Source organism: Bradyrhizobium sp. AUGA SZCCT0169, assembly GCF_018130085.1.
Lineage (GTDB): Bacteria > Pseudomonadota > Alphaproteobacteria > Rhizobiales > Xanthobacteraceae > Bradyrhizobium.
In genome coordinates, this window is record NZ_JAFCMC010000024.1 from 1 (window position 1) to 96,967 (window position 96,967).

87 protein-coding genes and 6 pseudogenes are annotated in these 96,967 nt (G+C 60.9%); 48 read left to right on the forward strand and 45 right to left on the reverse strand.

The window, feature by feature from the left end:
* Nucleotides 1-139 precede the first annotated feature (139 nt).
* From JQ609_RS23650 to JQ609_RS23660, 3 genes are read left to right on the forward strand one after another with little or no spacing between them, the layout of a single operon-like run.
* Complete coding sequence (locus JQ609_RS23650) at nucleotides 140-898, forward strand: SDR family oxidoreductase (RefSeq protein ID WP_212275138.1); 759 nt, start codon at nucleotides 140-142, stop codon at nucleotides 896-898.
* A 1-nt stretch (nucleotide 899) separates the two neighbouring features.
* The gene (locus JQ609_RS23655; protein ID WP_212275139.1) at nucleotides 900-1,838 is read left to right on the forward strand and encodes an alpha/beta hydrolase; all 939 of its coding nucleotides are present in this window, start codon (nucleotides 900-902) and stop codon (nucleotides 1,836-1,838) included.
* Nucleotides 1,835-3,028, forward strand: a complete 1,194-nt coding sequence (locus tag JQ609_RS23660; RefSeq protein WP_212275140.1) for an acyl-CoA dehydrogenase family protein — start codon at nucleotides 1,835-1,837, stop codon at nucleotides 3,026-3,028. The genes JQ609_RS23655 and JQ609_RS23660 overlap by 4 nt, the downstream gene beginning before the upstream one ends.
* Nucleotides 3,029-3,223: 195 nt before the next feature.
* On the opposite strand, the gene JQ609_RS23665 is transcribed toward JQ609_RS23660, so the two are convergent.
* The 7 genes from JQ609_RS23665 to JQ609_RS23695 are packed head-to-tail and all read right to left on the reverse strand — an operon-like array spanning nucleotide 3,224 to nucleotide 11,236.
* Nucleotides 3,224-4,384, reverse strand: coding sequence for an ABC transporter substrate-binding protein (locus JQ609_RS23665; RefSeq protein WP_212208337.1), 1,161 nt, complete (start codon nucleotides 4,382-4,384; stop codon nucleotides 3,224-3,226).
* 33 nt (nucleotides 4,385-4,417) lie between these two features.
* A complete protein-coding gene (locus JQ609_RS23670) occupies nucleotides 4,418-5,464 on the reverse strand; it encodes a branched-chain amino acid ABC transporter permease (protein WP_212208338.1) in 1,047 nt (348 codons plus the stop codon).
* 1 nt (nucleotide 5,465) lies between these two features.
* Entirely contained in the window at nucleotides 5,466-6,338 is an 873-nt protein-coding gene (locus JQ609_RS23675) for a branched-chain amino acid ABC transporter permease (RefSeq protein ID WP_212275141.1), read from the reverse strand.
* Entirely contained in the window at nucleotides 6,338-8,272 is a 1,935-nt protein-coding gene (locus JQ609_RS23680; protein ID WP_212275142.1) for a long-chain fatty acid--CoA ligase, read from the reverse strand. Before JQ609_RS23680 ends, JQ609_RS23675 begins: the two co-directional genes overlap by 1 nt.
* Nucleotides 8,272-9,066: an ABC transporter ATP-binding protein gene (locus JQ609_RS23685; RefSeq protein WP_212208341.1), complete on the reverse strand. Its 795-nt coding sequence runs from the start codon at nucleotides 9,064-9,066 to the stop codon at nucleotides 8,272-8,274. The genes JQ609_RS23680 and JQ609_RS23685 overlap by 1 nt, the downstream gene beginning before the upstream one ends.
* Nucleotides 9,063-9,917 carry an ABC transporter ATP-binding protein gene (locus JQ609_RS23690; protein ID WP_212275143.1) on the reverse strand — a complete coding sequence of 285 codons (855 nt, stop codon included), beginning with the start codon at nucleotides 9,915-9,917 and terminating at the stop codon, nucleotides 9,063-9,065. Before JQ609_RS23690 ends, JQ609_RS23685 begins: the two co-directional genes overlap by 4 nt.
* Before the next feature lie 5 nt (nucleotides 9,918-9,922).
* Nucleotides 9,923-11,236, reverse strand: coding sequence for an NAD(P)/FAD-dependent oxidoreductase (locus JQ609_RS23695; protein ID WP_212275144.1), 1,314 nt, complete (start codon nucleotides 11,234-11,236; stop codon nucleotides 9,923-9,925).
* A gap of 234 nt (nucleotides 11,237-11,470) precedes the next feature.
* Here JQ609_RS23695 and JQ609_RS23700 point away from each other — a divergent pair, with 234 nt between their 5' ends.
* A complete protein-coding gene (locus tag JQ609_RS23700; RefSeq protein ID WP_212275145.1) occupies nucleotides 11,471-12,106 on the forward strand; it encodes a TetR/AcrR family transcriptional regulator in 636 nt (211 codons plus the stop codon).
* Nucleotides 12,107-12,376: 270 nt separating this feature from the next.
* On the opposite strand, the pseudogene JQ609_RS23705 reads toward JQ609_RS23700, so the two are convergent.
* Nucleotides 12,377-12,580, reverse strand: a pseudogene (locus JQ609_RS23705) (YciI family protein); the annotation flags it as partial.
* Here JQ609_RS23705 and JQ609_RS23710 point away from each other — a divergent pair.
* Both JQ609_RS23710 and JQ609_RS23715 read left to right on the forward strand, forming a co-directional pair.
* Nucleotides 12,578-13,327: pseudogene (locus tag JQ609_RS23710) on the forward strand (FGGY-family carbohydrate kinase); the annotation flags it as partial. The pseudogenes JQ609_RS23705 and JQ609_RS23710 overlap by 3 nt on opposite strands.
* Nucleotides 13,328-13,330: 3 nt before the next feature.
* Nucleotides 13,331-13,675: pseudogene (locus tag JQ609_RS23715) on the forward strand (PfkB family carbohydrate kinase); the annotation flags it as partial.
* A gap of 3 nt (nucleotides 13,676-13,678) precedes the next feature.
* On the opposite strand, the gene JQ609_RS23720 reads toward JQ609_RS23715, so the two are convergent.
* On the reverse strand, nucleotides 13,679-14,608 hold the full coding sequence (locus JQ609_RS23720) for a response regulator transcription factor (protein WP_212275149.1): 930 nt from the start codon (nucleotides 14,606-14,608) through the stop codon (nucleotides 13,679-13,681).
* Nucleotides 14,598-17,969 (reverse strand): ATP-binding protein, encoded by a 3,372-nt coding sequence (locus JQ609_RS23725; RefSeq protein ID WP_212208348.1) that lies wholly within the window; start codon nucleotides 17,967-17,969, stop codon nucleotides 14,598-14,600. The genes JQ609_RS23720 and JQ609_RS23725 overlap by 11 nt, the downstream gene beginning before the upstream one ends.
* Nucleotides 17,970-18,167: 198 nt before the next feature.
* Between JQ609_RS23725 and urtA the strand changes: the two genes are divergently transcribed.
* The 8 genes from urtA to JQ609_RS23765 all read left to right on the forward strand — a co-directional run bounded on the left by urtA (nucleotide 18,168) and on the right by JQ609_RS23765 (nucleotide 26,081).
* A complete protein-coding gene (urtA, locus tag JQ609_RS23730) occupies nucleotides 18,168-19,427 on the forward strand; it encodes an urea ABC transporter substrate-binding protein (protein WP_212275150.1) in 1,260 nt (419 codons plus the stop codon).
* A 137-nt stretch (nucleotides 19,428-19,564) separates the two neighbouring features.
* Nucleotides 19,565-20,491, forward strand: coding sequence for an urea ABC transporter permease subunit UrtB (gene urtB, locus JQ609_RS23735; protein WP_212275151.1), 927 nt, complete (start codon nucleotides 19,565-19,567; stop codon nucleotides 20,489-20,491).
* Between the two features lie 18 nt (nucleotides 20,492-20,509).
* Nucleotides 20,510-21,658 (forward strand): urea ABC transporter permease subunit UrtC, encoded by a 1,149-nt coding sequence (urtC, locus tag JQ609_RS23740; RefSeq protein WP_212208351.1) that lies wholly within the window; start codon nucleotides 20,510-20,512, stop codon nucleotides 21,656-21,658.
* A gap of 124 nt (nucleotides 21,659-21,782) precedes the next feature.
* Nucleotides 21,783-22,538 (forward strand): urea ABC transporter ATP-binding protein UrtD, encoded by a 756-nt coding sequence (urtD, locus tag JQ609_RS23745; protein ID WP_212208352.1) that lies wholly within the window; start codon nucleotides 21,783-21,785, stop codon nucleotides 22,536-22,538.
* A 70-nt stretch (nucleotides 22,539-22,608) separates the two neighbouring features.
* Nucleotides 22,609-23,298: an urea ABC transporter ATP-binding subunit UrtE gene (gene urtE, locus JQ609_RS23750; RefSeq protein WP_212275152.1), complete on the forward strand. Its 690-nt coding sequence runs from the start codon at nucleotides 22,609-22,611 to the stop codon at nucleotides 23,296-23,298.
* A gap of 37 nt (nucleotides 23,299-23,335) precedes the next feature.
* A complete protein-coding gene (gene fmdA / locus JQ609_RS23755) occupies nucleotides 23,336-24,565 on the forward strand; it encodes a formamidase (protein ID WP_212275153.1) in 1,230 nt (409 codons plus the stop codon).
* Nucleotides 24,566-24,655: 90 nt separating this feature from the next.
* The gene (locus JQ609_RS23760) at nucleotides 24,656-24,997 is read left to right on the forward strand and encodes a zinc ribbon domain-containing protein (RefSeq protein WP_212275154.1); all 342 of its coding nucleotides are present in this window, start codon (nucleotides 24,656-24,658) and stop codon (nucleotides 24,995-24,997) included.
* A gap of 43 nt (nucleotides 24,998-25,040) precedes the next feature.
* Nucleotides 25,041-26,081, forward strand: coding sequence for an aliphatic amidase (locus tag JQ609_RS23765; RefSeq protein ID WP_212275155.1), 1,041 nt, complete (start codon nucleotides 25,041-25,043; stop codon nucleotides 26,079-26,081).
* A 286-nt stretch (nucleotides 26,082-26,367) separates the two neighbouring features.
* Here the strand turns inward: JQ609_RS23765 and JQ609_RS23770 are convergent, their stop codons facing one another.
* Entirely contained in the window at nucleotides 26,368-26,592 is a 225-nt protein-coding gene (locus tag JQ609_RS23770) for a hypothetical protein (RefSeq protein ID WP_212208357.1), read from the reverse strand.
* A 151-nt stretch (nucleotides 26,593-26,743) separates the two neighbouring features.
* Between JQ609_RS23770 and JQ609_RS23775 the strand changes: the two genes are divergently transcribed.
* The 3 genes from JQ609_RS23775 (at nucleotide 26,744) to JQ609_RS23785 (ending at nucleotide 29,906) form a co-directional block, all read left to right on the forward strand.
* On the forward strand, nucleotides 26,744-26,911 hold the full coding sequence (locus JQ609_RS23775; protein WP_212208358.1) for a hypothetical protein: 168 nt from the start codon (nucleotides 26,744-26,746) through the stop codon (nucleotides 26,909-26,911).
* 25 nt (nucleotides 26,912-26,936) lie between these two features.
* A complete protein-coding gene (locus tag JQ609_RS23780) occupies nucleotides 26,937-28,733 on the forward strand; it encodes a cytochrome P450 (RefSeq protein WP_212275156.1) in 1,797 nt (598 codons plus the stop codon).
* Between the two features lie 273 nt (nucleotides 28,734-29,006).
* On the forward strand, nucleotides 29,007-29,906 hold the full coding sequence (locus JQ609_RS23785) for a nucleoside hydrolase (protein WP_212275157.1): 900 nt from the start codon (nucleotides 29,007-29,009) through the stop codon (nucleotides 29,904-29,906).
* Between the two features lie 2 nt (nucleotides 29,907-29,908).
* Here the strand turns inward: JQ609_RS23785 and JQ609_RS23790 are convergent, their stop codons facing one another.
* Nucleotides 29,909-33,910 (reverse strand): BTAD domain-containing putative transcriptional regulator, encoded by a 4,002-nt coding sequence (locus tag JQ609_RS23790; protein ID WP_212275158.1) that lies wholly within the window; start codon nucleotides 33,908-33,910, stop codon nucleotides 29,909-29,911.
* 541 nt (nucleotides 33,911-34,451) lie between these two features.
* Here JQ609_RS23790 and JQ609_RS23795 point away from each other — a divergent pair.
* Nucleotides 34,452-34,658, forward strand: coding sequence for a hypothetical protein (locus JQ609_RS23795; protein ID WP_212208362.1), 207 nt, complete (start codon nucleotides 34,452-34,454; stop codon nucleotides 34,656-34,658).
* 353 nt (nucleotides 34,659-35,011) lie between these two features.
* Nucleotides 35,012-35,431, forward strand: coding sequence for a DUF6647 family protein (locus JQ609_RS23800; RefSeq protein ID WP_212208363.1), 420 nt, complete (start codon nucleotides 35,012-35,014; stop codon nucleotides 35,429-35,431).
* 48 nt (nucleotides 35,432-35,479) lie between these two features.
* On the opposite strand, the gene JQ609_RS23805 is transcribed toward JQ609_RS23800, so the two are convergent.
* A complete protein-coding gene (locus JQ609_RS23805) occupies nucleotides 35,480-36,193 on the reverse strand; it encodes an MOSC domain-containing protein (RefSeq protein ID WP_212208364.1) in 714 nt (237 codons plus the stop codon).
* A 54-nt stretch (nucleotides 36,194-36,247) separates the two neighbouring features.
* Nucleotides 36,248-37,126 (reverse strand): GNAT family N-acetyltransferase, encoded by an 879-nt coding sequence (locus tag JQ609_RS23810; protein WP_212275159.1) that lies wholly within the window; start codon nucleotides 37,124-37,126, stop codon nucleotides 36,248-36,250.
* 239 nt (nucleotides 37,127-37,365) lie between these two features.
* Between JQ609_RS23810 and JQ609_RS23815 the strand changes: the two genes are divergently transcribed.
* The 4 genes from JQ609_RS23815 (at nucleotide 37,366) to JQ609_RS23830 (ending at nucleotide 40,617) form a co-directional block, all read left to right on the forward strand.
* Nucleotides 37,366-37,545: a hypothetical protein gene (locus JQ609_RS23815; RefSeq protein WP_409363391.1), complete on the forward strand. Its 180-nt coding sequence runs from the start codon at nucleotides 37,366-37,368 to the stop codon at nucleotides 37,543-37,545.
* 48 nt (nucleotides 37,546-37,593) lie between these two features.
* Nucleotides 37,594-38,514, forward strand: coding sequence for a glyoxylate/hydroxypyruvate reductase A (locus JQ609_RS23820; RefSeq protein WP_212208366.1), 921 nt, complete (start codon nucleotides 37,594-37,596; stop codon nucleotides 38,512-38,514).
* Nucleotides 38,515-38,529: 15 nt separating this feature from the next.
* A complete protein-coding gene (locus JQ609_RS23825; protein WP_211996564.1) occupies nucleotides 38,530-38,886 on the forward strand; it encodes a cupin domain-containing protein in 357 nt (118 codons plus the stop codon).
* A 273-nt stretch (nucleotides 38,887-39,159) separates the two neighbouring features.
* Entirely contained in the window at nucleotides 39,160-40,617 is a 1,458-nt protein-coding gene (locus tag JQ609_RS23830; protein WP_212208367.1) for an NAD-dependent succinate-semialdehyde dehydrogenase, read from the forward strand.
* A gap of 240 nt (nucleotides 40,618-40,857) precedes the next feature.
* Here JQ609_RS23830 and JQ609_RS23835 read toward each other — a convergent pair whose 3' ends face one another.
* Complete coding sequence (locus JQ609_RS23835; RefSeq protein ID WP_212208368.1) at nucleotides 40,858-41,547, reverse strand: haloacid dehalogenase type II; 690 nt, start codon at nucleotides 41,545-41,547, stop codon at nucleotides 40,858-40,860.
* 313 nt (nucleotides 41,548-41,860) lie between these two features.
* On the opposite strand from JQ609_RS23835, the gene JQ609_RS23840 reads away from it, so the two are divergent.
* A complete protein-coding gene (locus tag JQ609_RS23840) occupies nucleotides 41,861-43,237 on the forward strand; it encodes an aspartate aminotransferase family protein (protein WP_212208369.1) in 1,377 nt (458 codons plus the stop codon).
* Between the two features lie 191 nt (nucleotides 43,238-43,428).
* Here the strand turns inward: JQ609_RS23840 and JQ609_RS23845 are convergent, their stop codons facing one another.
* Both JQ609_RS23845 and JQ609_RS23850 read right to left on the reverse strand, forming a co-directional pair.
* Nucleotides 43,429-43,905: an Lrp/AsnC family transcriptional regulator gene (locus JQ609_RS23845; RefSeq protein ID WP_212208370.1), complete on the reverse strand. Its 477-nt coding sequence runs from the start codon at nucleotides 43,903-43,905 to the stop codon at nucleotides 43,429-43,431.
* Between the two features lie 302 nt (nucleotides 43,906-44,207).
* Nucleotides 44,208-45,533, reverse strand: coding sequence for an FAD-binding oxidoreductase (locus JQ609_RS23850; protein ID WP_212275160.1), 1,326 nt, complete (start codon nucleotides 45,531-45,533; stop codon nucleotides 44,208-44,210).
* A 516-nt stretch (nucleotides 45,534-46,049) separates the two neighbouring features.
* On the opposite strand from JQ609_RS23850, the gene JQ609_RS23855 reads away from it, so the two are divergent.
* The 11 genes from JQ609_RS23855 (at nucleotide 46,050) to ald (ending at nucleotide 59,613) form a co-directional block, all read left to right on the forward strand.
* The gene (locus JQ609_RS23855) at nucleotides 46,050-46,247 is read left to right on the forward strand and encodes a hypothetical protein (protein ID WP_212208372.1); all 198 of its coding nucleotides are present in this window, start codon (nucleotides 46,050-46,052) and stop codon (nucleotides 46,245-46,247) included.
* Between the two features lie 211 nt (nucleotides 46,248-46,458).
* A complete protein-coding gene (locus JQ609_RS23860; RefSeq protein WP_212275178.1) occupies nucleotides 46,459-48,123 on the forward strand; it encodes an ABC transporter ATP-binding protein in 1,665 nt (554 codons plus the stop codon).
* 34 nt (nucleotides 48,124-48,157) lie between these two features.
* A complete protein-coding gene (locus JQ609_RS23865) occupies nucleotides 48,158-49,828 on the forward strand; it encodes a peptide ABC transporter substrate-binding protein (protein WP_212275161.1) in 1,671 nt (556 codons plus the stop codon).
* An 86-nt stretch (nucleotides 49,829-49,914) separates the two neighbouring features.
* Nucleotides 49,915-50,865 carry an ABC transporter permease gene (locus JQ609_RS23870; protein ID WP_212208374.1) on the forward strand — a complete coding sequence of 317 codons (951 nt, stop codon included), beginning with the start codon at nucleotides 49,915-49,917 and terminating at the stop codon, nucleotides 50,863-50,865.
* Nucleotides 50,866-50,885: 20 nt separating this feature from the next.
* Entirely contained in the window at nucleotides 50,886-51,764 is an 879-nt protein-coding gene (locus JQ609_RS23875) for an ABC transporter permease (protein ID WP_212208375.1), read from the forward strand.
* A 43-nt stretch (nucleotides 51,765-51,807) separates the two neighbouring features.
* Nucleotides 51,808-53,118, forward strand: a complete 1,311-nt coding sequence (locus tag JQ609_RS23880) for an FAD-binding oxidoreductase (RefSeq protein ID WP_212208376.1) — start codon at nucleotides 51,808-51,810, stop codon at nucleotides 53,116-53,118.
* Nucleotides 53,119-53,302: 184 nt separating this feature from the next.
* Nucleotides 53,303-54,175 (forward strand): GNAT family N-acetyltransferase, encoded by an 873-nt coding sequence (locus JQ609_RS23885; RefSeq protein ID WP_212208377.1) that lies wholly within the window; start codon nucleotides 53,303-53,305, stop codon nucleotides 54,173-54,175.
* Between the two features lie 11 nt (nucleotides 54,176-54,186).
* Complete coding sequence (locus JQ609_RS23890) at nucleotides 54,187-55,371, forward strand: alanine racemase (protein WP_249128339.1); 1,185 nt, start codon at nucleotides 54,187-54,189, stop codon at nucleotides 55,369-55,371.
* Between the two features lie 72 nt (nucleotides 55,372-55,443).
* The gene (locus tag JQ609_RS23895) at nucleotides 55,444-56,721 is read left to right on the forward strand and encodes an FAD-binding oxidoreductase (protein ID WP_212208378.1); all 1,278 of its coding nucleotides are present in this window, start codon (nucleotides 55,444-55,446) and stop codon (nucleotides 56,719-56,721) included.
* A complete protein-coding gene (locus tag JQ609_RS23900; RefSeq protein ID WP_212275162.1) occupies nucleotides 56,718-58,175 on the forward strand; it encodes an aldehyde dehydrogenase family protein in 1,458 nt (485 codons plus the stop codon). The genes JQ609_RS23895 and JQ609_RS23900 overlap by 4 nt, the downstream gene beginning before the upstream one ends.
* Before the next feature lie 325 nt (nucleotides 58,176-58,500).
* Entirely contained in the window at nucleotides 58,501-59,613 is a 1,113-nt protein-coding gene (gene ald, locus JQ609_RS23905; RefSeq protein ID WP_212208379.1) for an alanine dehydrogenase, read from the forward strand.
* 103 nt (nucleotides 59,614-59,716) lie between these two features.
* On the opposite strand, the gene JQ609_RS35210 is transcribed toward ald, so the two are convergent.
* The 16 genes and pseudogenes from JQ609_RS35210 to rpoH all read right to left on the reverse strand — a co-directional run bounded on the left by JQ609_RS35210 (nucleotide 59,717) and on the right by rpoH (nucleotide 73,201).
* The gene (locus tag JQ609_RS35210) at nucleotides 59,717-59,986 is read right to left on the reverse strand and encodes an FAD-binding oxidoreductase (RefSeq protein ID WP_409411195.1); all 270 of its coding nucleotides are present in this window, start codon (nucleotides 59,984-59,986) and stop codon (nucleotides 59,717-59,719) included.
* Nucleotides 59,987-60,044: 58 nt separating this feature from the next.
* Nucleotides 60,045-60,938: an FAD-binding oxidoreductase gene (locus JQ609_RS23910; RefSeq protein ID WP_312014887.1), complete on the reverse strand. Its 894-nt coding sequence runs from the start codon at nucleotides 60,936-60,938 to the stop codon at nucleotides 60,045-60,047.
* 1,276 nt (nucleotides 60,939-62,214) lie between these two features.
* Nucleotides 62,215-62,715 carry a ferritin-like domain-containing protein gene (locus tag JQ609_RS23915; protein WP_212208380.1) on the reverse strand — a complete coding sequence of 167 codons (501 nt, stop codon included), beginning with the start codon at nucleotides 62,713-62,715 and terminating at the stop codon, nucleotides 62,215-62,217.
* A 182-nt stretch (nucleotides 62,716-62,897) separates the two neighbouring features.
* Complete coding sequence (locus JQ609_RS23920; protein WP_212208381.1) at nucleotides 62,898-63,056, reverse strand: hypothetical protein; 159 nt, start codon at nucleotides 63,054-63,056, stop codon at nucleotides 62,898-62,900.
* Nucleotides 63,057-63,124: 68 nt separating this feature from the next.
* Nucleotides 63,125-64,035 (reverse strand): annotated as a pseudogene (ligD, locus tag JQ609_RS23925) (non-homologous end-joining DNA ligase).
* Nucleotides 64,036-64,813: 778 nt separating this feature from the next.
* Nucleotides 64,814-64,963, reverse strand: a complete 150-nt coding sequence (locus tag JQ609_RS23935) for a hypothetical protein (RefSeq protein ID WP_212275163.1) — start codon at nucleotides 64,961-64,963, stop codon at nucleotides 64,814-64,816.
* A 748-nt stretch (nucleotides 64,964-65,711) separates the two neighbouring features.
* Entirely contained in the window at nucleotides 65,712-66,407 is a 696-nt protein-coding gene (locus JQ609_RS23940; protein WP_212275164.1) for a Crp/Fnr family transcriptional regulator, read from the reverse strand.
* 224 nt (nucleotides 66,408-66,631) lie between these two features.
* On the reverse strand, nucleotides 66,632-66,799 hold the full coding sequence (locus JQ609_RS23945) for a hypothetical protein (RefSeq protein ID WP_212275165.1): 168 nt from the start codon (nucleotides 66,797-66,799) through the stop codon (nucleotides 66,632-66,634).
* 714 nt (nucleotides 66,800-67,513) lie between these two features.
* Nucleotides 67,514-67,741 (reverse strand): DUF6894 family protein, encoded by a 228-nt coding sequence (locus JQ609_RS23950; protein ID WP_212275166.1) that lies wholly within the window; start codon nucleotides 67,739-67,741, stop codon nucleotides 67,514-67,516.
* A gap of 714 nt (nucleotides 67,742-68,455) precedes the next feature.
* Nucleotides 68,456-68,746, reverse strand: a complete 291-nt coding sequence (locus JQ609_RS23955) for a hypothetical protein (RefSeq protein WP_212275167.1) — start codon at nucleotides 68,744-68,746, stop codon at nucleotides 68,456-68,458.
* A gap of 271 nt (nucleotides 68,747-69,017) precedes the next feature.
* A complete protein-coding gene (locus JQ609_RS23960) occupies nucleotides 69,018-69,188 on the reverse strand; it encodes a hypothetical protein (protein ID WP_212208386.1) in 171 nt (56 codons plus the stop codon).
* A 25-nt stretch (nucleotides 69,189-69,213) separates the two neighbouring features.
* Entirely contained in the window at nucleotides 69,214-69,411 is a 198-nt protein-coding gene (locus tag JQ609_RS23965) for a hypothetical protein (RefSeq protein WP_212208387.1), read from the reverse strand.
* A gap of 726 nt (nucleotides 69,412-70,137) precedes the next feature.
* Nucleotides 70,138-70,380, reverse strand: coding sequence for a hypothetical protein (locus JQ609_RS23970; RefSeq protein ID WP_212275168.1), 243 nt, complete (start codon nucleotides 70,378-70,380; stop codon nucleotides 70,138-70,140).
* 139 nt (nucleotides 70,381-70,519) lie between these two features.
* Nucleotides 70,520-70,984 carry a hypothetical protein gene (locus JQ609_RS23975; protein ID WP_212208389.1) on the reverse strand — a complete coding sequence of 155 codons (465 nt, stop codon included), beginning with the start codon at nucleotides 70,982-70,984 and terminating at the stop codon, nucleotides 70,520-70,522.
* A gap of 168 nt (nucleotides 70,985-71,152) precedes the next feature.
* The gene (locus JQ609_RS23980; protein WP_212275169.1) at nucleotides 71,153-72,283 is read right to left on the reverse strand and encodes a glycosyltransferase family 4 protein; all 1,131 of its coding nucleotides are present in this window, start codon (nucleotides 72,281-72,283) and stop codon (nucleotides 71,153-71,155) included.
* A 12-nt stretch (nucleotides 72,284-72,295) separates the two neighbouring features.
* Nucleotides 72,296-73,201 carry an RNA polymerase sigma factor RpoH gene (rpoH, locus tag JQ609_RS23985; protein ID WP_212275170.1) on the reverse strand — a complete coding sequence of 302 codons (906 nt, stop codon included), beginning with the start codon at nucleotides 73,199-73,201 and terminating at the stop codon, nucleotides 72,296-72,298.
* Between the two features lie 650 nt (nucleotides 73,202-73,851).
* On the opposite strand from rpoH, the gene JQ609_RS23990 reads away from it, so the two are divergent.
* From JQ609_RS23990 to JQ609_RS24000, 3 genes are all read left to right on the forward strand, one after another.
* Entirely contained in the window at nucleotides 73,852-74,337 is a 486-nt protein-coding gene (locus tag JQ609_RS23990; protein ID WP_212208392.1) for an Hsp20/alpha crystallin family protein, read from the forward strand.
* A gap of 131 nt (nucleotides 74,338-74,468) precedes the next feature.
* The gene (locus JQ609_RS23995) at nucleotides 74,469-74,831 is read left to right on the forward strand and encodes an SPW repeat protein (protein ID WP_212208393.1); all 363 of its coding nucleotides are present in this window, start codon (nucleotides 74,469-74,471) and stop codon (nucleotides 74,829-74,831) included.
* 95 nt (nucleotides 74,832-74,926) lie between these two features.
* Nucleotides 74,927-75,556 carry a MarC family protein gene (locus JQ609_RS24000; RefSeq protein ID WP_212208394.1) on the forward strand — a complete coding sequence of 210 codons (630 nt, stop codon included), beginning with the start codon at nucleotides 74,927-74,929 and terminating at the stop codon, nucleotides 75,554-75,556.
* 191 nt (nucleotides 75,557-75,747) lie between these two features.
* On the opposite strand, the gene JQ609_RS24005 is transcribed toward JQ609_RS24000, so the two are convergent.
* Entirely contained in the window at nucleotides 75,748-76,842 is a 1,095-nt protein-coding gene (locus JQ609_RS24005; protein ID WP_212208395.1) for a sensor histidine kinase, read from the reverse strand.
* 538 nt (nucleotides 76,843-77,380) lie between these two features.
* Between JQ609_RS24005 and JQ609_RS24010 the strand changes: the two genes are divergently transcribed.
* On the forward strand, nucleotides 77,381-78,562 hold the full coding sequence (locus JQ609_RS24010; protein ID WP_212275171.1) for an MFS transporter: 1,182 nt from the start codon (nucleotides 77,381-77,383) through the stop codon (nucleotides 78,560-78,562).
* A 117-nt stretch (nucleotides 78,563-78,679) separates the two neighbouring features.
* Here JQ609_RS24010 and JQ609_RS24015 read toward each other — a convergent pair whose 3' ends face one another.
* The 3 genes from JQ609_RS24015 to JQ609_RS24025 form a co-directional block, all read right to left on the reverse strand.
* Entirely contained in the window at nucleotides 78,680-79,030 is a 351-nt protein-coding gene (locus JQ609_RS24015; RefSeq protein WP_212208397.1) for a hypothetical protein, read from the reverse strand.
* Between the two features lie 233 nt (nucleotides 79,031-79,263).
* Nucleotides 79,264-81,105, reverse strand: a complete 1,842-nt coding sequence (gene ftsH / locus JQ609_RS24020; RefSeq protein ID WP_212275172.1) for an ATP-dependent zinc metalloprotease FtsH — start codon at nucleotides 81,103-81,105, stop codon at nucleotides 79,264-79,266.
* Between the two features lie 339 nt (nucleotides 81,106-81,444).
* Nucleotides 81,445-81,756, reverse strand: coding sequence for a hypothetical protein (locus JQ609_RS24025; RefSeq protein ID WP_212275173.1), 312 nt, complete (start codon nucleotides 81,754-81,756; stop codon nucleotides 81,445-81,447).
* A gap of 535 nt (nucleotides 81,757-82,291) precedes the next feature.
* Between JQ609_RS24025 and JQ609_RS24030 the strand changes: the two genes are divergently transcribed.
* From JQ609_RS24030 to JQ609_RS24040, 3 genes are read left to right on the forward strand one after another with little or no spacing between them, the layout of a single operon-like run.
* Nucleotides 82,292-83,473, forward strand: a complete 1,182-nt coding sequence (locus tag JQ609_RS24030) for an NEW3 domain-containing protein (RefSeq protein ID WP_212275174.1) — start codon at nucleotides 82,292-82,294, stop codon at nucleotides 83,471-83,473.
* Nucleotides 83,470-84,402: an ABC transporter ATP-binding protein gene (locus tag JQ609_RS24035; protein ID WP_212208401.1), complete on the forward strand. Its 933-nt coding sequence runs from the start codon at nucleotides 83,470-83,472 to the stop codon at nucleotides 84,400-84,402. Before JQ609_RS24030 ends, JQ609_RS24035 begins: the two co-directional genes overlap by 4 nt.
* Entirely contained in the window at nucleotides 84,399-85,355 is a 957-nt protein-coding gene (locus JQ609_RS24040; protein ID WP_212208402.1) for an ABC transporter permease, read from the forward strand. The genes JQ609_RS24035 and JQ609_RS24040 overlap by 4 nt, the downstream gene beginning before the upstream one ends.
* A 143-nt stretch (nucleotides 85,356-85,498) precedes the next feature.
* On the opposite strand, the gene JQ609_RS24045 is transcribed toward JQ609_RS24040, so the two are convergent.
* Entirely contained in the window at nucleotides 85,499-86,908 is a 1,410-nt protein-coding gene (locus JQ609_RS24045) for a Do family serine endopeptidase (RefSeq protein WP_212208403.1), read from the reverse strand.
* Nucleotides 86,909-87,497: 589 nt separating this feature from the next.
* Between JQ609_RS24045 and greA the strand changes: the two genes are divergently transcribed.
* Entirely contained in the window at nucleotides 87,498-87,971 is a 474-nt protein-coding gene (gene greA, locus JQ609_RS24050) for a transcription elongation factor GreA (protein ID WP_212208404.1), read from the forward strand.
* A gap of 223 nt (nucleotides 87,972-88,194) precedes the next feature.
* Here the strand turns inward: greA and JQ609_RS24055 are convergent, their stop codons facing one another.
* From JQ609_RS24055 to JQ609_RS24085, 7 genes and pseudogenes are all read right to left on the reverse strand, one after another.
* The gene (locus JQ609_RS24055) at nucleotides 88,195-88,515 is read right to left on the reverse strand and encodes a hypothetical protein (RefSeq protein ID WP_212208405.1); all 321 of its coding nucleotides are present in this window, start codon (nucleotides 88,513-88,515) and stop codon (nucleotides 88,195-88,197) included.
* Between the two features lie 205 nt (nucleotides 88,516-88,720).
* A pseudogene (gene groEL, locus JQ609_RS24060) lies at nucleotides 88,721-89,994 on the reverse strand (chaperonin GroEL).
* Between the two features lie 18 nt (nucleotides 89,995-90,012).
* Nucleotides 90,013-90,340: pseudogene (groES, locus tag JQ609_RS24065) on the reverse strand (co-chaperone GroES).
* Nucleotides 90,341-90,530: 190 nt separating this feature from the next.
* Complete coding sequence (locus tag JQ609_RS24070; RefSeq protein WP_212275175.1) at nucleotides 90,531-90,701, reverse strand: hypothetical protein; 171 nt, start codon at nucleotides 90,699-90,701, stop codon at nucleotides 90,531-90,533.
* A gap of 118 nt (nucleotides 90,702-90,819) precedes the next feature.
* Complete coding sequence (locus tag JQ609_RS24075) at nucleotides 90,820-91,323, reverse strand: NADH dehydrogenase ubiquinone Fe-S protein 4 (protein WP_249128343.1); 504 nt, start codon at nucleotides 91,321-91,323, stop codon at nucleotides 90,820-90,822.
* Between the two features lie 261 nt (nucleotides 91,324-91,584).
* Entirely contained in the window at nucleotides 91,585-92,082 is a 498-nt protein-coding gene (locus JQ609_RS24080; protein ID WP_212208407.1) for an Hsp20/alpha crystallin family protein, read from the reverse strand.
* A gap of 85 nt (nucleotides 92,083-92,167) precedes the next feature.
* The gene (locus JQ609_RS24085) at nucleotides 92,168-92,620 is read right to left on the reverse strand and encodes an Hsp20 family protein (RefSeq protein ID WP_212208408.1); all 453 of its coding nucleotides are present in this window, start codon (nucleotides 92,618-92,620) and stop codon (nucleotides 92,168-92,170) included.
* 520 nt (nucleotides 92,621-93,140) lie between these two features.
* Here JQ609_RS24085 and JQ609_RS24090 point away from each other — a divergent pair.
* The 5 genes from JQ609_RS24090 to JQ609_RS24110 all read left to right on the forward strand — a co-directional run.
* On the forward strand, nucleotides 93,141-93,431 hold the full coding sequence (locus JQ609_RS24090) for a hypothetical protein (protein ID WP_212208409.1): 291 nt from the start codon (nucleotides 93,141-93,143) through the stop codon (nucleotides 93,429-93,431).
* Between the two features lie 1,040 nt (nucleotides 93,432-94,471).
* Nucleotides 94,472-94,729, forward strand: coding sequence for a hypothetical protein (locus JQ609_RS24095; protein WP_212208410.1), 258 nt, complete (start codon nucleotides 94,472-94,474; stop codon nucleotides 94,727-94,729).
* A gap of 242 nt (nucleotides 94,730-94,971) precedes the next feature.
* Nucleotides 94,972-95,427, forward strand: coding sequence for a small heat shock protein HspD (gene hspD / locus JQ609_RS24100; RefSeq protein WP_212208411.1), 456 nt, complete (start codon nucleotides 94,972-94,974; stop codon nucleotides 95,425-95,427).
* Between the two features lie 72 nt (nucleotides 95,428-95,499).
* Nucleotides 95,500-95,820 carry a hypothetical protein gene (locus JQ609_RS24105; RefSeq protein ID WP_212275176.1) on the forward strand — a complete coding sequence of 107 codons (321 nt, stop codon included), beginning with the start codon at nucleotides 95,500-95,502 and terminating at the stop codon, nucleotides 95,818-95,820.
* Between the two features lie 947 nt (nucleotides 95,821-96,767).
* On the forward strand, nucleotides 96,768-96,967 hold a 200-nt coding region (locus JQ609_RS24110), incomplete at its 3' end, for a hypothetical protein (RefSeq protein ID WP_212208413.1).

The following is a 96,967-nucleotide window of genomic DNA, read 5'->3' on the forward strand; positions in this document are numbered from 1 at the left end:
GTCCGCAAAGCTGCCGCGCGAACTGTCGACGCGGTCTGCGCCGCAATCGGCTGCGCACTCGATGCCTTCACCTCAGAAGAATGTGCCAACTACCTCAAAAACTCAGGCTATCGAACCTAATGCCATCACGCTTTAGTCAGTGCCTGCCTCTGGCACGCGCGCATTCGGGCGGCTCGACGGCCGTCGCGCTTTCGTCTCGGGCGGTGCGCAGGGCATTGGTGCTGCGATCGTGCGAAGTTTTGCCGGTGCCGGCGCGAACGTCGTGATCGCTGATCTCGATATCGCCAAGGCATCGGACCTCGCCGGGCAGCTCGGCGCGACCGCGGCCCGCCTCGATGTCGGTGATACCACTATGGTGCAGGCGATCATGGCGCAGCACGGGCCGTTCGATATCGTGGTCAACAATGCCGGCGTCGACCAGCACGCCTTCTTCACCGACACGACGCCGGAAGATTGGACAAGGCTGCTCGCGGTCAATCTGGTCTCGGCCTTTGCATGCACGCACGCCGCGCTCCCGGCGATGCAGGCGGCCGGTTTCGGGCGTGTCATCAACATCACCTCGGAAGCGGCGCGGCTTGGCTCGAAGGGCGGCGCAGTCTATTCCGCCGCCAAGGGCGGCGTCATTGCCTTCACCAAGAGCATTGCGCGTGAAAACGCCCGCTTCGGAATTACCGCCAACACCATCGCGCCGGGGCCGATCCGCACGCCGATGCTGGAGGCGGCCGTCGCCAAGGGCGGCGACAAGATCTTGCGCGCCATGACCGATGCCACCCTGTTGCGGCGCTTGGGCGAGCCCGAAGAGATCGCCGCCGCGGTATTGTTTCTGGCATCCGATCAGGCGGGCTATATCACCGGTGAAACCATCGGCGTCTCCGGCGGCATGGGAATGGGCGGCTGAGATGGCGCGCGCAGGCGAAGATATCACAACGGCGCCGATCGATCTTGCGATCGCGCGCATTCGCGCAGTTTACCGTGGCTGGAACCGCGACACGTCAGTGACCCAAATGCGCGAGGATTGGGATGCGGCCTTCGGAGGCAGCGCCGCACGCGTGAACTGCGAACGTATCTTTGCCGGTGGCGTCGAGGGCGAATGGATATCGCCCGCTGATGCGCCCGTGGATCGGGCCATTCTCTATTTCCATGGCGGCGGCTTCCGCATCGGCTCGGTAGCCTCGCACCGCGACCTGATTGCGCAGATCGCACTTGCCAGCGGCTGCCGGGTGCTCGCCATCAATTACCGACTTGCGCCGGAGCATCGTTTCCCGGCTGCGCTGGACGATGCGCTCGCGGCCTATGGCTGGATGCTTGATGAGGGGCTAAAGCCCGCCAGTATCGCCTTTGCCGGAGACTCCGCCGGCGGCAATCTCGTGCTCGCCGCGATGCTGACCTTGCGCGAACGCGGGCTTCCGCTGCCGGTATCGGCAGTGCTGATGTCGCCATGGACCGATCTGGCAGCGACCGGCGCGAGTTACGTCAGCCGTGCCGAAGCGGACCCCATCCATCAGCGTCCGATGATCCTGGCGCTGGCCAAGAATTATCTGGGCGGGCAGGGTGATCCCCGCGATCCCCTGGTATCGCCGCTGTATGCTGACCTTGCCGGTTTGCCGCCGCTATTGATCCAGGTCGGCGACCGCGAAACCGTGCTCGATGATTCCGTCATGCTCGCCGACAAGGCGTGCGCCGCCGGTGTCGATGTCAATCTGGAAGTCTGGGACGGCATGATCCATGTCTTCCAGATGTTCGGCGCGGAGCTTGTTGAGGCGCATCGGGCCATCGCGTCGATCGCGCAATTTCTCAACCAACACCTTCACATCAGGGCCGAGAGGGCACCATCATGAACGTCAGGCCCGCCGACCCGCGCAGCCACGCCGACAGCGAGTTCCATTTCTCGGAGCAGCCGCATCTGTCCGAGGAGTTGCGGATGCTGCGCGAGCAGGTCCGCCGCTTTGTCGAGAAGGAGGTCGTGCCGTATGGCGAGCAGTGGGAGCGCGACGGCAAGATCCCGCGCGAAATCTATCGCCGCATGGGGGCGCTCGGCTTCCTCGGCATGCGCCACGCTGCCGAATATGGCGGCACCGACATGGGTCCGCTGGCGTCGATGGTGTGGGCGGAGGAGCTCGGGCGCTCGACCTTCGGCGGCTTCACCTCGTCGGTGCTTGTTCATACCGACATGTCGGCCGTCCACATTACCCTGCGCGGCACGCCCGAACAGAAGCAGCAGTATCTGCCCGCGATTATCCGGGGCGAGACGATCTGTTCGATCGCGGTGACCGAGCCCGATGCCGGCTCCGACGTTGCCGGGCTGAAGACGCGGGCCCGCCGCGATGGCGATTGCTGGGTGATCAACGGCTCAAAAATGTTCATCACCAACGCTGTGTATGGTGACATCCTGATTGTCGCCGCGCGCACCGATCCCGCCGCCAAGGGCAGCCGTGGCATTTCGCTTTTCATTGTGGAGCGGACGACGCCGGGCATCTCCGTGACAAAACTCGACAAGCACGGCTGGCTTTGCTCCGACACCGCCGAGATCGCGTTCCAGGATGTCCGTATCCCGGCCGCAAATTTGCTCGGCGAGGAGAACCGCGGCTTCTATGGCATCATGGAAACGTTCGAGAACGAGCGCATCTGCATCGGCGGCATCTGCGCCGGCGAGTCCGCCAAGGCCATCGAACTCACGACCAACTATGTGAAGAGCCGCCAGGCATTCGGCGGCCCCTTGTGGAACCAGCAGGCAGTGCGACTCAAACTCGCCTCGCTCGCGACCAAGGCCGCCGCTGCCCGGGCGCTCGCCTATCACGCGGCGGAGCTTGTCGAAGCCGGCAAGCCCTGTCCGCGCGAAGTGTCGATGGTGAAGGCGTTGTCACCGGAGGTGTTGCACGAGGTCGTGCATGGCTGCCTGCAACTGCATGGCGGCACCGGCTTCATGCGCGGCACGCCGATCGAGCGGATGGTGCGCGATGCCCGCGTGCTGACCATCGGCGGCGGTGCCACCGAGGTCATGCTGGAAGAAGTCGCCAAAAGGATGTAAGGCGGTATCGGAAACGCGGGCTGTGTTCCTCTTCCTTCTCCCCTTGTGGGAGAAGGTGGCGCGCGAAGCGCGTCGGATGAGGGGTCTCTATCCTCAAGCTCGAGTCTTACCGTGAGGAGAGAACCCCTCACCCGTCTTCGCTTCGCGAAGCCACCCGCTCCCACAAGGGGAGAGGGGAAGCACCACTGCCGACTCTCAATTCACCGGCTTGAAACTCAGCGTCGAGAACTCGGACTGCATGATCTGCAGCTTCTGGTTCGAGAAGCGGACGCCGGGGCCGAAGCTGATCGGTGCCATGATGCCGGTCTCGACGTTTTTGGTCTTCTCCAGCTCGGCGATGGTGCAGGCCCAGGTCGGTTGCTTGCCGCATCGATCGATTGCAGAAATCAGCACCTTGGCGGCGGCGTAACCGGTCATGGAATAGCGGTTGATGCCTTTCATCTCGGCTTCCGGAAGCAGACCCTTGGCTTTCTCGAGGAAGGCCTTGCCGGCAGCGCCTGCGAACGGTTCGACATAGTCGACCGCGTAGATGCCGTCGCCGGCCGGTCCCATCAGCTTCAGCACCGGCTCGACCCGTCCGGGCCAGAAGATGCCGACCACAGGCTTGATGTTGAGCTTTTCCAGCTCCTTCATCATCGCGATGTTCTCGCCGATGATGCCGCCGGCGAGAAACACCTCGGCGCCGGAATCCTTCAGCTGCAGCATGTCAGACGAGAAGTCCTGCTGGCCTTTCTTGTAGTTGCCGCTGTAGACCACGTTGAGTTTCCTGGCCTTGACCACGGTGTCGAAGCCGTCGCGCACGGTGATGCCATAGTCATCGTCCTGCGTGATCAGACCCCATTTCTTGCCGGGGTTCTTCTCGGCGAGATAGTTGACGAGATGGATGATGCCTTCCTCATAGGACTGCCCGACCACGAACACGTTCTTGCGCGGGGGCTCCCAGAGGAATTTGACCGGCGCTACATCGATCACGGTGGGGATACCGGACTTCTCCAGCAGCGGCATTACGGCGATGGACTGTCCCGAGCCGGAGATGCCGAGCAGGGCAAAGGCCTTGTCGACGTCGGTCACTTTTTTGACGCCCTGGATGGTGCGGGCGGTGACGTAGCCGTCGTCTTCCAGCACGTATTTGATCTTGCGGCCGTTGATGCCGCCAGCGGCATTGGCTTCCGCGATCGCGATCTTGTGGCCGATCGATGCGGCGACGCCGAGCAGCGCCGGCGGGCCGGTCAGGGGTTCGACGTCGCCGATCACGATTTCGGTGTCGGTGATACCGGGGTCGGCGGCCAGCGCCGCGCCGATCGAGAGAGACACACCCGCGAGCAACAGCGATGCGGTCGCCAGATATTTGATCATTGTTTCCTCCTCCTGTTCGATTGCTTTTTCCGGTTAGTAACGCAGCGGCCAGTTCACCCACATCCGCCTGATGTCGTGCCAGGCGCCGACCAGGCCGCGCGGCTGGAAGCGCAGGAACAGGATGATGACGAGGCCGTAGAGCATGCTCTTGAGCTCCTGCGCGCCGGTCGTGAACATCGCGTCCATCTGGGCGCTGAACAGGCTGAACGCGAACCGCGTCGCTTCCGGCAACAGCACAATCAGGATGGTGCCGAGTACGGCGCCGAGCGCCGAGCCGAGTCCGCCGACGATCAGGATCGCCAGCGCCTCGATCGAGAGCAGGAACGGAAAGCCTTCGACGCTGACGAACGACAAATAGATGCCGTACAGCGCGCCCGAGAGGCCGGTGATGAAGGCCGAGGTGACGAAGGCGAACAGCTTGTAGGCGTGCAGATTGATGCCCATGACGCGAGCGGCGGTGTCGTTATCGCGGATCGCGACAAAGGCGCGGCCGACGCGGCTGCGGCGGATGTTGAGCGTGGCGAACAGTGTGAGAATTGCAAAGCCAAGGCAGAGATAGGTGAACGCGGCGTCGCTGTCGAAGCTGAGGCCAAAGATCTCCGGCCGCTGCACCGAAATGCCGCGGGCGCCGTTGGTCAGCCACCGCGCTTCCAGGATCACGGTGTTGATGATGAAGGAGAAGGCGAGGGTGGTGATCGCGAGATAGAGCCCCTTCAGCCGCAGCGACGGCGCGCCGACGATGAGGCTGGCGAGCGCCGGCACCACGCCGGCGCCGAGGAAACCGAGCAGTGGATGCATGTGATATTTGGAAACCAGGATTGCGTAAGCATAGGCGCCGGTGACGAGGAAACCGACATGGCCGAGCGAGATCAGGCCGGTATACCCGGTCAGGATGTTCAGCCCCAATGCGCCGACCACCGTGATCAGGATGATCATCAGGAACGACAGCGCATAGGAGTTCAGCACAAAGGGGGTGACGACCAGGCCTGCAACCAGTAGCGCCGACCACAGCCACACCGGCGGGGAGTCGACGAGGGTAACGAGTTCGTCGTAGGTCTGTTTGAAATCGCCGGTCCGCATCTCAAACCCTCTCGATGTCGCGTTCGCCGAAGATGCCGAACGGGCGGATCATCAGCACCACGATGATCATCGCAAAGCCGGCGACTTCCTTCATGCCGGAGCCGAGATAGCCGCCGGCGAGATTCTCGGTGATGCCGATCAGGAGGCCGCCGAGACCGGATCCAAGCACGGCGTCGAGACCGCCGAGGATAGTGGCCGGAAACGCCTTCAGCCCGAGTTGGAACATCGCCGGCGACAGGTCATAGGACAGCGCAAAGAACACGCCGCCGATTCCGGCGATGACGGACGAGGCGGCCCAGGCCAGCGCATGGACCCGGGTCGCGCTGATACCCATCAGGAGCGCGGTGCGGTCATCTGCGGCGACGGCGCGCATCGCGACGCCGATCTTGCTGTAGCGGAAGAACGCCCAGATTGCGGCGAGCAGCAGGAGGAGCGTGGCGATGACGGCAATCTGCCCGGTCCGCACGCCGATCGAGCCGATCCGCACGATGGTGCGTCCGAAACCGACATCCAGGCCATGCGGATAGGCGTCCCAGATGAAGTTGATCGACGAGCGAAGGATCACGGCCAGGCCGATGGTCACCATGACGGTGGCAAAGACCGGTTCGCCCAGCATCGGCCGCATCACCACGCGCTCGATGACGAGGCCGAGCACGACGGCGGCAACGATCGCGCCGAGCGCCACGACAAACACATTGCCGCTGACCGTGGTCGAGATGGTCCAGGCGATATAGGCCGTGATCATGGTCATTTCGCCCTGCGCGAAATTGACCAGGCCGGTTGACTTGTAGATCACTGCAAAGCCCATCGCGATCAGGCCATAGATGGCGCCGATCGCCAGGCCGGATATCAGGAGCTGCATGAAGTACTGCATCAGACCTCCGCCTGGTAGATGATGGCGAGTTCGCGCGCGAACTTTTTCTCGATCATGGCGCGGCGCACCTTCTGCGTGGCGGTGAGTTCGCCGTCGTCATGATCGAGTTCTTTCTCCAGGATGGCGAAGCGGCGAATATTCTCGACGCGTGCGAAGCGCTTGTTGGTCTCGTTGACGATACGCTCGACCAGGTCATGCACCTCTGTCAGATGCGACAGCGATTTGTAGTTGGTGTAGGCCAACGCCTTGTCGCGGGCCCAGCGGCCGACATTGTCGAAATCGACCTGGATGATGGCGCCGAGATATTTTTTGGCCTCGCCGACCACGATCGCTTCCTTGATGAACTCGCTGTCCTTCAGCGCGTTCTCGATCTCTGAAGGTGCGATGTTCTTGCCGCCGGCGGTGATGATGATCGCCTTCTTGCGGTCGACCACGGTAATCTCGCCATTGTCCATGACCTCGACGATGTCGCCGGTGCGCAGCCAACCGGCGGAATCGAGCGTCGCGGTAGAGGCCTTCTCGTCGAGGAAATAGCCTTTGAAGACGCCGGGATTGCGCAGCAAGATCTCGCCGTCGCTGTCGAGTTTCCATTCGGTGTGGAGCAGGGGCAGGCCGCAGCCGCCGAGCCGGTGATGGCTCCCGGTCTGGATGAAAGCGACGCCGCCGCTTTCGGTCAGTCCATAGCCCTGCGACACCGGGCGGCCGACGATGTCGAAGAAGCGTAGCGTCTCCGGCGAGATCGACGCGCCGGCGCACAGACGATGGCGGCTGCGGGCAAAGCCGAGATGGCGCTGGATGTTGCGGAACAGCAGGACGTAAAGCAGCGCATAGCTGAGGCGATCGAGCCATGTAGTGGTCCCGGCCTGCCGGCGGTCCGACAGTTTGCGACCCCAGGCCATGCAGGCTTTGACAAAGCGCTGGCGCAGCCGGCCGCTCTCGCCGAGCCGGAACAGAAAGCCCTGCTGCAGCTTTTCGTAAATGCGGGGAACGCTCACAAAGAACGTCGGCGCGATCTCGCGGATATTGAGTGCGACGGTGTCGATCGATTCCGCAAAGCTGACGGCGCCGCCAAGCACCAGATGTGTCACCTCGCCATAGCAACGCTCGGCCACATGGCACAGCGGCAGGTAGCTCACCGCCTCGAACGGCTTGTCTGATATCCCGACGGCTTCGGCGTAGATGTAGGCGGCATAGACCAGATTGCGGTGCGTCAGCATCGCGCCCTTGGGCGGGCCTGTCGTGCCCGACGTATAGACGAGGATGGAGACGTCGTCGGGCGAGGCCTGCGAAATCAGGCGATCGAGCACCGCATTGGCGTCGGGGTTTCCCAGCGCATAAGCCCGGCCGCGCTGGCACAGGGCTTCGAACGACATCAGCTGCGATTGCCGGTATTGCCGGAGGCCCTTCATGTCAACGCAAACCACGGCTTCGAGCGCCGGCAGGCCGTCATTGTTGGCCAGCGCGTCCAGTACCTTGTCGGTCTGCTCCTGGTCGCCTGAGATGACCACCCGCGCGCCGGAGTGGCGGACGATGTATTGCAGTTCGACCCAGGGATTGGTCGGATAGATGCCGACCGCGACCGCGCCGATCATCTGGACGCCGAGATCGGCGTAAAACCATTCCGGCGTGTTCTCGCCGGCGATCGCGACGCGGTCGCCCGGCTTGATCCCGAGCGCGAGCAGCCCGAGGGCCACCGAACGCGCGGTCTCGTAATAATGGTTCCAGGAATAGGGATTCCAGATGCCGTATTCCTTTTCGCGCAGCGCGAGCTGGGCGCCATGCATCGCGGCGCGCTGGCGCAGCAATTGCGGAATGGTGATCGAGGCGGACTTCAGCGCAGTCCGCAACGAGCCGGCGTCGTGCGCGGACGACGTTCGCGCTGCATCTGATGGCGTCGCGGAGTGCTCGGTTCGCAGGGTTTTGATCACAGACATCACGCGCCCGCCTGTGCTGCGGCTTCCGCGCGATGCCCGCCGAGATAGGCCTCGGTCACCGCCGGATCGCGCCGTACTTCGGCGGGCGTACCTTCGGCGATCTTGCGTCCGAAATTCAGCACATGCACGCGGTCGGAAATATCCATCACGATCCGCATCTCGTGCTCGATCATCAACACGGTGATGCCGAGATCGTCGCGGATATCGAGCACAAAGCGCGCGATGTCCTCGGTCTCCTCCTGGTTCATGCCCGAGACCATTTCGTCGAGCAGCAGCAGTTTCGGCTCGCAGGCCAGCGCCCGCGCCAGTTCGACACGTTTCTGCTGGCCGTAGGACAGCGTGCCGACAATGGCGTCGCGGATGTGCTCGATTTCGAGGAATTCAACGATGTGCTCGACCCGCTGCCGGGCTTCGATCTCCTCGCGCCGTGTACGGCCGAGGAAGAATACGGCATCGAGCACGTTGGAGCGCAGATGGGTGTGACGGCCGGTCAGGATGTTCTCGACCACGGTGCCGTGCTTGAACAGCGCAAGGTTCTGAAAGGTGCGGCCGATCCCGATCGCGGCGAAGCGCGACGGCGAGACGGTCGCAAGATCGACGCCGTCGAACAGGATGTGGCCGCCGCTCGGCCGCAGCACGCCGGAGATCATGTTGAACAGCGTGGTCTTGCCGGCACCGTTCGGGCCTATCACGCTGCAGATTTCGCCTGATGTCACGTCGAGACTGACATCGGCAACCGCTTGCAGGCCGCCAAAACGCTTGCTGAGGTTTTTGACACTGAGCAGGGAGGTCACGACAGCCACCGTTTGCGCCGCTTGTAATGCTTGACGTCGCGGAGGCTCTTGCGCCCCGAATTGGAGACGCCGAGATAGAACTCCTGCACGTCCTCGTTCGACGCCAGCTTCTGCGCCGTGCCGTCGAGCACGACGCGGCCAGTCTCCAGGATATAGGCGTAGTCGGCGATATCGAGCGCGCGCTGCGCGTTCTGCTCGACCAGTAGCACTGTCATCTTCATCTCGTCGCGCAGTTTGGCGATCACCTCATAGATGCGGTCGATGATCAGCGGCGCCAGCCCAAGCGAGGGCTCATCGAGCGCGAGCAGCACGGGATCGGTCATCAAGGCGCGGCCGATCGCCAGCATCTGCTGCTCGCCGCCGGACATGTAGCCCGCGATCTGGTCGCGCCGTTCGTACAGGCGCGGGAACAGCGCGAACACTTTCTCGCGCCGCTCGCGTGCTTCGGCTGTCGTCCTGGTGTAGCCGCCCATCTGCAGGTTTTCGTCGATGGTCAACGCCGGAAACACCCGGCGACCCTCCGGTACCTGAACGATGCCGCGCCGGACAAGTTCATCGGGCGGTAGACGATGCACTTCCTCGCTACGGAATCGGATGGCGCCGTTCTCGATGACGCCTTCCTCGGTGTAGAGGATCCCCGACATCGCCTTCAGCAAGGTCGACTTGCCGGCGCCATTGGAGCCGAGCAGGGCGACGATGCCGCCTTCGGGAACGGCAATGCTGACGTCGCGGATCGCCTCGATGGCGTTGTCGTAGACGATGCGGACGTTGCGGAATTCGAGCAGACATGATGGATCGGGTGCTGCGTGAACGCCCCCAAGATCGACTTTTGCCGGAATCGTCGTTGGCATCGTGCTCACACCCGACTCGATTGTGGCAGGCGCGGCCGTTGCGCCAGGATCGCATCGGTGACGATTTTTGCGGTCTCGGCGCAGGCTTGCGTGCCGCCATTGCCATATTGCTTGACGGCGTCGCCGACGCACCACAGGCCGTCAATGCCGGTCTCGCGCGGCAGATCGTATCCGGCGCAGCTGCGCTGGGCCGGCCAATCGTCGCGCATGACGCGGATCGAAAGGATTTTGGCCTGCGCAAAATTCGGGAATTGCTCGCGCAAATCCATCAGCGCCAGCTCGACTTCGGCCTCGGAATCGAAATCACCGAGCGCCGGAATTGGCACGGCGTAGGCGACGTAGAGATGCCAGCCGGAAGGCGCGAGTTCGGGGCAGGTCGCGGTGAGATTGGCCATGTTGCAGAGACGACGGGTCTTGCCGAAGGTCACGATACCGGGATGGGAGATCAGCGGCTCCTGGCTTGCGATATTGATGACGATATTGGCGGCGGGCCTTAAGCCGCTGCGCACCTGCTGGACATAGGCGGGCGGGAAGGCGGCCTCGCCGCCAAGCGCGAGCGTGGCCTTCGGACCTGCATTGCTGATGACGAGATCGGTCTCGATCCGCACCCTTTGACCGCCGCGAACAACCGTGACGCCTTCAACGCGGCCGTCGGCCGTATGGATCTGCACCGCCGGGGTCGACAGCCAGATATCGCCATTGCGCTTGATCGCGGTTCCGAGTGCGTTCCAGACGCCGATCGTGCCCTGCGGGCAGAAGCCAAAGCGCTTGAAAGCGCCCTTGCTGGTGAAATAGGTCAGGAAGGCGCGCGCCGGCAGTTCGGCCGCATTGCAGGCGAAGATCGCCGCGCAAAGATTGCGAAAAATCGCGTGCACCGAGGCGTTGCTGGTGTAGGTCTTGAGCCAGTCCTCGGTCGATTGGCGCCCGTCCGGAAGGTTGCCGGAGCGGGCGTCGGCGAATTTCTCCAGAATGCGCGATGCCTGTTTTGTCAGTTGCCCCAGCAGCAGCGACCAGCCGCCGCGTCCGACATCGATCAGCTTGCCGTCGATGAAGAAGGAACTGGCGGGCTCGGGGGTGCGGATATCGAGTGGCGCACCGACGGTATTAAAGGTCTCCTCGAATACCCCGCCGAGTTCGATGGCGATAGCGCCAATATTGACGGTGAAGCCGTCGATCTGTTCGGTCGAAGCCCGCCCGCCGATCCGATCCTTGTCGTCGACGACGATTGTATGAAGCCCGGCATGGGAAAGGCGAGCCGCGGCGCAAAGCCCGCCGGCACCAGCCCCGATCACGACAGCATTCGCCCGAACGACGGTCATTCCACCTCCCAAAACCACTGCACGGTTTGATCCGGGCTGTCCTTGATTTGGATCATTCTATTATAATCCGACTGGCCGTTCAAATAATTTTTTGCGATAAGGGGGATGTGGTCGATCGGCCGCAGGCCCTTGCAGGCCCGGCCGATGCATCGAGATGTGAAAAAGGGCTGCTGAATCAGCTAAGCATGTCCTTGGGAATACGAGCTAAAGCTGAATGGAAGCGGACAATATCCGATGGCGCGAACACGCTCTGAGAACTACGACGGCATCCATCTCGGCATTTTGACCAATGCCGCCCGGCTGTTTTCGGCGCAGGGCTATATGCGCGCCTCGATCGCCGACCTTGCCGATGCCTGCAAGCTGTCGCGCGGCGCGCTCTATCATTATTTCGACTCCAAGGAAGCGATCCTGTTCGCGATCCTGGACGCGCATATCCGGGAAATGATCCAGCATGTCGAAACCGCCGTTGCCGCCGGCGGTCCGACGCTGACGCAGTTTCAAAACGTCATTCGCGCCATCGTCGAGGTCAACGCCAAATCGCCGCATGAGCAGCGCGTACTGATTCACGATCTCTCGTTCCTGAACGAGGACGAACAGCAGGCCATCAAGGATCTCGAGCGGCAGCTGGTCGATATCGTCACCGATCTGCTGGTCAGGCTCGACGCCGAGGGGAGGATCGTCAGGCGCACCAAGAAGATCTACACGATGATCCTGTTCGGCATCATCAACTACACCTACACCTGGTACGACCCCAAGGGTGGGATCGGTCCGCAGGAGTTCGCTGATATGGCGGTCGAATTGTTCCTGCATGGGTTCGTGCCGGGAGGGGCTGGGAAGGCCGTCACGACGAACCGGCGAGAGAAAGCGTAGCTTTGGGCGCGGTAGCCGGTGGGTTGTATACACGACGGATGAACGACTATTCCTGGTTCGAAGCGACCGTTGATTGGTATGCGATGCGTTCGACAACTCGCCGCAGGACGGCAAAAACGGCGTAGCCAAAGTCCGTCTTGCGTTTCGCTGTGAAGGCGCCCTCAAATTCGGGTAAACGGTCGGGCCAAGGTCGTGCAGGTGGACAAAGGAGGATTGCCGGCACTTTCCCAGCCAACACCAGCTGCATCGTCCAGTTCGATCCGCTCTCGCTCAACCCTGGCGACGACTGAATCCGGTGATCGACACCTTCTCCCAGATGCTCGCCGCGGCAAAGGGATCGGCGCGGTTGAAGGCTTCCACCTCGGCGCGGCTCGGCGCCTCGATCAGGAACAGGCTCCCGATCATGGTCTGACCGTCGTCGGAAACGAGCGGGCCCGACATCACGATCTTGACGCCGAAGCGGGAGGTGTCCCCTATTATTCGGGGATGGTGCCGGACTTCTGGCTCAACGAGGGCGGACAGTCCGCTGCAGGAGCGGCGATCGATCAGCTCGTCAAGTCGCATCCTGCCCATGGTGAGGCCATCGCGGCAGCGCATACGGCCGGCATGGAGATTCCGGAATTTCTCGAACGGCGCGTCGTCGCGCGCGTGGCGAACTTGGGCGAGGCGGCAATGCTTGCCCGTGATATCCACGTTCTGCCCGAATTTCTCGGCAACCGCTCACCCTTCGCAGATCCCTATTCCCGCGCGGTCGTTGCCGGGATGGATCTCGACGCCGATATCGGTTCGATGGAACGGCTGTTCGTGGCCGGACTCTGCGGCCTTGCCTATGGCCTGGCAGATGTGGTCGATGCTTTTCGGGCGCACGGCGTCGACAGCGACATGATGGTGATCAGCGGCGGCGCGGGACGAAGCCCGCTGGTCCGCCAGATCATGGCGGATACGACGGGCCTGGCCGTTGCCGTGCCGGAAACACCGGAGCCCGTCCTGCTGGGTGCGGCCATGCTGGGCGCGGTGGCGGCCAAATCCCGCGGATCGATCGGCGAGGCCATGGCCGCGATGTCGGCGATCGGCCGGCTGAGCGAGCCGATCGCGTCCGCAATGGCGGACTCCCATCGCAGCAAGCGAAAGGTTCATGGACTAATGCGTACCTTCGATCGGGAGAGCCGCGCGAGCATGCAGGGGACGTCATCGATCGCCGGGTTTGAAACGAAAAGCTGAGCCATGCTGCTGACTTGCGGAGATGCGCTGGTTGATTTCCTTCCCGTCACATCCACTGACGGACGCGATGCGAGCGTTCCGGTTGCCGGTGGCTCCTGTCTCAACATCGCCGTCGGCATGGCTCGCCTCGGCGCGCCGGCGGGGTTCGTGGGCGGCATTTCGACCGATCTTTTCGGACGCATCATTGCCGACCACGCGCTTGGTTCCAGGGTTGACCTTCGCTATGCGTCGCGCAGCGAGAATCAGACGACGCTTGCGTTCGTCCGTCACGTGGGGGGCGAGCCGCAATATGCGTTCTATGACGAGGCGACGGCGTCCCGACACTGGACCTATCGGCAGGGCTCCATCCTCTCACCGCTTCAGATTTCCGGTCCTAACCGCGATCGCCGCGGCAGCAGTGCGGTTCTCGACGCCGAGCTTCGAATAAATCTGCTCGAGATGCTTGTCGACGGTGCGGGGTGAGAGGCCCAGGATCTGCGCGATGTCGCGATTGGTCTTGCCCTTGGAGAGCCATGACAGCACCTCGCCTTCGCGCGTGGTGAGGCCCAGCTCTCGGGAAAATTCCGCCGGCGTGTCGGCCCCGGTATCCTTGGCGAGCCGCAGCAGGAATTCGTTCGGGCCGAGGTTGCCCATATATTGCAGCTTGAGCAGTTCGTTGCCGGGAAACGCCGGCATCACCGACGCCTTCGACCCGGCTTTGCCGCTCTGCGCCTGTTCCAGCCATTGCGGCACCGGATCCGGCAACACGAAATCGTCGTCGGTGTCGGCGCGAAGCGTATCGGACAATAGCTTCTGCGCCTGCGGCGTCGCCCACATGATCTTGCCGGTGCTGTTCACCGCGAGCAGATAGCGGCCGGACACATCGAGCGCCGCCCGGGCGCTCTGGGTCATCCGCGCGTTGGCCAGGTGAACGCGAATTCGCGCCAGCATCTCCTCGATGGCGATCGGCTTTGTCACGTAGTCCACGCCGCCGGCCTCCAGGCCGCGGACGATGTGCTCGGTTTCAGCCAGGCCCGTCATGAAGATGATGGGAACGTTGACGAGGCCCGCATCGCGCTTCAGCCGTCTGCAGGTCTCAAAGCCGTCCATGCCCGGCATGACCGCGTCGAGCAGCACGATGTCAGGCGTGATCTGATCGACGATCCGCATCGCCGAGGCGCCGTCGAGCGCGACCATGACCGTCATGCCCGCGCCGTCGAGCGCGTCGGTGAGCAGCCGCAGGGTTTCCGGGGAATCGTCGACGACGAGGGCGACGTCGCGCTTTTTTTGCTCAATGATCATAGCTGTGCAGCGTCTTCAGGGTCGCCATATATTGATCGAGATCGAAGCGGTCGATCAGTGAACGCATTTGCGCGACGAAATCGGCATGTTCCGGATGATCGTTGCCGATCTCGTCGAGCTTGACCTGGATGGCGCGGATGTAACCCAATTGCCCGAGTCCAATGAGTTCCTCGACGTGCTTCACCGATGGCCGCGAACCGGTCTCGGGCTTCCAGTTCGGAACGGCGATCTGGTCGACCTCATATTCCCAGTCGAGCTTGAGTAGTTGGCGAATGGTTTCCAGCAGCCGCGGAATATCAATCGGCTTCATCAGATAGCCGTCGTGGAAGGGCTGCGCCAGCGGCGCGCCATGTGCCTCCAGCGCGCTCGCCGACACCATCAGGATGCGCGCTTGATGATGGCCGGTCTTGCGCAGGGTTTCCGCGACGGTCCAGCCGTCCATGCCGGCCATCGAGATGTCGAGCAGAAACAGATCGGGCCGGCAATGCTGCGCTAACTCCAGACAGCCGGGGCCATCGGGCGCGCTGAGCAGGATGAAGCCGAGCGGCGTCAAGACCTCGCGCAGGAGGTCGCGATGGGTTGGATCGTCGTCGGTGATCAGGATCGTTTTGCGCGGGCCGTGATAGCCGAAGATCGGCGCCCCGACCGGCGCAATCCGCGTCGGGTTGGTGACTTCCGAAAGCAGGATCTTCATGCGGAAGTTGCTGCCGGTCCCGACCGTGCTGGTGACCTTGATGTCGCCGCCCATGACGCCGGCAAGCAGCCGGCTGATGGTCAGGCCAAGACCGGTTCCGGTCTGTGGCTGGGAGATGCCGAGCGCGCCGCGTTCGAACGGCGCGAAGATGCGTTCGAGGTCGTCGGCCCGTATGCCCGGGCCGGTGTCGATCACCTCGAACTCCGCCACCGGACTGCGGTAATGCACCACGAACAGCACGCTGCCGGCCTGCGTGAACTTGATGGCGTTCGCCAATAGATTGATCAGGATCTGGCGCAACCGCTTCTCGTCGGCAAAGACCACGACCGGCAGCACCGCCGGCCGCTTGAAAACAAAATCGATACCCTTGGCGGTGGCTTGCAGGCGGAACATCCCGACCAGCTGATCGAGGAAATCGCTCAACCGCACTTCGTCGCGCGACAGGTACAGCCGGCCGGCTTCGATCTTGGAGATGTCCAGAATACCGTCGATCAGCCCCGACAAATGATCGGCGCTGCGGCGGACCACGCGCACCTGATCGCGCGGTTTTGTGTTGAGGCTGGAGTCCTGTTCCAGCAACTGAGCATAGCCGCTGATGGCGTTGAGGGGCGAGCGCAGCTCGTGGCTCAACCCGACCACGTAGCGGCTCTTGGCCAGATTGGCGGATTCGGCGACTTCCTTGGCACGCTGCAACTCGGCATCAGTACGCTTGTGCGCGTCGATTTCCTGAATCAGCAATGTGGTCTGCCGTCGGGTTTCCGCTTCCGCCGCGCGGCGGCTTTGCTGCGCCAGCACGAACAGCCAGGCCACCACGCCGATGATGATCGTGAGCGCGAAGAACACCTTCCAGAGCACATCGGATAGCTGGAGGTCGTCGAGGGGAATCGTGGCAGACGTCTGCAGGTAAATCAGCGCAAGCGTCAACCCGACCAGTCCTGCGGAAACCGCGAACACGCCGAGATAGTGCCCAACCTGGGAGTTGATCCGGGCATAGATCGGCTCGGGCAGCACCTTGCCCAGCGCCTCGGAGACCTGCGCCTGAATCCGCGCATGCGGTTTGCAGAGATCGTGGCAGCGCGCGTCCAGCGAACAGCACAGCGAGCAGATCGGGCCGGCATAGGCCGGGCAGGACGCCATGTCCTCGGGTTCGAACGAATGCTCGCAGATGCAGCACTGGATGGCTTCGAGGTTCTGCCAGCTCCGCTTCGGCTTGCGCGCGATGTAATACTTGCCGTCGGTCGCCCAGGCGATCAGCGGCGCGGTGACAAAGGCGACCGCTAGCGCGACGAAAGGCGACAGCGCCTTCGGCGTCGGCCCGAACAGGCCGTAGAACGTACTGATGGAAACGATGGTCGCGATCGTCATCGCGCCGACGCCGACCGGATTGATGTCGTAGAGATGCGCGCGCTTGAACTCGATGTGCTGCGGACGCAAGCCGAGCGGCTTGTTGACGACGAGATCAGCGACCAGCGCGCCGACCCAGGCGATGGCGACGTTGGAATAAAGCGCCAGCGTCTGCTCCAGCGCCTTGTAGACGCCGATTTCCATCAGCAGCAGCGCGACCAGCACGTTGAAGACGAGCCAGACCACGCGGCCGGGATGGCTGTGGGTCAGCCGCGAGAAGAAATTCGACCAGGCGATCGAGCCGGCATAGGCGTTGGTGACGTTGATCTTGATCTGCGAGAGAATGACGAAGGTGCCGGTCAGCGCGAGCACCAGATCGGGCTGCGACAGCACATAACGGAACCCCTCGAGATACATATGCGCGGGCTCGGCGGCATGCTCGGTGGAAACGCCGTGGCTGAGCGCGAAATAGGCGAGGAACGAACCCAGCAGCAGTTTGAGCGCGCCGAAGATGATCCAGCCGGGGCCGGCGCTGAGCATCGCGATCCACCACGACGTCCGCGAGGTCCGACGGTCGCGCGGCAGAAACCGCAGGAAGTCGACCTGTTCGCCGATCTGCGCCACCAGCGAAAACACCACCGAGGCGGCGGTGCCGAACAACAACAGATCGAGGTTCCCGGCGGCGTCGCCATGCTCGCCGGAGAATTTCCGCCACTCCGTGAACGACTGCGGGTTGGCGTAGGCGATCGCGACAAAGGGGAGGATGTGCAGGATGATCCAGATCGGCTGCGTCCACAGTTGGAAGCGGCTGATCAAAGTGATGCCGTACGTCACCAGGGGAATGATGACGACGGCGCTGATGAGATAGCCGATCGGGCGCGGGATGCCGAAGCACATCTCCAGTGCGCTGGCGAGAATGACCGCCTCGAGCGCGAAAAAGATGAAGGTGAAGGAGGCATAGATCAGCGATGTGATAGTCGATCCGATATAACCGAAACCGGCCCCGCGGGTCAGCAGGTCGATGTCGATGCCGCATTTGGCGGCGTGATAGGCAATCGGCAGTCCGCAAAGGAAGATGACGACGCTGACGACCAGAATGGCGGCGACCGCATTGGTGACGCCGTAGTTCAGCGTAATGGTGCCGCCGATTGCTTCCAGCGCGAGGAAGGAGATGGCGCCGAGTGCCGTGTTGGCGACGCGGGCGGCGGACCATCGCCGCGCGCTCTTGGCGGTGAATCGCAGCGCGTAGTCTTCCAGCGTCTGGTTGGCAACCCACTGATTATATTGGCGTCTGACGCGGTCAATCCGCTGCCGCCCTGCCACTTTGTTGCTCCTGACCGCTGACGACCGAGCCTTCGGGGCTCATCAATCGTCTGCAAATTGCGTACCGCAAACTCCGTACCAAAACCTACGTCGCTATTTTGCGGTGCAGTATACGCAATCTTGCGTATCTGTGCAGTGCACAAAATTGAGCATCCTTGCCTCACCAACAAGTGCGTTCTCGAACAAAATGGGGTGCTGATGTCAGACGAAATCAAACGGGGCCTGCAGTCCCCGCTGCGACGTAAACTGCTGATGGGAGCGGCAGCCTTGCCGGCGATGGCGCTGCTGCCGCGCTTAGCATTCGGCGCCGGGCCGCCGACTGCGGCGGTCAACACCACGGGATTGGCCGTTACCGACACCGAAGTGACGGTCGGCATCCTGCATTCCGCCACCGGCACGATGGCGATCTCCGAAACCGGTTCGATTCAGGCCGAAAAGCTCGCCATCGAGCAGATCAACGCCATGGGCGGTGTGCTTGGCCGCAAGATCAAGATCATCCAGGAAGACGGCGCCAGCGACTGGCCGACTTTTGCGGAGAAGGCCAAGAAGTTGCTGGTCAACGACAAGGTGGCCTCGATCATGGGCTGCTGGACCTCGGCGTCGCGCAAGGCGGTGCTGCCGGTGATGGAGCAGTACAATGGCATGCTCTATTACCCGACCTTCTATGAAGGGCTCGAGCAGTCCAAGAACGTGATCTACACCGGGCAGGAAGCGACCCAGCAAATTCTCGCCGGCATCGACTGGATCACCAAGGAGAAGAATGCCAAATCGTTCTACTTCATCGGCTCCGACTACATCTGGCCGCGAACCTCGAACAAGATCGCGCGCAAGCACATCGAGAACTTCCTGAAGCTGAAGGTCGTCGGAGAGGAATACTTCCCGCTCGGCCACACTCAGTTCAACTCTGTCATCAACAAACTTAAGCTGACCAAGCCCGACGTGATCTTTACCGACGTCGTCGGCGGTTCGAACGTCGCGTTCTACAAGCAACTCAAGGCTGCCGGCATCGACCTGTCGAAGCAGACCCTTCTGACCATCTCGGTGACCGAGGACGAGATCGACGGCATCGGCGGCGAGAACATCGCCGGCGCCTACGCCTGCATGAAGTACTTCCAGTCGCTGAAGAACGAGAACAACGAAAAGTTCGTTGCCGCGTTCAAGAAGATGTGGGGCGACAAGACGGTCATCGGCGACGTGACGCAGGCTGCTTATCTCGGTCCGTGGCTGTGGAAAGCGACGGTCGAGAAGGCCGGTTCCTTCGACGTCGACAAGGTCGCGGCGGCTTCGCCCGGCATCGAGTTCAAGGGTGCGCCGGAAGGCTATGTCCGGATCCACGAAAACCACCATCTGTGGTCGAAGACCCGCGTCGGCAAGGCCAAGCTGGACGGACAGTTCGACATGGTGTTCGAGACCGCTGACCTGATCCAGCCGGATCCGTTCCCCAAGGGCTATCAATAAAGGCTCGCGGACACCTCCCGCGATTCCCCAAGAGTCTCTCTCACGAGTCTCCCTGGCGTGGACCGTCAATCCGCGCCCAACACCCCCGCGTCGCGAACCTGCTCGCGACGCGGGACTTCCCTGACGGAGAAGCATCGATGTTCGGCGACTACTCGATTGGCGATCTGGGCTCCATTTTCGTCATGCAGGGCTTTGCGGGCCTGATCCTGTTTTCCGTCTATGTGCTGATGGCGCTTGGGCTTGCCATCATCTTCGGCCAGATGGGCGTCATCAACATGGCCCATGGCGAGTTCATGATCCTCGGCGCCTACGTTACCTGGCTCACCTCCAGTGCCTTTCAGCACTACCTGCCGGCGCTGTTTCCCGGCTACTTCTTTATCGCCATGGTGCTCGCTTTCATAGCCTCCGGCGCGCTCGGCATGCTGGTCGAATGGGGGCTGATACGCCACCTTTACAAGCGCCCGCTGGATACGCTGCTGGCGACCTGGGGCCTCAGCCTCATCCTGCAGCAGACCTATCGCTCGGTATTCGGCGCGCGCGAAGTCGGCGTCGAGCTGCCGCAGTGGATGCTCGGCTCCAGGCAGATCACCGACACCATCGAAGTCCCGATCAACGGCATCTTCGTCATGTGTCTTACCGTGATGATCACGGTCGCGGTGGCCTGGATCATGTACAAGTCGCGCTGGGGGCGCCAGGTCCGCGCCGTCGTGCAGAACCGCATCATGGCCGGCGCGGTCGGCATCAACACCGAGAAGGTCGACCGCTACACCTTCGGTCTCGGTTGCGGCATCGCCGGCGTCGCCGGCAGCGCCTTTACCATGATCGGCTCGACTGGGCCGACCTCCGGCCAGCTCTACATCGTCGATACCTTCCTCGTGGTCGTGTTCGGCGGCGCCGCCAGCCTGATCGGCACCATCGCATCGGCCTTCTCGATCTCGCAGACGCAGTCGACGCTCGAATTCTTCATGTCGGGGTCGATGGCGAAGGTGCTGACGCTGCTCGCCATTGTCGGAATTCTGATGCTGCGGCCGCAGGGGTTGTTCGCCCTCAAGGTCCGCAAATAACAAAAAGCAGGCACGGTTATGATCATCAACTCACGCTTTTTCAATCGATCCGAGCTCATCGGTTTCGTTGCTCTGGCCGCCCTGCTGTTCGTGATCCTGCCGCTGTCGCTGGATGTGTTTCGCCTCAACCTGGTCGCCAAATACCTGACCTACGCCTTCGTCGGGATCGGGCTGGTGCTCTGCTGGGGCTATGGCGGCATTCTGAGCCTGGGGCAGGGGGTGTTCTTCGGCCTCGGCGGCTACTGCATGGCGATGTTCCTCAAGCTGGAAGCCTCCAGCGTCGAAAACACCAAGATCCAGTCCACCCCCGGCATTCCCGATTTCATGGACTGGAATCAGATCACCTCGCTGCCCCTGTTCTGGCAGCCGTTCCACAGTCTCACCCTTACCATTCTCGCCATCATCCTGGTGCCCGGCCTGTTCGCCCTGATCATCGGCACCGCGATGTTCAAGCGCCGCGTCGGCGGTACCTATTTCGCGATCATCACGCAAGCCGTTGCAGCCATCCTGACCATTCTGATCGTCGGGCAGCAGGGCTATACCGGCGGCATCAACGGCATGACCGATCTGCGTACCCTGAAGGGATGGGACATCCGGCCGGATCATGCCAAGGTCATGCTCTACTTCTTCGAAGTGTTCCTGCTGTTCGGCTGCATCCTGCTCGCGCAGTTCATCCGTCTGACCAAGCTCGGTCGCATCCTGGTAGCGATGCGCGAACAGGAAGACCGCGTCCGCTTCTCCGGCTACAGCGTCGCCAACTTCAAGATCTTTGCCTTCTGCATGGCGGCGATCTTCGCCGCGATCGGCGGCGCCATGTTCGCGCTCAATGTCGGTTTCATGTCGCCGTCCTTTGTCGGCATCGTACCGTCGATCGAGATGGTGATCTACACGGCGGTCGGCGGACGGATGTCGATCTTCGGCGCGGTGTGGGGTTCGCTGCTGGTGAACGTCGCCAAGACCGGCCTTTCGGAATCATTCCCGCAACTCTGGCTGTTCGGCCTCGGCGGACTGTTCATCGCGGTGGTGCTGGCGTTCCCGAACGGCCTGTCCGGGATCTGGGCGGACTACGTTCAGCCTCGCATCGATCGGCTGCTGACGTGGCGCAAGCCAAAACCCGCCAAGGCATGGACCGACGGTTCGGTCGCCGACGGCGCCCCGGCGGAATGAGGAAATCATCATGCTTATCGGTCATCCCGGTTGCCGATGCCGCACTGGCAGAATGAGGAACTAGGTCATGCTCATCGGTCACCCCGGTTGCCGATGCCACATTGGCGGAATGAGGAGATAGATCATGCTCATCGGTCACCAGCCTAAGGAATTCCTGCTCGCGGTCGAGGCGCTGACGGTGTCCTTTGACGGCTTCAAGGCGGTCAACGATCTCTCCTTCTATGTCGAGGAGAACGAGATCCGGGTCATCATCGGCCCCAACGGCGCAGGCAAGACCACGGTGCTCGATCTGATCTGCGGCAAGACCAAGGCGACGTCGGGTTCGATCCAGTTTCGTGGTCAGGAACTGACCCGGATGAAGGAGAACCAGATCGTGCAGACCGGCGTCGGCCGCAAGTTCCAGACGCCGTCGGTATTCGTCGATCTCACGGTGTTCGAGAATCTGGAGATTTCCTACCCGCGCGGCCGCACCGTGTTCGGCTCGCTCGCTTTCCAGCGCGACGCCGCGGTGCGTGACCGCGTCGAGGAAGTTGCCGAGATGATCTTCCTGAAGGATCGCCTCGACACCTATGCCGATGAACTCAGCCACGGCCAGAAACAATGGCTCGAGATCGGCATGCTGCTGATCCAGGACCCGGACCTCTTGATGCTCGACGAGCCGGTAGCCGGCATGAGCGTCAGCGAGCGGGCCAAGACCGCCGAACTACTCAACCGCATCATCAAGGGTCGCTCGGTGCTGGTGATCGAGCACGACATGAAGTTCGTCGAGGATATCGCCCACAAGGTCACGGTGCTGCACCAGGGCCGGATCCTGTCGGAAGGCACCATGGAGCACGTCAAGAATGATCCGAAGGTCATCGAAGTCTATCTGGGCCATTAGCGCATGATCCCGGAAAGTGGCGTCCGGTTTCCGGACTAGATCAAGCGCAAGGAACAAGGAGCTCCTGTCGATGCTGGCAATTTCGGATCTGCATGTCGCCTACGGCCAGAGCGAGGTGCTGCACGGGCTCAACGTGTCGGTCGCTCCCAACGAAATCGTTGCGATCATGGGCCGCAACGGCATGGGCAAGACCACGCTGATGAAATCGCTGATGGGCATCCTGCCGGCCAAGAGCGGTTCGGTGACCATGGAAGGCACCGAGCTCAGCAAGCTGCACAGCTATGAACGCGTCGCCAGGGGTCTGGCTTACGTTCCGCAGGGCCGCATGATCTTCTCCACCATGACGGTAAAGGAGAACATCGAGACCGGTCTGGTCGTGTCCGGCGAGCGGAACGTGCCGGAAGATATCTACGAGCTGTTTCCGGTGCTGCTGGAAATGAAGGACCGCCGTGGCGGCAACCTCTCCGGCGGACAGCAGCAGCAACTCGCGATTGCCCGCGCGCTGGCGACCAAGCCGAAGGTGCTGCTGCTGGACGAGCCGACCGAAGGCATCCAGCCGTCGATCATCAAGGACATGGCGCGCACCTTAAAGCGCATTCGCGATGAGCGCGGCCTGTCGATCGTGGTCTCCGAACAGGTCCTGAGCTTTGCGCTCGACGTCGCCGACCGCGTGCTGGTCATCGAGAACGGCGAGATCGTCCGCGACGATCCGCGCGACGGCGTCGATGCGGCGCAGATCTCGAAATATCTGTCCGTCTGAACCATAGCCTCAAGTCCGTAAAAAAGGGGAGCCTGCAATGCCAGATACACTGATCAAGGTTGATCTCACCAAGTCAGCCTACGAAAACGACAAGATCCACAACCGCTGGCACCCCGAGATCCCGATCGTGGAATGGGTCAGCCCGGGTGACGACTTCATCATCGAAACCGTCGATTGGACCGGAGGCTTCATCAAGAACAATGATTCGGCCGACGACGTGCGCGACATCGATCTGTCGATTGTGCATTTCCTGTCCGGCCCGATCGGCGTCAAGGGCGCCGAGCCCGGCGATTTGCTGGTGGTCGATCTGCTCGACGTCGGCCCGCTGAAGGAGAGCCTGTGGGGTTTCAACGGCTTCTTCTCCAAGAAAAACGGCGGCGGCTTCCTGACCGATCATTTCCCGCTGGCGCAGAAATCGATCTGGGACATCAAGGGGCTCTACACGTCGTCGCGCCACATCCCCGGCGTCAACTTTGCCGGGCTCATTCATCCCGGCCTGATCGGCTGTCTGCCCGATCCGAAAATGCTGGCGACCTGGAACGCGCGTGAAGCCGAGTTGATCGCGACCAATCCGACCCGCGTACCGGGCCTCGCCAACCCGCCCTTCGCGCCGACCACGCATGCCGGTCAGGCCAAGGGCGATACCAAGGCCAAGATTGCCGCCGAGGGCGCCCGCACCGTGCCGCCGCGCGAGCATGGCGGCAATTGCGACATCAAGGATTTGTCGCGCGGCTCGAAGATCTACTTCCCGGTCTATGTGCCGGGCGGCGGTCTCTCGATGGGCGATCTGCATTTCAGCCAGGGCGACGGCGAGATCACCTTCTGCGGCGCCATCGAAATGGCCGGCTGGCTGCACATCAAGGTCGATGTGATCAAGGACGGCGTTGCCAAGTACGGCATCAAGAATCCCGTGTTCAAGCCGTCGCCGATCACGCCGAACTACAAGGACTACCTGATCTTCGAAGGCATCTCGGTCGACGAGCAAGGCAAGCAGCACTATCTCGACGTGCACATCGCCTATCGGCAGGCCTGCCTGAACGCGATCGAGTACCTGAAGAAGTTCGGCTACTCCGGCGCGCAGGCCTATTCGATCCTGGGTACAGCGCCGTGTCAGGGCCACATCTCCGGCGTCGTCGACGTGCCGAACGCCTGCGCCACGCTGTGGCTGCCGACGGAGATTTTCGACTTCGACATCATGCCGTCCTCAGTGGGCCCGATCAAACACATCAAGGGCGACATCCAGATGCCGCTGTCACAGGACAAGTAATCCCTGCGCGAGACGGATACGGGACGGCGGCGTATTCGCCGCCCCGTATCCGCCGTGCACCCTCGACGAGCCAGCGCTAAGGATTGTGCAATGCCGGTCTACGAATATCTTTGCAATGATTGCGGTCCGTTCACCGACATGCGGCCGATGGCCGAATGTGACGCGCCGCAGGACTGCCCGCAATGCGAAACCGAGTCGCCGCGCGTGATCCTCACAGCGCCGGCGTTCTTCTGCATGCCGTCGGACAAGCGCAAGGCCCACGCCACCAACGAACGCAGCGCCAACGCGCCCAAGACGCTCGACCAGTACAAGGCCTCGCACGGCCCCGGCTGCGGCTGCTGTTCGAGCAAGAAACCGGCGCGGCTGATGAAGCAGACCAGAAGCGGCGCCAAGAGTTTCCCGACCGCGCGGCCGTGGATGATCAGTCACTGATGCCTCCACGGCAGAGTTGAACAAGAACAGGAGAGGCGAACCCATGCTTCACGGTGACATTTCCTCGAGCAACGACACAGTCGGCGTAGCCGTCGTCAATTATAAAATGCCGCGCCTGCATACCAAGGCCGAGGTGCTCGACAACGCCCGCAAGATCGCCGACATGGTGGTGGGCATGAAGCTTGGCCTGCCGGGCATGGATCTCGTGATCTTTCCGGAATATTCCACCCACGGCATCATGTACGACTCCAAGGAGATGTACGAGACCGCCTCCGTCGTGCCGGGCGAGGAAACCGCGATCTTCGCCGAAGCCTGCCGCAAGGCGAAAGTGTGGGGCGTGTTCTCGCTGACCGGCGAGCGTCACGAGGAGCATCCGCACAAGGCGCCGTACAACACCCTGATCCTAATGAACGACAAGGGCGAGATCGTCCAGAAGTACCGCAAGATCATGCCCTGGGTGCCGATCGAAGGCTGGTATCCCGGCAATTGCACCTATGTGTCCGACGGTCCGAAAGGGCTGAAAGTCAGCCTGATCATCTGCGACGACGGCAATTTCCCCGAGATCTGGCGCGACTGCGCCATGAAGGGCGCCGAGTTGATCGTGCGCTGCCAGGGCTACATGTATCCGGCCAAGGAGCAGCAGGTGTTGATTTCCAAGGCGATGGCCTGGGCGAACAACGTCTATGTCGCGGTCGCCAATGCCGCCGGATTCGACGGCGTCTATTCCTATTTCGGTCATTCCGCGATCATCGGCTTCGACGGCCGCACGCTGGGTGAGACCGGCGAAGAGGAATACGGCATCCAGTACGCGGCGCTGTCGAAGAACCTGATCCGCGACGCCCGCCGCAACAACCAGTCGCAGAACCACCTCTACAAGCTGGTCCATCGGGGTTACACCGGCATGATCAATTCCGGCGAAAGCGCGAATGGCCTGGCGGCCTGTCCTTACGACTTCTACTCGAAGTGGATCGCCGATCCCGAAGGCACACGAGAAATGGTCGAGGCAATGACGCGCCCGACCGCGGGCACTTCCGAATGTCCGATCGACGGGATTCCGAACGAGAAGACTGCAACGAATTACTAGGCCTTGCGCGTGCTCGGCATGCAAGATCACTAAGTATCAGCAACGATTCTAACGCTCGCGGCAAAGGCTTCCAATTGCTCTGACAGGTCCGAGCGGTGCGCAAAGCGAACGTTGGGTGTAGATGTTAGATCTGAGTAGCTCCCGCTGGCCGGACCTAGCTCAAACTTCCCCATGATGGATTGGAACGAGAGTTTAGCTTTTTCAATTGGTTAGAAGGCCGCGTGTGCACGATGTGTGCACCGGGAGATCAAAGAATATCTAGCAACAACCAGCGCGAGCAGGCCAACTATCGGTGCTTCAGCAATAAAGGTTCCCAGAAAAACCGTGAAGCTTCGGCTTGCGCTTCGTGCAGGCCGATGCCGATATCTCGGAGAAAATCGGGCTTGTCTCTGAGATCCGCGCGCAACTCTGCCCTGAAACAGACTCGCTGCCACCACGTGGCAGGCAGGCTGAAGATCGCACCGGGGCGCAGATGATCGTTGCCTGATTCGAACTGTAGATAGGCGCGCATGGTGGTACTCCGATTTTGCGACCGGGACGTCCCGGCACATCATTGCGTGACACCAATTGAAGCCTGTCGCCGTCGTCGCTGACGTTAGTCGGGTGTTACGGAAGCGTTACTTCTGCCCGAAGCCCCGTGAAAAGGCGGGGTAGGAGGCGCGATGAGCGTATCGATCGCGCCACAATCGATCTGCCGACGGCGCGGCCTTGCGCCGGCGGTGGTGGATCGATTTCTGGCGCCTTCAATCAGAAAGAATGCTCAGAAGGCGGGTTCTGCACTTTTCCCGGTTTTCCGGGCAAAAAGTAACGCCGCTGTCACGCCGGGCTAACGCCGGCAACGACAGGCTTCGAGTGATGTCGCCCGACGATGTGACGGATATCCCGTCTCAAAAATCGGACGACGATCATGCGCCCGCATCACACTGTCGCTGTCGTGACCATTCTTCCGGCCGGAATCGGCTTGAAGCGCTTCTTCGCTGCGGCGACCCGGCAATGAAGAACACGGTAGGCCTTCTGAAGTCATACGAATTCATCTATGGCTTCGCAGTTGCCATCGTGCTCGTTGCCTCCGGTTTAGCCATCGCGGCCGGCTTGTCCTTTCGCCAACCCTGGTTCTTCGCAGCGCTGGCGCCATTTGGGCTGCTGGCTCTTTGTGTGGCTCTCCGGTGGCGCGAGTTTCGGCGATACGCCCACATTCCCGGTCCAAAGCCTTCGTTCTTCCTGGGTAGTCTCAGATCTCTGCTGCTCCACGAACATGGCGCCCGCGATCGGGCGCTGGTGGAGCTGCATCGGTTGTACGGCCCGGTCGTGAGAGTCCACATGGCGTGGGGCAACACGCCGTTCGTTTCGCTTTCCGTGGCGCCGAAGGAACTCGGGCAGAAGGACATGGATTCGAACCGGGTCGCCGACAACACCGTGCTTCCCCGAAGCTTGATGGGACTGAAGCGGGGGGAGAGGCATACGGCGCATCGCCAGCAGATGAACCCGCACTTTACGCCGAAGGCGGTACAGCAGGGCGCTTGCCGTCTGGAGGAGGTTTCGACGCTCTACCTTCGGACCTGGCGATCCGGTAACACGCAGCATGGCAGCCTTAAGGCGGACCTGCATCACTGGAGCGCCAATAGCCTGGGTTCTTTCCTCTGCGGCGAGGAGTGGGAGCAGCGGACCGACCTCTCGGCGTATTTGGCGGCGATCGGAGAGCTCGAGGAAGCGATCAGCTTCCGGGCGTTTCATCCTTTCTTCGTACGAGGGCTCTTCCCGGTCGGGGCAGGCCGGGCGAGAACCGCATATCGCTACCTCTTCGACCATCTTGAGGCTGCGTTGGAGCGGCGGCTGCAACGGCGTTTGAAGCCGGGGCCGCGTGAGGATGCGCTGGGAAGGCTCGTCAACCTGAAGCTCGCTCCGTCAGGCGGCAAGGCCAGCTGGAGCCACGAGGAGTGCGTCGAAGAGTTGATCTCGCTGGTCGCAGGCGGCACCGACGCCATGAGCTATACGATGGCCCAGGCGCTCTATCTGCTTTCCCGCAACCCGGATGTGCAGGACGAGGCCCGAGCCCGGGTGCTTCAGGCAGGAGACGCGGGCAAGCGTGCAGGGGATCCCTTCGTGCTGAACGTCCTCCACGAAACGATGCGCCTCTTTCCGCCTGTTCCGTTCAGTTCGAAGATCTCCGAGACCCGGTCAATGGAGGTGGAGGGCATCAATATCCCGGCCAAGACGAACGTGATGTGGATGAAGACGGCTGTGGGCCTGAACGAGGCATTCTTCGCGGACGCGCGCCTGTTCAACCCGTGCCGTTTCGCCGCGGGACCAGGCGGCGAGCGGCCCGCAGAGTCCATCGCGAGCGCCATGCCGTTTGGCGCGGGAGCACGCCACTGCATCGGGCGCCACCAGGCGGAGTACCTGCTGACATACTTCCTGAGCGCGGTGCTTCGCGAGTTCGAACTGGTCCCGATGTCCGACGTCGCCGTGACCTTTTCGGCCACGGTCTCGGTAACGCCCTCCGCGGTGCCGGTGCGGCTCGTTCCACGGCAGGTCGCGAGCAGGCGCGAAGCAGGTCTCGAGCACAGGATTAGCCAATTCGCTGATGGCGCGTTGAGACTCAATCGCGATCCCGCCATCGGATGCCCGGCACGGCTCAGCGCCGCGCCTTGACTTAATTGCGCTACTGACACCCACGTACGGTGGAAGTTGGTGTCCAGGAGCTGCGCGCGTCGCGGCATATGACGCAGGCATCCGATCCAATCGGCAGGATCACGTCCTGTTCAACTCAGCCTCATGAGAGCACACCGATGGCCAATCCGCTCACGCTCTTGGGTTTGACTTCGCAGTTGACTTGGTTCCAAGTTTCGCTGACTTGGGCGCTACCATGCGCGCACCGCATGTAACCCCTGTTTCAGCCTTGCCTGGATTGCCGCGGAGCCGCTTATGCTTATCAATGAGCCTGAAATCAATCTTTCCGCAGTATTGATCGATTGCGATCCGGGCTGGGACGACGCACTCGCGCTGGTCCTTTTGCTCGCTAAGATCGGCGGTCCCAATGTAATCGGCGTAACCACGGTATACGGCAATGGCACCCTCAGTCAAAGCACAGAGAACGCGAGACGCCTGACCGCATATTGCGGCAAACCTTCGCTCAAGGTCTATTCCGGCTCCGATCAATCGATGTCACCATGGAGTGGAAAACTTCCTTCTCCCGCGCAACCGAGTTCAATCCTGCAGAATTTACCCGACATGGGGCCATTGAGTCCGGACAATGCCGTCGATTTCATCCTGTCAGCCGCGAACCAGTTTGGACCGTCTTTGACGATCCTTGCGACAGGCCCGCTGACGAACATCGCCAAAGCTGTTCAGCGGAGCCCGGACGATATGAGGAAGGTCGGCCATCTCTTAGTCGTTGGTGGAGCATTCAAGACCGGCGAGTTCAATTTTCGCAGCGACCCAAAAGCCGCCGGCTTAACGATCAATTCGTTTTTGAACACAATTCTTATTCCGTTGGAAACATGCGAGCAGGCGAAGAGTCCGCCAGGTTTCCTGGCCGGCCTGAGGGATAAGGGGCCCTTTGCAAGATTTTATTCCGATATAATCGAAGAGCAAGTAACAGCGAAAAATCCAGGCGCGACCGAGGGTCTTTATGATCAGCTTGGCGCACTGTGTGTGCTCGCTCCTCGCATATTCACCACAGAGCGACATCCGATTTGCATCGACCCTTCCAACGGCAGCGTCATCCTATTACCTGAGCACCAGATGGGCCCGACCGCACTCATTGCGGAGTCCATCGACCTCGACATGGCATACCGAGTACTGTCGTGGAGATTGTCCAGTTGAGCCTACGCCAAATCGCCGAGCAGCACTTTGGCCTCTATGAGATCGCGCATATCGAAGCCTTCGGTAAACCAACTATAGACGGGGGCCAGCAGTTCACGCGCTTCGGCGCGGCGGCCTCGCTTATCCCATAGGCGTGCCAAGCTCGTGGCGGCGCGGAGTTCCCACATGCGCGCATGCTGGTTACGCGCGACCACTAACGCCCGCAACAGCGCCGACTCACCGTCTCCCGTCATCCCCAGCTCAAGGAGCACTTCACCGCGCCGGCGATGGAGCTCAGCCTCGAACAGTCGTTCCTGTGTCTTCTCTACCATCATGATTGCCTGGTCGAGCAAGTCGAGCGAGCCATCCAATGCTCCGACGCTTGCGTGAGCGGTAGCCAGATGCCCAAGACGCATCGCCGCGCCCAGCTTGACGTCAAATTCTCTCTCGGCTGTCTTGGCCGCTTGCATGACCTCAATCCCGTCTCGTGGATCGCCTCGGCGAGACATTAGGATGCCAGAATAGAACCGCGCCCAAGGTTCGTACGCCTTGTAGTGCTTGGCGCAGTGAGCGACGGCTTCGTCGACGTGGGCGGCCTCTGAACAGCTCGCCACTGCTGCCTCCAACTGCGCGGCGCTAACCAGGGCGATACTTACGGCCGCCGCATGTCCGCTTTCGCGAGCTATGGAGAGCCCATGGGCCGAGGCCTGGAGAGCCTGCTCCGGGTATCCCAGCGGCCAAAGCGTCAGTCCAAGGATCGACTGTGCGTTACCCGCACCAAACAAGGTAACATTCGTCGTGGGCTCACGACCGACTGCGTATTGATCGATCGCCTGCTCCAGGCAGCGTCGCGCTTCGGCGAACATCCCCATCCAACACAGCGTTACGCCCGTACTTAGATTTGCGCGACCCAGCATCTCGTCGCTTTGACAGTGCACGACCGCCGCAACAGACTGCCGGGCCAACTCGCGTGCGGCAACGTGGCGTCCCCTGTTGGATTCGACGCGCCAAAGGCCTGTCAAAGCGCTCATCCGCTCGTCCAGAGTGGCGCTCTCATCGAGCAGATCACGGGCGCGGGAGAACAGTCGTAACGTTTCCTCACAGGGCCCTTTAACCGAATAAGTGGCCCGCGCGAGCGCCAAGCAAACTCCTAGCTCTTTGCGATCACGCGCGGGACCGGCAGGCAATCTCGGAATCAGGTTCATCCCGTGCGTCAAGTGCTTGACCGCCTCGATCATGGCTGCGCCCCGTAGCGCGCGTTCACCAGCCTTTTGCCAATATCCGATGGCCGGCTCGACGAGGAGCGCTTCCGCGCAATGATGCGCCAGAATTTCCGGTTGCGACACGGCAGTTTCGGGGAGCCGGTCTTCCAGCGCCTTAACAATGCGCGCGTGCAACAACTGCCGCCGGTTCTTGACCAAGGTGGCGTAGGCGGCGTCCTGCACCAGTGCATGTTTGAACGAGTAAGTTGCTATCGGAGGCGAACCGCTGCGAAAGATGAGACCAGATGCCGTCAGCCGCTCGAGCGCAGCGTCGAGATCGATCGGGGCCATGGCCGACACCGCGGCGATCATCTCGTGGGAGAACTCCCTTCCGATTGCAGCGCCGATCTGCGCCACGTCCTTGACCGAGGCGAGGCGATCGAGGCGCGCCACCAGCGATGCCTGCAGCGTCGCTGGAATGGCGAGTTCCGGCAGCGGCCCGTCGAGCGCATAGCCCTCGTCGGTCTCGCGCAGGACGCCGCTCTCGATCAGCGCGCTGGTCAGTTCCTCGATGAACAGCGGCACGCCATCTGCGCGCGCGAGGACCTGATCGACGACCGCGTCGGGCAGCGCCTTGTCCCTGGCGACGCCGGCAATGATGCCGGCGCTGTCGCGACGGCCGAGGCGGTTCAAGGGCAGCATCGACACATGCGGTTCACCGACCCAGTTCGGCCGAAGCTCCGGCCGCCCCGTGACTACCAGCAGTACCGGCAGGCCGGCGGCACGGGCAACCATCCGTTCGAGCAAATCCTGTGATGTCGGATCAATCCAGTGGGCGTCCTCGACGAGGATCAGCACGGCGCCCTGCGCCGCGGCGCCGACGAGTTGATCGAGAATCGCGGTGAGGGTCATCTCGCGCTTCTGCTGCGGGCTGACCTCCAGGGCCGGATAGCGCTCGTCCGCTGGCACCCCCAACAGTTCGGCGATCAGCGCCACGTCGCGGGGCAGGTTTTTCGCCGTCGGCCTGAGCAGGGCCTCCAATTTGTCGAGCTTCGCGCTGGGGTCGCTGCCTGGCTCAAATCCCGCAGCCTGCTCGAGCTGCGTAATCAACGGGTAGAGCGGGCTCTGCGTATGGTGTGGAGAACAGAAATAGCGAAGTCGAGCATGCGGCTCGCCCTCAAGCCTGACCAGCAGGGTTTCAGAAATCCGCGACTTGCCGATGCCGGGCTCTCCGGAGAGCAGCACGACCCGCCCTTCGCCGAGCTTGGCCTGATCCCAGCGGCGCAGCAGCAGCTCGATCTCCTCCTGCCGGCCGACCAGTGCGGACTGCGCACGGGAGCGACGCGCCTCGAAGCGGCTGACGCCGGCGGCTTCGCCGCGCACCTGCCACGCCTCGACCGGCTGCGGCAGGCCCTCCATGTCGATCGCCGCCAAGGCGTGGCAGTCGAACATCCGCCCGACCAGCCGCCACGTGCTGGCCGCAATAACGACCTCGCCCGGCGGTGTCGCGGCCTGCAGCCTCGCCGCCAGGTTCGGCGTCCCGCCGATCGCAACGCGCTTTGCGATATCGCCAGTCCCGAGCTGCTCGCCGACGACGACCAATCCGGTGGCGATGCCGATACGCGCCTGAAGGGGTACGCCGGAACCAGCCTTTAGCGTGCGGACGGTGTCCAGGATCGCAAGGCCGGCGCGCACGGCCTGCTCCGTGTCATGCTCATCGGCCGCAGGGTAGCCGAAATAGACCAGCGCGCCATCACCGAGATACTGGGCGACAAATCCATCGAAGCGCGACACCACATCGTCGATCGCCTCGTGGAAAGCCGTGACCAGTTCCCGCATGTGCTCGGGGTCGAGACGTGCCGAGAGAGCCATCGAATCGACGATGTTGCACGCCATGATCGTGAGCTGTCGTCGCTCGGAACTGCCCGAGCCAAACGCCGCCGCAGCCGATGGCGAATTGCTCAGCGGTATGGCGCTCTCGGCGCCGATCTCCTGCTCGGGGTTGTCCCTCATATCGGCAATAGGCAGCTCCGTCACCGCCGGCAGCGGGGGATTGGCGATCTCCCTGACGGCGGGCGATCCGCTTGCCGATTGCGTGCTGCGTAACCCGGCGACGAGCGACCTGGTCGCCGCATCGGGCTCGGTGTTCAGCTCGCGCCTGAGCAGTGCAACGAGGTCCTGGTAATGCTTGAGCGCCTCGGCCTTGCGTCCCGTGGCGGCCAGCGCCCGAACGATCAGCCGATGGGCGTCTTCGCGCATGTCGTTGAGTACGATGGCGCGCTGGCCGGCCTTCAGAGCCTGTTCGGCGCGGCCGGCGGCCAGCTCCTGTTCGCCAAGCCCCACCATGGCGCCAAGGGCGAGTTCAAGCAATCTCTCACGCTCAGCAGTCAGCCATTCGTTCCAGCGCTCTTCGCCGACGGTAACGTCGTCGATCAACCGGCCCCGGTAGAGATCGGCGGCCGCGCTCAACGCGTCACGGCTGCCGTCACGGACCAAGGCCTCGAACCAGCCGACGTCGCATCGAACGGCCGCCGGATTCAGCGATACGACCTCGCCGTCGCTTTCGAGAGCATCCTCGCCGAGCACCTTGCGCAGCCGGAACAGGGCCTGGCGCAGGTTCTGCTTGGCCTGGGCGTCGAAATGGGAGCCCCACAGCAGCGCCGACAGCTTCTCACGCGACTGCGGACGCGGCGCGTTGCAGGCCAGATAGGCCAACAAGCCGGCAAGCTTCTTGCTCGGCAGATCGACAACGCCCAACGGTCCGGTCAGCTCGAAGCCGCCCAGCAATGAAAGATGAAATATCGGAGACGAAGCGCCGTCCATTGGCGCACGCGAAATTCGCACAGTGATGCCCTTCCAGGGCAGATATTACACGTTTCACGGTCTGCCGAGCAAATTTAACGCCACGGTCACGCCAGGCTAACGCCGATGACGACGGCGGCAGGCTTCAAGTGCTGTCACGCCAGCGGGTGCCGAACATTGCGACCGAAAATCGCCCGTAAGATGCATACGAGTACGACACAACCGTGCAGCACGAAGCCACAATGCCAGGAGCAAGCGATGCCACTTCAACGGCGCAATTTCATTGGAGCCGCCGACAATCCGACGGAATTTCCTTTCGCTACCAATTGCGGTCTCGCAGCCAGGTTCAGATCGATTTTTGCGGCCTTCCTGAACGCTCTTCATTATTCGAGGCGCCTTAGGGCGGCGCACGTCATCCATCGACACCGGCACCTGATCGCGACCGTCGAGCAAGCAACGCCTGCGTGACGCCTGGCTAGCGCCGGCCACGACGGCGACAGACCTCAATTGGTTTCACGTGACGTCGTGCCGGGACATTCCGGTCGCACAAATCGGAGAACTTATGCGCAATTCCGCTATCCCTATCGTGACGGGCATCGTGGTTGGATTCGGCTTGAAGCTGGTTTTCTTCTCCACTCCAACTGTTGCGGCGGACATCGACTCCACCAAACGCGTGAGCATCGACGTCTCTGAGATGCACCGTCAGATCAAAAATCTTCCGGTGGAGAATTTCCACGACATGACATTCGGCTTTTCCAATGGTGGTTGATCGGACGATCTCACCTCCGGAGATGTCAACTCCCTGTCCGCCACCCTCGGCGGATGCATCGGAACGCGTTGATCCAGGCGATCAGTGCCGGAGGAGCTCGAACGATGGGAGGACGCTGGCTGATAGCCTTGATCCTGATCGGATTTGGTATTGCTCATGTCATCGGCGCCACCGTCCTCGACGCGTCGCGACCCTCTGCGACAGACACGCAAGGACACCAGGAGTGAAGCATGCAAGGCGAGCCGAACAGTCGTGCTCGGTCGAGATTTGGCGAGACGCTCAACGCCGCCGCCGCAACGAGGATCTTCGTACGTGGCTCCACCGAAATGCAGTTTCCAAAATGAGGACGCGCTTTGAATAGTCTGATCGCCACCTACATTGCATGGATTATTGCCCAGACTGGTTTGTCGGCTCCCGATCATCCGCCGATCCATCTCGTAACCCCAACGGAAATGGCGATGCGATATGGCGCGCCGGATAATAGCGGGCTGGAGTTGCAGGCGCTCTATAATCGCACCGAAGGTGTAATTTACCTGCCGCAGGCATGGCGCCCTGATGATCTACGGCAGAAGAGCGCCCTGCTGCACGAACTGGTGCATCACGTGCAGAGGTCCAACAACATGGACCTGCCTTGTATTGCCGCTTACGAACGCCAGGCCTATGACCTGCAAATCAAATGGCTGCGCGAACAAGGAGTGGAAGATCCCTACGCCCTGATCGGGATAAACGGGCTTGGCATCTACATGCTAAGTGTCTGTCGTGATGGATCATAAGGGTGGATATCGGAGAACGCATTGCGCTACTACTAGCTAGACTGGAGTTTACGCAACGGTGACCACCGCGCCGGCTGTCACGTGACCGGGAAACACGACGTCGCAATAAATCCCGAAATCACGACCGTGATGCTTGACCACTCTGCGCAGGATTTCGACGTCCAGCGGCAAGCGATCCTGCTCGATCGTGATGAAGCCGCAGCGTCCGCAGGGCTTCTTGCCCCGCAACACGACCTCTCCGATTCTGATCTCCCGGCCGATCCAGTCTTTTTCAGGCATCGCCTCGTCCTCATCTTGCCAGTCGACAAGAATGTTCGGACGGAAGCGGCGCGTGTCGATGACGCTGTCGGGCAATTCTCGGCCAAGGCTGCGCAGTGCAGCCGTGGTCAAGAGATGGATCGGCGCGTGCTCGTAGCGAGGACGGAAACCGCCCGATCCGATGGGGTCGAACGGCTTCAGCATCGGCTTGAAGCCGAAGGTCGTCGACAAGGCGTCCCGCATCGAGGCGTCTTCTGGGTCAGCCCAACTCCTGCCATCGACCGAAACGGCGACGCCACCATCAGCGATCTTGGCATGCGCGCGCGGCACGCTGATGAAGTGCTTTTCCCGTCCAGGGGAGGCGATGCGGCCGGTTGCTGCATCGAGCACTCCCCAGATCCGGTCGCCGGCAATCCCGCCTGCCTCGACGCTCGCAACGGCGAGCTGTTCGCCTGCCATGGAGCTCACCGGATAGCGCCAGAGTTCCGCGACTTTACCCTTCATGGGAGCTTGAGCCTCACACCTGGTAGACGACCTGGGCCTGGGCAGACGTCAGCTTCAGCTCAACGCGTGACCGGCCAATCCGTAAACCCACGGCTCGTTTTCCTTTCGGTTCAGGAATCGCCGTCCCTTGGACATAGTTATGACCGTCTCGCTTATCCCGAGGCGGCTCTGCTGAAGATAGTCAGCAAATAGACCCGTCTGCTCGCGCGTATCGAGGCGGGCGAACCGTCCCGTGAGTTCCTTGAGATGCACGGCCGTGAGATGGATCGCGTCACAGTCATTGCTGGCGACGATGGGGCCGATCACGTGACCGCGCCCGAACTCGCGCTTCATGGAGTAGCCGACGATCTCGTCGCCGCGGCTCAGAACGCAGATTGACGCACCTTCCGAAAGCAATGCAAGCAGCTTCTGGCGGTTTGTTCCGAACGCACGCTCATCGAGCGCTGCGATCTCCTGAAGATTTTCGGCTGACAGCGACCTCAGTTCACCGTCCAGAACTGGCACCGCAGGGAGGGATGATACGACCTCTCCTTGCCACTGATACACGACCGCTTCCTTGCTGAAGCCCAGCGAAAGATAAAGATGATAGGCGGCATCGGTCGAGTTCAGGCTCAAATTTCGATCGCCGCACCGTTCGAACACCTGTTCCATGAGCCATCGGCCACTACCTTGTGCTTGGGTGCGCGGCGATGTGATTACCAGGCCGATGGTGGCGAATTCGGGTCCGTGCGGGAACCACATCGCGCTTCCGAAAACGCGCCCGATGCCGTCAACAGCGACGATGCCCTGACCGGCGCGGCGCAGGAAATTCCAGTCCTTGGGCCGATGCGGCCAGCCAACCGCAATCGAGAGAGCGTGGAGCAGCTTCACATCAACTTCGCGAATGTCCCGCGCGACTAGTTCGAAGGACTTCAGGCGTACCGATCGTCCCATTCATCCGTCCCTTCGCGGAATGCCAAAGTCTATGGCTTGTCGGGCCTTCTAATCCTGCTGCCGGATTATGGCAGCAGACGTGTTTGCCGCAGCATTGCACGGAAAGGCAGCAGGTTTCACCTGTTTTGGGCAAGTCTTCGAAATCTTCGGCCTATAGCGCAACGCAATTCGGCAGGGAAAGCTCCTGCTTGCGGTTACGCTGTCGATATCCAGCGAACTGCGTTGGCAGAGTGGGGCCCATGAACGTTGAAGAAATCCGCGCGAGGCTCGCCGCGTTCCCTGTTTTGGGGCTCAATGCCGCGGCTGGACTTCATCAGCAGGCCGGCACCGACACCATCATTTGCGATCCCGGCGATGTCATGTCCATCGCTTCTGTGAGTACATCGAGACCGGCGAACTCGCTGCGTGCCAACAAATGATCGAGCATCTCGGCGCGCGCCTCGCCGTGTGACACGAAGGGTTCGTCGATGGGGTTTCTTTTCAATTCGGATGCCGCAAGAGGGGCAGTTTTCCGCCAGATCTTTGCGCGCGAGCTCCCCGATCTGGAATTCTACCACTGTAGTGAAAATATCGACCCCGACAAGGTGAGATACCTCCTGACCTGGAACGTGCCGGGCGATGTCTCGCGCTATCGCAGTCTGGAGGTGCTCTTTTCCATCGGTGCAGGGGTTGATCAGTTCAAGCCGGAGATCATACCCGACCATGTGAAAGTGGTTCGCATGGTCGAGGATGGCATCATACGCATGATGCAAGAATACGTCGTCCTTGGCGTGCTGGCGCTCCATCGCGAGATGCTCGCATATCGGGAGCAGCAGAGCAGGGGCGTATGGCAAGCCCTTACCAGTTCGCAGGCGACCGAACGTCGTGTGGGTTTCCTGGGCCTCGGGATGCTGGCGCAAGCAGCAATCCATCGTCTCAAACCCTTTGGATTTCCTCTTGCCGCATGGAGCCGCAGAAAGGTGGTCGAGGGGGTCACCTGCTTTCACGGCGAAGATCAGCTTGCCGGCTTTCTGATGGAGACGGATATTCTGGTCTGTCTCCTGCCGCTGACGGAGCAAACCCGTGGCATTCTGAACGCAAGGCTCTTCTCGTTCTTGCCGATGGGAGCGCGACTGCTGCATGTTGGCCGCGGCCCGCAGCTTGACCAGACCGCACTCATTGAGGCGCTCGACGGCGGCCGCCTTGCAGGAGCCATGCTCGATGTCACCGACCCCGAGCCGCTGCCGGAAGGCCATGCGCTCTGGTCACACCCGAAGGTGATGATAACGCCGCATATCGCCTCCGTTACGCAGCCGCATACGGCCGCACTATCCGTCATAGAAAACATCCGGCGCCACCGCGCGGGGAAGAATCCGATCGGCCTTGTCGATCGAACGCGCGGCTACTAACCAGGAAACAATGTCATGTCACTTCTGATTACAATCGACACCAATCCGGACTTCGCACCAAAGAACGCCTTGCCTGATCCGGAGCGACTCATTTCGGGCAATCCATCCTTCAAGACCTGGGCGCAGGACGCTTCGAAAGGCGAGAAGGTGCTAACCGGGGTCTGGGAAGCAACGCCCGGCGAGACCCATTCCATCAAGGGCACAACCTACGAGTTTTGCCACATCATCTCGGGTCTCATCGAGATTGAGGAAAAGGATGGTGAGACGAAGACTTACCGCGCCGGCGACAGCTTTGTGATGAAACCGGGGTTTGTCGGTGTCTGGCGCACGATCGAGACCGTGCGAAAGATCTACGTCTGCGCTTATGACTGAGCACAATGCCCAGAGCGGTCCAAATAAATGGCCCGCCAGAACAATCGCCTTTCCAAGCAGAGCCTGACCCGATCCACCGCCGTCAGGCAGTTCATTCTCGATGGAAAATGCGGCGGTCGATCCTGTGCTGCTTGGACAAGACGATTCTATTTCACTAATCGCAAATCCAACAGTGCTCGTCGAACTCACGTCGAGCAGACTCGCTCGTGGGCAAGGACAAGAAGCGACTACGCATCGCAGTAACGGCGGGATTGGCCCCGAAGGGAAAAGAAGATGATCGCATTGAAGGACAAGGATCTGTTTCGCCAGCAGGCGTTGATCGGCGGCAACTGGCGGGATGCGAACGCGAAATCGACCGTCGATGTCATCGATCCTGCCAGGCAGCAGGTTCTCGGCACCATTCCCGATATGGGCCGCGACGAGACCTGGGCTGCAATTGACGCTGCGGCCGATGCTTTCAAGCACTGGAAGAAAAAGCCTCATGCTGAGCGTGCAGCGCTCTTGGAGCGATGGCATGAGCTCATGCGGCAACATGAGCAAGATCTGGCGCTTTTGCTGACGCTGGAACAGGGCAAGCCGCTCGCCGAATCGCTCGGAGAGATCCGCTATGGGGCATCCTTCGTAAAATGGTTTGCGGAAGAGGCACGCAGGATCAATGGATCGACTATCCCTTCACCCACTGCCGACCGCCGCATTCTGGTGCTGAAAGAGGCGGTAGGTGTCTGCGGGATTATCACCCCCTGGAATTTCCCTAACGCCATGATTACGCGCAAGGTGGCCCCAGCGCTGGCTGCGGGCTGCACCGTGGTCATCAAGCCATCTGAACTCACGCCTTTTTCGGCGCTCGCGATCGGCGTTCTGGCGGAGCGGGCAGGGATTCCGGCGGGCGTCATCAATATCGTGACGGGCATGCCCGCGGAAATCGGCAATGAGCTGATGGCCAACGAAGCCGTGCGCAAGATCTCGTTTACCGGATCGACTCGCGTAGGCGCGTTGCTGATGAAAGGCGCCGCCGACAACATCAAGAAGCTCAGTCTTGAACTCGGCGGTAATGCGCCCTTCATCGTCTTTGACGACGCCGACGTCGACCTGGCGGTGGAGGGCGCGATTGCGTCGAAGTTCCGCAATGGTGGACAGACTTGCGTCTGCTGCAATCGCATCCTCGTACAATCAGGTGTTTACGACGCTTTTGCAGAAAAACTCGCCAGCCGGGTAGCGAATATGAAGGTCGGCGCCGGCACGGAAGAAGGGGTCGCAATCGGGCCGATGATCAATGGCGCGGCGATAGAGAAGATCAAGCGACACGTCTCAGACGCCTTGGATAAAGGCGCGAGGATCATCTCGCAGAGTGAAGGTATGCCGGAAGGTCGGCAATATGCCCGTCCCGTCGTGCTCGGTGACGCAACGACCGAGATGCTCTTGGCTTCAGAAGAGACCTTCGGACCGGTCGCTCCGCTTTTCCGCTTCAAGACCGAGGACGAAGCGATTGCGATCGCAAACGGCACGCCATTCGGCCTTGCTGCCTATTTCTACACGGAGAACCTCAAGCGCTCATGGCGTGTTGCCGACGCGCTGGAGTTCGGAATGGTGGGCTTGAACACCGGCCTGATCTCAACCGAGGTTGCGCCTTTCGGCGGCGTAAAGCAGTCGGGACTAGGTCGCGAGGGATCCCAACTCGGGATAGAAGAATATATCGAGATCAAAACACTTCATGTCGGCGGGTTGGAATGAGGGGCCGCTTCCCAGTTCCGGGAAAGGAATCGAAGGGGTTTTCGATTTCGAGGCGGGGCGGGTCCGCGCATAAATAGGATGATGCCTCAACCGCGAAGTAACGCAATGTCGATCGGATGACTAACCGAAACACGGAGAAGGGGGCGGCTGGAACCGCCCCCTTTATTCATCACGCATCGGTCTCTATTGAAGTTTTCGAAGGTCTGAAGTGCCGCGAAAGGGCCCGAGAAGGATACGCGTTCACGCGCTCTTTCGAAGCGGCTCCAAACCGACTGCCGCGGCGAGCCCGCCGATGTCATCGACCTCGGTGTACTGATAGAAGGGGTTCGCGGGTTCATGACCGCGGTTCACCCATACCTTGCTCTTTATGCCCATGTCATAGGCCGTCATCAGGTCGTAGCGGAAGGAGGATGAGACGTGAGTTATGTCTTCCGGACCGCAGCCCAGCTTGTCCAGCATGTACTCAAAGCCCTTCATGTGCGGTTTGTAGGCGCCAGTCTCCTCGGCCGTGATCACCATGTGGAAGGGGGCGCCGAGCTTCTCCACGTTCGACATGATGAGGTTCTTCATGGAGTTCGACAGGATGACCAGCGGGATCTCTTTCGCAACCCGGGCGAGGCCTGCCGGAACGTCGGGATGTGGACCCCATGTGGGAACCTCGTCATTGATGCGCTGGGCATGCTCCGGCCGAAATGCCACCCCATTGCGTTTGCAGGCGCGCTCCAGCGAATTGTACACGACCTCGGAGTAGGGCTTCCATGCGCCAAGAACCTCGTCCAGGCGATAGGCTGAGAAATCCTTGATGAAACTTGCCATCGCCGTGGGGGAAAGCTGGGAGCCGTAGACTCTCCTTGCCGCGCCGGCCATGTCGAAATTCGTCAGCGTGCCGTAGCAATCGAAAGTGATGTATTTCGGTCGGAACTTCGTCATGGCGTGGAATCCTCCAATCCTCTCGGCACTGCGCCGGTACGACAGCATCATAACGAGCATCTCGTAAGATAAAGCGCCGCTTTCGCTGGAGCCGGAAGCAGATTGTGTCGTATCGGATCAAAGCTTTGGCAGAGAGTTGCGCCGGGCAACCTTTCGAATTGAGCAGCACCGCGACGCGGCGGACCTGCTCCGGCATAAGATGCGGCATCGATCACCAACGAAAGTGACAACTCCTTTGGTCCGGACGCTGCTTGGGAGCAACTGCCGTCCTCGATATCGTACTTTGCTCTTCGGGTTGATTTGGAGAATGAAAATGTTGAGCAATTCGCTGATCGAGTTGGACCGCGCGCATCTGATTCACCCGGTCTCATCGTATCGCAGCCATGAGGCGTTGGGCGTGCGGGTGATAAAATCAGCGAAGGGCGCGACCCTGACCGATGCCTCGGGACATCAGTTGCTCGACGGGTTTGCTGGCCTGTGGTGTGTCAATGCCGGGTACGGACAAGACAGCATCGTTGAAGCAGCAACGAGGCAACTCCGCGAACTGCCCTATGCGACAGGCTATTTCGGGTTGGGCTCCGAGCCGGCCATTCGTCTCGCCGCCAGACTGGCTGAACTGGCGCCCGGCGATCTGAACCATGTCTATTTCACACTCGGTGGTTCCGATGCGGTCGACAGCACGATCCGCTTCATTCGGTACTACTATCACGCCAAGGGCATCCCGCAGAAGGACCAGTTCATCTCTGTGGAGCAAGGCTATCATGGATCCTCGACGGCGGGGGCCGGTTTGACAGCATTGCCCGCCTTTCATGCGGGCTTTGGGGTGCCTTACAGCTGGCAACACAAAATTCCGTCGCACTATGCCTATCGCAATCCTGTCGGCTCCCATCCCCAGGCGATCATTGATGCGTCGGCCGCGGCCCTGCGAGCGAAGATCGCCGAACTGGGCGCAGGTCGGGTTGCGGCTTTCTATGTCGAGCCAATTCAGGGGTCAGGGGGCGTTCTCGTGCCACCACCGTCCTGGCTGAAAGCCATGCACGCGGTTTGCAAGGAGAACGATATTCTGTTCGTTGCCGATGAGGTCATCACTGGCTTTGGTCGTGTCGGGCCTCTTTTCGCCTGCGAAGAAGACGATGTCGTGCCGGATTTCATGACCACCGCAAAGGGACTGACGTCGGGCTATGTGCCGATGGGAGCCGTGTTCATGTCGGACCGCGTTTACAATACGATCGCGGACGGGGCCGGCAAGGCGGCCGTCGGCCATGGCTACACCTATTCTGCACATCCCGTCAGTGCGGCGGTTGGGCTCGCGTGCCTTGACCTTTACAAAAATGGCTTGCTGGAGAACGGACGCAAGGCCGGGCACCGCCTGATGGAGGGGCTTCGCTCCCTTGGCGATCATCCGCTTGTCGGCGATGTCCGTGGTCGCGGCATGCTGGCCGCCATCGAACTTGTCACGGACAAGGAGCGCAAGACGCCCCTTCCACCGGAGGCCGACGCGGCGCGCCGCATCTTCGACCGCGCATGGGATAACGGCCTCGTCATCCGCGCCTTTGCCCAGGGCGTGCTGGGCTATGCGCCGCCGCTTTGCTGCACGCATGAGGAGATTGACGGCATCATCGAACGAACTCGGATGACGCTTGACCAAACGCTCGAAGACAGGGACGTCCGCGCGGCGATGAAAGGATAATCATCTGCACCCGTCATTGATGCGCCCCTTGGTTCAGAGCAACTTGGCGCAGGTGCAGCGAAATATCGCATCGACCGACCATTCCCGCGACGTGCGACGTCACCCCGATCGGCGGCGAGTAGCAAGTCTTGGGCAGCATCGTCGGTGCGGCAATCTGCTGAAGTCATTGCCACGGGCCGGGGATCTGTTCGTTAGCTGTTGAATATGCTTTCGAGAGGCAGATGGGATTTCACGATAGGCGACTTCAGTACGACAAAACTGAAGTACTTATCGATGCCAATATCCAGTTCGACGAGACGTTCCATAACCGCCTGGTATTCACTTATTCCAGCTGTGATAAACTTCACGAGGTAGTCATATCCGCCCGAAACCAGATGGCATTCGACGACCGAATCCAACTTTTCGATGGTTGTGAGAAAGCGAGCGAAATCGATCTGGCGGTGGTTTTTGAGCGTGATCTCGGCGAAGACGGTCAGAGTTTGTCCAAGCTTTGAAACATCGATCTGAGCGGAGTAACCGGTGATGAAGCCCTCCGTCTGGAGCCTTTTGACGCGCATCAAGCACGGGCTCGGAGAAAGGTGAATCAGCTCCGCGAGTTCGACGTTGGAAATCCGTCCATTTTTCTGCAGTTCGCATAAAATCCGTATGTCGATCTTGTCGAGCTTCATAGGACGGCCCCACCAGCCTTTCGAGCCGCGGCTCGCCGAAGCCCTCTGGCGTCCATGTTGGCGGTCGATCTACCCCCGAGGCTGCCCGCGCCCGCCAGGGCGGACGGTATTCCGGCGGAGTAATTGGGGCGACGATGGCAATCGTTACTCTGAGGCGTCGGCAACATGCGCGCTTTCATAGCATCAACTCCCGTGCCACCTCGGCAGGCCACCGTGTGTTCGCCCATGAAGACACGCCGGGTGGCCTCTAAGGTGATGCCACCCCCGGCGTCCGTCAATCGAATATTCCCGGAGCAGGCTTTTCAGAAATCGGCGACCTTGCCCCAAGCGCCCATTTTCAGACGCTCCGGCCTGTAGGGACGCGGATCGACGATCGGCTCGCTGCCGGTGATGATGTCGGCAATCATATGTCCCGCGCCAGGACCAATCCCGAAACCATGACCGCTGAATCCGGCCGCGAGGATAAAGCCTGGAATCGCCTCCACTTCACCGATTGCGGGAACGCCATCCGGTGTGCTGTCGATATAGCCGGCCCAGACATTGGAGATTGCGACGCGCCGAAGCTCGGGCAGCAATTCGCAAGCTCTTTGATGAGTCGCCCGAATCTGCCGCATGTCGGGGCGGGGGTTGAGTGTCCGGTTCAGCTCCATCGGGGTCACCTCACCGAGCGCCCATTTCGCCAGGGATTCGTGACCATGGCGGATGCCCTCGAATGCGCCAGGGGCGAGACTGCGCCAGCGGCGAGCGAACATCGGTACGAATTCGCGGCCGAACCTGAATTGCTGCGGCGTTGGATCGACTCGCGCGCGCCCGCTAATTGCCAGCGTGTACCCGCCGCTGCTGCGCCGCGTAAGTGACACGAGCGCAGTGTGCAGGGCATCGGGCAGACCGGCTGCGCCTGGAGCCGTCGCGAGAATGGATTGGCGAACGGAAGCCTGCGGGAAGCGAATGCCGAGCTGGTTGCAGAAAGAAGAAGCCCACGCCCCTCCTGCCATGACCACCGTCTTCGTCCGGATAGTGCCCAGTTCGGTCACCACGCCGCTCACCCGGCCGGCACTGAGTTCTACGCCGCGAGCGGCGCAGTGCTGGTGCACCGTGCCGCCAGCCGTCATGATCGCACGCGCGGCGACGGGCACAGCCTTCGAAGGGTCCGCCGTTCCGTCGGTTGGCGAGAAGACGCCGCCTTTCCATTTACGGCCCGTCGCTTTGCCTCTCTCGCTCGCTTCTTCCGTGCTCAACATGTGCGTCGTAACGCCGACCGTCCTTGCAAAATCGCGCCAGTTCGCCCAGCCGGTCAGCTCTTTCTCGTCGTTCGACAGATAGAGAAGCCCGCAGCGGCGGAAACCGGTGTCTTCCCCGGTCTCCTGTGCTACTCTCTCCCAGAGATCGAGACTCTTGGTGGCGATCGGTAGCTCGCGTGCATCGCGATTCTGTTGACGACACCATCCCCAGTTGCGGCTGGACTGCTCGGCGGCGACACGCCCCTTTTCGAGCAAGGAGACCTTAACGCCGCGGCGGGCAAGATAGTAGGCCGTGAACACGCCCACCACGCCGCCGCCAATGACGACGACGTCAGCCTCTCGAGGCAGAGACTGACCGGATTCGATATGCATCAGTGGCGCGCTCATCGAGCGAGGACTCCGGCGTTTGAGGTATCGTACCGAGCTTCCGCGGATGCGCCTTGCCGAGTTTTCTGGCCAGACGGAATATCCTGCGGTTTGCTACCTTCATTACAAGCTTTTGTTGCGAGAACAGATCGCTCGCACCGTAACTCAGAGGCAGAGACCAGGCATATGCTCTCCGCAATCAGATCGGCGTCAGTCGAGAATGAGGGCGTGCAGCGATGAACGAGCATGCAGGCTGTCTTCGAGCCCACCGGGTCCTTGCCGCGGGGGCGGAAAGTGCCAAGCTGACGAACTTTACGGACAAGCGTGCGGGGGGTTCTCGTCAGCCGCGGACGTATCGGGCGCGCGTCCCCTGGTTGATGCTGGAGGCAGCGCAGGGCAGAGCGAAATGCCAAATCGGACTTCCTTTTCAGAAGTTCCTGCCGCCCGCGTGCCGCGTTTCGGCGACTCTGGGAGGACCGAAGCGGCCAAACTCGTGAGCATCAAGCAAGAATCTCGATCAATGCGTCGAGGATCATAATGGGAGCCATCGACATGGGCCTTGCCGAGGAACTGACCTTAGCGAAAGCCGTCACGCCTCTCATGGCGTTCCGCTACACAAGCTTCGATGTCGCAGGTACGATGATCGATTTCGAGAGCGTGACTGAGGATGGACCTTCCCTCATCGCGGCCGAGGCTGGGCAGTTCACCAAGCCGACGATCAGTTTCGCTCACTGACGGGGTTGGCGAACGCGGGCAACGCCGCGTCTTGAGCGGCACAGCTCTTGCTCGTCGAGCATAGAGGTCAGAATCCATGTCGCAGCTTCCGACCGGGGAATGCCAGTATGAACGGCGAGTTCTCGACCTGTCCGATCGCGCAGCCAAAAGCGTCCGAAGTCTCAATTCGCAGCAGGATGTCCCGATGCCGTTGAAAGGGAAGGATACTCTGATGGCCTCTAGCATCCAGGCTGCAGACTCCCAGGACGTGGCGCTCTCGGTGCGCGACCTTTGCGTAAGCCTGCCGGGAGGGATGGAGCGGGCCTTTGCCGTCGAGAATATCTCCTTCGATCTGAAGCGCGGCCAGATCTTGTGCATCATTGGAGAATCCGGCTCGGGAAAGTCGGTCACGGCCAACGCGATCATGGGACTTCTGCCCAAGGTGATCCGGGTTTCCTCTGGCGCAATCCACCTCGACGGAAGGAACATCGCGGGTCTGCCTGCCGACAAGCTGCGCGGCCTGCGCGGACGGGTCGTGTCAATGATCTTTCAGGACCCGCTTTCAGCGCTCAATCCGTTGATGACGGTGGGTGCGCAGATCGACGAAGCCATGGCGGCGCATGGCGTCGGCACACCGAAATCCCGCCGCAGCCGCGCGATCGAGTTGCTGACCGAAGTGGGTCTGCCCGATGTGCAGCTCATGTATCATCAGTATCCGTTCCGGCTTTCGGGTGGTCAGCGACAGCGCGTGATGATCGCGATAGCCCTGGCGCTCGAGCCCGCGATCTTGATCGCAGACGAGCCGACAACCGCACTCGACGTGACCACCCAGGCGCAGATCCTGAAGCTGATCCGCGACATTCAGCGCCGCAAGGGAATGAGCGTCATGTTCATCACGCACGATTTTGGGGTGGTGGCCGAGATCGCCGACAGCGTCGTGGTGATGGAGAAAGGCCATGTCGTCGAGCAGGGCAGCGCCGTTCAGGTTCTAAAATCCCCCAACCATCCTTACACGCGGCGGCTCATCGCGGCCGTCCCACATCTGACAGGCAAGGACCGGATTCCTCTGGAAGCTGCCGGGAAGGCGCCGATCCTGCAGGTTAACGGTTTGGTGAAAACCTATCGCAGCGGCGCCAAATGGTTCGGCGCCACGCGGACTGTGCCGGCGGTGAACGACGTATCGTTCGACCTGGCACCTGGGCGGACGCTCGGCGTCGTCGGCGAAAGCGGCTCCGGCAAGTCGTCGCTAGGGCGGCTTTTGATCAAACTGATGGACAGTGACGGTGGCCGCATTCTGTTCGAGGGCCGCGACATTGCCGGGCTTTCTGAAGCCGGGTTCCGCCCACTGCGGCCGCGGATCCAGATGATCTTTCAAGATCCTTTCGCCTCCCTCAACCCGCGCTCGACGATCGGTCATATCCTCACTGTGGGCCCGGTCGCGCATGGAAAGCCCTATGCGCAAGCACGCGAAGAGGCCCGGGGACTGCTATCCCATGTCGGTTTGGATGCTGGCGCCTTTGGCCGCTATCCGCACGAGTTCTCCGGTGGGCAACGCCAACGCATCGGCATTGCCCGGGCGCTGATGTTCAAACCGACGCTGCTGATTGCCGATGAAGCGGTTTCAGCGCTTGACGTGTCGATCCAGGCCCAGATCTTGAAACTGCTGGATCAGATCCAGCGGGAGACCGGTGTCTCAATGATCTTCATCACCCACGATCTGCGGGTGGCCAGCCAGATCTGCGACGAGATCGCCGTGATGCAGCGCGGGCGAATCGTCGAACGCGGACCGCCCTCGCAGATCTTCCTGAACCCGAAATCATCCTACACGCGCGAACTGGTGGCGGCGATTCCTGGAGAGCAGCCGGAACACGCCCGCCAGGCTTCGACAAATCGATGAGAGTAATGACGGATACCGCCACACGGAGGAAATCATGACCAAGCATTCCAAATCTGCATCCAACTACTCGCGACGCGACACATTGCGAATGATGGCCTTGGGCGGGGCTGCCGGCATCTTCGCGCCCAATCTGTTGACCGAGCCTGCCTTCGGCCAAAAGGCTCCCCGAACTCCCAAGGGCCGGATTGTCGTCGGGCTCTCGCAAGAACCCACGGTCTTCAATCCGCTGATGGCGCATATCGAGGTCGATGACGGCGTGCATTTCTCGCTCTTCGACGCGCTCTTCCGGATCGATCCCAAAGGCGTTATCCAGCCGAACCTCGCGGTGGAGGTGCCGACGCAGAAGAACGGCGGTATTTCCGAGGACGGTCTGAAATGGCGGATTCGCTTGCGCGACGATGTCCGTTGGCACGACGACAAGCCTTTCACGGCCGAAGACGTGAAATTCACCCTCGAACTCATCACGAAGCCGAACTTCCGCAGTTGGCGTACAACGGGCCACTCGTTGGTGCGCGACATCACCGTGGTCTCGCCTGTCGAGATTACATGGCGGATGGAGCAGGCTTTCGCACCGTACCTGTCGTTCCTGACCGAAACCTTCATGGTGCCGAAGCACATCCTGGAGAAGGAAGCTGATCCGAACAATGCCGCCTTCAACCAGACGCCAATCGGTACCGGTGCGTTCAAGTGGGGCACCCGCGTTCCGGGCGACCGTATCGAGCTTCTCGCCAACTCGAACTATTTCGGTGAAGGTCCTCATATCGAGCGGCTGATCTTCAAATACATTCCCGATCTCACCGTCCTGTACACCCAATTCAAGAGCGGTGACGTGGACATCGTGGGCCAGTCGTACATCACCCCCGATCATTACCAGGAAGCTCGCAAGCTGCCGAACCGGGTGGTGACGCTGGAGCCCAAATCTTCATTCGAGTCTCTTTACCTGAATGTCGAGCGCCCGCAGTTCAAGGAACTGCAGGTCCGCCAGGCGCTTTATGCGGCGATCGACAAGAAGGCGATTATCGAAGGACTCTATTACGGCGTGCCGACTCCGACCGAGACCTTCATGCCGCGGCAGTCTTTCTATCATAACCCGGGCCTGCCGTTGCATGAGTTCAACGTCAAGCGGGCGCAGCAGATCCTCGACGCGGCCGGCTGGGCGCCAGGACGGGACAAGATCCGAGTAAAAGACGGTGTGCGTCTGTCCTTCACCAACTCGACCACGTCAGGCGACCCCCTTCGCGAGCAGGTGCAGCAGTATCTGCAGCAGACGTTTGCAGAGATCGGCGTCGAGATGACCATCTCCAACCTTCCCGCCGCGGTGATGTGGGGCGAGTACTGGCAACGATCGCGTTTCGATTCGGTGATCGTCGGCAGCACTTACTTGATCGGCGCAGACCCGGACGTCACCAACCGCTTACATTCGCTTTCGATCGGTAACAAGGGCGGCCGCGGCTCAAACAACGCGCAGTACGTCAATCCGGAGGTCGACGCTCTATTGGAGAAAGGTAGCCGCACCTTCGATCCGGAAGCCCGGCGCGCTATTTACTTCCGCGTACAAGAACTGGTCCGGCATGACCTGCCCTTGCTGCCGCTTTATCAGAACGTTTCCGTGCAGGGGCACAAGAAGGGGATTCAAGGTGCGGTGTCCAACGGCAACACGCGCACCGAATCCTGGAATGCCGGCGCCTGGTCCTGGGCGAGCTGATATTCGCGGCCGCCGCCCGTCTGCCGAAAACCAGTTGGGGCGGCAACCTACTACTGAATTTCTCATGCTACAGGAGGAAAGGCCGGATGCGTGGATTTCTGCTGAATCGCCTCTCACAGAGCCTCGCGCTGCTGGTGATCGTCTCGATCATCGGCTTCACCATTCTGAGTCTTATTCCAGGCGGCCCCCTGTCGCAATTTGCGCGGGATCCGGGCATGACCCAACAGGATATCGAGCGGCTGGCGGAACAGTTGGGATTGAACAGGCCGCTATGGATCCAGTACTTCGACTGGGCATGGCGCCTTGTGCAGGGCGACTGGGGCCGCTCCTTGCGCGACGGCACGTACGTGCTGTCGGTGATCGGCCGGCATCTCTTTGCCACCTTCCTGCTGATGGGTACCTCGACGGTGATCGCGATCGCCATCGGTACCTGGATTGGCATCCGTGGCGCCACCCACCGTTATTCGCTGTTTGACTATCTGGCAACGATCGGCGCCATGGTCGCGCTATCGATCCCGACCTTCTGGTTCGGGCTGGTCGGGATCTACGTCTTCACCCTGAAGCTGGGTTGGGTGCCTGCCGGGAACATGTACACTATCGGCGACGGCTCCGTTCTGGATTACCTGCACCATCTGATCCTGCCAAGCGTGGTGCTGTCGCTCGTCCATGTCGCGATCTGGAGCCGCTACATGCGGACGGCGACGCTGGACGCCATTAGCCAGGACTTCGTCAAAACTGCCCGCGCCAAGGGCGTGAGCGAGCGCCGAATTCTCTTGAAACATGTTGTCGGCAACGCACTCCTGCCAATGATCACGCTTGCAGGCGTGCAGCTGCCCAGCATTCTAACGGGTGCATTGGTGACCGAGACGGTCTTTACCTGGCCAGGAATGGGACGGCTGTTTCTCGACAGCCTCGGTTACAGCGACTACCCGGTCGTGATGGGGTTGCTGATGTTCTCCGCCATCCTGGTCATTCTCGGAAACCTGATCGCCGACATCGTCGTCGCTATCGTCGACCCGCGCATTCGTCTGGGCTGAAAAGACAGGAGCCAACTGATATGACCGCTCTCGCCGTAAGCGCAGCTCCAAGCCGATGGTGGCATAGCCGCGCGGTACTCCGCTTCATCAACCACCGCCTGGCGCTGCTAGGTCTGGCAATGATCACGCTGCTGACGCTGGCGTGCGTCCTGGGCCCCTATCTGTTGCCATATGACTCGCTCTACATTGACTTGCGCGCCCGCTTCGCGCCTCCGATGACCGGACATCATTATCTTGGCACCGATCCGCTGGGGCGCGACCTGGCGGCTCGACTGTTAATGGCAGGCCGGATCTCGTTGCTGGTGGGATTCTCGGCGATGCTGTTGTCGATAGTGATCGGAGCACTCGTCGGCGTGATCGCAGGCTATCGTGGCGGCTGGATCGGCGCAGTCCTGATGCGTACAGTTGATGGCTTCCTCTCCTTTCCGTCGATCTTTCTCGTGCTGGCGCTGGCTGCAGCATTGCGGCCCAGCCCCATCATGATCACGATTATCATCGCCATTACCAAATGGATGGAAGTTGCTCGCATCGTCGAGGCTGAGGTTCGCTCGTTACGCGAGCGCGAGTTTGTCCAGGCCGGTCGGATGCTGGGGCTGAGCGGAACGCACATCATGTTCAGGGAGATCTTGCCCAACGCTATGGGTCCGATCATCGTGGCCGCCAGTTTGACGGTCGCCCGTGCGATACTTCTGGAAGCGTATATCAGCTTCCTCGGTTATGGGATCCAGCCTCCGCTTCCCAGCTGGGGCAACATGCTGAACGGCGCCCAGCAGTATCTGGCCAGCGCTCCCTGGCTCGCCATCATTCCCGGCGCCGCGATTACGATCGCGGTGACAAGCTTCAATTTCATCGGCGACGGGCTGCGCGATGCGCTCGACGTCCGAGACGACCACATTTGAGTCGGCAATCCCGGGCCGCGCTCTAACACGAGAAGTCAGCTACATGCACGAGCCGAGACTCGCCGAGAAGGACACGCCCTACTGGTGGGAGGCCTCACCGCTAAAACCGCTGCCTCAACAGCCATTGCCCAGGAAACTCGACGTGCTGATCGTGGGCGCGGGCTATGCCGGCCTTTCGGCCGGGTTGGTGCTGGCGCGCGAGGGCCGCTCGGTTGCGGCCTTTGATGCAATGGACCCGGGTGAGGGGGCTTCGACGCGCAACGGTGGAATAACCAGCGCAAGCATACGACCTGATTACGCGACGATTTCCCGGCGCTTCGGCGCGGACAAGGCGCTGGCGATCGAGGCGGAAGGCAAGCTCGCGCGCGAATTCCTGTACGATTTCATCAGGACGGAACGGCTCGAATGCGACTTTCAGCTGGTTGGACAGTTCAAAAGTGCGTTCGGATATGAACAATACGAAACGATGGCGCGCAGCGCTGACGCGCTCGCGAAGAAACTGCGGATCGAGTCTCACGCGGTTCCGTATGCCGAGCAGCGCAACTACATCGGCACCGATTTTTACCGTGGTGGCACGGTCCGGATGGATATCGGTGGGCTACACCCGGCGAAGTTTCACGCTGAACTCCTTCGCGTGGCGCTCGCTTCGGGTATGGTGGTCCATGCGCGCACGCCGGTCATCTCAATCGAGAGGGATGGCTCCGGATTCCGCGTCGTGACCTCGGCCGGATCGGTACAGGCGCGTCAGGTGCTGGTTTGTACGAATGGCTACACCGACGGCGCGGTACCCTTCCTGCGCCGCAGGCTGGTCCCGGTTCGCAGCCGGATCATTGCAACCGAAGAGCTCGCGCCTGAAGTCATGGCGCGGCTGATGCCAAAGCGCTTGATGATGACGGAGAACCGCCAGGTCGGCTTCTATTACCGACCTTCGCCCGACGGCAAACGTATCCTGTTAGGGGGGCGCGACAGCTCTCGTGTAGGCAACCCGGCGGCTCCGAAGCTCCTTCTGCGCAAGGGGCTGATGAACCTTTTTCCGGAACTGGAGAAGGTCCGCCTTTCGCACAGCTGGTTCGGCAATGTGGCGATGAATCGCGACATGCTCCCGCGCATCTTCGAAAAGGACGGTGTGGTCTATGCCACCGGGTTCTGCGGCTCAGGCGTCGTCTGGGCGCCGTGGATCGGAATGCATGCGGCCCACAAGCTGATGGGACACGACGAGGCGGCACGCACCGCCTTTGACTTCCGTCCGCCGGCTTCCATCCCGCTCTATCGTGGCGATCCCTGGTTCATGCCCGCCATCATCTGGGGATATCGGATGCAGGATCGGTTCGCGCAGTGGCGCGACCGTCGCTGACGGCACATCGTCTGTTCTGATGCATCATCAATGAAATCCTGTGCCGTACTTTGCTTCAGTCTGATTGCGTAATGCTGTCGGACCCAAGATACGCTGCAGCTCGTGTGAGCATCGTCAAATGGATCTCGCCGCGTCAGGCACTGGCGATTAGTCCGGCAACCCAAGCAAGAGACGTCGACGCATCATGGCAACCGCAGCTACCCAGGCCGGAGATCGCGAGAATGAAGACGCGGCCCTGGTCCCTTTCGCGAGATCGCATCTGGAAGGTGCCCTGAAGCTCTCGCAGGAGATGTCTTGGCCGTACCTGCTCAAGGATTGGGAATTTGCGCTGCAGCTTGGCAGCGGTTTCGTGGTCACGAGCAAAGGTTCTGTGGTGGGGACCGCGCTCTGGTGGCCTTACGGCGACACCCATGCTTCCGCCGGAATGATCATCGTCTCGAAAGCCGTTCAGGGACGCGGTTACGGGGCCCGGCTGATGGACGCGCTGCTCGCGGCGGCACGACCACGGATCATCACGCTGAATTCGACGACCGAAGGCCTTGCGCTTTACGCACGCCGCGGCTTCGCCAGCATCGGCATGCTGCACCAGCATCACGGCATTCCCAGCCAGCGCCGCGACATGCCGCCGCTCGTCGACGTCAGAACGATGGTTCCATCGGACTTCGGGGCGATCGTGGGTCTCGATCGCGAGGCCACCGGATGGACGAGGCGCGAGATGCTGAGCCGGCTGATCGAGGTCGGCGACGGCTATGTCCTCTTGCGTGACGGCATACCCCGCGGCTACGCCATTTCCCGTCTCTTCGGCCGTGGGCATGTCATCGGTCCCGTGGTCGCCGAAAGCCCGACCGATGCGCGCGCATTGATCGAGGCCGCGCTCGCGCCGCTGGGAAGAGTTTTCGTCCGGGTCGATACCTCTACGACCTCGCAACTCGGGGAGTGGCTCGAAGGCATCGGGCTGCAGCAGGTCGGCGACGCCACCACCATGGTCCTTGGGACGCAGATGCCATCGACCGGACCGGCGCGCACGTTCGCGCTCGCCAACCAGTCATTCGGCTAGGAGACATCAGGATGCCGCGCGTAGAGATGCATATCCCGAATGCCGGACCCGGCGAGGCGGCCGCGACGGTCGGCGCGCTGGCGACGCCGGCCCTCCTGCTCGACAAGGACCGGCTGGATCGCAATCTCGCCCGTCTGTCCTCCCGTATGGCCGCGCGAGGCGTCGTGCTGCGGCCCCACATGAAGACGGCGAAATCCATCGAAGTCGCCCGGCGCGCCTGTCCGTCCGGGCCCGGGCCGATCACCGTCTCCACCTTGGCGGAGGCGGAGTACTTCGCGAGTTTCGGTTTCCGTGACATGACTTATGCCGTGGGCGTGGCACCGCACACCGCTGAGAGGGCGATGCGTCTCCGGAAAGCCGGCGTCGACCTCAAGGTGCTGCTCGATTCGTCCGAACAGGCGAAGATCCTGGGCGAGGCTGGCCGCGCCGCGGCTGTGACGCCATCCGCCTTCATCGAGATCGACTGCGACGGCCACCGCGGCGGGCTGACCGCCACCGATCCCAGGCTCATGGCCGTCGCAGCCGCCTTGGCCGAGGCCGGCGTCAAGCTCGCGGGCATTCTCACCCATGCCGGCGAATCCTACAGCCTCTACACGCCCGCCACCCTTGTCGCGGCTGCAGAGAACGAAAGGGCCGTGGCTGTGGCCGCCGCGGAGACGCTGCGGGAGGCGGGGCATGAATGTTCAGTGGTGAGCGTCGGTTCGACGCCGACCGCCCATTTCGGCGAAGACCTGACCGGCGTCACGGAGATGCGGGCCGGTGTGTACATGTTCTTCGATCTGGTGATGCACGGTGTCGGTGTCTGCACCACTGACGACATCGCGATCTCGGTTCTCACCACCGTCATCGGAACGAAGCCGGAGAAGGGCTGGGTTTTGGTCGATGCGGGCTGGATGGCGCTGTCACGTGATCGCGGCACCGCCGCGCAGCGGATCGACCAGGGTTACGGTCTCGTCTGCGATCTGTCCGGCAAACTCTACCCGGACCTGATCGTCGCGCAGGCGAGCCAGGAGCACGGCATCCTCGCCATCAGATCCGGATCGGCTGCAACCCTGCCGGACCTGCCGATCGGTACGAAGGTCAGGATCCTGCCCAATCACGCCTGCGCGACGGCGTCACAGCACGAGCTGTACAATGTCGTCTCCGCGGGAAGCGACGTAATCGAAGCTCAGTGGCCGCGAATGCGCGGCTGGTAGGTTCTCAAACAGAGTTGCGCCGTCACGATTTGCGGATGCCCAGCATTCAGATAGCGAGAATCCGAGGTCGATATGAAGCTCACATCCTATTGGTTGGACACATCGGAGCCATTCAGGAGCGCCATCGCAGGACCGGTGCAAGGCACCTGCGACGTTGCGGTGATCGGCGGTGGCTTGACCGGTTCTTCGGCCGCTCTGGCTCTCGCCAAGAAGGGCGCGCGCGTCGTGCTCCTCGAAGCCGAGACGATCGGGCACGCGGCGTCCGGCCGGAACGGCGGCATGTGCAACAACGGGTTCGCCCAGGACTACGGCACGCTCTCGGCCAGGCTTGGCAAGGAAGTCGCCGATCGGCTCTATCGGGCCTTCGACGCCGGGGTCGATACGGTCGAGCGCCTGGTCGCGGAAGAGAAGATCGACTGCAGCTTCGCGCGCACCGGCAAGATCAAGCTCGCGGCCAAACCCGAGCACTATGACAAGCTGGCGCGCAGCCAGGAATTGCTCGCCGTCAGTGTCGATCCCGACACGACGATGGTGAGCCGTGCCGAACTGGCCGGCGAAGTCGGATCGGAGCGCTATTACGGCGGACTGATCTACCGCAAGAGCGCCGGCATGCATGTCGGACGCTTCGTCCGCGGTCTTGGGGAAGCGGCGGCGCGGCGCGGCGTCGAGATCCACGAGCGTACGCCGATGATGGGCCTGCGACCCGCTGCAGGTGGAGGCCACGAGATCGAGACACCGAAGGGCCGGCTTCGGGCCTCGCAGGTTCTGTTGGCGAGCGGCACCTCGCATACCGGACCGCTGGGTTGGATTCGACGGCGGATCGTGCCGGTGGGCGCCTTCCTGATCGTCACCGAGCCCTTGCCGATCGCGACGCTCGATCGGCTCCTGCCGCGGCGCCGAATGGCGGTCGATACGAAGAACCTGGTCAACTATTTCCGAACCACGCCTGACAACCGGCTGCTCTTCGGCGGCCGCGCCCGTTTCGCCATCTCCAACCCGGCCTCAGACGAGAAGAGCGGCGCGATCCTGCAGGCTGCGCTGCACGACGTCTTTCCCGAGCTTCGCGCCGTGCGCATCGACTATTGCTGGGGCGGGATGGTCGACATGACGCGCGACCGGCTGCCACGTGCCGGCGAACGCAATGGCATCTACTATTCCATGGGCTACAGCGGCCATGGCACCCAGATGTCGACCCTGATGGGGACGATCATGGCGGAAGTCATGGACGGGCGCACCGAGCTCAATCCCTGGAAGGACTTCACCTGGCCCGCCATTCCAGGTCATCTCGGTCCTCCCTGGTTCCTGCCGCTGGTCGGCGCATATTACCGGATCAAGGATCGCTTTCAATGACCTCGGCCGTTCGACACCTGATGGAAGCCGGCTTCCTCGGCAAATTCTACATCGACGGAGAATGGCGGGAGCCGCACGGATCGGCGACGGCTGTCGTCGTTAACCCGGCGACCGAGCAGCCGATCGCCGAAGTCGCTCTCGGCAATGACGAGGATGTCGAGTACGCGGTCGCCGCCGCCAGACAAGCCTTCGCCGGCTGGTCTCGCACGCCGGCTGCTGGGAGGGCGGCGCTGCTCGACCGGATCCATGGTTTGCTCCTCGAGCGGCTCGAGCTGTTCGCGCAGGCAATCACGAGCGAGATGGGAGCCGCCATCACTTACGCGCGCCGAGCCCAGGTGCCGCTGGCCGCCGAACACATCCGTGTCGCGCGCGACAATCTTGCGACCTATCCGTTCATCACTCCGCACGGCGGCACCGCGATCATGCGCGAGGCCATCGGCGTCTGCGGCCTCATCACCCCCTGGAACTGGCCTCTCTACCAGATCACAGCCAAGGTCGGTCCGGCGCTCGCGGCTGGCTGCACGGTGGTGTTGAAGCCGAGCGAATTGTCGCCCCTGAGCGCCTTGCTGTTCGCCGAGGTGGCAGATGATGCCGGGTGTCCGCCTGGTGTATTCAACCTAGTCAACGGAACAGGTCCAATCGTGGGGACCGGTCTGGCGTCACATCCCCAGGTGGACATGATCTCGATCACGGGCTCGACCCGTGCCGGGGTTCTCGTTGCGCAAGCGGCGGCGCCCACCGTCAAGCGCGTCGCCCAGGAACTCGGCGGCAAGTCACCGAACGTCATTTTGCCGGACGCCGAGCTGAACCGGGCCGTTCCACTCGGCGTCGGCGCTGCTTTCCGCAACCTCGGCCAATCCTGTAGTGCGCCCACACGTATGCTTGTGTCCCGCTCGCAGATGGCGGAGGTCGAAGTTCTCGCCGCGGCGGCTGCTTCTAAACTGGTGGTCGGCGATCCGCTCGCGGAAAGCACAACCCATGGTCCGATCGCCAACCGGCCGCAGTTCGAGCGCGTCCAGACCATGATTGGTGTCGGTCTGGAAGAAGACGCCAAGCTTGTCATCGGCGGACCGGGGCGGCCCGGCAACCTTCAGGTCGGCCTGTATGCGCGGCCGACGATCTTCTCGAATGTCCGTCGCGACATGAAGATTGCGCAGGAGGAGATCTTCGGCCCGGTGCTGTCGATCATTCCCTACGATACAGTGGAGGAGGCAGTCGAGATCGCCAACGACACTGTCTACGGCCTCGGCGCTCATGTGCAGGGCATGGATATGGAGACGGTACGGGCGGTCGCCGGGCGGATCCGGTCGGGTCAAGTCCATCTCAACTATCCGGACTGGGACCCGAACGCACCTTTTGGCGGGTACAAGCATTCCGGCAACGGCCGCGAATACGGCCTCGAGGGAATGGGGGAATATCTCGAGACCAAAGCCGTTCTCGGGTTTTACCGATGAAACGCCGCCTCTAGGGCGAGCCGTTCAAAACTAAGGTGCCGCATGTGGGCTCCCCACGATACTATCGCCATCCCACTCTATCGGGGCATTGCCTGGCTTATGGCGATCATCACTTAGCGCGGTCTGCAGGATTGCACTGTGTCGCGCCAGCGCTGACAGCATATCGTCTCATGTGCCGCTTCTTCAATGCAATACCGTGCCGGACTTCGCCTCAGTCTGATTGCGTAATGCCGTCGAACCCAAGATACGCTGCGGCCAGCGTCAAGTTCGTCAGATGAATATCGCCGTTCGTCTGAGAAGAGGTCGTCCATCAAGGAGATTGCAAATGCAAGTCGGTGTGCCCAAGGAAATCAAGACGCACGAATATCGCGTAGGCCTGACGCCTGGAGCCGTCCGAGAATATGTGGCGGCTGGCCACAGCGTGTCAGTCGAGACCAATGCAGGCGCCGGCATCGGCGCGACGGACGACAACTATCGCACGGCAGGCGCAACGATCCTGGACTCCGCGCGCGACGTATTTGCCTCAAGCGATATGATCGTAAAAGTTAAGGAGCCTCAGCCCTCCGAATGGGCGCTGCTTCGAGAGAACCAAATACTGTTCACTTATCTGCATCTGGCGCCCGACCCGGAGCAGGCGAAGGGCCTCCTGAAGTCCGGATGCACGGCAATCGCCTACGAAACTGTGACAGATGCACACGGTGGACTTCCGCTGCTTGCGCCAATGAGCGAAGTCGCGGGTCGGCTGGCGATCGAAGCGGCGGGTGCGGCCCTGCGGCGGTATGCCGGGGGGCGAGGGCTCTTGATGGGTGGCGTGCCGGGCGTTCAACCGGCGCGCGTCGTGGTGCTCGGAGGCGGCGTAGTCGGGACGCATGCAGCGCGCATGGCGGTGGGCCTGCGCGCTGAGGTCACTATTCTCGATCGGTCGATACCGCGGCTTCGTGAACTGGATGAGTTGTTCGAAGGTCGTGTTCGTACCAAATTCTCGACGATTGAGGCCATCGAGAACGAGATATTTGCCGCCGACGTTGTTATTGGCGCAGTGCTCGTTCCCGGTGCGAGCGCGCCGAAACTTGTCAACCGCGGCATGTTGAGCTCGATGCGCAAGGGAGCCGTGATCGTGGATGTAGCGATCGATCAGGGCGGATGCTTCGAGACATCGCGTCCGACGACGCATGCCGACCCAACTTACGAGGTGGACGGCGTTATCCACTACTGCGTCGCCAATATGCCCGGTGCTGTTCCGCTGACCTCAAGCCAGGCTTTGAACAACGCTACGCTGCCATTTGGTCTGGCACTCGCCAACAAGGGTTTCGCAGCCGTGCTGGACAATCCGCATCTGCGTGCTGGCCTCAATGTCCATCGTGGTCGGTTAACCTATCAGGCCGTAGCCGAGAGTCTCGGCCTGCCATGCTCCCAGATCGAGCAGGTTGCGGCCTGATCTGCTCCAAGAGGTCCCCAAGAGGTCCCTACGGGACATTTCCTCCCCAACTTGAGCCACTCCTTCGGAGTGGCTTCCTTTTTCGCTCCTCACCTCGGCATCATCAAGAGGCAGACCCGTTCCCCAACGGGCGAACCATCGCGCCGGCGTTCATGATGTCCGCTGGATCAAAGGCGGTCTTGATGCGGCGCATCGCAGCGATGCGGCCGACGTCGCCGTACCGCTCCAGAAGATGCCTCTTGAACCGACCGACACCGTGCTCCGCGCTAAACGTGCCGCCGAGCGCCGCGGCCGTGTCATAGAGTTGCAGCGAAAGGCCGCTTTCGATCCGCTTGGTGAACTCTATCCGGTCGACGCCGGGAGGCACGAGCACGTTGTAATGCAGATTGCCATCGCCGACGTGTCCATAGACGGACAGCTCAAGATCCGCGTCATACGACCGTACCTGCGAGCCGGCTAGATTGCTTGACCGATCCGTTCCGGCGCTTCTCGCCCTCCGGGATGGTCTCGCGCGCGCTCCGCTGCGATCCGCTCTGCGCCAGGAAGGCGTCCTCGATCCATCCGGACTCGATCGCCTCGGCCAGAACGGCTTCCATCAGTCCGTCGAGATCGAGATGACGCGAGGAGGAGGTGAGTTCCGCCAGTACGGTGCCCCCAGCGCCGGCGCCGACGGAGGGCGGGTTCGTCATCGCTTCGCTCGCGAGCGCGATCGATCGGGCCGTCATGAACTCGAACATGGTGAGCAGGTCCGTGGATTCGCGACGTACCAGGGTGAGAAGCTCGGCGAGCGGGGCGCCCATCGCGAGCTTCAGCCAGCCGGTTGCGCGGCGGATCGGCAAGGGCGCGAGGCGCAACACAGCGCCCGTGACGATGCCGAGAGTTCCCTCGCTTCCAACGAAGCACTGTTTGATGTCGTAGCCGGTATTATTCTTCCGTAGTTTGCGCATGTCCGAAACCACCGTGCCGTCCGACAGAACCGCCTCGATCCCGAGGAGCAGATCGCGAGTCATTCCGTATTTGACGACGGACAGTCCGCCGGCGTTCGTTCCGATGTTGCCGCCGATCCGGCAGCTGCCTTCCGCGCCGAGGCTGAGCGGCAACAGAAGTCCGGCGGTCGCCGCAGCGTCCTGTACGTTCTTCAGGATGGCGCCGGCGTCGACAGATATGCTCATGGCGACGGGGTCGACCTCGCGGATCCTGTCCATCCGCTCGAGGCTCACGATGATCTGCCGTCCGGAGGCGTCCGGCGTCGCAGCGGCGCAGTAGCTGGTGTTGCCGCCCTGCGGAACGATTCCGATGCCCTGGTGCGCCGCCAGCCGTACGATGTCCGCGACCTGCTTTGTCGTCGCAGGCTATTACAACAGCGCATAACAACGCTTCGCGCAACCCTTTTTCAATGCAAACGCTAGCGCGTTCATTGTTCAGATGGCGCTCGATGATCCGTCCAACGCCAAACGTTCGAGCCGCGTGTTCCTGCGCCTGGCGTCGCGGTCGTTCCTAAAGTCGAGTCGTTCCTAAAGTCGATGGGCGTAAGGCGGTCCTGAACAATACAGAATGAGGAACAACGCCCGCCGCAATTGCTTGTCGTGGCACAGAGAAGGCGATTGCCGATGTCGATAAGCCTCCCCGGTAAACTGCTCGTTATGACCCTTCTGCTTTCGCCCATGCCTTCTTTTGCTCAAGGTGGTGGTGGCGGTAGGAGGCGGCGGTGGAGCTCAGGCGGCGGATCTGCGGGGGGGCTCATCGAGCGGCGCCTCTGCCGGTGGCTCGTCCGGAGGTTCAGTGGGGACTAGTCCGGGAACCACAGCCCCTAGCGCAGGCTCCGCCGGCGCCGGCAGTTCGGCAATCAGCGGCGCGCCGAATGGGCCCGCGAATCCCGCGGGTCTCAATAATTCGTTGAACGACCCGAGCGGGGCGGCCAACGCTGGCGCGCCTCGGAACGTACTGGGCACCGCGGCAGGGACCGCAAACTCGGGCGGCTCCCTTGGGAATGCGAGCGGGGGAAACTCAGCACCTCGCGGCTCCATCACAACTGGGACAGCAGGTAACAGAGCCGGTGGCACAAGCACTGGCCGCATTGACGGTACGGTAACCCCCGGCGGCCCTTCCACTCCCGCTGACGCGGTAATTAGCCAAGAAAATGCCAAAGTCGATCAGAAGGTGAAAAGTATCTGCAAAGGTTGCTAGAAACGCGCAGCACCAGCTACCCTAGTTGCTTGCCGAAGCCTTTTTGAACTTTCACCGAGATGCGTAACCCGCGGAGACCACCGTGCGCGTCGACTTACAGAAGTGAATATGTCGCGCGGGCTACGACAGACAGCCTCCCTGATGAGCCGCATTGGAGAGGGGTGAGGGGCTGCGGATCAAAATCCGCCGTGGGAAAAACCGACCAGGAGGGCCGGGGGCGTTCGATCCCATTCCTTGGGAAGACGCCATCTCTGCCCCAAAGTCAGAACTGAAATTGGCTGCAAGACGCTGTGAATCTTGCGCGGCCTGGCTGGTTGTCGGCTTCGCTTTTGTCGCAGGAATATACGAGAAAGCGCAGAAGCGCCCGGCGGGGCAATTGAGACCCGCCGGTCCGACGAGATTGTTTCTTCGGGACTATGCCGCCTTGCGCTGTTCAACCGCGAGATACTGTTGCGTCACCTTGGCCACGTTGGCATCGATCCACGCAGCCATTCGCTCTTCTTCCTTCAAGTTCGCCTCCAGCAGCGAACGGGCACTGCCCTGACCTGCGCTGTCGCATAGCGTCAGAAGCGATTTGTAGGCGGCGATCTCGAAATGCTCAAACGCATTATTGGCAAAGGTGTTTTTGAGAATTTCGTCTCCTGCCATTGCATGAGCCATTGCCATCGTGTTGGCCATTACGGATTGCGCGGCGTCCTTGAGAGTAGAATTGCTCTCTCCGCACGATTCCAGACATTGTTCGAGACGACCCAGCTGGGTGTTAGTCTCAGCCAAGTGTTCCTTCACCCGCGCCTGCACCTCCGGATAGTCGGTAAGGCGCTCCGACTGTCGTTCCATCAGTTCTCGCGCCTGTACCTCCATGGCGTGCGCGTTGCGCAGGCCGACTATGTAAACGTCTTTTGCTGTCGTGGCCATTTCCGACTCCTCTGTTGCTGACAAACGTCCAATGAATACTCACAGCCATGGTTCCTAAGCCCCGACGTTTGTGATGCACCGTCAGAGTTAGTACCAGCGGGAAGCCGCACCGACGATTATCACTACAATGACGAGGGCAAAGACCCCCAAAAGCCACGGCATGTCGCGGCGCTCGGTAGGTGTCATTTGGAGCGAATCTCCTGTTCCTTGGGCGGCATCTTGTCCTGGCCCTCGGTTTCAGCCCGCCGTGCCTGGTCTTTTCTTTGCCATTCATCAAGCGTGTGGCGAGAGACAGTCTTTTCCGACGGCTGCGGATTTTCATCGTCGTTAACGACTTTCATTTCCATCTCCTTGGGTGGCATCGCTTCAACTGGTGACGCCCTTCGGCGGTTCCTATCTGGAGCCCCCCTTACATGTCCTCACGCAATCCTTTGAAGAACGGGTGGCGCACTTTGCCCTCGGCGGACTTGGCGCGATACTCGACCTCGGCCAGAAGCTGGGGCTCAACCCAGATGCCCTTGTGCACGATCTTCTTGGCGTAGGGCTGGGTTTTGCGGATTAGCGGCGTCAAACGTTTGCGAAGTTCGGCGACGGACGCCTTATCGAAGCCGTGGTCAACCTTGCCGGCGTAAACCAGGTCTTTGCCCTTGCGCCGGCCGAGATAGATGCCGTCCCACGTGTTGCCGTCGAGGGCGAAGCCGGCGATCGTCAATGTCTCCCGCTGGGCGCAGGTCTTCTTGGTCCAGTTGTTACCGCGGCCGGACGCATAGACGCTGTCGCGCACCTTGGAGACCACGCCTTCCAGGCCGACCTTGCAGGCGCGCTTGAAGATCTCGCGGCCGTCGGTCTGGAAGCTTTCGCTGAACTGGATGTCAGTGGCGGCGATCAGCTTAATGAGGTGCGCCTTGCGCTCCATCAGCGGCAGTTTTCGCAGGTCATAACCGTTGAGATAGAGCAGGTCGAAGGCGACCAGCACGATGCGGGTAGATTTGCCCTTCAGTTCGTTCTGCAGAACGGAAAAGCCGGTGGTGCCGTCGGCGGCCGGCACCACAACCTCGCGATGATTGCGGATCCGGCGCTGATGTGTCAGGCAGGCCATCTTCCTGAACCGGTTGGTCCAGTGTTGCCGCGCCTGGTGTAGACCTTGATCGCCTCGTTGGCGAGGTGGACCTGGACGCGGTAGCCGTCGAACTTGATTTCGTGAATCCAGCGTTCGCCATTGGGCACGTTGTCGATCAAGGTCGCCAGCGCGGGCTCGATAAATCCGGGGAAGGGAGCCTTGACCCCGATCGCCGCTGGTTTCCTCCGCTGGAAAGCCACGGGTCACATCAAGCGTATCGGCAGCGGCAGCTGCACGTCGTGGTCACGTTCGAAGGGGTCGCTGAAGTCTTGCAGGAAGAATGGGATGTCGCGCCCCTGCAGATAGCAGCGCCGGCGCAGCTCATGGGCGACGTCCTCGGAAACATCCTCCGACCTCGGCATGTTGAAGGCGATAACGCGGATCGGGTTGCTGTATTGCCCCGTGAGCAGGTCCTGGATGACCGTCTCGAGGTCGGTGGTCTAATCGGTCTCGCGCCAGGCGCAGCCGATTTTGCCGAAATCATGGGACACGAGGTAGACCGTCTCGTCGTTGCCATGGGGCACGATCGATGGCGTCCAATTGGACGTATGCATCAAAGCAACTCCAGGCAACAGAACCGGGATTCAAGCGGACCCGCGCTGATTGGTTCCGGTCTAGGGGAAGGCCAACCGGTCACTAACAAAAATAGCCCGGCTCAAGGCCGGGCTATTTGACGCAACAGTATCAACTGGGATCGGCAATGCCCGAAGACTATTTTATCGGGGTAGGGCTGTCAGTTCGTTAACCGACACTGCGCGACAAAAACGGGAAAAAGTGGAAATGACCGGTGTTGTGGTTCGTCTGACAGGAACAGCTACGGACACCTCAGCCGGCCTCGGCGCGCGTCCCCCTAGAACGCTGCGGCCGCTTTTTTTGCGCCTGCGACCAGGAGGTCGGTCAGGGTCATCAAACCCATAATTGCGGCGAGGGTCACCAGGCCGCAGAGTGTTGCGACCACCGCGAGCATGTCCCCCTCCTTTAGTTCGGCGAATGCAGCTCCTCAGACGCGAGCCATTCGTTGACCGAGGGCGGGGTTTGCAGGTCTTGGGCCCGCTTCAATTCGGCGTGCCGGGAGAGGCCAAGCACGACGATAATCGCAATCGATACGGCGGCGATTGCCACCGCCATTAGCTCCAACATGATGGCCACCCGATCTTGGTTGTCTTGCTACGCGTCCCCACACGTCCTTCGTTCCTCCACTGGAACCCTATGCCCGGCCCCGTGCTTTGAACGTCAGTTCCAGGAACTAGCGGCAAATCGCGCGCGTTCTTCAACGGGGGCGAACATGCCCGTTTTTTTTATCCTGTGGGCCGTCCCGGCCGTGATGGTGCTTGGAGGCGCCAGCTAACTATTTACTTCGTGCTGTTAACTGACCAGACTTGCGGCACGATGAGACCTCAGCGCCCCTGATTGCCCGGCGTTGGGTCTTTGTCGTTTGCAGGAACAAGTGGCAATGATCGGGATTGAGGCCCTGTGTCTGACGCAGACGACAGACGCGCACAAAACGGCCTCAGCGCGCGTCCCCCGAAGGCGCTGGGGCCGTTTCTCCCGGACGTGGTCCGAAAAGGCGGAAGCGCGAACAGTCTTAAGGCACGACTTCGGGCTGCGCAAAGGACGCCGCCGGCGTTATACGATTTGCACCGATTAGTTCACTTTTGAACTAACCTAATGCGGCCGCATTATTGGCCATGACCAGCGACGATGATTTCAGGGCGAAGGCGACGGAAGCTCAGCGGGAGGCGCATCTAACGAGGTTGAGCGCGCCGCTTGGTTGCGGATGGTGCACGGGTTGGCTGGCACTCATAAAAAAGCGGCCCCGCTCTGATGAGGCCACGGAGTAGGCGTCATCGTTCAAAGGGCAGGGCCGGACACGCGTTCAGCTCTCGAAGATCCGCTCGTAGTGCGAGTCGAGTGCTGCATTGCACTCGCAGGCGCGCTCCTTGATTTTGCCGATGTCGTTGATGTGAACCCGGCCTCGCGAATAAGATATCAACCCTGCCTCTTGCAAATGCATCGCTACCGCCGTGACACTGGTTCTTCGGACGCCCATCATTTGGGCGAGAAACTCCTGCGTCAATTGCAGGTCATCGCCGACGAGTTTGTGCATCCTTGAAAGCCATTTGCAGGCGCGGGAAGAGACGTCATGAACTGCGTTGCATGCGCTGGTCTGTTGCACTTGAGCGAGAAAGAACTGTTCATAATGCATCAGCATTTGTCGGAGTTTTGGGTTTTCCTGAACGAGAGCACGAAGCCGGTCAGCATCAACAACCGAAGCGGACCCCGAAATCTGCATCACCACATGATTAAGCGAAATCTTGTGATCCATCGCGGCGCCTGCGCCATACTGGCCGTCCAGGCCGATCATACCGGTTTCGATTGCCGCGCCGTTGATTAGCTCGACGACACAGGAAATGATGCCCCCATGCGGGAAGTATACTCGCTGGACATGCGCATGGGTCTCCGCAATCACAAAGCCCTGGCGAAGCTCTGCGATGGTGAGGTGCGGCTCGAGTTGCGCGAATGTGGAACGATCGAGCCGGGATAATAGATGATTTTCAGGATGACCGCGCATGGCACTCCCTCCGTAAAAGGCGGGAGCACGAGAACTCTCAGTCACCGAAAGATACCCAGGGACGGCCCGGTGATAATGTCAGTTACCCGACATTTGAGAAACTGTCTGCCAGCTAAGGGTCATAGAGGTCAAATCGGGGCACCATTCGGAACGCGGCGGTGGCTAGGGCGGTGCTTGAACGTGGCTGTCTTTCGATCCAGTTGCCGAGCTCGACATCGTGCCCGTCAACGAGCGCCTTGGCGCGTTCCTCGGCATCCTTGCTTTTCGAACACCAAATCGACGCGATTGATGACGTGCCCGTCGAAGTCGATGATATAGGCGTAGAAGCCGTCGATGGCCGTCACCAATGCTGGAGTCAACGTGGGCTCTTCAAACCCGGCGATCGCAACCACTCATTCAGATGGCTGGCGGTCTCCAACTGCCGGATCTTGCGTATGACCTCATCCGCTGAGGACCAGGCGGCATGGAAGCGAGTTGCTGCTCGAGCCGCAGCTTTTCCGCGGCGATCTGCTCTTCGAACGAGTGAGGTTTTGAGCGCTGACGCAACATAGTGCAATTTTAAGTCCGAAGACTAATCGTCGTCAGTCAGCTAGCCGACAGAGAACCTCAGCGCTCGTTCCAAACCTTACGAGGTTTCACGCAATCTTGTGGGCTAAGCAGCTGGTAGACTGCAACGATATCGAGCTCGGGAGCGGTGAACGGCTCGCAACGCCTAAGCTCCGCCGGAACACGAAACGCGGTCTTTGAGACCAGTCGGACGCGGTCTCCCTGCAGTGAGAAACGGGCTATGGTGTGCCGAAGGCCGCCTGATGGGCCAGCTGTTGATCCGCCGCAACGCTTCGGCCCTCACGACAGCTGACGGGCATTTCCGACGGCGTCCACCTCGCGATCACTCAGCGCTTGGGCGAAATGACAACTTCGAGGCGGTTACGGGCGTTGAGCTTTTGCATCGACGGTTATCGCCTTAGAACGCTTCAGAGCAGCAACAGGTGCTTGAGCGCCCGCAATCCGATCTTCAGAAGTTTTAAAGCGGCGAAAGTTCAAGGGCGTGCGCCGGGAGAAGCGCATCAGCGTTAAGCCCAACGACGTCCGCGCTAATGAGATTTCTATCCCATAAATATGGCCGCTTCGCACACCGGTCCGTCGACAGTGCGCACTGAAATCGCCAGCTGTTGGATCGACTGGTCGGAGCGAAATCGGAACCGATCGCGGGCAAAATCCACTAAAAAAAGTGACGCTTCGCGCCGGGCCGAGGCCGTGTTGGGTAACAGTAATCCTTCTTCGTCAGGGTTCACCTTGCCATCAGTCACTACGTCAAAGAAGTAACGGATCATCGAACGCTCCTGCACGCCCTTCGCAACAGCCTCGCGTGTCACGGCTTGTCGCGGGCGTTGGCCCTGCGGCTTAGAAGCACATTTTGTCGAGCGACCCCAGCGCGGGGCTGAATCGCTGGGGCCAACTTTCGCGGCACTGCGCCGGTGGGACATCCGGCGCATTTAAATGCTAGTGTACGGTACCCGACATTACAAATTAATTCGATCCCGCTGTGCAGCGTCGTCTAGTCGATGGACACTTGTGTTTCAAAGTGAACACTTACATTGCTGTCGCGACCGCTTCGAACGTTCTAGCGCGGCTTGATTGTCACGACTAAAGTGCACCTTTGAACCAACGTGCGGCGCTGCATTGATGCCAGTTGTCGAAGACGCGCTCCGTGAAAGTTGCTGCAACAATTTTGACTGGTAGGCGCGCTCCTTGGTGTCTGTCCAAATTAGAACATTCAGGCTTCCGAATTAGGACATAGGATCGGCCGCATCGAATGGTGACCTTTTGGGGCATCGTGCCCAGCCTCGGCGGGGGACGATATGCAATGGGGCCCCGGCCAAGCCCCGGCTGGAGCCTTTTTTTGTTGGGGTCAGAGCAGCGGGTCCGGAAGCTGGCCTGAACCGAAGGGTCACTTTATGAACCAAGTGCTCCTCAGGCGAATAGCTCAACAGAGGCGGCCTTACACTCTGGCACGAGTGCAAAATCAACGGCGGCTTTGTGGAACATCAAAGAAACTCCCGGAGCCGCGCGAGTTCAGCGACATGCTCGGACGACAGGGTCTCGGTGACCAGAGGCGGCTGCGGTGCTGTCTGAACTTCATACAAATGCCGGGTCGATTCAGGCTTGGCCATGAATTCCCTGATGCATTCGTCCAGGGTACCGTCGAGTAGCAGATATGGGCCGGTGCCCTCGGCGCGCCGCTGGTTGTCAAGCGACGGCCATTTCCGAAGCACGGTCGGTGCGTTGAAATTGACGTGGGAGTCAGGTTCAGCCTCAGGCGCGTCGTGGTCTGTCATTTCCCCTTCCCCTTCCGCCCGATCTCCGGCACGACCGCAAAACCTCGCTCTATGGCGGCTTTGAAGACGTCCCTCAGCCCAGGCTCCGCCATGACCTCGTCGGCTGCGCTAAAGGGTGTGATTTCCTGCCAGCGCGATCGCGGCCTAGCTTGAGGAAGTGCGGTCTCCGACATTGCGTAGGCCAGCCGCAGTTCTCGGCCATCTGGCATTAGCTCGACGTATTTTCGAAGTCGGTTCACTTTTTCGCCTTCCAACAAGCCGGGGGTACTGGCTAATAGGTCAGCACCAGCAATCGCTGCACAATCGCGCCGAGACAAACGAGTACAACGAGCAACTTGAGAAGATTCCTAAGTTTGGCGTCGGGCGCGAACTTTTCAATCGCCCAAAAGCAGATCGCGCCGACGACCACGATAATCAGAATCCCGATCAAAAGTGAAATCATTATGCCCTCTTTGTGCTGTTGGTTTTCATTTGGCCTTCATCTTCAGCCCCAACTCCACAAGCCGGCGGATGGCCTCAGGGCGACCGGGGAGATCGTCCTGATTGCGGCGCCAATCGTCTAGCTGCTTTGCCATATCGGGCTGAACGCGAACGAGCACCGGGTCACCGGTAACAGCCGCTCGCTTCTTCGGCGATTTCGTGATTTCACGAGTTGATTTGGTCATGAATCCATGATATCACCAAAATAAGCCGACGGGTACTGGCCGATTTGGGCCTACTCGCAAAATCCAAATAGGCCACCGTGATTGGCGTGTTTGGTGAATTGGTTTATCCGGACGTCGATCTTGCAAACATCGACGTCCCCAAAATGGCGCACGTCCGCCGACAGGCGCCGGAGCCATTACTTTGGAACTTCCCAACTCTCCAAGAGTCGATTCAGCGCTCCCGGCCCTATCCCCAATGCCCCAACCGGGAGAAAACCCACCCATTGGGTTGGCGGCTCTAGCGTGCCTGCTAGGGCCGTTTCTGATTGCATAAACCGCAAACAAAAAGCCCGCCGGTTAGGGCGGGCTTTACTTCTTAAGCGGCTTTGAGCCGGTAATTCGTCGGATCGTGGCCATCGATTACCAGTGGCTCAGGTTCGGTGCCTTGCACGCACCACGCTGAGATTTCCGTTACTTTGGTATCGGTGGGCAGCCCCAATTCTTGAGGTGGCACACACTCGGATCAGCGCCTCAGCGTAGCTGTCAATGCTGGCCATAGCTGCTTGCGCCAGTGAGGTACTCCGAACTAGTTCGGAAAGATCGGCCGAGGTAACTTGGCTGACGCCGTCGGCAGCCGCCGTTGCTGGCGGTCGGAATGGGCGGCCCCGGTGCAACCCCCAGTCACGCGCTGGGGCCGCTCGGTACCGTGTGAATCTTGCAACGTGACGATAATTTAATTCAGACAGGTCAAATCTTTTTGGCGTCAGCTCGCGTATTTAGAGCGTCGGCAAAGGTGCGCAGGCAATGCAGCATCGACGCCGGCCGGCGGTCTTTGCGAGGGCGGCCTTCCTCTGGCGCCAAGAATGCCGTCAGGGTTGCCGCCACCAGCAGAATGGCCCCGGAGATGACGGTCCACTTGTCCAGCCGGGCCGAGCGTCCTTCTCGATCGGCTCCCGCGGAGTCTCTTGCATTGTTGGCTACCATTGCCATGGATTCGGCTCGCCGAAAACAGCCCGCCAGCGCGGACTGACTTGAAGCCCGCCCACGCCGGGAACGACCGTCTCGGCGGAACGTTCCAACGCGCCCGATGCTGCGGCACCTGGTGAAAGGGTGCCGAAGCGCGAGACGGTTATTCGAGTTCGATTTGCGTCTGAACGGACCGGACGATCCTATCGAATGCGGCCTTGGCGGACTGATCGTCGGTGGTCCATTCCATTGTCCAATTCGGCCGCCCGTTCAGTGGCCTGAATGTAGCGAGGTCGTAGGCACCGCCTTCGCGCGACAGCGACGCGGCGAGCGTGGGGTGGTCGTGGACCAACGACCACACCCTCGCTTCGATATCGCGCCGGCCAGCCTTGACGGGGTGCAGTTCGTATTTCTGCTGAAGATCGCTGGCGATCTGGTCGAGGCGCTTGTAGCAAGCCACGGACACCTTGTTCTCCTTGCCAGCGATCCCGAAACCCCAGTTGGCGTCCCGGCGTGGCGCGGGACCAAATATGAAAAGGTCTTCCAGATCGCCGCAGTCCTCGTGCTGGCGGGCGGCGGCCAACATCATCTGGCGCAGTTCCTTTTCGCTTCTTCGTTCCTTGCCCACCTGCCTCTCCCATTCAAGTGCTCCTAAGCGCCGGTCTCGTTTCCGGGCGCGTCGGAGTCCGCGCTCTCAACGGAAAAATGTGGGCGTTTACGGACGGGTGGCAAGCGGACAATGGGTCGCGCCGTGACCAGACATTGGACGACAAACTCTAGCCGCCGACTACCGTTTTCAGTTCCCCCTGCGCGCCACCTCGGGAACGGGCGTCCACGCCGTGTCGATTGGTGCCGCCGAACGTGCGGCGCGTGCCAAAATTTGGCGGTCCGGCGCCGCGTTCCTGCGTAGTATCTTCTGGTAGGCCCGGACATAATCAGTCGCCATGCGGGCCGCGGAGAAGCGCTCCTCGAATCTGGAACGGATGGTCCTGCGGTCGAGCGCCAGCAAATTGGGAATGGCCTGCACGGCCTGGTCGACGTCGGACACGATGTGTCCCGTCACCCCATCCTTGACGATCTCGGGGACGGAGCCGCAGCGAAACGCGAGCACCGGCGTGCCGCATGCCATCGCTTCGATCATGACCAGCCCGAACGGCTCGGGCCAGTCGATGGGAAACAGCAAACCGGCCGCCTGGCCGAGAAACTCGCTCTTGGCATTCTCGTTGATCTCGCCGACGAACTCGATTCCCGGTCCCTCTAGCAGCGGCGCAATGACGTCGCGGAAGTAGACGTCGTCCGCCTTGTCGACCTTTGCCGCAATCTTGAGGGGAAGACCGGCTTGCCGCGCAATGGCGATCGCGCGGTCGGGCCGTTTCTCAGGGGAGATGCGCCCCAGAAAAGCAAGGTAACCGCCTCGTGAGTCGTAAGTCGGGGTGAGAATATCCGTCGGCAGTCCATGATGGACGGTTGTGACGAAGTTCGCGCCCGGCAACGGCGCCCGCTGCGCGTTCGAAATCGAAACCAACGGCATGTCGGCAAACCGGCTGTAGAACGGCATGTGGTCGGCGAGGTCCTGCCTGCCATGAAGCGTGGTCAAGGTCCTACCGCGCTCAGACCGGAAATGCGGGAAATGCAGGTAGTCGATGTGGAAGTGCAGAACGTCGAACTCGCCGGCGCGCTCGGCGACCTTGTCGAGCATGACCATGTAGTGGGGCAGGGGGTCGCGTACCTTTGGATCGAGGCGCAATGCACACGGGATGCAGGGCACCAGCTCGGCGGAGGTGATGGAATCTCCGCTCGCGAACAGGGTCACCTGGTGTCCTTGCCGGACAAGTTCCTCGGTCAGATATGAAACGACCCGCTCCGTTCCGCCGTAGAGCCGAGGCGGAACGCTCTCGAATAGCGGAGCGATCTGCGCGATTCTCATCTCGTCTCTCCGTCATTGCGGTTCACCATTCGGCAGGAGCGTCCTATCGAGCCGGGCGCTCAGTGCGCTTCTGATCTTTTGCAGCGCACGAACTTCGATCTGGCGGATCCGTTCGCGCGACACGCCGAAGGTCGGGCGGAGTTCATCCAATGTCTTTGGGCGTTCCGCCAAAAAGCGTCCTTCGATGATGTAACGCTCGCGGGAAGACAGGGCGGCCAGTGCCTCTTCTAGTGCGGACTGGACCTGTTCGCGATCGTTCCTTTCGGATAACAGGGTTTCGGGGTCTGGCGACGGATCAACAAGGCAGTCTTGCATTTGCTCGGCGCCATCCTGCTGGGTCAGCGGCAAGTTGAGCGAAATGTCGCCTCGGATCCTGCCATTCATCTCGACGACCTCGCGGGGAAGGACCTGCAGCTGTTCGGCGATGTAACCAACTTGGTCCGGCGACAGGTCGGCTTCCTCGCCTGCCGAAATCTGGCTCTTGAGTTTCCGGAGCTTGAAAAACAACTTCTTCTGGGCCGCCGTGGTGCCGATTTTCACTAAGGACCAGGATTTCAGAACGTACTCATGAAGGGTCGCCTTGATCCACCACATCGCATAGGTGGCAAGCCGAACGCCTTTTTCGGGTTTGAACCGCTTGACCGCCAGCATCAGGCCGACATTTGCCTCCGAGATAAGGTCGGCGACGGGAAGGCCATAGCCGCGATATCGAAGGGCGAGCTTCGCGGCCAGCCGAAGGTGACTGGTCACCAGGCGATAGGCTGCTTCGCGATCGCCGTCCTCTCGCCAACGGCGCGCGTACATCGCCTCGTCGGCCGGATCCAGCAGCGGAAACTTGCGAATGGCGGCGAGGTAGCGGGGGAGTCCGCCTTCCGAGTGAAGCGGAGGCAGATTTGATACGATTGAGAGGGTGCTCATTTCCAATTCCTCCTCAGAGCAAAGTGGGGTTCGAGCTGCCGGGCATGCACTTGGGCCCAGAAAGGGCGCCCAAGCGTCTCATGCCGCCGGCGTCCAAAAAATGTCGTGGCGCCCGAAAAGTTCCTTCAAGATTTGAATGACGTGGCGACTTGCGGCGGGACCGGTTGTGTGGCGTGCGCTGGGCTGGCGCGGCATGGCATGGCGTGGCTGGTCGCAAGCTACCGCATCCCGTGCGAAGGAGGACGGGCTGTGGGAGGCCTCCGACCGCGGAATAAGGAAAGCGGCAGCGGGGGTCCGAACGCCCGGGGGATCCCGCGCTTGATCGAGTTATGGGTTTCCGAAATGTCGGTCACTCCACTGTGGGGACGGTTCAGGCCGCAATCCTGATCGCTTTGCCGGTGTCGAAAATTGCAATACGCGCGCCGACTGGGATCTTGAAACCAAGCCGAATGCCTCTAGTTCTCTTGGTGTCGCACTGGTTCGGGAAGTGCCGGAGGCGATGAAGCCGCGTCGTATTGCGATCGAAGTCGCCGGCACGAAACCAGCAAATCGAGCAGAAGCAGGCGGCCTAACGGGTTTCCGTTCAAGGCGGTCGGCCACCTGTGCGCGGGCGTGCCCCGCGCGGGTAATAAATCTGAACGGAGGACAATATGGCACTACGCGATCTCATACCGTGGAACAATGGGTCTCGTGATCTCAGTCTGCATCGCAACGAGCCCAATCCGTTCCTCGCACTTCACCGTGAGATGAATCGGCTTTTCGACGATGCGTTCCGCTCGTTCGACATCGCTCCGTTCAGTTCGCAGGCGATGGGTTGGCCAAGCGTCGAACTCAACGAGACCGAAAAGGAAGTCAAGGTCGTCGCCGAACTTCCCGGTCTCCAGGAGAAGGACGTCAATGTCGAACTGAGGGACGGTCTATTGACCATCAGCGGTGAGAAGAAGAGCGAGACCGAGGACAAGGAGCGTCGCTTCAGCGAGCGCTACTACGGGCGCTTTGAGCGCTCCATCCCGATCGATGACGTCGATCCGGACAAGGTCGCAGCGTCGTTCAAGGATGGCGTTCTCACCGTAACGTTGGCGAAGTTGCCGAGCGAACAGCAGAAGGTGAAACGGATTGCCATCAACGGCAAGTAACCGCGGAGCCGGCGGGTGCTCGCGCGCTCGTCCGCACCGGCGGTTTGTCTTCGACCAACCCAGCCGGACCGATCACGGGTTTCGGCTGATCTCGGATTGAGAGTGAAAGGAGCTATGTAAGGAGTTGAGCCATGAACACCGTCTGGAAAAAAGATATGATCGCTGATGTGGCAAATCTTGTGATCGGCCTGGGCCTGTTCTTTTCCCCTTGGGCCGTGGGGTTCTCCGCTGAAAGCCCGATGAACTGGAACGCCTGGCTAAGTGGCATCGTGATCGCCGCGCTTGCTGTAGCAGCCCTGGCAGTGTTTGCGGAGTGGCCGGAGTGGTTAACTCTCGCCGCCGGTGTTTGGGTCGCGGTGTCACCGTGGGTGATGCATTTCTCGCCTAACGCAAACGTCACGCCGCTCCACGTCACCGCCGGAATCCTGGTGGCGGCTGTTGCGGCTTTGCGGCTCTGGTATATGCACCAGAGCGACCCCCGCGTGACGGCTTGATGCTGGCAAGGGAGGCTCTGCCGGCCTCCCTTGTCCTTTGCCGCTGGAAAGCTGCGATCTCTTTCTCCTCGCAAAGATCGCGCGAGACGCCCGTCATGCTCTCGGATTTTACGATCACCGCCTTTGCAACTTTATTCGTAGCGATCGGACCGATCGATACGGCGATCGTGTTTGGTGGCCTGACGGCAGGTGTTCACCGGCCTGAACGGTTTCGGTTAGCATGGCAGGCCGTGCTGATCGCCGGAATAGTCCTGTTGGGTTTTGCGCTCTTCGGCAACCGGCTGTTGGAAGCACTGCGGGTTTCCCTGGATGCCTTTCGAGTTGCAGGTGGCATCTTGCTGTTGTTGCAGGCCATCCAGATGATCTTCGCCCATCCTTCGGGCCTGTCCTCGCTCACTGCACTTGAACGGCGCGAGGCATTGGAGCCAGGCGACATCGCGATTTTCCCCCTGGCGTTCCCGGTCATCGCCGGACCGGCCGGCCTCACGGCGGTCGTGCTACTTATGGGGCAAGCCGCCGGTGATCCGGTCGGCTCAGTGATAGTATTGGCGGCTATGCTGCTTTGCCTTTTGCTAACGTACTTTGGGATGATCTTCACCGACGTCTTGCACCGGGTACTGAAGGCTACCGGCTCCAATGTGTTGGCGAGACTTGCCGGCGTTATTCTGGCTACCCTTGCGGTTCAATTCATATTCGATGGTATCCGAGGCGCTCGGCTTGTATAGGTGCTTGGAAAAACCAAGGCTTGGTCCGTTGCTCGGTGTGGTGCCGGCGGATCAGCGACCAAGCGAGAATAGTTATTGTCGATAGCTTTATCGCAGGAGACTGGCCGCCGGCCGTCTTTATACGGCGCCTGAATTGTGAGGCGCGTCGCCACGGAGCTGGCGGCCCCACCGTATGGATGAATGCGCTCTGCTCATTTATCGCTCTGGTCCAACAAAAATGAGACGGTGCATTCTATTCCATCGGAACCGAACGTTCGCTCGAATTGCCCGTGCAACATATGCGGTATCGATTTCTCAAGAAACTCCGAACCGAAGCCCCGCCGGGCCGGCTGGTGTGCGATTGGGCTCGCGCGCTCGCGCCAACGGAGTTGGAACTCATTTTCATGGCCGCGATCATGAGCGTCCCACGATATCTCAATATGACCGTTCTCCGTGGACAGCGCGCCGTGCTTAACGGCGTTTGTGGCAAGCTCGTGTATTGCCATCGACAACACCTCGGCCTGTTTTGCAGGAATCGAAATTGCCGGGCCGCATTGACTAAGGTTCTCGCCTTCGATAGCGCCGTGCACCGAGAGCTCCTGCGAGAGAAGCTCGCGGATATCGATCGTGCTCGTATTGGTCCGGCTTAATAAAGCATGAGTGCGCGCAATCGTAGCCAATCTGTCCTCAAAAGCTTTTGCAAACTCGTCAAGGTTCTGGCTCTTGGCGCGCGTCCTCCGGGCGATGGCTTGGATGGTCGCCAGCATGTTGTTGATGCGATGCTGAAGCTCGTGACCGAGCATTTCCTGCCTGAGTGCTCGCTCCGCCAATTCTCGCTGGATCCTCACTCGGTCGATAGCGGAAGCCAATAGATTGGCGTAGTTCTGAAGAAAATCGATATCGTCTTGCTCGAATTTCCGGAGCTGCCGCGAGTCAACCTCAAGCACACCAAATGGGCCGCCCTCACCACGAATAACAACATTGACGGTGCTCCTGACGCGATGCTCGATCAGGAGCTCGGGAATTTCGAACCGATCCTCCCGTTCGGTATCTTCTGTGATCACCGGCTGGTTCGTGTGCAGGGCATATCCGGCCGGCGAGCCCTCATGCGCGGGTATTTCGGCGTGCCCTACCACGCCGGGGTTCCAGTTGACCCCGGCGCGTACCAGCAAATTCTCGCCGCCTGGGACGAGCTCCAGCACTTTCACTAGCTCAACATCGATGGCATCAGAGACCAGCCTGGTTGCCTCTTGTAAAAGGCCGTCTATGTCATCGCTGCGCAAAGCTTGCTTGCCGAACTCGGACAATGTGGAGACTTGTCTCCGAAGCTTATGCGCTTCCGAATGGGGCACTTTTCGCAGCTCCCGTAAATCGGATAAAGTCTTATGGCCCGCTGCAGGTTCCAACGGCGAATCTCCTGACCGTTAGCCACGGGAATGAACCGCTTGCGCGGGATGAGAGGGGAGCGTTGCCGTGCCAACCAGCGGCACCTTGTCGCGCGGACCCTTGCCGACAGAGGCAGCGGAGGGACGTCGAGGCGCCGCGCGGATATCAATGGATTGGCCCGCTGCCAAAGTCACTTCTGGCGCCTGCCTCAAGGCGTTTTGCGCATACACTTAAATTAGAAAGAGCGAGCGTCGTTTCAATCCTCAGATGCAACCGCGCGCCGGCTCTGGGGATCGCTGAAGCCGAAAATCCTACTCCAGCTATCGCCACAGTTCCTAAGGCAGGGCTCCCCGGTGGACTCCCGCAGAGGTGCGTCCGCGCAAATTGTGCAGATCTGATGTAGTATGCAATCTCTTGCTCGTGTCGCATCCACGAACGAGGCCCTTTTGGGTAGCCGCCGTGCGCATCAGTAGACCGATCGCGTACATTGTTCTTTACGTCACGCTCTACGCTGCGTTTGGCGTGGCGTCGCCCTTTTGGCCAAAATTTTTCGAAACGCGAGCTCTAACTCCTCAGCAAATCGGTCTGATACTAGGGGCTGCAATCTTAGTGCGCCTTGCCGCTGGCCCGTTGGTAGGAATTCTGGCCGATCTTTTGGGATCATTACGCCTTCTGCTTGCAACCTGCGCTGCGCTGGCAGCTGCTACAGCCGCCGCATTCTTGTTGGCAAATACCTTTTGGTTACTGTTCCTTATTGCTCTAGTTCAAGCTGCAGCACTTACCCCCACGACGTCGATTGCCGACGCGTTATCAGTTAACGCCGCAAAGCCTGAGATCGCAGGAAAGCCCTTTGAATATGGCTGGATACGTGGCTCTGGGTCGGCGGCATTCGTATTGGGAACGCTGGTCATCGGACAGTTAGTAAGCCACCACGATCTTACCCCGATCATCTGGATGAATGTGGCCCTTCTGGCGGCGGCAGCCGGGGCAACAGCACTGCTGCCCCGCGTTACTATTCAGCCGGCACCTCATGACGGACCACCCGTCCTCGCCGATCTGCGTGGGCTTCTTAAGATCCCGAGGTTTCGGTTCCTGGTTTTAGTTTCAGCTCTGGTCTACGGGAGCCACGCAATGCACGACGCATTTGCTGTGATCAGGTGGAGTGCTGCTGGCATCGATACCTCGATCATAAGCGTCCTGTGGTCGGACGCGGTAGCGGCAGAAGTCATCGTGTTTTTTCTAGTTGGTCCGGCCTTGCTCGATCGGTTCGGCGCGCGTGGAGCGGCTGCTCTGGCCGCCGCGGCTGGAATCATACGGTGGTCCATCGAGGGCGTGAGCACCTCCGTTCTAGTGCTCTCAATTCTACAGCCGCTACACGGATTGACCTTCGCCCTGCTTCATCTTGCATGCATGCGTATGATGGCCTCACTAGTTCCAAGCGGGACGGCCGGAACGGCCCAAGCCCTTTATGCCTTTGGCTCAGCTTTGGCGACTGCCGGACTGACTTTGTTGTCAGGGATTCTCTATGCCAGGTTTGGCGCCACGGCCTTCTTTCCGATGGCCCTTCTTTGCGGCGTCGCTCTCCCGTGCGCGTGGTTTGGCTTCTCTGATATCCGGGACCGGTCAACCGACGCGGCTTGATCCGGGGGGAGGCGGCCAAATGGGCAGTTCGCAGGTGACCAGGGCACGCTGAGCTGGCGGTCGAATGTCACGTGTTGGGCGCAGAGGAAAGGTGTTCGTTAAAAAATTCTCCAGCTCTTACCTTTCGTTTAGCGTCAGAAAGGCGGTCCAAGCGGCCGTCGCCAAAATTTGAGATGGTTTTCGGCGGCAAGCCCTTTCCACCTCGGCCATCATCGTATCCGTATCTGCGGTAGATTGTTTCTGGTCGCTCGCCGCCGCCACATAGTTCAACCCGCTCGAAAATCCCTCAATCCACAGAGTGATTTCTCGTTTACGGTCCTGAGCTGACTGAAGGATATCGCAGCGCTCGGCGCCCAAGCCGAAAATATTGATGCGAACTCGAGTGCCTTCCGCGTTCGAGCGCAAAGATAATCCAATCGTCAGAGCGATGATCGCGGCCAGTAAGGTCCGCTGAAACGTGGTGCACATCGATCCTTTCCAAATATGCACGCTCGACCCTTATCGCGGTTATCACTGGGGCCAGTTCCGACCAACGCGCCCGGACCGCCTTTGGCAAATGAAGAAAGAGCAAATCGCGATCTGGTTTCAACAGGAAGCCGAGAATTTGTCTGCCGACCTCGTGGCTGACTGCGCGGAGCCGCCAAATGACGGGTTGATTTCTCGTTAGAGAAACTCCCGCGAGATTGCGGCGCGGCCACCTCCTAGACAGCCCGTAGCCCCTCCTTGGGCGTTTCCCGCACCAGCGCATCGAGGTCGCTCTGCTCGAACGTTTCCTTTTCCAATAGGGTCCGGGCCGCCCGGTCCAATATCGCGCGGCGCGCCTTCAAGAGGCTCTGCGCACGCTGAAATACCCGATCAATGATGGCGCGGACCTCATGATCTACCGCAGCGGCGGTCTCTTCGGCGTATTCGCGTTCGCGCGCAGGATATGGCCGGTCAGGGCCGGCGAGGAAATTGCCTGGCTCCCGGTCGTAGGCGATGCTGCCGAGCTTTTCCGACATGCCGTAGCGGGTGACCATACTGCGGGCTATGTCGGTGACGCGGCGAAGGTCGTCGGCCGCCCCTGTCGATAGATGCTCGAAGACGATCAGTTCCGCTGCGCGGCCACCCAACAGGACCGCCATCTTGTTCTCCAACTCTTCCTTGGTCATCAGGAAGCGATCCTCGATCGGGCGCTGGATGGTATAGCCGAGCGCTCCGACCCCCCTTGGAATAATCGATACCTTGTGCACGGGGTCGACGCCTGGCAATGAAAGCGCGATCAGGGCGTGGCCCATTTCGTGATAGGCCACGATTTCGCGTTCCTTGGGATTGAGCAACCGGTTGCGCTTTTCCAGCCCAGCGACCATGCGCTCGACTGCGTTGTTGAAATCGGTCATCGCGACCGCATCGGCCCCGCGGCGGGTTGCCAGTAGCGCGGCTTCATTGACGAGATTGGCGAGGTCGGCGCCAGTGAAGCCGGGCGTCATCGCCGCTACGGCTTCGGCGTCGAAGCCGGGCGCGAGCTGCACCTTTTTCATGTGCACCTTGAGAATTTCGGTGCGGCCCTTCCGGTCCGGACGGTCCACCAGCACCTGGCGGTCGAAGCGGCCTGCGCGCAGCAGTGCCGGATCGAGGATCTCGGGGCGGTTGGTGGCGGCGAGTATGACGAGGCCTGAGCGTGAGTCGAAGCCGTCGAGTTCGACCAGGAGCTGGTTCAGGGTCTGCTCCTTTTCGTCATGGCCGCCGGCGAACGCCCCGATGCCGCGGGCGCGGCCGAGGGCATCCAGCTCATCGATGAAGATGATGGCGGGAGCCTTCTGGTGCGCCTGCTGAAAGAGATCGCGGACTCGGGCCGCTCCGACGCCGATGAACATCTCGACGAATTCCGAGCCGGAGATCGAGAAGAACGGGACCTTCGCCTCCCCGGCGATAGCCTTCGCCAACAGCGTCTTGCCGGTGCCGGGCGGTCCGACCAGCAGCACACCCTTGGGCATCCGGCCACCGAGCCGGCCATACCCTGCCGGATTCTTGAGAAAATCGACGATTTCGCGCAGTTCGTCCTTGGCCTCGTCAACGCCGGCAACATCAGCGAACGTTACGCCGGTATTGGATTCGACATAGATCTTCGCCTTGCTCTTGCCAATGGCCATCAGCCCGCCGCCAAAGCCTCCGCCCTCCGCGGCGCGCTTGCCGATATACCACCACAGGCCGAAGAACAGCAGCACCGGCATGACCCATGACAACAGGTCGCGCATAAAGGTGCTCTCGATCTGACCGGTGAAGATGACGCCGGCTTTCTCGAGCTCCTCTGCGATCCCATGGTCCACGCGCGTAGTAGCGAACTGCTTTTGTCCGCTGGGCAAAGGCTCTTTCAGCGTGCCCTGCAATATGCGATCGGATATCCCGACCGTCGCAACCTTTCCCTGCTTCAGCAATTGCTGATATTCGCTGTAAGGGATGATGGCGACCTGGCTGGCTGCCGAAACGATGTACTGTATGAGAAGGATCGCAGCGACCGCCGCGATCGCGTAGCCGACATTGAAACGGGTATTATTCTTCATGCTGCGAACCGCTGTTGATGCGATCGAACTCCGCACGGGCTGCATGGATCATAATTCTCATGTTCACATCTCGTTTGAAAATCTCAGCGTGCCGGCAGCGCAACGGTCGGCCCGATCCGTTCGTTAGGATCCAGCCATCCGCGCGACAGCATATGAACTAGGAGCATGCGAATAGGTTTCAAACACCCTGAGCGATGAGGGCGCGCAACTAGCAGGTCCCCGCTTTTCCTGCCCGGTGCTTCCGGGTCGGCGCGCCCAGTCCGCTGCGATGCGGGCAGGGTGGTAGCCGTCGGGCTTGGGTCGGGCGCCAATACTCTTCACGCGTTGCACTAAGGTTGCTCACCGCCGTGCGGCTTGCTCGACGAACTGATGCAGCGAATAGGGCAGTTCGCCGCCGCGATCGGCGCAGCGCTGGCTCAGTTTATTCGCTATTTCCTCGGAAACGTCACGTACCCAGCCCTCCGCGAGATTAAAGCGAATGATGCGGACCGGATTGCTGTATTGGCCTTCCAACAAATCCTCGATGACAGCTTCAAGGCTAGTGTCTTCGAGGTTTGTCTCTCGCCAAGCACACCCCATTGGGCCGAAGTCGTCGAGCACGAGATAGACGTCCTGGTCTATGACGGGGACAATCGAGGGTGACTCACGCATTACCCACTCCACGCAACTAAAAGCGATTCAAAAGACGGGGGCTAGAATGGTTCCTTCAAAGCAAAAGGGGCCTTTGTTATCGGTGGCCAGTGCAGGGGTCCGGGAATGAGTCCCCGGCGGAGGACGCGGGGTTAAGAAATGGCCGTAAGAAGTCCTGGACAGGCTGCCGACGAGGTGAGTGCCGGTCTGCGTGACGTTGAGGTCCTGTGCGACAGAGATAAAAGCCCCTGCCGTGGGTTGACCCGAGAGGGCGATGAGCGACGCGTCTGTTCGAGATGCGACAAAAAGTTCGCGCAGCCTGTCTTGACGAAAACAACGTTCGCCCTAAGTCGTTTCTCGTCCGGCGACTTCAAGTCGGGGCCGCCAATGACATCGCGGATTCGAATTGCCGGGTGCAACGCATTTCGCCCGATGCTCTGCATACGGAGCGTGCATGAAGCGTAGCTAACGCGGTCTGCGGAAGAAAGGAGAGAGCCGCGCGGTGCCCGATAAGATGCGGATCGGTTTGCACCCCGAAGGACAAAATGAGGATACCATGAGATCGTTCACGCGCGGCGCGCGCTTTCTTCTGTTCGTCGTACTGGCGACTTTGATCGGTCCGGCTGCCTCTCTGGCCGCGGAAACTTCCCCACCCCTTACCGGCCTTTGGATCACGACCCCGCATCCCGAATTCTCGCTGAAGCCGGGCGAGGCCGGATCAATCCAGATCTCCGTCCGAAACGCGCACCAGCCCCCGCAACGGTTCGGGCTAGGCCTCGAGGGCGTCCCGGAGGGCTGGGAAGCGGCATTCAAGGGCGGTGGGAGACAAGTCTCGGCGGTGATGGTGGGCCCCGACGAGACCGAGCGTCTTACGCTCGAACTGAAGCCACCCGTCGGCATCTCCGGCGGCACTTTCGCGCTCAAGGTCAACGCCAGGCAGGACGGACAGACGATCTCATTGCCTCTGAGCGTCAGGCTTTCGGAAGCGGCTTCCGGCAAGCTCACGCTGGAACCTGAGCTGCCGGCCCTGCGCGGGACGCCTCGTTCGACCTTCAGCTTCCGGATCAAGGCCACTAACGGCGGCTCCGATCAGTCGCTGTTTAACCTGTCGGCGCGAACGCCCGAGGGCTTTCAGGCAAAATTCAAGCGAGGTTACGGCGCGGAGGAAATTACCGGGCTGCCGATTAGCCCCGGCAGTTCCGAAAACATTACGCTCGACGTCGTGCCTTCACGCGCCGCGGCTGCCGGCCGTTATCCGATCGCGATACGTCTGTCGGGCGGTGACAAATCCGCCGAGACCACATTGAGCCTGGAAGTCACCGGTGAACCGCAATTGCGAATGGTCGGTCCGCAGGAGCGCCTCTCCGGCGATGCCGTCGCGGGACAGGAATCGAGCTTCCCCTTCACGCTTGTCAATGGAGGGTCGGCGCCTGCGACCGATATCGAGATGTCCGCTTCGCCGCCGTCAGGCTGGAGCGTCACCTTCGAGCCGAAGCAGATCGCGAGCATCGCGCCGAACCAGACGCGAGAAGTGAATGTAAAAATCAAGCCTTCCGAGCGGGCGGTTGCCGGGGACTATATGGTCACGCTGCGCAGCGGCGGCGGCGGGCTGTCCGAATCGGTGCAATTTCGAACGACAGTGCGAACCTCAACCATTTGGGGCGTTGCCGGGCTCGGTGTCATTGCCGCTGCCGTGCTGGTCCTCGGCGGCGCCGTGATGCGGTATGGACGGCGATGAGCGAGGAATTCGTTATCGAGGCGAAAGGTCTTGCCAAGCAATATGGTCCGCATGTCGCCGTGGACGGCATCGACCTGCAAGTCCGCGCCGGTGAGGTGATCGGTCTACTTGGCCCGAACGGCGCCGGCAAGACGACGACGATTCTGATGTTGCTGGGACTGACCGAATCCACGCGGGGGAGCGTCCAGATCCTCGGCAAGGACCCGTTGCGGCGGCCCCTCGAGGTGAAGCGCGAGGTCGGATATCTGCCGGATTCCGTCGGCTTCTATGAGACTATGACGGGCCGCGAGAACCTTACGTATATGGCTCGGCTTGCCGCTATCCCGCGCGGGGTCGTGGGCGAGCGCATCAACAGCGTTCTCGCCGCCGTTCACCTGCTCGAGGTTGCCGACCGTCCGGTCGCCACATACTCGCGCGGCATGCGGCAGAGGCTCGGCATTTCCGAACTGCTGATGCGTCAATGCCGGATCGCCATCCTGGACGAGCCGACCTCTGGGCTGGATCCGCAATCGACCCGGGAACTGCTCGACCTGATCCAGAAGCTCAGCCGCGGCGGGATGACGATTCTGCTGTCATCGCATATGCTCGATGTTGTTCAGACCGTCTGCCACCGGATCGCGCTTTTCAACAAGGGCAGGATTGGCTTCTTCGGAACGATCGAGCAACTGGCCGCCAAGATCGGCGGTGGCACATATGTCATCGATGTCGAGGCGGAGGGAATCGATCTTTCCGCGCTCGCTACCACCGTCGAAGGTGTCAAGAACGTCATGGCGGTGAACGGGCATTGGCAATGCGAGGCCGTGCGCGATGTTCGGCCGCAGCTCGCGCAGCGGATCGTCGCCGCAGGCGGTGCGCTCCGCAACCTCGACCTGCGTCGGGCTAGGCTCGATGAAGCCTATGGCCGGTATTTCCGGGAGGTTCACCAATGATCGTGCGTGAGGGCTCTCCGTTCCGCGGCGTCGGCGTCATTGCGCTCAAGGAGGCGGCCGATCACTTGACCAGCGCGCGCTTGCACCTGATCATGGGCCTCGTCCTGTTGACAGCGATCGGGGCGGTCTATGGCGCGATCGGCCGCATCAAGGATACCACGGCCGAGGACGCGTATCTGTTCCTGAAGCTTTTCACGGTGGCGCGCGAGCCCTTGCCTTCATTTGCCGCGTTTCTCGGCTTCCTGCTACCGCTGGTAGCCATCGCGCTTGGCTTCGATGCGATCAACGGCGAATACAACCGCCGCACCATGAGCCGGCTGCTGGCACAGCCGATCTATCGCGACGCAGTACTATTCGGAAAGTTTATCGGAGCACTTCTTGTCATCGCCATCGCGCTGCTTACGCTGTGGCTGCTAATGACCGGGCTCGGTATTCTGTTTCTCGGACTGCCACCAACGGCAGCCGACGTCGTTCGCAGTCTGGCCTACCTCGCAGCGACCCTTGCCTGCGCGGGCGTTTGGCTTGCGCTCGCCATCGCATTTTCGGCTGTCATTCGATCACCGGCAACGTCGGCGCTCGCCGCGTTATCAGTGTGGCTGATTCTCACGGTCTTTTGGGGAATGATCGCACCCTTGCTTGCCGGCGTCATCGCGCCAATGGATCCGCTCGATCCTTCTACAGTGCTTGCGCAATTTGAAGCTCAGCAATCAATCGCGCGGCTTTCGCCGCAAACACTCTATGCTGAAATCACCGCCATATTGCTTGACCCCGCAGCGCGTTCAGTTGGACCATTTTTCATGTCGCAGCTTCAGGGCGCATTGTACGGAGCGCCTTTGCCGACGATGGAAAGCGCGCTGATCATCTGGCCGCAGCTTTCGGCTCTGGTCGCCGCGATGATCCTGTTGTTCACGCTCGCCTATGTCGCCTTTCAACGGCAGGAGGTGCGCGCCTGAGTGTCATGTCGAACGCTGTTGCCGTTTGGCGGAGCCGGCTTTCAGCGTTGTAAGGGCGTTTTCAGCCCTGGCTGCAGGTCCGACAAGCCACGTGGAATCATCCCTGGGGGTTCTAGAAAGGATACACGCGATAGCTCCTTCGTTCAGGAGATTGCGAAAAAGAGCGACTGGCCATCGCGATTAATGCGCACCAAAAGGGGTCTGTTCTCCTTGCGCGCCTTTGCCCATTCTTCGGCCAGGTCCGGGGGCTGAGCGACGGAGCGATTATTGGCCGTCACGATCACGTCACCGGGTCGGATCCCGCTCTCGGCCGCTGGTGTGCCGGGTTCGACATCGCCGACCACCAACCCCGAATCGACGCCAAGGCGCCGCCGCGCGGCATCCGACATCGGTCCGAGACTTAATCCAAGCCGTTTGCCGTCCTTGTCAGAGTTTTCCCAGGCGCCCGTCCGAGCCGAGAGATCCTGTTGGCGCTGCCCAATAGCGAGCGTGATCTCCTGCGTCTTACCGTTTCGGACCACCGTAAGCGGGGTCTGCGTCCCGGGCTTCATTTCTCCGACGGCCCGAGAAAGAGCGCGCGGTCCCTCAATGGTCTGATTTCCAATGTGAGTGATCACGTCGCCGATCTTGATCCCGGCGTCGTCCGCGGGGCTGCCTGCCTCCACCGCGGCAACAAGTGCCCCCTTGGTATCGGGCCGGCCCAGCGCTTGGGCGATCCCGGTCGTCAATTCCTGCAGGCGAATGCCGACGTAGCCCCGCTCGACCTTACCCGTCCGGATGAGCTGATCCGCGACCGCCTGCGCGGTCCGCGACGGCACCGCAAATCCGATGCCTACGTTGACACCAACCGGCGAAAAGATCGCCGTATTGACGCCGATCACCTCGCCCGCGGCGTTGAACAGCGGGCCCCCCGAGTTGCCTTGGTTGATCGAGGCGTCGGTCTGCAGAAAATCGTCATATGAGCCGGCTTGGATGTCGCGTGCCCGCGCCGACAGCACCCCGACAGTGACCGTGCCGCCGAGGCCGAAGGGGCTGCCGATCGCGATGGTCCACGCCCCGGGCTCCATTTTGTCGGAATCGCCCCAGGTTGCGACGGCGATACCGGGACGCGGCTCGATCTTGAGCACTGCAATATCGGTGGACGGATCCCGACCGATTAGCTTCGCCGGGACATCGGTCTTGTCTGTGAAACGGACATGGATCTCGCTGGCTTTATCCACCACGTGGTTGTTAGTCACGATGTGACCCTCGGCACTGACAATGAACCCCGAGCCTAGCGCCGTCCGCGCCTGCGTACGAGGTTCGCCGAAGCGACGCCGAAATAGGTCACCGAACGGCAGGTCGTCCGGCAGCCCGCGCGCCTCGTTTTCTATCATCTGCTTCGTGAGAATCGCGACGACGGCGGGCATCTTATTTCGCACAACCGCAGTAAAGTCGGTTGGAACCGGGGCCGGCTGGGCAAAGACCGGTGTCTTCACCGACGCGAGCGCGCTCACGGCAAGAGCGCTCGCAACTAGGGTACCCAATAACTGCGTTCTCAGATGGCGGGTCATGTGGCGTTTCCTTTCTGAGCAGATTCGATCCGCCCCGCTCGAAAACTCGGCGGAGCTTTGCTCTACGGGTAACGTCGCTCTGCGCGAGCAGTTGCGTTGTTGGAAGCGCCGCGGCGTTTTGACCGAATGGAGGGGATGCTCTTCAGGTGAGCTGCTTTAAGGACGATAGGGGCAGCGGTGCGTTTCCTGCCTCCGACAAAGGGAAGTCAGGCCGCACCGTTCGCCTGACGGCGGTATCTGTACCTTTGCTCGCAGGTTGCGCGGGCCATATCGCCGCTCGGCTTCCGCATCTTCAGCCAGTTGGGATAGATGCTTGGGCAATGTCTAGCTTTTGCCGTTTCGGGCGGGGGGCTATTTCAACGGTAACTTGTTCAGCATAGGAACCATCTCATTCGGCAGGAATCGATTCCGAGCCGTCGGCCGTGAACCTCCAAGCCCGCGCCGCCGGTGAGCGGCCTTGGCAGCGTGGCGTATTGGCTGGGGTCGCTCTTGTTTAAGACCCGGTCATCGGAGTTGATTGCATCCGGCAGCCGCATGCGTTGCTTAGGATGGGCCGGGCAAGAAGAGATATTCAAGGTATGGACGGCCAATGAACAAACTGCCCATGACACGTGAAGGCTTCGCAGCTCTTAAAGAAGAGCTAGGGCAATGCCATCGGGAGCGACCGTACATTGCGGAACGCATCAGGGAAGCTATCGCGGACGAACCAAATCTGCCCGAGAATGCGGCTTATCAAGCCGCTAAATCTCAGCAAGAAATCAATGAGGCTCGCATTGCGGAACTCCAGGATAAGCTTGCTCGGGCCGAAATAATCGCCGTCTCGGAGCTCTCCGGCGACACCGTCAAATTCGGTGCAACTGTGACACTTATCGACGAAGAAACTCGCAAAAAGCGGCGATGGCAAATTGTCGGTGAGCCCGAAGCCGATGCAAAAAAGGGCAAGATTTCAGTTTTTTCGCCGCTTGCCCGCGCTTTAATTGGACAGACCAAAAATGCGTCCGTGGAGGTCCAGACGCCCAGCGGTTTTAAGACTTACAGGATCGACAACGTGGAATGGTGCTGAGGGCGGGGCCCGGGCATAGGTCTTCTTAACGCCGACGCCTGCGGGCCATTCAGGCATTCGGCACGCAAGGCGCATCGGAGAATTGTCTTAGTCTGTCAGGCGCGTGCCCTAACCTCATCCATTGCAGGACGGCCTCCGCCAACACCGCGGCACAGCGCGGATTCGCGCCGAGACCAGGCTGCGGCTGCCGGATCGAGGATGAGCTGTTTTGATCCGCTTCGTTTTAGCTCACCCTCGGGACGCCGCGCTCGTATTCCGTCGGCATGCGGAAGAAGCCGGGCCGAGCACTGTCGGGCAACAGAATAGTATCGGCCTTGAAAATCGGCGCGCTCGGCTTCCAGTTCATCCAGCGCATCGAATCCAGATAGGGAATAGGTGGAAGCGGCAGCAGATTGCCGGCACCGTCAATGGGCAGCTTCGGCGAACCGTCCATGCCCCAGGCGCCGAATGGCAGAAGCACCGTCGCCAAAGCGACCACCATTTTTCGGATGCAGCGTCCAAACGTCTCCGCACCGGCGGAGCCGAGTATGTGAGTCCTGATCATCTCATCCTCCTATCGTTGAAAAACTGATCCATGCGATCGTGAGAAGGCTGAGGGCGAACATGAGCCAATGCATTACGGTCGCCCCGCCCGTGCGCGATCGAGATTGCATGTCTGTGCTCATCTGGGTCTCCTTGTGCTTTGCGTTCCTTTCTTCTTTGGTTGGTCGTTGCCGGGGCGCGGCCGGCAGCTGCCGGCCAAAACTTGCTCAGAAGTCCATCGGCGGCGTGGCGGGCGCCGGCTCGGACTTCTTCGGCTTCTCTGCAACGAGCGCCTCTGTGGTGATGAGCAGCGCGGCCACGGAAGCCGCATCCTGCAACGCGGTGCGAACGACCTTGGCTGGATCGATCACGCCTGCCTTGGTAAGGTCCTGATATTCGCCGGTGGTGGCATTGAAGCCCCAGTTGTAGCTGGAGCTCTCAAGCAGCTTACCGACTACCAGCGAGCCGTCTTCACCCGCATTCTGCACGATCTGTCGCGCCGGCACCTGAATGGCGCGGCGCACGATATCGACTCCGGCCCTCTGGTCGGCATTCGAGATCTTGATGCCGTCAGGAGCCCTCATGGCACGCAGCAGGGAGATCGGCTGGCCACCGGTCAGGATTGCGATGTCCTCCAGCATGGCCTTGCGGCGATCCCCGAAGCCCGGTGCCTTCACCGCCGCGACCTTCAACCCGCCGCGCAGCCGGTTGACGACGAGGGTCGCGAGCGCTTCGCCTTCGACGTCCTCGGCAACCACGAGCAGCGGCTTGCCGGACTGAACGACGGCTTCGAGCAGCGGCAGCATGGACTGCAGGGTCGACAGCTTCTTCTCATGGATCAGGATGTAGGATCTTCGAACTCGACCCGCATCTTCTCGGCATTGGTGACGAAGTAGGGCGACACATAGCCGCGGTCGAACTGCATGCCTTCGACCACCTCGAGCTCGGTATCCAGGCTCTTGGCTTCCTCTACAGTGATAACGCCGTCGTTGCCGACCCTCTGCATGGCGTCGGCAAGAAAGCGGCCGATCTCGATATCGCCGTTGGCCGAGATGGTCGCGATCTGGGCGATCTCCTCGTTGGTGGTGACCTTCTTGGCGTGGGCCCTCAAATCATTGACGATGGCTTCGACGGCAAGATCGATGCCGCGCTTGAGATCCATCGGGTTCATGCCGGCGGCGACAGATTTCGCTCCTTCCTTGACGACGGCCTGGGCCAGCACGGTCGCGGTGGTGGTCCCGTCGCCAGCAAGGTCGCTCGTCTTGGAGGCGACTTCGCGCACCATCTGTGCGCCCATGTTCTCGAATTTGTCCTCCAGTTCGATCTCCTTGGCGACGGTCACGCCATCCTTGGTGATGCGCGGCGCACCGAACGATTTCTCGATCACGACGTTTCGCCCCTTCGGACCGAGGGTGACCTTGACCGCATCCGCCAGCGTATCCACTCCCCGCAGCACCCGATCACGGGCATCGGTTGAGAACTTTACCTCCTTGGCGGCCATGTTCGTTGCTCCTCTCTCTCAATGACAGACAGCTTCGCGAATTGTACTCAGGCAGCCGGTTTTGTCGACCGCCCAGAAGATCGCTCTCCTTCATGATCAAATAGTCCAGACCGTCGATCTTCACTTCGGTGCCCGACCACTTGCCGAACAAGACCCGGTCTCCCGGTTCGACGTCGATCGGGATCAGCTGGCCTTGCTCGCTTCTGCCCCCGGGACCCGCCGCGATGATCTCGCCTTCCTGCGGCTTTTCCTTTGCTGTGTCAGGAATGATGATGCCGCCGGCGGTCTTTTCCTCGGCATCGATGCGGCGCACGAGCACGCGGTCGTGCATTGGGCGGAAATGCATGCGCATCCTCCATGTCAGTTCGGCGATGTCCAAAAAAGCGGGTCCGGCGTTCGGCCCCGGCGAAAACGACCTAGGAAGCAAGAAACAAGCGTGCAAGAGGTCGTCGAAAAATTGTTGTCACTTTGGCCGTCTTGTTCAGCGATTCAGGACCCAAGGGATTCAGTTCGGCTCAGCAACAAACGTCATCTGGTCAACGCCGCTTCTTTTCCTGCTTCCGCTTGGCTTTCAGCACGTCCGCTTGAGTGCGATAGGCCCTTGCCAAGTTCAAAAGGTTTTCCGAGACTTCTGCATCAGCGGTCGCTCTCGCCCGCCGCTCGGCCTTGTCGGCCTGCTTTCGCAAGAATTTGGTTTCCTTTGGCATGGTGGGCCCCGCCCTGAGGAAAGCGTCAACTCTGACTATCGTTCAACATCCATGATCGCGCCACCTCTTCGAGCAGGTAGGCGAAGTGCATTGCCCTAGGCCGGCCAGCGATCGAAAATCAACTCGCCTTCCTGTCGACGTGCTGGAAGGACCTTGCCGTTATCTGTGGCTCCTCTAGATCGAGCAACGCGTCGATCACCTCCTTGAGATGGGAAGGCCTCGTCAGCGACCTGCCCTTCGAATGCTCCACCTCAATCTGGTAAGCATCAAGAGCCCAGCGCCGCAGGACATCTTCCTTTCGCGTCCGCGGCAGATTGCTGTCTAGCAGCACCTGTTGCGGATCTGTGTAACTTGCGGCGGGAACAATTTCAGGCCCGGACCCGCGGCGGAACACCTCCGGTCCAAGCGTTCGCTCAATCCCTTCCAGCCTGCGGCGGCGCTGCTGGCTCGCGGTTCGGCTCTCGGCGCTCGGATTGTCCGAAACCAGTCGCGGCGTCGGCCCCTGCAGGCCTTGCACGGTAAATTGCAGGCCTTGGCGGCGAGCATATGCGATGGCCGACTCGGCGGACGGAAACGAAAGTTCGATCTGAGCAAGGGTGTCGTCGTCGCCGGTCCAGCCCATCAGCGGCTCGATGTAGGGAGCAGAGCGGCGCTCGAAACAGCTTCCATTGCTGGGCGCGGGCCCGGCCCGAAGTCATCGGTGAGCGGGCAGGCTTGTAGATCGTGGCCTGCGCATCCGCTGGAAATACCGACCGCGTCGACTGACCCGGGACGCCTTGACGGGCCGTAAAGTCCGAACGGGCCGATAAAGGCGAGACGTTCATCGAAGGCCTCCGTCAGGATCAGGCGGGCGGGGCGAACCCGCCCACCTTCATCCTACTGTTTATTGTTTATTTCCGTTGATTGCGATCCTTTTCACCTTCCGTTGCGCCGAAGGGAGCTTCGGCAGCGTCACGGTGAGGACCCCGTCCTTGAACGACGCGGCAACCTTGTCCTGGTCGACGTCGTCGACGGGGATGCGTCGCTCGAAACGTCCGTAGTAACGTTCGCTGAAGCGACGCTCCTTGTCTTCCGTTTCGCTCTTCTTCTCGCCGCTGATGGTCAGCATACCGTCCGTGAGTTCGATCGCCACGTCGTTCTGATCGAGACCGGGAAGTTCGGCGACAACCTTCACTTCCTTCTCCGTCTCGTTGAGTTCGACGCTCGGCCAACCCATCATCGCAGGTGAGCCGAATGAACCGATGTCGAAGCTGCGGAATGCCTCGTCGAACATACGGTTCATTTCACGGTGCAGCGCAAGAAACGGATTGCCTGTTTCATTGCCATGGACGCTCACATTGCGTGAGCCGTCTTTCCACGGAACGAGATCACGTAACGCCATTTTTGTACTCCTTTCATGGTTTCGATCTGTCGCAGCTCTCCGGCGCGCGGCTTTGCCGCGCCGGTCGCCGCTCGACAGTCCCCGTTCACGCCGCCTGCGTATTTTCGGTTTTCTGGTTATCGTTACCTGTGCCGACGATCGCGATGCGCCGCGGCTTCATCGCCTCCGGCACCTCCCGCACCAAAAGGATGCTGAGCAGGCCATTGTCGAACGTCGCGTCCTTCACCTTCATGTGCTCGGACAGATTGAAGACGCGGCAAAACGGCCGCATGCTGATTCCCTGGTGCAGGTAGTCGCCGTCTTCTTTCTCGGCCTTGCCGCCTTCGACCGTGAGCGCGGATTGCTCCGCGGTAATGGCGATCTCTTGCGGCGTGAAGCCGGGCAGTGCCAGCGAGATCCGGTACTGGTTTTCCCCGGTGCGCAGGACATCGAACGGCGGGTAGTTGTCGTCGCCGACGGTCGCGTCATTCACCAGGTTCAAGAGGTGCTCAAACCCGACAGTCGAGCGCCTAAGTGTTGGCAGATCATACGTTCTCATCACCACATCCTCCTTTGAGCAACATGGGTAGGAGCATCACCGGGATGCCCCGATGGCCTTTGCCGGACCCTGCTTTGGCATCCGGCGCCACCTTGGGTGGCTACTAAAAAACTAGGAAGCTGTGAATTGGTTTCAAGAGGGAGAATATCCGCTCGCCGATCGGTGCGGCGGAACGACGCCGTTGGCCGGTCTTGATGCTGGACTAGCTGCGGACTTGGAGTGGCTTCTTGCGCCAGCTGCCGCGCGGCTATCGTCATTCTGATCGTACTGCTGCCGTCATGCTCAGACGGCCCTACCCACCATGATGTTCGCCGCGATGAGCGCAAACGGACAACCTGCCAGCGACTGTCCGATCGGCTTGAGACCGTCGGCGCTGGCAGGGAGATCGAGCCTTCAGTTCACCGTTCGTCGGGGCGCTCCAACTGGAAGCATGCCCAATTGCTAAAAAAGCCGAACGAAGGAACTGGTGAGGCCGATTGCGGTTTCTGAGCCAATCCCAACAAACCAACGGAGGTGTGAGATGAACTTCAGCTCGTCCATGCTCTCCCGGCTTGGCCTAGCGCTCGTCGGCTCGCTGGGGATCGGCATAAGCAGCGCATCCGCGCAGAGCTATCTCGAAACTTATGCGGAGCCCCTTCCTATCGTCGAGCCCTACCAGGTCGTGATGGCGCCCAGATACGTCGTACGACCGGCCGTCGTCGCGCCACCCGTCGTGCGTGAACGCACCATCGTGGTGAGCCGCCCAGGCTATGTGTCGACGCGCCTGGTGGGACCGCCAATGCCGCCGTCTTATGTAGTGGCCGACTGGTAACCCGGCCCGGAGCCCAACGCCCGACGGGCATTGGGTTTTGAATAGCGTTTTTGACAAGCGTTATCGTGTCGATCACGATCGCGCGGAGAAGAAGTCGGCTCGCCGGCTTTCCAAAGAAAGGAAGAAACGAACAACGGAGCCGTGAAATGCGACAACTAGTTGCAATTCTCATCTTTGTTGTGGCGGCGACTGTGGCGCAGGCCAAGCAGGACGGGGACGCTCGATCGACAGTCCGGGCCAAAGATCCGCCCAAGGCGTCCGTAACAACTCCCGACCGATTGCTTCGGCCTCAAGACGCTCGCGGCAAGACCGTCGAGTCATACCCGACATTTGCACCGGCTGGTGAGGTGGCGCTTCAAGCAGGATCGAAGGGGTGCTCAAATCCGCTCCGCAGAGAAGCGTGAAGTAACGAGGGTACAAGATTGCCGCCCACTGCAAAGCAACAACATCAGCCCCGCAAGGGGGACGGAGCACGACCCGATCGAATCGCGCTGCGTTTCTACGAGTGCTGTTCAGCCGAGGAGGTGACGACGGGGCGAGGCTCTGAGTTTATTTCCGAAGGATACGGCCGCGTTACCAGATAGATCTCGCCCGCTACCAGCATCACGGCGGCGACCGCACAGCACCAGATCGTGTAGGTCGTCCATCGCCTTCGAATTTGGCTCGCTCAGGATGGAGCCATCGCCTTTGGCTATCCGCGCGAGCGCTAGTTGAGAATAACAGCGGGTCGAAAGACCTTTGGCTATCCGCGACAGGCGCCGTTGTGAACGGCGGGCGATGGCTCCGCCTCATCAAACGTCGCTCGTAAAAATTCGTTCCCTATTGTTGCTGTCGTCACCAAGGCCGTCCGTAATGCAGTGCATTCTCTGGAGACTGGTCGCTTGAATACGTTCGTTATGGCTTGAGCGTGGTTGCGATAGTCAAAGCGGAGGAGCTACAAGGGCGCAGCTTTAACAATTGTTCATCAAAATTAAATGTTAGATATTTCGCAACTCCCACCGCCGATTTCGGTTTTTTGGGTCCCAAAAAAGGAGGGACACATGAAACCAAAATCTGCTCTTGTTGGCTTACTCTCGCTCGCCGCTATTGGATTGGCGCCGCAATCGGCATCGGCCATGCCGAACGGGTTGCCGCATGCCAACCACATCTCGAAAGTCGAGCAAGTGCGCTGGGTCTGCAACCCGTGGGGCCGCTGCTGGTGGCGGCCGAACTACTATCGCTCCTACGGCTTCTACCCCGTGCCACGCTTCGGTCATCGACATTGGGGTTGGCACCATCGCGGCTGGCGCCGGTGGTAACCTTCTGGGGGCTTCGCCCCCTTTATCTTTGGCAGTGCAGCGAAGAGAGGTGGTCCCTCCGAATCAGTTTCCCTCCTAGCGCCAATTTTTTTTACCGACCCTTGAAACCAAATCCGGTTTTCATAATTCTCCAATCGCCACCGCAGGGTGGTCCGGGCGCCTTAGGGCCCGGAAAAGCAGATACGGCCACCGGTCGTGTCCGGTGCCGCTTGTAACCATTTTGCTCTTTGGAGGATCTGGCCATGCGCACTTACGACTTCTCTCCCCTTTGGCGTTCGACCATCGGCTTTGACCGCCTGTTCGACCTCGCGGAATCCGCCCAGCGGGCGACCGAGGACAATTATCCGCCCTACAACATCGAACGGCTCAGCGAGGACAGCTATCAGATATCGCTCGCGGTGGCCGGCTTCTCGCCCGACGAAATCTCGATCACCGCCGAGCAGAACGTCGTGACGATCGAAGGCAACAAACCCGAAAAGGCCGAACGTCAATTCCTGTACAGGGGTATTTCGACCCGCCACTTCAAACGCCAGTTCAACCTGGCCGATTACGTCCAGGTCAAGAACGCGTCGTTCGATAACGGTCTCCTCAAGATCGAACTGGTCCGCGAGATACCCGAGGCCATGAAGCCGCGGCGGATCGCCATCAACGGTTCCGCGCAGGCCAACGTTCACCAGCTCGACTCAAAGGCGGCCTGAGCGAGCGTCCTGCGGCGGCCCGGCTTCGTTGTCTCGGGCCGCCGCCAACTCGTCTTTTCAATGGAGGACAACATGCGGCCGACGACCGCTACCGACAACGTCTTCGACTTCCAAGCGCTCTTGCATCCTGGCACGGTCTTCGAGCATCCCAAGGACGTGGTGACTCACCCGTCGCTTACGCTGGCCGAGAAGCGGGCGATCCTAGCTTCCTGGGCTTCCGACGCTTCGGCAATCGCTTCCTGTCCCGCGCTACGTGCGCCCGAGGGACTGAAAGGGCCTGTCAGCATCGATGCTATCTTGGAGGCGCTATGCGAACTGGATGGCGGCCCTCGCAATCCGCCCGGCGGCAAGCCGAACCGCCGCTTCTCCACGTCGCGGGTGCTGGCGGCCTGAGGAGAACCCATGGAAGATATTCGCCTACCCAGGCACGTGATTGATTGTATAGAGCATCGCTGGACGAGCCGACTGCAACAGGCCGCGAAGGCCCGGAACATCGACCGAAGGAGATCCATGCAGGCGCGCCACGTGCAGAGATCGACGGATCGCCGGTGAGCGAGCCTAGAAATCCGGCGGTGCGGGGCGGCTCCCCCAATTTGCGTCAGTTGCGCGGACCGCCAGGTTGTCCGCCCCCGGCAATTGTGCTCCGCTGATTTTGGCCCGGCATCCTTTGCGATCTCGTTCCACGAAAGCTCAGCGCGCAGATCATTCGGCATGTCGCCGAACTTGCAGATCACGGTGGCGTCCCCGAAGTCGCTCATCGTGGGATCTCTGCTGAGGCTGAAGGCGATGGCCCACGACGCCGTGTCACAGCGGTGTTCGGATTGAAGCCCTCCACCGCTTCGCCGGCGACGATGCCGTCGTCGGCGGCCACGAAGGTAAGGCGACGTAAGTAGGTGACGCCGGATATCTCTCAGTCGTACCAGTCCTTTCGATCGCGCTGGACGTCGAACCGGCCGCGTGCGTCGCCGGCAGAAGCCGAATCCCGAATCCTCGATCAGCGACTTGAAAGCAGTTCGCCACGATCAGCGCCTTGACGGCTTCCCATGCATCGCTGCCGCAGGCCGAGATGGCTTGTGCAAGGCGTCGCCTGGCCAGAAGGAAATGCTGATGTCGCTCGAGGACAAGAAGCCCAAGGATACAGCCGCCAAGAAGCCGGCGCCCAGACCACAGCGGAAGGATGGAGCTGATCAGTTATTGAGATAAGGCCCTACACTAAGTCACCCAGCGTACGTAACCGCCATCAAATCGGTGTTAAAAGATACCCATTGTCGACCACAATTGACGGGCGTCGGCAACTGAGAGTTCGAGAGCTCCCGCCTGCAGCCAAGGGAGCATGCTCGATGCTTCAGTCCAATGCCATTCTGGCTTCGCTTTCAGCAGGCGACGCGTCTGCACTTGCTCCTCACCTCGACGGCATCGCACCGATGCCGTGGCTGAAGAGCGCTGCCAACTGGACCCCCGGCACGGAAGAGGTGCAGCCGGAAGAAATCCGCGTGACCTTCATGGGGAGTTCGCCCTTGCCACGACCGGGCCAAATGGG

What these genes read in the sequence shown, in the direction of transcription:
- JQ609_RS24070 (WP_212275175.1), bottom strand. Translation starts at nt 90,701, where the DNA reads ATGCCAAAGGAAACCAAATTCTTGCGAAAGCAGGCCGACAAGGCCGAG.
- JQ609_RS23840 (WP_212208369.1), top strand. Translation starts at nt 41,861, where the DNA reads ATGTTGAGCAATTCGCTGATCGAGTTGGACCGCGCGCATCTGATTCAC.
- JQ609_RS24085 (WP_212208408.1), bottom strand. Translation starts at nt 92,620, where the DNA reads ATGAGAACGTATGATCTGCCAACACTTAGGCGCTCGACTGTCGGGTTT.
- JQ609_RS24035 (WP_212208401.1), top strand. Translation starts at nt 83,470, where the DNA reads ATGAGCGAGGAATTCGTTATCGAGGCGAAAGGTCTTGCCAAGCAATAT.
- JQ609_RS24095 (WP_212208410.1), top strand. Translation starts at nt 94,472, where the DNA reads ATGAAACCAAAATCTGCTCTTGTTGGCTTACTCTCGCTCGCCGCTATT.
- JQ609_RS23785 (WP_212275157.1), top strand. Translation starts at nt 29,007, where the DNA reads ATGCTTATCAATGAGCCTGAAATCAATCTTTCCGCAGTATTGATCGAT.
- JQ609_RS23695 (WP_212275144.1), bottom strand. Translation starts at nt 11,236, where the DNA reads ATGACCGTCGTTCGGGCGAATGCTGTCGTGATCGGGGCTGGTGCCGGC.
- JQ609_RS23760 (WP_212275154.1), top strand. Translation starts at nt 24,656, where the DNA reads ATGCCGGTCTACGAATATCTTTGCAATGATTGCGGTCCGTTCACCGAC.
- JQ609_RS23675 (WP_212275141.1), bottom strand. Translation starts at nt 6,338, where the DNA reads ATGCAGTACTTCATGCAGCTCCTGATATCCGGCCTGGCGATCGGCGCC.
- JQ609_RS24080 (WP_212208407.1), bottom strand. Translation starts at nt 92,082, where the DNA reads ATGGCGTTACGTGATCTCGTTCCGTGGAAAGACGGCTCACGCAATGTG.
- urtC (WP_212208351.1), top strand. Translation starts at nt 20,510, where the DNA reads ATGATCATCAACTCACGCTTTTTCAATCGATCCGAGCTCATCGGTTTC.
- JQ609_RS24025 (WP_212275173.1), bottom strand. Translation starts at nt 81,756, where the DNA reads ATGCGTGAGTCACCCTCGATTGTCCCCGTCATAGACCAGGACGTCTAT.
- JQ609_RS24090 (WP_212208409.1), top strand. Translation starts at nt 93,141, where the DNA reads ATGAACTTCAGCTCGTCCATGCTCTCCCGGCTTGGCCTAGCGCTCGTC.
- JQ609_RS23680 (WP_212275142.1), bottom strand. Translation starts at nt 8,272, where the DNA reads ATGTCTGTGATCAAAACCCTGCGAACCGAGCACTCCGCGACGCCATCA.
- JQ609_RS23850 (WP_212275160.1), bottom strand. Translation starts at nt 45,533, where the DNA reads ATGAGCGCGCCACTGATGCATATCGAATCCGGTCAGTCTCTGCCTCGA.
- JQ609_RS23960 (WP_212208386.1), bottom strand. Translation starts at nt 69,188, where the DNA reads ATGATTTCACTTTTGATCGGGATTCTGATTATCGTGGTCGTCGGCGCG.
- greA (WP_212208404.1), top strand. Translation starts at nt 87,498, where the DNA reads ATGAACAAACTGCCCATGACACGTGAAGGCTTCGCAGCTCTTAAAGAA.
- JQ609_RS23900 (WP_212275162.1), top strand. Translation starts at nt 56,718, where the DNA reads ATGACCTCGGCCGTTCGACACCTGATGGAAGCCGGCTTCCTCGGCAAA.
- JQ609_RS24015 (WP_212208397.1), bottom strand. Translation starts at nt 79,030, where the DNA reads ATGTGCACCACGTTTCAGCGGACCTTACTGGCCGCGATCATCGCTCTG.
- JQ609_RS23655 (WP_212275139.1), top strand. Translation starts at nt 900, where the DNA reads ATGGCGCGCGCAGGCGAAGATATCACAACGGCGCCGATCGATCTTGCG.
- urtB (WP_212275151.1), top strand. Translation starts at nt 19,565, where the DNA reads ATGTTCGGCGACTACTCGATTGGCGATCTGGGCTCCATTTTCGTCATG.
- JQ609_RS23895 (WP_212208378.1), top strand. Translation starts at nt 55,444, where the DNA reads ATGAAGCTCACATCCTATTGGTTGGACACATCGGAGCCATTCAGGAGC.
- JQ609_RS23700 (WP_212275145.1), top strand. Translation starts at nt 11,471, where the DNA reads ATGGCGCGAACACGCTCTGAGAACTACGACGGCATCCATCTCGGCATT.
- JQ609_RS23810 (WP_212275159.1), bottom strand. Translation starts at nt 37,126, where the DNA reads ATGGGACGATCGGTACGCCTGAAGTCCTTCGAACTAGTCGCGCGGGAC.
- JQ609_RS23935 (WP_212275163.1), bottom strand. Translation starts at nt 64,963, where the DNA reads ATGGCGGTGGCAATCGCCGCCGTATCGATTGCGATTATCGTCGTGCTT.
- JQ609_RS23790 (WP_212275158.1), bottom strand. Translation starts at nt 33,910, where the DNA reads ATGGACGGCGCTTCGTCTCCGATATTTCATCTTTCATTGCTGGGCGGC.
- JQ609_RS23875 (WP_212208375.1), top strand. Translation starts at nt 50,886, where the DNA reads ATGACCGCTCTCGCCGTAAGCGCAGCTCCAAGCCGATGGTGGCATAGC.
- hspD (WP_212208411.1), top strand. Translation starts at nt 94,972, where the DNA reads ATGCGCACTTACGACTTCTCTCCCCTTTGGCGTTCGACCATCGGCTTT.
- JQ609_RS23885 (WP_212208377.1), top strand. Translation starts at nt 53,303, where the DNA reads ATGGCAACCGCAGCTACCCAGGCCGGAGATCGCGAGAATGAAGACGCG.
- JQ609_RS24105 (WP_212275176.1), top strand. Translation starts at nt 95,500, where the DNA reads ATGCGGCCGACGACCGCTACCGACAACGTCTTCGACTTCCAAGCGCTC.
- JQ609_RS23660 (WP_212275140.1), top strand. Translation starts at nt 1,835, where the DNA reads ATGAACGTCAGGCCCGCCGACCCGCGCAGCCACGCCGACAGCGAGTTC.
- JQ609_RS23805 (WP_212208364.1), bottom strand. Translation starts at nt 36,193, where the DNA reads ATGAAGGGTAAAGTCGCGGAACTCTGGCGCTATCCGGTGAGCTCCATG.
- JQ609_RS23835 (WP_212208368.1), bottom strand. Translation starts at nt 41,547, where the DNA reads ATGACGAAGTTCCGACCGAAATACATCACTTTCGATTGCTACGGCACG.
- urtA (WP_212275150.1), top strand. Translation starts at nt 18,168, where the DNA reads ATGTCAGACGAAATCAAACGGGGCCTGCAGTCCCCGCTGCGACGTAAA.
- JQ609_RS23880 (WP_212208376.1), top strand. Translation starts at nt 51,808, where the DNA reads ATGCACGAGCCGAGACTCGCCGAGAAGGACACGCCCTACTGGTGGGAG.
- JQ609_RS23865 (WP_212275161.1), top strand. Translation starts at nt 48,158, where the DNA reads ATGACCAAGCATTCCAAATCTGCATCCAACTACTCGCGACGCGACACA.
- JQ609_RS23780 (WP_212275156.1), top strand. Translation starts at nt 26,937, where the DNA reads ATGTCGCCCGACGATGTGACGGATATCCCGTCTCAAAAATCGGACGAC.
- JQ609_RS23795 (WP_212208362.1), top strand. Translation starts at nt 34,452, where the DNA reads ATGCGCAATTCCGCTATCCCTATCGTGACGGGCATCGTGGTTGGATTC.
- JQ609_RS23940 (WP_212275164.1), bottom strand. Translation starts at nt 66,407, where the DNA reads ATGCGCGGTCATCCTGAAAATCATCTATTATCCCGGCTCGATCGTTCC.
- JQ609_RS23770 (WP_212208357.1), bottom strand. Translation starts at nt 26,592, where the DNA reads ATGCGCGCCTATCTACAGTTCGAATCAGGCAACGATCATCTGCGCCCC.
- fmdA (WP_212275153.1), top strand. Translation starts at nt 23,336, where the DNA reads ATGCCAGATACACTGATCAAGGTTGATCTCACCAAGTCAGCCTACGAA.
- JQ609_RS23845 (WP_212208370.1), bottom strand. Translation starts at nt 43,905, where the DNA reads ATGAAGCTCGACAAGATCGACATACGGATTTTATGCGAACTGCAGAAA.
- JQ609_RS23955 (WP_212275167.1), bottom strand. Translation starts at nt 68,746, where the DNA reads ATGACAGACCACGACGCGCCTGAGGCTGAACCTGACTCCCACGTCAAT.
- JQ609_RS23870 (WP_212208374.1), top strand. Translation starts at nt 49,915, where the DNA reads ATGCGTGGATTTCTGCTGAATCGCCTCTCACAGAGCCTCGCGCTGCTG.
- JQ609_RS23665 (WP_212208337.1), bottom strand. Translation starts at nt 4,384, where the DNA reads ATGATCAAATATCTGGCGACCGCATCGCTGTTGCTCGCGGGTGTGTCT.
- JQ609_RS23915 (WP_212208380.1), bottom strand. Translation starts at nt 62,715, where the DNA reads ATGGCCACGACAGCAAAAGACGTTTACATAGTCGGCCTGCGCAACGCG.
- JQ609_RS24000 (WP_212208394.1), top strand. Translation starts at nt 74,927, where the DNA reads ATGCTCTCGGATTTTACGATCACCGCCTTTGCAACTTTATTCGTAGCG.
- JQ609_RS23990 (WP_212208392.1), top strand. Translation starts at nt 73,852, where the DNA reads ATGGCACTACGCGATCTCATACCGTGGAACAATGGGTCTCGTGATCTC.
- JQ609_RS23775 (WP_212208358.1), top strand. Translation starts at nt 26,744, where the DNA reads ATGAGCGTATCGATCGCGCCACAATCGATCTGCCGACGGCGCGGCCTT.
- JQ609_RS24030 (WP_212275174.1), top strand. Translation starts at nt 82,292, where the DNA reads ATGAGATCGTTCACGCGCGGCGCGCGCTTTCTTCTGTTCGTCGTACTG.
- urtD (WP_212208352.1), top strand. Translation starts at nt 21,783, where the DNA reads ATGCTCATCGGTCACCAGCCTAAGGAATTCCTGCTCGCGGTCGAGGCG.
- JQ609_RS23890 (WP_249128339.1), top strand. Translation starts at nt 54,187, where the DNA reads ATGCCGCGCGTAGAGATGCATATCCCGAATGCCGGACCCGGCGAGGCG.
- JQ609_RS23995 (WP_212208393.1), top strand. Translation starts at nt 74,469, where the DNA reads ATGAACACCGTCTGGAAAAAAGATATGATCGCTGATGTGGCAAATCTT.
- JQ609_RS23920 (WP_212208381.1), bottom strand. Translation starts at nt 63,056, where the DNA reads ATGAAAGTCGTTAACGACGATGAAAATCCGCAGCCGTCGGAAAAGACT.
- JQ609_RS24055 (WP_212208405.1), bottom strand. Translation starts at nt 88,515, where the DNA reads ATGATCAGGACTCACATACTCGGCTCCGCCGGTGCGGAGACGTTTGGA.
- JQ609_RS23815 (WP_409363391.1), top strand. Translation starts at nt 37,366, where the DNA reads ATGAACGTTGAAGAAATCCGCGCGAGGCTCGCCGCGTTCCCTGTTTTG.
- JQ609_RS23690 (WP_212275143.1), bottom strand. Translation starts at nt 9,917, where the DNA reads ATGCCAACGACGATTCCGGCAAAAGTCGATCTTGGGGGCGTTCACGCA.
- JQ609_RS23970 (WP_212275168.1), bottom strand. Translation starts at nt 70,380, where the DNA reads ATGGCAATGGTAGCCAACAATGCAAGAGACTCCGCGGGAGCCGATCGA.
- JQ609_RS23765 (WP_212275155.1), top strand. Translation starts at nt 25,041, where the DNA reads ATGCTTCACGGTGACATTTCCTCGAGCAACGACACAGTCGGCGTAGCC.
- JQ609_RS23720 (WP_212275149.1), bottom strand. Translation starts at nt 14,608, where the DNA reads ATGATCATTGAGCAAAAAAAGCGCGACGTCGCCCTCGTCGTCGACGAT.
- JQ609_RS23855 (WP_212208372.1), top strand. Translation starts at nt 46,050, where the DNA reads ATGGGAGCCATCGACATGGGCCTTGCCGAGGAACTGACCTTAGCGAAA.
- rpoH (WP_212275170.1), bottom strand. Translation starts at nt 73,201, where the DNA reads ATGAGCACCCTCTCAATCGTATCAAATCTGCCTCCGCTTCACTCGGAA.
- JQ609_RS23980 (WP_212275169.1), bottom strand. Translation starts at nt 72,283, where the DNA reads ATGAGAATCGCGCAGATCGCTCCGCTATTCGAGAGCGTTCCGCCTCGG.
- ald (WP_212208379.1), top strand. Translation starts at nt 58,501, where the DNA reads ATGCAAGTCGGTGTGCCCAAGGAAATCAAGACGCACGAATATCGCGTA.
- JQ609_RS24040 (WP_212208402.1), top strand. Translation starts at nt 84,399, where the DNA reads ATGATCGTGCGTGAGGGCTCTCCGTTCCGCGGCGTCGGCGTCATTGCG.
- JQ609_RS23825 (WP_211996564.1), top strand. Translation starts at nt 38,530, where the DNA reads ATGTCACTTCTGATTACAATCGACACCAATCCGGACTTCGCACCAAAG.
- JQ609_RS23860 (WP_212275178.1), top strand. Translation starts at nt 46,459, where the DNA reads ATGGCCTCTAGCATCCAGGCTGCAGACTCCCAGGACGTGGCGCTCTCG.
- JQ609_RS23830 (WP_212208367.1), top strand. Translation starts at nt 39,160, where the DNA reads ATGATCGCATTGAAGGACAAGGATCTGTTTCGCCAGCAGGCGTTGATC.
- ftsH (WP_212275172.1), bottom strand. Translation starts at nt 81,105, where the DNA reads ATGAAGAATAATACCCGTTTCAATGTCGGCTACGCGATCGCGGCGGTC.
- JQ609_RS23670 (WP_212208338.1), bottom strand. Translation starts at nt 5,464, where the DNA reads ATGCGGACCGGCGATTTCAAACAGACCTACGACGAACTCGTTACCCTC.
- JQ609_RS23820 (WP_212208366.1), top strand. Translation starts at nt 37,594, where the DNA reads ATGGGGTTTCTTTTCAATTCGGATGCCGCAAGAGGGGCAGTTTTCCGC.
- urtE (WP_212275152.1), top strand. Translation starts at nt 22,609, where the DNA reads ATGCTGGCAATTTCGGATCTGCATGTCGCCTACGGCCAGAGCGAGGTG.
- JQ609_RS23965 (WP_212208387.1), bottom strand. Translation starts at nt 69,411, where the DNA reads ATGACCAAATCAACTCGTGAAATCACGAAATCGCCGAAGAAGCGAGCG.
- JQ609_RS23950 (WP_212275166.1), bottom strand. Translation starts at nt 67,741, where the DNA reads ATGATCCGTTACTTCTTTGACGTAGTGACTGATGGCAAGGTGAACCCT.
- JQ609_RS24045 (WP_212208403.1), bottom strand. Translation starts at nt 86,908, where the DNA reads ATGACCCGCCATCTGAGAACGCAGTTATTGGGTACCCTAGTTGCGAGC.
- JQ609_RS24075 (WP_249128343.1), bottom strand. Translation starts at nt 91,323, where the DNA reads ATGGGCTGGACCGGCGACGACGACACCCTTGCTCAGATCGAACTTTCG.